Here is a 112,624-nt window from a genome sequence, read left to right on the forward strand (position 1 = left end):
GTCGGGATAATGGACGTGACCGCCAGCGCCTACTTGATCTCTTTCCGTGCTGATGCAATCAAGGATTGATATGACGCTACGGAAGGCATGCAATGTATCTTTCAGTCGGCTGGCTACCGTTCAAGGCTGCAAAGGAAGCGATAAACCACGTCGGCCTTTCTCCGGCTCGAGGCTTCATCATTGGCTTCGCCATTTGTGCTGTATTCTGGACAGTGGTTCTCTATATAATTTTCTCGTAGTCCCGATTGCAGCACCTTCCCGACGATACCTCCTACTTACCGATGTCCGGGCTTACCCTCCCGCTCGATCATCTCAACATGCCGGCACATGCTGAGGACTAAATGTTCAGCGAGAATTCTCGCTGCTTCGTCGTGCACAGGCGAGTAGCGCTTGCGTGGGGTTTCAGCGATCATCGTGAACGTAGAGGCTGGCAGCTCACGTAAGGCCAGCAGCAGCGCTGAGCGAGCAGTGTGCTGCGGCCGAGTGTGGCTGCCATCGAAGCGCAGGATCGGGGCGATGTAATTCGAGCGCTGGCTCATGATGCCGATACCATCCGCCTCAACCGATAGCGGGCTGAGTTCGCCAGGGTCAGGCGCAGGGCCGCGTCCACCACCAACCTTGCAGCCTCAATCAATTCGTCCAAAGCCTCCTTCCGAACAGCCATCCGGTCACGCCTGGCGTCTCGGCGGAGTTCGTCGATGTCGGTGAGGAATCCTGCATGGATCTCACAACTCACGAGCGGAGCCCTCGACGGACATAGCCAGCAGACACCGTCCGGTCGATTTCACGCTGGCCAAGAATCAGCTCCCGTATGGCGCGACGCAGGTCGCCATCACACATGCGAATGGCCTCCTGAACGTCTTCCTCGATAGCGTCTACGACGATCTTCTGCTCTGCCTGGCGCATCTCAGTCTCCTGATTCTTCGTATGATCGTGACACGATAGACGCGAGACGTGAAGCATTTGTTCCTGTTTTGTTCGCATTAAAGGACAGGAGTCACAGGAATGGCGCAGAGCATCAAGAATGATGCAGAGGGCCTACGGAAGGCTTGGGAGCGCTAAATCTCGATGTCGCCATGACTGAAGGCGCGCGCGTTATGCGATGAAGGCGATCGGGAGGTGTCGCTTTGCCCGCCCCTCGCGGTCAATGACCGCCTGTCAGTGAGTTCTTGACGCGTCGGACGGCGAACCAGACCGCGAAAATGACCGCCGGCGCGGCGGCGACCACGATCCATTTCGGGGCGTGGAAATCCTCGCCGAAGCCACCCATCCCGTCGAGCACCACCTTAATGATCCCCAGGAGGTAGTAGCTGATGGCGATAATGGAGAAGCCCTCGACCGCCTCCTGAAGCTTGGTCTGCAACGCCACTCTCTGCGCGACCGAATTGAGCATCATGGCGTTCTGCTGCTCCAACTCGACCTGGACGGATGTTCGCAGCAGTTCGCTCGCCCGCGCCACGCGGACCGCCGAGCTCTCGATGCGCATGTCCGCCTGTTCGCAGGAGCGGACGGCGGGGCGGAAACGACGGTCGATGAAGACGCCGATGCGCTGGTGACCCTCTACCCTTGTTTCACGCAACTCTTCCAGCCGAGCGAAGACGAGGTCCGCGTAGGCAGCCGTCGCCGCGAAGCGGACGCGGGTCTTGGTGGAGAACTCGAGGATGTCGGCCGAAAGCTTGGCGATCTCCGCCAGCAGAGCCTCCGCCTTTCTCTCGGCACCGCCAAGAGCGCTCACGATCAGCTGGAGGCGCTTCTCGAAGTCGGCGCATCGCGCGAACGCCTCCTGCGACAGCGGATGACTGAGCAGCGCCATCATCCGGTAGTTCTCGATTTCCAGCAGGCGCCGGACTATTCGCCCGGTTCGATAGGGGTTCAGCTTCTTGTTCATCAGCACGATCCGGATCGAGCCGTTCTCGTCGAGCCGATAGGTCGACCATGCCTCGGCCTCGCCGCCCCCGACGGTCGAGGCAATCGCCTCCCCGTCTCCCGGGAGCAAGATCCTGGGATCGTCGAGCCCGGTGGTCACCAGGACCTCGACCGAGACGAGCAGCTGCCCCTGGACCGTGCCGAGCACCTCGATCCAGGCGGGGTCTGGCTCCGGCATCTGGTCGACCCTGCCGCTCCATGGCATGACGTGCGTCAGCGAGATGAACTCGTTGTGCACTTCCCATTTGATCTGACCGTTCCCGCAGACCGCGATGCCGCTCTTCCCGTCGCGGGTCAGTTCGGCGTCACCGTAAAGCGTGTGCGGCACCCAGGACGAGGGGCCGCCGACGTGGAAGGCGGCGTGCCAGACCAGCGACGGGGCCTCGAAGTACAGTGACGGGCGCGCGTGCAACTCGTCGTGAAGCTGGCGGCGCATCGGATGATCGACTGGCATTCTCGAACCCTGGACAAAGACGAGGACGAAGGCCTGCCGCCGCCCGCGCCGAAACAGCACGCGATCGAAGCAAGGGCAGCACCCCCGATGTCATGAACTCTTAGCCTATCGTGATCAGGCTGGCATCACCGTCGACAACGACCGTGTGCACGGCATGGACCGTCGCTGGATCTGGTCGCGGGCGAGCAGCGGCACGTGCCCAGGGTTGGTGGCGGCTGCCAGAGCGCCGCCGTCCATGGCGCATCCGAAAGGGGCGGACACCCAAGGACCCACCGAGCGCTGGGCTCGAACACCTCGGGGAGCCTCCCGGCCCAGCCCCTGTCGGTCGAACCCACTGACAGCCGCCATGCCCTGACACGCGTCATGCGGCGAAGCCCTTGCGGTCAGGCGGCCCCGACAGCACCAAGCCGCCCTGCCCTCGGCACGCGGATCGCTTGCCGCAGCCGGGCGAAATCCGGCGGGCCGATATCGGCGCGGTCGGCCTCCCTCGCGCGCGGCATCAGAACGTGCCGCCGGTTACCCTCACCTCCATGCCGATGCCGACATGACGCAGGGCTGCCTGCAGGAGGCCGAGCTCGGAGTTGCGGTCGACGGCGAGCAGCCGGTCGACCCGGTCCTCGGGCGCATACAGCATCTGCGCCAGCCGCTCGCGCGAGATCCCCTTCTCCCGCATGCCGATGTAGAGGGCGCCCTTCAGGTACAGCAACGGCGGGACTTCCAGGAAGTTGTCGGTCGGAGTGCCGCTGAGAGGAATCGGCAAGGGTTCATTGTCCTTGATCCGCGCCGCGATCGTCGTCTGCAGCGCCTTGGCGGCATTCTTGAACGCCTTGGCGCGGATGCTGCCGAAGGACGCCGCCTCCGGAAAGGCGGGGATGGTCAGCAGCCATGTGCCGTTCGTGTCGCGCCGGCCGACCACGTCGTAATAGCGCATCAGGCGGTTATCCCGAGGTCCGCCTTCACCTTTTCCACGAAGAGGTGCCCGACCTCGATGTTCTGGTCATGGCCCGGCCAGATGGTTTTCCGCTGCCCGTAGCGGATCACCAGGTGATCGTTCAGCGGCAGCTTGGCGTCGAAGGTGCATCCGGCCGTCCGAAGCACCGCAAAGAAGCCGCCGATGGTCATCCCTCATCCTCCCCGCTTCAACTATTCATAAGCTTAGCTTTGCAAGTCGATAGTAAGGCAAGCCTTCTAAAACAGGGAGATTGGAAGCATCGTCACTGGTTTTCAATCCTCGCCACTTGGATTCTTGTAGTCGTGGCAAAGTAGTCAGCAAACATATAGGTGGCAACTAAATGTATACGTTAAAATATACCTAAGTGCTCCTTGATTAGATAAGGAAGCGCGTGCATAGGTGCCGCTGCGTCACCCTTGGATGTCATTGGTTAGCAAGATCCGAAGGTGAACGGTGCGCGGTGTGCACGCCCGTACCTCATGTAACGAATGGCTCCAGGAGAGATAAACAATGGCTAGCACCATCTATACCGGCGCAGCGTCCGCCTCGACGGCGTATAACCCGTCCGACGTCTACACGCTGAACCTCTCGCCCGCCTCGATCACGAACGTCTCGCAGTCCGGCGCGAACGTCGTCATCCAGACGGGCGCGACCGCGCTCACCATCACGGGCGTGACGCTGGCGGCGCTGGCCACCACCAATTTCGTCCTGCAGGGCGGCGGTTCGGTTACCCTCGGCGACGGCCTGGCGGCCACCGCGAACGACGACAACGGCAACACCATCACTGGCACGGCCTTTGCCGACATCCTGCTCGGCCTCGGCGGCTCGGACACGATCATCGGCGGCTTCGGCAACAACCTGATCTTCGGCGGCGCCGGCTTCAGCGACACGGTCGACGCGGGCGACAGCATCACCGCGGGCAGCGGCAACGACACGATCTACGGCAATGCTGGCAACGACACGATCACGTCCAGCACCGGCACCGACGTCATCTATGGCGGCCTCGGCAATGACGTCATCAGCGTCACGCCGAACCTTGGCCAGACGGCGACCATCTACGGCGGCGGTGCCGTCAGCGACGCCGTCGACACCGGCATCGACACCATCACGGTTGGCGCCAGCGGCGCGGCCGTCGCGGGCGCGGCCTTGATCTACGCCAATGGCGGCGACGACATCGTCAACGTCTTCTCGACCGGCAACAACTCGGTCTATGGCGGCCTCGGCAACGATAGCATCACCCTCGGCGCAGTCGGCACGCTCGCCAGCGGCAACAACTTCGTCGCCGGCGGCACCAACGATACCGACACGATCAGCATCTTCGGCAACGGCAACAACACCGTCTACGGCGGCACCGGCTCGACCGACACCACCGACCTCGCGGACCGCATCACCGTCACCGGCAACGGCAACAACGCACTCTACGGCAATGCCGGCAACGACACGATTTCGGCAACCGCAGACGGCAACAATTCCATCTACGGCGGCCTCGGCAACGACAGCGTGACCCTTATCGGCAACGGCAACAACCTGATCTACGGCGGCACCGCCGATACCGATACCATCAACGTCGCCGGCAACGGCAACAACACGATCTACGGCGGCGCCAGCGCCAACGACACGGCCGATCTCGCCGACAACATCGACGTGAACGGCACCGGCAACAACGTCATCTACGGCAATGGCGGTGACGACAACATCGGCCTCGGCCTGCCCCTCAACGTTCTCGGGCAGAACAGCATCTACGGCGGCATGGGTAACGACACCATCGTCGTCGAAGGCGGCGTTGCACCCGGCGTTAACGGCACGGCCCCCCTCGCCCCCTCGCTGCTGATCCAGGCAGGCTCGGGCGAAGACTCCGTCAACACCACCGGCTTCAACTTCGGCAAGACCACGATCTACGGCGGCAACGGCGTCAACGACACCACCGACGGCGGCGACATCATCCGGGCCGGCGGCAGCGCCGACCTGATCTACGGCAATGGCGGGGCCGACGTCATCACCACCGGGGCCGGCGCCGACAGCGTCAACGGCGGCACGGGCGTCGACCGCATTCTCATCGACGGCCTCGGCAACAAGGTCATCGGCGGCAACGAGACGGGCGAGCAGATCATCGTCAACAGCGCCTCGACCTTCACCGCTGCCCTGAACGGCACGGACGTCGTCGTCACCGACGGCACTGCCCGCACGATCACCTTCACCGGCGCGCAGAACAGCATCATCAACATCGGTGTTCAGGCTGGACTGACGGACAGCAACTTCGTCACCAACACTGGCGTCGTTCCCACCAACCTCTTCCTCGCCAACTTCGGTGCGACTGGTGCTACGCTGACGGGCCTCAGCATCTTGGCCGGCAGCGACACGATCTACGGCGGTACTGGCGCCGACACGATCATCAGTGGCGGTGGTAACGACAGGATCTTCGCCGGTGGCGGCAATGACTCAATCGACGTTTCTCCGTCGGGCACAGTCTCTGTCTTTGGTGGCGACGGCAACGACACGATTTCGATGGGCGCCTTCCTTGGCGCAACGGACTCGGTCAATGGCGGCGATGGGGTGGATGTCATCAACGTAACCGGGGACGCGGCCCTGACGCTCGTTACAAACGTCGAAGTGCTCAATGTCACCTCTGCTATCGCAACAGTAATCACCCTCGGCGGCGATAACCTTCTTGTGGCGGGTCAGTCGCTGACGCTGAACGCGGGTGCGGGTGGAACCACCTTTAACGGAGCCGCTGAGGGACAGGGCAGTTTCAACCTCGTCGGCGCGGCAGGTCAGGATGCACTCCGCGGCGGCGGCGGGTCTGATACGATCAGCGGTGGCGGAGACCAAGATGTTCTCGTCGGCTTCGGCGGTAATGATATCATCAGCGGCGGCGCAGGCGACGACCAGATTAGTGGCGGTGTAGGTGCCGACTCGCTCGATGGCGGCACCGGTATCGATACCTATTTTTACGCCTCAAGCGGGGACTCTGCCACTACAACAGGAACGTTTGCCGCTAACGCCACCTCCGTCACCATTCCGGCCGCCGGCGCCGACGTTGTGACGGTCACATCCGGAGATATTGCTCAGCTGACCGGAGTCTTCACAGCAGTTGCTGCTACCGCCGCCTCCAACAACGGTGCAATTCAGAACTCACACGTCACCGCAGCGCTCGATGCCTACGTCTTCCAAGGCTCAGGCTCTGATGCCGGAAACTTCTACTTGGCTTACGAAACGACTGCTGGGGCTAACAACGCCGTTGGAAACCTTGAGGTCGTTAAGCTGATTGGATTTGACGCAAACGATACTTATACCGTGAGCAACGCCGGCCTGGTGACATTCACTTCGGTGGCATAGTCTAGCGCTGAGCGCTATTGCAAAGAAAACATTTCAATGGAAAAGGGGCGACCTTTGGTCGCCCCTTTTTTGTAGAGATTATGCAGGTACTGCTAAGCAGGGTGCATAAGGCACAAGTCTCTGGCGCCCCGAACCTAAGTCAGCCGCGTGACCCACCCCAGCGCGTTCTTCCAGAGCTTCGCGTACCCCTCCCATTCGACGAAACTGTTCGGCAGCCAGTGAGGACCGATGTCGGAGGTCCAGGCGAGCGTGCGTCCCTTGCCGAACTCGCCGGTGACGAGCAGCGGGTGGCCGCCCTCCTCTGCCGGCAGCGTCGCCAGCACCTCGGCGCCGTCCTTCAGCACCACTTCGTTGGCACCGAGGAGCATCGGCCAGGGGCCGTCGAGGCCTTGCAGGATCGGATGCGCGGGGTTGCCGGTGACGGCGGGGACAAAGCCTTCCGGGATTTCCAGGCGGTCGTCATAGGGAAGGCACGCGACCGGCAGCGCCTCCTCGACCGCCGTCGCCCGCCAGCGCGCCTTGCCGTCGATCCCCTGGAAGGAGAAGTAGCCGCCCATCATCAGCAAGCCGCCGCCGGCGCGCGTCCATTCGCGGATCAGCTTCAGCCGGTTCGGCACCGGCTTGCCGTGCATCCACACCTCCTGCGGCAGGAGGAAGGTGTTGGTGCCGATGTCGGAGAGGATGATCGCGTCATAGGCGGCAAGGCCGGCCATGTCGTAGGGAAACTCGGCCGCGGCGGCGTGCGCCGTCATGTAGGTCAGCTCGAACTCGCTGTCTTTCAGGGCTGCCACCAGCGGCTCGGCGCCGAGGTGGAAGGTGACGCTGCCGAACTGGTCGAAACCCTTGTAGTGGATGGCGGAGCTCGTCCAGCTTTCGCCGACGAGGAGGACTTTCTTCTGGACCATGTCGCTTTCTCTTTCGTATCGGCCGGCCTTTCGGCCGGGCGCTGGGTCAGGCGATCCGCCGGACCGATTGGCGGATCACGAGGTCGACGGCGAGCCGTTCGACCGTCGGTGCGGTGTCGCCGCCGATGGCGGCCAGCAGCAGGTCGAGGGCGCGCTCGCCCATCGCCTGGATGGGCTGGCGGACCGCCGTCACGGGCGTCGCCATCAGTTCCAGCGGGCTCGCATCGTCGAAGGTGACGATCGAGAGATCACCAGCCACGGCGACCTGCCGCGACGCCATCACCCGGAGGATGCCGATGAGGATCGGGTCGCTGCCGGCAAACACCGCCGTGGCGCCCGCCTTGCCGTCGATCAGCGCTTCGCCCGCCGCGCTGCCGAAGGCGGTGGCGTATTCGCCGAAATGCTCCGCGACGACCTCGACGCCGGGCCCCGCCTCCTGCACCGCCGCATGGAAGCCGGCGGCGCGCTCCCGGGCGCTCATCAGGTCGCCGGGGCCGCCGACATGGGCGAGGCGCCGGTGCCCGGCCTCGATCAAATGGCGGCCGGCGAGGTAGCCGCCCTGGTGGTTGTCGGAGAAGATTTTCGAGACGGCGGTGCCGGCGACGTCCTCGTCGACGAGGACGATGCGCGCCGCGTCGTTGATCGCCGTGGCGAGCGTCCCGTCGGCATCATTGTGGTTGGTGGCGAACAGCAGGCCGTCGACGACGCCGACGCCGAGCGTCGAAATGTATTTCAGCTCGCGGCTCGGCTTGTTCGACGTCGAACACAGCATCACCGCCACGCCGCGCGCATCGGCGGCCCGCTCTACCGCAGCGGCAAGGCCCGCGAAGAAGGGGTTGTCGATCTCCGGAATGACCAGCCCGATCGCATCCGACCGGCCGCGGCTGAGGCTGCGGGCGTGGTGGTTCGGCCGATAGCCAAGCTCCTTCACTGCGTCGTCGATGCGCCGTCCGGTGTCGACCGGCAGCACCAAGAGGCCGTTGAGGTAGCGCGAGACCGCCGCGGGCGACAGCTTCGCCGCCTTGGCGACCTGGTCGAGCGTGATGCGCTTGGTGACGGGCTTTTCCATGCCTCAATGCTGCCGTGATCCGGCGTCTTAGTAAAGCGCTTAATTCGTGCACGCGACCCTAAGATCGGCGAATTATGCGGCAGACCGTTCGACGGAGCGGTCTCGGCTGCCTTCACGCCGGACGCGACGAACCTTCGCGGCAGCCTTCGTCGCGTCCGCCGAGAAAGCCGAGGATGCTGCCGACCAGCACCTTTGCCCCCAGAGGAAGCGCGGCTTCATCGACGTGGAGACGCGGGTGGTGCAGCGCAAAAGCCTCGCCGCGGGCGGGGTCCGCGATGCCAAGCCGGAAATAGACCGAGGGCACCGCCTCGCTGTAGAAGCCGAAATCATCGGCCGCCGTCCAGCCGGGCGCAGCCAGGAGCGCGCCTTCGCCAAGCGCTGCCCCGGTTGCCGCCCCGACCACAGCCACCATGCCGGCATCGTTGACCACTGCCGGCTCGCCGCTGACGATCTCGACGCGCGCTTCCCCGCCATGCGCGGCGGCGATGCCGCTGGCGATCTCGCGCAGCCGCCGCTGCGCCAGAAGCCGCGTCGCCGCGCGGCCGGAGCGCAAGGTGCCGCGCAAGGTCACACGATCGGCAATGATGTTGTAGGCCCCGCCGCCGGCAAAGCCGGTGACCGAGACGATCAGCGGATCGAAAGCCGCCGTCTCCCGCGCCACGATCTTCTGCAGTTCGCCGACCACCGCACAGCCGATGGCGATGGCGTCGACACCGCGAAAACTCTCGGCGGCATGCGCCGAGCGCCCGGTGATCACGATGTCGAAGATGTCGGACGCCAGCGTATAGGGGCCGGCCCCCAACGCCACCCGCCCGGTCGCGAGAAACGGATCGACGTGCAGGCCGATCGCCGCATCGATATCCCGAAGGTGCCCCTCGGCGACGATCCGCCGCCCGCCCAGCGGCTCGGCCTCCTCCGCCGGCTGGAAGATGAAGCGCACCGTGCCGCCGAAATGCGCGCGCTGCCGGTGCAGCGTCGCCGCGGCGGCGAACACCATGGCGGCATGCGCGTCGTGGCCGCAGGCATGCATGACGCCCGGGTGGACGGAGGCGAAGGGCAGCCCGGTCTCCTCGTGGATCGGCAAGGCGTCGATGTCGGCGCGCACCGCCAGCCGGCGGTTCGACGTCGGCGCCAGCCCCTCCACGTCGACGACGAGGCCCGTTCCCGCTGCCGGCTTGGCCTCCATCCCCTCCCCGGCCAGGCAGTCCCGGAGATAGCGCTGGGTTTCGACCTCGGCATTCGACAGCTCGGGATGCGCATGAAGGTGCCGGCGCACCTCGATCATGCGCGCCAGGAGATCGGCGGGGATGGCCGCGATTTCCAGATCGCCGGCCGCCGGCAGAACGGTCGCCGCCGTCATTTGCAGAAGACGTCGCGCGGAAACCTTGTGATCGTCTCCGCGCCGGAGTCGGTGACGAGGATGGTCTCGCTGACCTCCATGCCCCAGCCGTCCATCCACATGCCGAGAATGGCATGCAGCGTGTTGCCGGGCTGCAGGATCGTGCGGTCGCCGGCACGCAGGCTGATGGTGTGCTCGCCCCAGTCCGGCGGATAGGCGATGCCGATGGAATAGCCGATGCGCGACTCCTTGGTGAGGCCATAGCGGGCGATCACCCGGCGCCAGGCCGCCTCGACCGATTCCGCCGTTTCGCCGGGTTTTACCGCCGCCAGCACCGCCTCCATGCCCTCGAGCACCGCCTTGGCGGTCTCGGCAACGGCGGGCGGAATTGGGCCGAGCTGCATCGTCCGGGCCAGGCCCGCGGTGTAGTGCCGCCTTGCGCCGGCAAGCTCCAGCGCCACCGTCTCGTTCGCGCCGAAGCGCCGGTCGCTCCACATCAGATGCGGCGCCGAGGCGTTCTCCCCGCCGAGGATCGTCGGCGGCAGAGCAGTGACGTCCCCGGCATAGCCGGGCTCGCCCGCAACCTGCGCTGCCTGGATCTTCGCGATGGCGTCGCATTCGCGCACGCCCGGCTCGATGACGTCGTAGGCGGCGTGCATGGCGCCTTCGACGAGCCTTGCCGCTTGCCGCATGTACGCGATCTCGCCGGCCGACTTCACCGAGCGGACCCAGCTGACCAGAAGCCCGGAATCGACGATCTCCGCGTTCGGCAAGCCGGCGACGAGGCACGCATGCGCCTTGGCGGTGTAGTAGTAGGCGTCGAGCTCGACGGCGATCCGGCCCTTGCCCCAGCCCTTGTCGGCCAGCCAGCGGGCGATCCAGTCCATCGGATGGCGGTCGCTCTGGTGGACATAGGCCTCGGGGAAGCCGACGACGTTCTCCGGGCTCATCCAGGCGGTCAGCCGGCCGCCAACCGCATCCATCGCCCGGCCGAGCCAGACCGGCTCGCCCTCGAGCGGCACGACCACGCATTGCGGCGTGTAGAACGACCAGCCGTCATAGCCGGTGAGATAGTGCTGGTTGGCGATGTCGTTGACGACGAGGAGATCGAAGCCCTTGCGCTGCATTTCCAGGCGGACGCGAGCAAGGCGCTCGGCATAGTCGTCGAGGTCGAAGGGCAAGGGAACCATTGTCGCTCCATGCTGGGTGTCGGGGAACGCCGCCGCATCTGCAGCACCGTTCCGCCAGCAGCGGAGACTGGCCTTCAGCGGTTTCCCCTGTCAATCGCGGCAGTCGGGCGGCATGCTCCTGCCGGCAGATCCGCCGGCTTCGGGGCAAGCCCGCAACCTTTCCATCTGCCTGGACAGGATGCCTCTTTTGAAGGCAGTTCGTTCGGTGACAAATCTCTATTCAAGGAGCTTGACAGGCGTTCAAGGATTTTGAAGTCTGATCCGGCGGCCGAGCGCTGATCGCAGGGGCGACAGGAAGAGTCCGCGACCAGACAGAGGGGGTACTGACATGCGCCTGACCCGAATGCTCTCCCGCAGCATCGCCACCGCCGCCATCCTTGTCGCCATTGGCAGCGCGGCCAATGCCGCGACCTATGCCCTCGTCACCATCAACCAGCAGGCGTTGTTCTTCAACCAGATCAACGACGGCGCCAAGAAGGCGGCGGATGCCGCGGGCGCCGAGCTTGTGATCTTCAACGCCAACAACGTGCCGGCCGCGCAGAACGACGCCATCGAGACCTACATCACCCAGAAGGTCGACGGCATCATCCTCGTCGCCATCGACGTCAACGGCGTGAAGCCGGCGATCACCGCCGCCAAGGCCGCCGGTATTCCCGTGATCGCCATCGATGCCCAGATCCCCGACGGCGACAACATTTCCTTCATCGGCGTCGACAACGCTAAGGCCGGCGAGGACATCGGCAAGCACTATGCCGACTACGTCAAGGCCGAGATGGGGGGCACCGCGAAAGTCGGCATCGTCGGCGCGCTGAACTCCTTCATCCAGAACCAGCGGCTCGACGGCTTCAAGAAGGCGGTCACCGCCAGCGGCCTCGCCGTCACCGTCACCGACACCGTCGACGGGCAGAACGTTCAGGACGTGGCGCTGGGGGCCGCCGAGAACCTGATGACCGCCAATCCCGACATGACGACGATCTACGCGACCGGCGAGCCGCAACTGATCGGCGCCGTCTCCGCCGTCGAGAGCCAGGGCCGCCAGAGCGACGTGAAAGTGTTCGGCTGGGACCTCACCGCCCAGGCGGTGAAGGGCATCGACGAGGGCTGGGTCGCCGCCGTCGTGCAGCAGGACCCGGCCGGCGAGGGCAAGGCCGCGGTCGAGGCGATGGAGAAGCTCGGCAAGGGCGAGAAGATCGAGCCGATCATCAACGTGCCCATCACCATCGTCACCAAGGCGAATGTCGACCAGTTCCGCGGCATGTTCAAATAGAGCTGACACCCGCGACCCCACGCCGACCAGCATCCGGGCGCGTCGCCCGGATGACCCATGCCATGACGGGAAACAGCTGAATGGAAGACCGATACCGGGTCCGGATGACCGGCATCTCGAAGCGCTACGGGCCGATCCAGACGCTCGACAACGTCTCGCTGAACCTCAAGGCCGGTGAAGTGCTCGGCCTCGTCGGCGACAACGGCGCCGGCAAGTCGACCTTGTCGAAGGTGCTCTCGGGCGCCGTGGTCCCCGATGCCGGCACGATCGAGATCGACGGCGAGGTGGTCTCCTTCGCCTCGCCGGCCGATGCGCGCCAGAAGCACGTCGAGATGGTCTACCAGGACCTCTCGCTCTGCGACACGGTGGACGTCGCCGGCAACATCTTCCTCGGCCGGGAGCCCAGGCGCCGGTTCCTCGGCCTGCCGCTGCTCGACAAGCCGCGCATGCACACCGATTCCCGCGCCATGCTGGAAAAGCTCGGCATCGACATCGCCGACACACGGCTGAAGGTCGAGAACCTCTCCGGCGGCCAGCGCCAGTCGATCGCCATCGGCCGCGCCGCCTCGTTCAACCCCGCCGTGCTGATCATGGACGAGCCGACGGCAGCGCTCGCCGTCGCCGAGGTCGAGGCGGTGCTGGACCTCATCCGCACGGTCAGCGCCCGCGGCGTCAGCGTCATCCTCATCACCCACCGCCTGCAGGACCTCTTCCTCGTCTGCGACCGCATCCAGGTGATGTACGAGGGCCGCGCCGTCGCCGAGCGGCTGATCGGCGAGACCAGCATCGAGGAGGTGGTGAACCTCATCGTCGGCCGCAAATTCGCCGCGCGCTCCGCCGGCCGGGCCGACAGCGCGGGAGCACCGCTATGACCACGACGACCGAGCCCTCCCCCGGCAACGCTAGCCTGCATGCCCATGCCGGCCCCGCGCGGGTGCGCCAGGCGACCTGGCACGACTGGTTCATGGCGAATGGCAGCGTCGCCTCGATCGCCATCTTCTTCATCGTCGTCTGCCTGCTCTTCACCTTCACGACCGGCGCCTTCCTGACCGCGCCGAACCTTCTGAATGTCATCCGGCAATCGGCCCCGCTGCTGATCGTCGCCGCGGCGATGACGCTGGTGATCACCACCGGCGGCATCGACCTCTCCGTCGGCTCGGTGCTCGCCCTCGTCAGCGCCCTGTCGGCGACGCTCCTGCAGCTTGGGCTGCCCTGGCCGGTGGTGATCCTGGCCATGCTGACACTCGGCGCCTTGATCGGCGCGATCCAGGGCTTCTTTGTCGCCTATGAGGGCATTCCCTCCTTCATCGTGACGCTGGCCGGCCTGTCGGTGATCCGCGGCATCGCGCTGCTCATCACCAATGGCTATTCCATCCCGATCGAACCGACGAGCGCCTTCGTCTATATCGGCCGCGCCTGGCTGTTCGGCGTGCCCTTCCCGGCGATCATCGCGCTGGTCGTCCTCGCCGTCGCCTACATCACCTTCAACGAGACCCGCTTCGGCCGCTACATCACCGGCATCGGCGCCAATGCCGAAGCGGTCAGGCGGGCCGGCGTCGACACGCGGCGCACCACGCTGATGGTCTATGTCATCTCGTCGAGTGCCGCGGCGCTCGCCGGCATCATCCTCGCCGGACGCCTCGGCTCCGGCTCGTCGAACTCCGGCCAGGGTTTCGAGCTCGAGGTGATCGCCGCCGTGGTGCTCGGCGGCACCAGCCTGTTCGGCGGACGCGGCACGATCGTCGGCACCGTCCTCGGCGCGCTGACGGTCGCCGTCATCGCCAACGGCCTGATCCTCTCCCACATGTCGCCGTTCCTGACGCCCATCGTCACCGGCTGCATCATCCTCGTCGCGATCTGGCTGAACTTCCGCCTTTTCCGTGGCGCGGTGAGGCGGCGCTGATGACCCTCGACTTTACCGAGCGAAACACCGTCCCGGACGGCGTCGGGGTCGCCACCGGCCAGGTGATGACCGTGCAAGGCCCGATCCCCGTCGCCGAGATGGGGGTGACGCTGATGCACGAGCACATCCTGATCGACGGCGCGAAATCCTGGGCTTGTCCCTGCCATCCCGATCTTGCCGCGATCGCGGAGCAGCCCGTCTCGATCGAGATCATCGGCGAGCTCCGGATGAACCCCTACATCAACCGCGACAATGTCAGCCTCGATGACAGCGACCTCGCCCTCACCGAACTCAAGATGTTCCAGAAGCTCGGCGGCCATACGGTGGTCGACCCGACGAACATCGGTATTGGCCGGGATCCCACCAAGCTCGCCCGCATCTCCCGCATGTCCGGCCTCAAGATCGTCATGGGCTCGGGCTTCTACCTCGAGCACACGCATCCGGACTGGCTGAAAGCGATGGACGTCGACGACGTCACCGCGTTCCTGGTGAACGATGTCGGCGGCGGCCCCGAAAAGCCGGCGGTCATCGCCGGCATCATCGGCGAAGTCGGCGTCAGCAAGGACTTCACCCCCGAGGAGAGGAAATCGCTGCGCGCCTCGGCGCGGGCCTCGGCCCTCACCGGCGTGCCGCTGTCGATCCACCTGCCCGGCTGGGAGCGGCTGGCGCACGAGGTGCTGGATGTCGTTGAGGCCGAGGGCGCCGATCTCCGCCACACCGTCCTCTGCCACATGAACCCGAGCCACGAGGACCTGCCCTACCAGAAGGCCCTCGCCGAGCGCGGTGCGTTTCTCGAATACGACATGATCGGCATGGACTACTACTATGCCGACGCGGACTCGCAGTCGCCTTCCGACGAAGAGAACGCACGGGCCATCCGCTCGCTCGTCGACATGGGCTTCGAGGACCGCATTCTCCTGTCGCAGGACGTGTTCCTCAAGATGATGCTGACCCGCTTCGGCGGCTTCGGCTACGCCTACATCCTCCGCCACTTCGTGCCGCGGCTGCTGCGCCATGGCGTCGAGCAGGCGGTGATCGACCGCATGATGACTGACAATCCGCGGTCGGTCTTCGCGGCATGACCGTCCATGTCGTCGGCAATGTCTGCATCGACACGACCTTCCGCCTCCAACGCTTCCCGCAGGCGGGTGAGACGCTGAACGCTGCCGCCGTCTCCGACGGCCTCGGCGGCAAGGGCGCCAACCAGGCCGTCGCAGCCAGCCGGACCGGCGCCGACGTGCGCTTCTGGTCGGCCATCGGCCACGACGAGACCGGCTTGCGCATCCGCGCCTTGCTGGCGGCGGAAGGCTTGGACATCGCGGGCCTTGCCGTTCTCGCCGGGCCGAGCGACCGCTCGTCGATCTTCGTCGACGCCGCCGGCGAGAACATGATCGTCAGCGCCGTCCCCTCGGCGACCGCCTTCGATCCGCTGGCGGAAACCGCCTTCGGATCCACCCTCCTCCCCGGCGACATCGTCGTCCTGCAAGGCAATCTCGGTCCGGCCGCAACTCAAGGCTGCCTGGCTCTCACCAAGGCCCGCGGCGCGACCACGATCCTCAATGCCAGCCCCCTCCCGCCGGACGGCGGCATGGCCATCGCCGACGTCGACATCCTGATCGTCAACGCGGTCGAGGCAGCGATCCTGTCCGGCCGCGAGCTGCCCGAAGCCGGCGCCTTGGCGCTGCTGGAGCGCGGCCCCGGCTGCGTGCTTCTGACGCTCGGCTCGGCCGGGGCGGCACTTGGCCTCGCCGGGTCGCAGGACCTCGTCCGCATCGCCGTTCCCGCGGTGGCGGTGGTCGACACGTCGGGCGCCGGCGACGTGTTTTGCGGGGTCGTCTCCGGCCTCGTCGCGCTCGGCATCGGCGTCGAGCCGGCAGCGAGGCTGGCGGTGCAGGCGGCGTCGCTGGCGGTGACGCGGCCGGGAACACTCTCCTCCTGCCCGAGCGCTGCCGAGATCGCTGCGCTGCGGGCCGGCGCAACAGAACTCCCATCGGCGGCGAACTTGCCGCTGATCCAGCAACGAACTGAAGCGGAATCTCGATGAACACCAAGAAGCCCATCGGCCAAGCCGGCGGCGACGCCATCCAGCAGATCTTCGGCCGCCCCAAGGCGGTGATCGGCGTCGTCCATCTCGCCGCCCTTCCCGGCGCGCCGCGGCATGACGGCGAAACGGTCGAGGCGATCTACCAGCGCGGCCTCGACGACGCCCGCGCCTATCTCAATGGGGGCTGCGACGGGGTGATCGTCGAGAATCACGGCGACGTGCCCTTCGCCAAGCCCGACGACATCGGCCCGGAGACATCGGCCCACATGGCCGTGGTGGCCGACCGCATCCGCCGCGAGCTCGGCAAACCGATCGGCATCAACGTGCTCGCCAATGCCGCCATTCCGGCGCTCGCCATCGCCAGCGCCAGCGGCGCGAGCTTCGTGCGCGTCAACCAGTGGGCCAACGCCTATGTCGCGAACGAGGGCTTCATCGAGGGCGAGGCGGCGCGGGCGATGCGCTACCGCGCCCACCTCCGCGCCAAGGGCGTCAAGATCTTCGCCGACGCGCACGTGAAGCACGGGGCGCATGCCATCGTCGCCGACCGGCCGGTGGAGGAGCAAGTGAAGGACCTCGTCTTCTTCGACGCCGACGTCATCATCGCCACCGGCCAGCGCACCGGCCACGCCGCCGACCTCGGCTACATCCAGATGATCAAGGAGGCTGCCGGCCTGCCAACACTCGTCGGCAGCGGCGTGACGCCTGACAACGTCAACGACATCCTCGGCGTCGTCGACGGCGTCATCGTCGCGAGTTCGCTGAAGTACGACGGCGTCTGGTGGAACCAGGTCGAGCCGGCGCGGGTGACGGCATTCATCAACGGCATCCGGCGGTGACCGCAAGGGCGGCCATCGATCCCGCGCGCCTCGCCCGCCGCCTCGACCAGTTCGCCGGCATCGGCGGCACCCCGGCGGGCGGCGTCGACCGCCAGGCACTGATGCCGGGTGACCGACAGGCCCGCGCGCTGTTGGCCGAACTCGCATCCGCCCGCGGCTTCACGGTGAGCCAGGATCCGATGGCGAACCTCTTCGTCCGCCGCGAAGGCCGCGACCCGCAGCTGCCGCCGCTGATGATCGGCAGCCATCTCGACACCCAGCCGACGGGCGGACGCTTCGACGGCGCGCTCGGCGTGCTCACCGCCTTCGAGGCGCTGGAGGCGATCGAGGATGCCGGGCATGAGACCGCTCGGCCGATCGAGCTGGTGTCGTGGACGAACGAGGAAGGCAGCCGTTTCGCGCCCGGCGCCATGGGCTCGCGGGCGTTTGCCGAGGGCGCGATCCCCGCCGCCTGGGCCGAACTTTCCGACGCCGACGGTGCCGCCTTCGCCGGCGAACTGCAGGCGACGCTCGCTGCGCTCCCGGTGCACATGCGGCCGCTCGGCACGCCGCTGTCGGCCTATGTCGAGCTGCACATCGAGCAAGGGCCGGTGCTCGAGCGTGAGCGGATACCGATCGGCGTCGTCACCGGCGTCCAGGGCACCCGCTGGCTGGAAGTGACGATGACCGGCCGCGCGGCACATGCCGGCACGACGCCGCTCGGCTTCCGCCGGGATCCCCTGGTCGCCGCCGTCTCGCTGCTGAAGGTGCTGCAGGACTCCGTCATGCCCGAGGACGAGGATGTGCGCCTGACCGTCGGCCGCATCACAGCGCAGCCCGGCTCGGTCAACGCCATTCCCGGCAGCGTGACGTTCAGCCTCGATCTCCGCCATCCCCGCGCGGCGCGGCTGGCGGAGCTGGAGGCGCATGTGCGGACGCTCGCCATGGGCTTTGCCGCCACGCAAGGCTGCACGGCCGAGGTCCGGCAGACGCTCGACATGCCGCCCGTCGCCTTCGACGAGGAGTTGCTGGTCGCCATCGAGGAGGCGGCGGCCCGGACGCATCATCTCTGCCGCCGCATCCTTTCCGGCGCGTTCCACGATGCGCTGTTCATCGCGCGGCGGGCGCCGAGCGCCATGCTGTTCGTGCCGAGCCGCGACGGGCTCAGCCACAACGAGGCCGAGCACACCGCGCCCGAGGACTGCGCGGCCGGCGCCGCGGTGCTCCTGGAAACGGTGCTGGCGCTCTCCTCCCGCTGACGCCGGCACAGCCCCCGTCCAGTCCCGAAGGAGCCAGGCATGACCGACGTCACCGAGATGTACATCCTCCTCTGCGGCTACGAGATCATCCGCAAGTCCGGCTGCGTGCGCGGGGCGGATCCCAGCATCGTGCTGACCGTGCCGATCTCGGCCTATCTCCTTGAGACCCGGCGCGGCTACGTGCTGATCGATGCCGGACTCGACAGCGCGACGCTCGCCGACCCCGTCGACAGCCGGGCCGCCTATGTCAAACCGCTGTTCCCCGCGCCGCCGCTCGTGCTGCCGGAGCACGAGCTCCTGGCGCAGCTCGCCCTCATCGGCGTTGCGCCGCAGGATGTCGGCGAGGTCGTGCTGACGCATGCGCATAACGACCACACCGGCAACCTCAGGCGCTTCCGCCATGCCCGCGTGACGATGCAGCGCGGGGAATACGAGGCCGCCTTCGAAGGCGAGCGCCGCGCGGCGCGCTCGTTTGCCGAGATCGCCGACCCCGCGATCGACTGGCACCTCATCGACGGCGACTGGCAGATGATGCCGGGGCTGGAGCTGATTCTCACCCGCGGCCATACCGCCGGCCATCAGTCCGTGGTGGTCACTCTGCCGGAGAGCGGCGTGAAAGTGCTGACCGGGGACGTCGCCGATCTCGCCGAGAATTTTGAACGCGAGGTGCTGGGCGTCAGCATGGACGATGACGCCGCGCTCGCCAGCATCCGCCGGCTGAAACGGATCGTTGCCGAGACCGCGGGCGAACTGGTGCTGCTGCACGATCCCGACTTCGTCGAGAACGCCCGCCGCGCGCCCGACTTCTACGCCTGACACGTTGAGCGGAAATCAGCCGCCTCGCGATCGCCTAAGCCGGGCTGCGGGTAATCCTAATATCGGCCGGCGCTGGGCTGTCCTAAGCTCGGGCGCGCCGCGCGCTGACGCCGGCGGGGCGATGCCGGAAAGGAGCTATCGATGGCGCTGGAGAAGACCGAGACGCTGGTGATCGGCGCCGGGCAAGCCGGGATCGCGATGAGCGAGCACCTGACGGCGGGCGGCATACCGCACCTCGTCCTCGAACGCGCCCGCATTGCGGAACGCTGGCGGTCGGCGCGGTGGGACTCGCTGGTCGCCAACGGCCCGGCCTGGCACGACCGTTTTCCCGGCCTCGATGTTGCCGGCGTCGAACCCGACGCCTTCGCGCCAAAAGAGGCGGTCGCCGACTATTTCGCCGACTATGCCGAAAAGTTCGGCGCGCCGGTGCGCTGCGGCGTCGCCGTGACGCGGGTGCAGCGGCTGGACGGGCGGCCCGGATTTTACGTCGAGACCTCAGACGGCGCGATCGAGGCGGATACGGTGGTGGTCGCCACCGGGCCGTTCCAGAACCCGGAGATCCCCGCGATCGTGCCGGCGGACGCACCGGTGCGGCAGCTGCATTCCAGCCGCTACCGCAACCCCGGCGCGCTGCCGGAGGGTGCGGTCCTCGTCGTCGGCGCGGGATCCTCGGGCACGCAGATCGCCGACGAATTGCTGCGGGCCGGACGGCGCGTCTTCCTCTCCGTCGGCCCGCACGAGCGGCCACCGCGCGCCTATCGTGGCCGCGACTTCGTCTGGTGGCTGGGGGTGCTCGGCAAATGGGACATCCAGGCAAGCGCGCCTGGCACCGAGCACGTGACGATCGCGGTGAGCGGCGCCGAGGGCGGCAAGACCATGGACTTCCGCCGCCTCGCCGCCGCCGGCATGACCCTCGTCGGTCGCACCGAGGCGTACGCGAACGGCGTGCTGCGCTTCGCGCCGGGGCTGGCCAAGACGATCGCGCGCGGCGATGCCTACTACACCGCCCTCCTTGACGAGGCCGATGCCTTCGTCATCCGCAACGGCCTCGACCTGCCGGAGGAGCCGAGCGCGCGCGTGTTTGCGACGGATCCGCCTTGCGTCACGGCGCCGCTCGCCACGCTCGACATGGCCGCCGAGGGGATCTCGACCATCGTCTGGGCGACCGGCTTTTCCAGCGTTTACAGCTGGCTGGAGGTAGACGCCTTCGACGCCGAGGGACGGCCAAGGCACCAGCGCGGCGTCTCGGCTGAGAGCGGGCTCTACTTCCTCGGCTTGCCCTGGCTGTCCGGCCGGGGATCGAGCTTCATCTGGGGTGTCTGGCACGATGCGCGCTACCTCGCCGACCACATCGGCACGCGGCGTCACTATCTCCGCTACCGCCCCGCTTCCGGCCTGTCGGCCTGAACCCGGGTCTCTCCGGCCATACCGCGACCCCGTAGCCCCCGAAAGGACCGTCATGGCGCACACCCGCCTGCGAAAATTCAACACCCGCGATACCTATCCCGAGCAGAAGCTCGACAATGACCTCTGCCAGACCGTGGTCGCCCGGGGCAGCATGGTCTTCGTGCGCGGGCAGATCGGGCAGGACCTCGACACGTCGGAAAGCGTCGCCATCGGCGATGTCGGCGGGCAGGCCGAGAAGGCGATGGCCAATATCGACATGCTGCTGAGGGAGGCCGGGGCCTCGCTCACCGACATCTGCAAGATTACCATCTACCTCGTCGATCCCGCCGACCGCGAGGCCGTCTACCGTGTCGTCGGGCGCTGGCTGAAGGGCGTCTATCCCGTCTCCACGGGCCTCGTCGTCTCCGCCCTCGCCCGGCCGGAATGGCGGGTCGAGGTCGACGTCATCGCCGTCATCGGCGGCAACGACTGAACGCCCGGCCGCGACGCCTCCGCCCGCGAGCCGAGGCTCCGCCGCCCGGGCCGGGGCGGCGGGTTTCCACCGCCGACATGAGGGCGTCCCCACGCTTTCGATTTGGGCACCGCCCTGTCCGAAAATCCACTCCGGATTTCCGCGCCGATGCTGTAGCCTGATCCTACAGCAGCCCGCCGCGGCTCCCCGCCCTGGTCCCGCGCGCCATTCCCGCGCCGACGCGGCCGAACCGCAAGTCAGCCCCATGCGCTTTTCCTTTCGGCAGCTGGAATACTTCGTCGCGGTCGGCGGGGTCGGCTCGATCACGCTCGCGGCCGAGCGGCTGCACATCTCCCAGCCCTCGATCTCGACGGCGATCGCCCAGCTCGAGCGGGCGCTCGGCGTGCAGCTGTTCCTGCGCCAGCACGCACAGCGGCTGACCTTGACGCCGACCGGCCGCATTGTGCTGGACGAGGCGCGGCAGCTGTTGCGCCAGGCCGAGGGGCTTCACGCCGTCGCCGCGGAGGCGGCCGGCGAGGTGCGCGGGCGGCTCGGCGTCGGCTGCCTGTCGACGCTGGCGCCGCTGGTCATGCCCGAACTCGCGCATGCCTTCACCGCGGCCTTCCCGGCGTCCGAAATCCGCCAGGTCGAGGCGACCCAGGAACAGCTCTTCGCAGCGCTCGGCCGGACCGAGATCGACATCGCCGTGACCTATGATCTCGAAATCCCCGCCGAGATCGCCTTCGAGCCGCTGGCAAGCCTTGCCCCGCACGTCTGGGTCGGCGCAGCGGACCCGCTGGCCCAGCGCCAATCGGTGACGCTCGGAGAACTCGCCGACCTGCCGCTGATCCTCCTCGACCTCCCCTACAGCCGCGACTATTTCCTTGCGCTCTTTCGCGAGGCCGGCGTGCGCCCGCGGATCGCCAGCCGCTCGACCCAGCTCGAAGTGGTCCGCACCATGGTCGCCAACGGTTACGGCTACACGCTCGCCAATGTGCGGCCGCGCTCCGACCTCGCGCTCGACGGAAGGCGAATCGTCCGCGTCCCGCTCGGCGGCGCGCACCGGCCGATGCAGCTTGGCCTCGCCACGCTGAAGGCCTGCCGCAAGACCCGCTGCGTCGAGGCCTTCGAGACCCATTGCCGCGCCCTCATCTCCGACGCCGCCATCCCCGGAATGACCCCTGCCGACAGCTGAGACGCGCCCCTCTTTTCCTTCTGCCTCTTCCCTCTCCCGGTTCGCGCCGGCTGGGCTCCCTCCCCCTTCCGGCCGCGTACGGTCGCCGCCCGCGGAAGGCTGCCGATCGATCATTCCCCGACGGTCGCGAGGCCGGATTTTCGCGCGCAAAGACCGAGCTCGCTCAGCAGCTTCCCTCCGCCACGTCGCATGACCATGGCGACCCAACCGTTCCCGTGCAGTACCGACGTCGCCGGCATCGGGATTGCCAGTCAAACATAAGGAATAGATTACCGTATCGAACGAAGCACAGCGATCTCCCAGCTGATTTATAACTATTGAAATCAAATATCTTTCGTCATGCAATCAATCCTTATGACATAGGTATGCAAACCTTCATACTGACGAACACAGCAACCTAAAAACCCCACAACGAAAAGCATTGATAAATCGACTTCTCTACTGCTTGCTTCCCTAGGGTTAACTGTGCATAGCTGGCTTCGCAGGGTCCGCTGTGATCGGCGTGACCGGCATGTATTCGGGGGGGAGGGGTGCGCGGTGTGCACGCCCGCACCTTGTCCTGATCTACAGAGCTCTAGGAGATACCATGGCTAGCACGACCTATACCGGCTCAGCGTCCGCCACGACGGCGTATAACCCGTCCGACGTCTACACGCTCAACCTCTCGCCGGCCGCGATTACCAATATCGCCCAGTCCGGCGCGAACGTCGTGATCACCACCGGCGCAACCTCGCTCACCATCACGGGCGTGACGCTGGCCGCGCTGGCCACCACCAATTTCGCCCTGCAGGGCGGCGGCTCCGTCACCTTTGGCGACGGCCTGGCGGCGATTGTGAACGACGATAGCGGCAACACGCTCACCGGCTCGGCGCTCGCCGATATCCTCCTCGGCCTTGGCGGCCCCGACACGATCGACGCCGGACTCGGCAACAACCTCATCGTCGGCGGCTCGGGCTTCAGCGACCCGGTCGACGCGGGCGACAGCATCACGTCGGGCACCGGCAACGACACTATCTATGGCAATGGTGGCAACGACACGATCAATAGTGGCGCCGGCATTGACGTGATCTATGGCGGTCTGGGTGTCGACGTCATCAACGTGATCCCGAACCAGGGCCAAACCGCGACCGTCTATGGCGGCGGCGCTGCGATCGACACGCTGGACGCTAGTGCGGACACGATTTCGGTCGGCTCGAGCGGCAGCACGGTGAGTGGGGCTGCCGCGATCTACGGCAATGCCGGCAACGACATCCTGACCGTTTATTCCAGCGGCAACAACTCCGTGTACGGCGGCATCGGCAACGACACGGTTTCGGTGTTTGGCGGCGGCAACAACCTCGTTGCCGGCGGTACCAGCGATACTGACAGCATCACCATCACCGGCGACGGCAACAACACGGTTTTCGGCGGCACCGGCCTCACTGACACTACCGACCTCGCGGACACCATCACCCTGACCGGCAACGGCAACAATGCCCTCTATGGCAATGGCGGCAACGACACGATCTCGGCCATCGGCACCGGCAACAACTCCGTCTATGGTGGCCTCGGCAATGACAACCTGACCGTCACCGGCGGCGGCAACAACCAGGTCTTCGGCGGTACAAACGACACCGACACCATCGTTGTCACCGGCAATGGCAACAACACCGTTTACGGTGGCGCCGGCGAGAATAGCGCCACCGATCTGGCTGACACTGTCACACTCGTTGGCACCGGCAACAACGCCCTCTACGGCAATGGCGGCAACGACACCGTGAACGTCGGCGCCGGCGGCGGTCTCGGCCAGAACTCGGTGTATGGCGGCGTCGGCGACGACGTCGTGACGGTCAACGGTGGTCAGGCTGCCGGCCTGAACGGCGCCCTCCCCGTCGGGTCGACCATGTTCATCCAGGCCGGCACTGGCTCGGACTCCATCAACACTCAGAACTTCATCGGTAACACTACTATTATCGGCGGTAACGCGACCACCGATACGACCGACGCTGCCGACACTATCCGCGCCGGCGTCGGCAACGACCTAATCTACGGCAATGGCGGCGTCGATATCATCACCAGCAATACTGGCAACGACACGATCTTCGGCGGTGCCGGCATCGACCGTATTCTCGTTAACGGCGCTGGCAACAAGGTCATTGGCGGCAACGAGAACGGTGAGCAGATCTTCATCGAGGCAGCTGGCGGCATCACTGCCAGCGGTTACACCGCCTCAGTCAACGGCGGCAACGTTGTGCTAACAGGCGAAGACCGCACCATCACCTTCGATGGGGCCGTCAACACAATCGTCAATGCTGGCTTCATCGCCGGTGCGGCCGACGAGGCAGGCTTCATGACGGCAATTCCGACCGCAACCAGCCTTCTCCTTGCCAACTTCGGCGCGACAGCGACGACCCTTACCGGCCTCGCGGGTACCGATATCATCTACTCTGGCACTGCGAACGATACGTTGATCGGCGGCGGTGGCACAGACACTATCTTCGGTGGCGCCGGCAACGACTCGATAAATGTTTCGGCAGCCGGCAATTACACGATCGACGCTGGGGACGGCAACGACACCATCTTCGGTGGCGCTACTATCACAACGAACGACGCTATCAATGGTGGAGCAGGTATTGATCATCTGACCGTGACCGCTGACGCAAACATCTCTTCGGTTACAAATGTTGAGGTTCTCAATATTAATGCGACCTTGGCAGGGACGACTATTACGACTGACAATCTCGTGGTTGCAGCCGCTCAAACTTTTACGGTCAATGCAGCTGGCTCAACCCAGACCGTTACATTTAACGGCTCCGCTGAGAATAACGGCAACTTTATCATGACCGGTGGCTCGGGTGTCAATACCTTCACCGGCGGCACCGGGGCTGACACCATCAACGGCGGCATCGTTGGCGACACGCTTGTTGGCAGCGCCGGCAACGACAGCATCTTCGGCGGCGAAGGCGCCGATAACATCACCGGTGGTGTGGGCATTGATGCGATCAACCTGACGGAGACAACCTCTCTCGCCGATACACTAGTTTTCCGGGTCGCTGGCGATAGCGGCGTTTCGACAGGTGCTGTAACTAACTTTGCCGGCATCACCAGCGCGAGCCTCGATGCGGTCTCTGGTTTTCGTCTGGCTTCGGACGTGATAGATCTCGACATAACTGCCGACGGCAACACTACTAACGACGCCGCCGTAGCCACGGGTGCCACCCTGACAAACGGCTTTGCCTCCGGTGCTCTCGCAACCACCGTATCTACTGCGGCTTCTCTTGCAGCGGCTATCGATGCGGTGGAAGCAGTACTTGGTACTGGTGGCGTCGCAGGCTTCGTCTATCAAAACAACACTTACATCGTTCATAACGATGCGAACGCCACTGTTGGCGGCAACGACATTGCCGCGAACGTTATCCAGTTGACAGGCGTAACTGGTACTGTGTTGACAGAAGTCGGGACATCCGGCACCTTCACCGTATCTTAACTTATGATGCAAACGGGGCAAAATGATCGCTCCGTTGCAGAGCCCCCGGTAGCAACCGGGGGCTCTAAAACATTGTGCTCGAAACTATCATGATCGAGCTAGGGTGCGGAGCAAAAGGTTGACTTCAAATAGAGCCGCCCCATCCCGCATCCTCCACGTCGGCTGCGGCCCCGCCAATCCTGAAAAGCTGCCGCAGCATTTCCGCTCCGCCGACTGGCAGGAAATCCGGCTGGACATCGATCCCGCCGTCGCGCCCGATATTCTGGGCACGATGACTGATATGGCCGAGGTCGCCGATGGCTCGATGGACGCGCTCTATTCCTCGCACAATGTCGAGCATCTCTACGCGCACGAGGTGCCGCTCGCCTTTGCCGAGTTCTTCCGCGTGCTGAAGCCCGGCGGCTTTGCCGTGGTCACATGCCCCGATTTGCAATCGCTCGGGCAGCTGCTGGCCGAGGGCAAGCTCGAGGATCAGGCCTATGTCTCGCCGGCCGGTCCGATCACCCCGCTCGACATCCTCTACGGCCTGCGCACCGCCGTCGCCCGCGGCAATCACTTCATGGCGCACAAGACCGGCTACACCAACCAGACACTCGGCCAGAAACTTGTCCAGGCCGGCTTCGGCCCGGTGCGCGTCTCCAAGGGCCAGTGCTTCGATATCTGGGCCCGCGCCGAAAAACCGGCCGCCTGACGCCGTCATCTCGGCCATCGATCACTCCCCCGCCCCTTCGACCAGACGATCGCGGCAGCGGGAGAAGGCGCGGCGGCGGACGCCGGGGTCACGGTGACGGCACGAGACAGGGGGCACCCGCGGGTGTAGGCTCTCTGCCGTGAGATCGCCGGTGACTGCCGCGCGGCAGGACCGCTCCGATCCTCTTTCAGGGAGGAATGGGAATGACCGATTTTCATGTCATGGCGGGAGCGGACGGCCTTGTCTGCCACCCCGAGGTTCGCCGCCTCCGCTTTGCGGACCTCAGCGACGCGCTTGCAAAAGGGCTCGACGATTTCGGCGCAAAACCCTCGCATCTTCTGTTTCTCGGGCTGATCTATCCGGTGATGGGCCTGGTGCTCGCGCGCTGGAGCGCCGGCAGCGGGGCGCTGCAGATGATCTATCCGCTGATGTCGGGCTTCGCGCTGATCGGCCCGTTTGCCGCCATCGGCCTCTACGAGATCAGCCGGCGGCGCGAGGCGGGGCTCGAGGCTTCCTGGCAGCATGCCCTCGCCACCCGTCACTCGCCCGCCCTCCCCGCGATGCTGGCGGTGGGCGCCTTGCTTGCGGTGATCTTCCTCGCCTGGCTCGGCACCGCTCAGGCGATCTTCGCCAGCACTTTTGGCAGCAGCGAGCTGGGCACCACCGGGCTGGGCACAACCGGGCTAGCAAGTAGTCTCGGCGCCAGCGCGCGGGGGACAGACGGGCTGGGCGCGGTCGGGCTCGGGTCCGGCGGCCTCGAGGCCATCGGCGTCTTCAGGCTCGGGGGCTTTCTAGACGAGGTCCTGACCACCGAACGCGGCTGGCGGCTGATCCTCCTCGGCAATGCCGCGGGCTTCGCCTTCGCCATGCTGGTGCTCTCGACCACCGCGGTCGCCTTCCCGCTGCTGCTCGACCGCGACGTCGGCGCCATCGCGGCGATCGAAACCTCGGCGCGGGTCGTCGCCGCGAACCCGCTGGTGATGGCCGGCTGGGGCGCCATCGTCGCCGGCCTGCTGGTGCTTGGCGCCTTGCCGCTGTTCGCCGGCCTCGCCATCGTCATGCCGGTGCTCGGCCACGCCACTTGGCACCTCTACCGCAAAGCCGTCGTCCCCGCCAACAGGCGTCCCGCCGGCCGCTGACCGGCCTGACGGGGATCGCCTCATGGCGTGCCGTGCATCCGGAAGAATAGACGGCACGCCATCGTCTCGCAGCGAGGGCATCTTCTTTGAGGGGCGGATTCAGCCGACCGCCGGATGCTCGCGCCGCTCTACGTCGCGTTCGACCAGAAGTAGAAATATCCGTCCTGGTAGACGGCACCGCTCGTGCCTTCCTTTATCCAATAGGGAGGCCCCGTCCGGTCGATCTCGTAGGCCATTGCCCTCGCATCGAACCGGACCGGCCAGAACGCGGCGTCGCAGTGCGTGTCGGCCATGTCCACCTCGGCGCCTTCGACGCTGGACGTTGGATCGAACATGCTGGAAACGAACGCCAGAGCCTCGGCCTCAGACAGTTCCACGCGCATGCACATCTCAAAATCGACGAGGCCTGTCCGCTGCACATCGAGTGGCGCAATGAGGTACCGATACGGCAACCGAAGCCGCATAGGCTCTATCGACAGAAGCGTCGCTACGGCAATCAGGCAGACAACCGCGAGGATAAGCCATTTAAGGCGGTGCTTTGACGCGCTTTCGGGGGCTTCTGCTGTCATGAATTCTCGGCACGAGGATCGGATACTGGACTATGGCGGGGAACGACGGGGCCTGTCCAACGGGGGCGATAGGGCTGCTGACCCGGCCTGCTCCCTGCCAGTCCTGACGACGTAAGGCGATGCGAAACCCCTGTTTCCGCCCGAAAAGCACCCTGCTGGTCCCATGGATATCACCCCGTCCGCAGGAAGGATGAAACGGCAGGAGCGCAGGACGGGCATTGCTGCACCGTCCTGCGCTCCTGCGCTTTCCTAATCCTTTGCCCTTCGCGGCCTTCCGGCAACCTTGGTGGCGCGCGGCCGGAAATCACCCGCCGCGGCCCTTCGGCGGCTGGCGGCTCACATCGGCGCGAGGCCGTGCTTCTGGCCCCATTCGAACCAGTTGTCGACGACGGTGCCGGTGAGGAGGATGCCGATGCCGCCGGTGAGCGGGCAGAGCACGGCGAACCACCAGGCCCAACGGTGAATGGATTCCATCGTGGCGTTGAAGCCCATGGTCCAGCGCCAGAACAAAGCGGCCCGCTCGGACGCCGTGCCGCGGTCGACGATCTGCTCGATCTCGCGCTCGCCGCCGAGACGGCTGACCGCGAGGATCGTTGCGCCGTGCATCGCGAACAGCACCGCCGAGCCGTAGAGGAAGACGATCGAGAGCATGTGGAAGGGGTTGTAGAAGAGGTTGCCGTAGTTCAGCGAGAAGTTGTTGGTCCAGTCGAGATGCGGGAACACGCCGAAAGGCACCGCCTCGCTCCACGATCCCATCATCAGCGGCCGGATGAAACCGAGCACGAGATAGAGCCAGATCGCTGCGGCAAAAGCCCAAGGCACATGCGTGCCGAGGCCGAGCGCCCGCGCCCGCCGGTACATTCGCGCCCACCAGAGCAGGATCGAGGTGGTGAGGAAGAAGCCGGCGATCAGCCACCAGCCGCCTTGCTTCAAAGGCGGCAGGACCTTCAGCCCGTATTCCGGCAGCGGCGGATCGAGCGACAGCCAGAAGAACTGCCGGATGAACTCCTGCGGGCTCCAGTTCACCTTGGCCAGCATGTTGAGCCCGATGATCTCGATGGCAACGAAGCCGCAGATCAGCGAGGCCAGCCCCAGCGTGCCGAGATAGAGCGGCCCGATCTGCGCATCGCCGAACTTGCCCAACCAGTAGGAGAAGGCCGGCTTGCCTTGCCGCTGCCAGATGCCCGGCGCCAGCGGCACGCCGAGATCCGGCGGCCCGCGCAATTGCACCCGGGTGAAGATGTTCTGGTACTCGGCCATGTCTGCCTCCCCCTCAGCTCTGTCTCTGGATAGGCCCGTGCCTGGGATATGCCTCTGCCTGCGCTACTGACTGATCGTGATTGTGATGATGCCTGCCGCACCAATGCGGGGTTCGCGCGTGCCGGCGGCACTAGCTCCAGATCGGAATGCGCTGCCACCAGCTCCACCATTCCGGCCAGCCCTCGGTCCACAGCGTGCCGGAAATGATGATGCAGACCGCGCTCCAGAACGCTGCGGAGACCGCCAGGAAGACGCCGAGCCTGTGGATGCCGAGCGTGCCGATGGAATAGCCGATGGTGTCGCGGAAATAGCTGTTCTCGTGCTCGGCGGTCTTCACCATCTGGCCTTTCGGCGGATTGGTCGCCGACAGCACCAGCGCGCCATGCAGCGCGAGCGCGAGGCAATTGGTGAAGAAGAAGGTGATCGCGATCATGTGCGCGGGGTTGTAATGGAAGTTTCCGTACTGGTAGCCGGTATTCGATACCCAATCGAGATGGGTGATGATGCCGTAAGGGAAGCCGTTGCTCCAGGCACCCAGCAGCACCGGGCGGAACACCACCAGCGTGACATAGGCAAGGATCGCGAAGGCGTAGGCGAAGGGTACGTGCAGGCCCATGCCGAGCTTGCGGGCGATCTCCGCCTGCCGTAGCGCCCAAGAGGAAAAGGCGGCGATGGCGCAGATGGTGATGACCTGCCACAGCCCGCCTTGCTTCAGAGGGGCGAAGCCAAGGCCGTAAGATTCCGCCGGCGGGTTGATGCTGATCTGCCAGAGGTTCCAGGTCGGCCCGATCGCCGCGCCATAGACGATCAGCAAAGTGCCGAGGCTGGCGAAGAGGATGGTGGTGACGCCGAAGAAGCCGACCCAGAACGGGCCGATCCAGAAGTCGAAGAGGTCGCCGCCGATCAGCGTGCCGCCCCGCACCCGGTATTTTCGCTCGAAACTCAGCATGGCCATGACCGCATCTCCTCGCTTGGGCGGCCCAGCGCCCTTTGCAAACCGACCTCGGGTCGCACCGCGTCCGACCGGACGCCGCAGGACCGCTCCCAGCCCCGTCTTCCTTCGTCTCGCTGCCGCGCCGGCGAAACCCGCCGGCAGGCCGAACCTCAACCGCGCCGCCCGGCCCGCGCCTTACGCGGAACGGGTACGGGAATGATGGCGGGTGCGGGCGGCAGGCCGCCCGCACCGTTCGCAGGACCCTTCGCCGGCATCAGCCGACGGCATGGGTCTCCTCGATGACCAGCGATGCCGCCGGGACAGCGGTGCTCGGGCCCTCGAGCCAGTTGAACCGGTTGGTGCTGAGCAGGATGAAGTGAATCACCAGCGCCAGCACGAACAGGAAGACGAACAGCGCGATCAGCGTCCGCCTTGGGTCGAACAGAAGCCATACTTTCCACATCGTCGCGTCCCCCTCAGCTCAGCATCGACAGGACGGCATGCGCCGCCGCGGTCGTGCCGGATTCGAGGGAGGCATAGCCGTTCGGGCCGGGCAGCCAGGGACGCCAGATCCAGGCGAGGATATGGGCGAACACCGCGACGCCCACGAAGACCAGGAAACTGGTCATGAACACCTTGTGGAATTCCTTGGCTTCCTGGTCCGACAGGCCCGAGCTGTTCAGGTCGTTCGGAGAATGCAGGGACATTTCTACCTCCTTGCGTTTGCCTTTCGGCGAGAGGCCGCATGGATGCATGCGGCCGTCGCTGCAGTGCTGACTGCAGCCATTTCCGGCGTCGATGGCGCCGGAGCCATGCCCCGCTCACATGAAGGCGAACGGGATGCAGGAGGCGACCGCGACCCGCGCTTCGCCGAAAATCGAACGCTTCGGTTCCGCCGCAACGGGCCGCCCGAGATGGATCAGGCGCTTCAGCGTCACCGCCGCCAGGCTCAGCGGATAGACCAGCCAGAACATCAGCCGGTATTCGCGGCGCTCGGCGAGATGACGGCGATACTCCAGCCCGTGAACGCGATCCGTCGACATGCCTCTTCTCCCCGTTGGGCCCGCAGTCCGGGCGATTGGTTCCGCCGGCTCATGCCGGCTCCGGCGCGCGCGCCAGGAGATCGGCGACCCGCCGCGCCGTGACCCGGCCGTCGCCGGCCTGCCGGGCTGCTGCCTCCGTCCGGTCGCGCAGCCGCTTGGCCGCAGAAATGCGCACCAGCACCGGCTGCGCCTCGACCGCCGCATCCATCAGCGCCAGCGCATCGGCATCCCAGGGCAGTTCGCGGTGCAGGCGCGCTGCCGTCGGCTCGACCTTGTCGAGCTCGGTGCCGAGCGGCAGGATCCGGAATAGCGCGTCGAACAGCGCATTGCAGACCTCCTGGACGATGTAGGTGGCGCCGGCATAGCCCATGAACGGTGTGCCGGTGTGCCGACGAATGATCGCCCCCGGAAAGGACGCGGGAATGTAGGAGGAGCGCCCGCCCCCCTCGGCCGAATACATCCGCTCGTTGAACGAGCCGAACAGCACCAGCGGCGGCGTCGCGTGGATCGCCTTGCGCACCGCATCATTGCCGGTCTTCTCCCCAGCCCGACGCGCGAAGGCGAAGGCGCAGGGAAAGCCCATGTCGCTCTCGAGAAAATGCCGCACACCCCGCGCATAGGTCTCGCTGGCGACGATGCCGAAGCTTGCGGTGGCGAAGAAGTCCTGCGTCACCGACCGCCAGAGGTCCCAAAGCGGCTTGATCGTCGTCATCTTCTCGCCGGCGATGAACGGCTCGGGATCGAGGCTTGTCAGTTCGCCGAGCTTGCGCAGGAAGGCAGTGGTCGAATGCAGCCCGATCGGCGCCTGCAGGAAGGGCTTGTCCAGCGCTTCGCAGAGCTTGCGGCCGAACTCCCGGTAGAGGCAGATGTTGACGTCTGCATCGGCGAGCCTCGGCACGTCGGCAATGTCGGTGCCCAGCGGGAAGACGAGGTTGACGGTGCAGCCGATGCCCTCCACCAGCCGGCGGATCTCCGCGAGGTCTGAGGGCATGTTGAAGGTGCCGTAGATCGGGCCGATGATGTTGACGCGCGGCCTTCTAATCTCGGGCGTCGTGCCGTCGGGGTTTGCCCCGGCAACCTTCGCAGCAGGGGCCTTGGCGGGCTTTGCCTTCTTGCCCTTGGGCCCGAACTCCTTCCAGAGCCAGGCAAGCGCCCGGTCGGCGCTCTGCCACTGGTCCTCGTCGATGGTGCGCGGCAGGAAGCGCAGCATGCGGGTGCCTTCCGGCGTGACGCCGCCGCCGATCATTTCGGCGATGGAGCCGGTGACGACGACGCTCGGCTTCGACGGATCGAGCGTCGCGTGCGCCCGCTTCATCGCCTGCTCGGTGCCGGTCTGGCCGAGTTCCTCCTCGCCGAGCCCGGTGACGACGATCGGCAGCTCGTGCGGCGGCAGGGCGTCGGTATAGTGCAGCACCGAGGTCACCGGCAGGTTCTCGCAGCCGACCGGTCCATCGATGATCACCTGCAGCCCTTTGAGGGCGGTGAAGGCGTAGACCGCCCCCCAGTAGCCGCCGGCGCGGTCGTGATCGAGAACCAGCATCAGAAGTCCTCCATCACGACAGAGGTCTTGGCGGCGACGAGGGATGGCGAAGCTGGCGCCTGCGCCGAGGGAAGCCTTGCCGGATCGTGCCAGATCCCCGCGGTGCGGCCCTCGCCGACGCCCTCGAAGAAGGTGCTCATCGCATCGAAGCGGGGCTGGTTGCCGGCGGCCGCATTGATCACGGTGGCGAGCGAACCCGCGCCGGCCGCGCCCATCAGCGGCCGCGCCGAGATCAGATTGGTGAAATAGAGCGCGGGGATGCGGCGCTGCTTGGCGTGCTGCACCACCGGCGTCGTGCCGATGGCGAGCTGCGGCGCGAAACTGTCGACGGCGGCGATGTCGGTCTCGAGCGAGGCGCGAAACTCGACATGCACGCCGTGCGCTGTCAGCCAGTCCGCATCGCCCTCGTTCCAGCGCGTCTTCGGGCAGGCGGTGCCGACATAGCGCAGGTCGGCGCCGGACTCCTTCAAAAGCCGTCCGACAATCAGCTCCGAGCCCTCGTAGCCGGACAGAGTGATGCGGGCCGAGATCGGCGCGCCCTCGAGCGCAGCCCGCGTCGCCGCGAGGATGGGCGCCTTGGCGGCGTCGACCGTGCGGGCCGCAATGCCGCAAGCTTCGCCGATCGCGTCGAGCCAGGCGGCAGTGCCCTCGACCCCCACCGGCGCGGAGGCGACGACCGGGCGGCCGGCAGCGCTGAACTCCCGAAGGCTCGCGGTGTAGAAGGGATGGATGGCCGCCACTGCCGCGCAGTCGAGCGCCGCATAGAGCTCGCGCCATTCGCGCGTCGGCACCACCGGTCCGGCAGCAAGGCCGAGCGGCTCCAGCATGCGGCCGATGGTGATGGGGTCGGCAGGGAACATCTCGCCAAGAAGCGTTATGGTCGGCTTGCCCGACGGCGCACCGCGCGGCGCCGCCACGGGACCGGCCTCGGCTTCCAGCCGGGCATAATTCAGCATCGCCCCGGCCAGCACGTCCTTCGCCTCGGCATGCGTCGGCACGCCGAAACCGGGAACGTCGATGCCGATGACGCGCACCCCGTCGATCGCCTTCGGCAGCGCGCGCAGGGGCACGCCGGAAGCGGTGGGGACGCAGAGGTTGATGACGATGATGGTGTCGTAGACCGCCGGGTCGGCCAGCCCCTGCACCGCCTCGCGGATATCCTCGTAGAGTTTTCCCGTGACCAGCGTCTCGGAGTTGAAGGGCACGTAGCCGACCGTCCGCTTGGCGCCGTAGAAATGCGAGGTGAAGGTGAGGCCGTAGACGCAGCAGGCCGAGCCCGACAGCACGGTCGCGGTCCGCCGCATGCGCAGGCCGACGCGAAGCGAGCCGAAGGCCGGGCACATCGATTGCGGCTGGTCGTGCGGCCCTTGCGGATAGTCCTTGCGCAGCTGCTGCAGCAGCGGACCGTTGCCGGCGGCCTCGGCGGCGCGGCTGAGTTCGGCCTTGCCACCATGGCAGCCGCCGCCGTCCGCGATCGGCGCGACAAGCCCGGCCTGGCCCTCCTGCGGCATCGACGTCTCGACCGGATTGTCGAGCGGCGCGCTCGCCGCCGCGTCGTAGACGGTTTCGGCTGGCACCGGGGCAACGCCGGCGGCATCGGACAGGGAGGAGGACGGGCGGACGTTCATCACTTCAGACCGCGTCGTAGATGATTTCGAGGGATGGCTTGGCGATCACGATGCCGCCGCGCATGTCGGCCTGGCTTGCCGGCTCCAGCACGACGTTGCCGCCGGTCTGGTCGCAGGAGAACAGCGCCAGCAGCCCGTCCTGGGTCAGCGGCGTCGGACGCTGGGGTGCGGACGCCGCGACGTTCTCGGCCAGTTCCTCGAACAGCGGCCCCCAGCGGGTGCCGGGCTCGCCGATGATCTGGTAGTTCGCGCTCTTGCGCCGGATGTCGTCGTCGGCGGGAATGGCGGCGAGCACCGGAATGCCCACGGCCGCAGCAAAGGCCGCCGCTTCGCCGGTGCCGTCGTCCTTGTTGATCACCATGCCGGCGACCCCGACATTGCCGCCGAGCCGGCGGAAATAGTCCACCGCCGAACAGACATTGTTGGCGACGTAGAGCGATTGCAGGTCGTTGGAGCCGACGACGATGACCTTCTGGCACATGTCGCGGGCGATCGGCAGGCCGAAGCCGCCGCAGACGACATCGCCGAGGAAGTCGAGCAGGACGTAGTCGAAGCCCCAGTCGTGGAAGCCCAACTTTTCGAGAAGTTCGAAGCCATGGATGATGCCGCGACCGCCGCAGCCGCGGCCCACCTCCGGGCCGCCGAGCTCCATCGCGAACACCCCGCCGCGCTTGAAACAGACGTCGCCGATCTCGACGTCTTCGCCCGCGGCCTTCTTGCGCGTCGAGGTCTCGATGATCGTCGGGCAGGCTCTTCCGCCGAACAGCAGCGAGGTCGTATCGCTCTTGGGATCGCAGCCGATCAGCAGCACGCGCTTTCCCTGCTGCGCCATCATGTGCGAGAGGTTGGCGAGGGTGAAGCTCTTGCCGATGCCGCCCTTTCCGTAGATCGCGATGATCTGCGTCTCCTTGCGGACCTCGCCGATCGTCACCGGATCCGGCTCGAGCGCCGCTTCAGCCCGAACGCTTTCGACGAGAGCCATGAGGCCTTGCGGCTGGGACAACGCGTTCATGCGGCCAGTCTCCAATCGAGCACCATTTTCAGGCAGGACGGATCGGTGAAAGCGGTGGTGTAGGCTTTCTCGAAACCGCTCGGCGCCTCGGTGTGGGTGATGAAACCGTCGAGCGACAGGCGGCCCGTCGCGATGAGATCGTCGACGGCGACGAGGTCGTTGCGCCGCCATTCCGCCGCCACCCGGAACCGCGCCTCGCGCAGGAAGGCCATCGGGAAAGCAAAGGACAGGCGCTGGTCGTAGAAGCCGGCAAGGACGATCTCGCCGCCGCGGGCAAGGCGGGACACCAGACCGTCGAGGATCTCGGAATCGCCGCTGACGTCGCAGATCCGCTGATAGTCGCGGCGGTCGTCGTCATCGGGATGGACGACGTCGTAGCCTTCTGCGCCGGATTGCCGCGCCGGGTTGGTTTCCCAGACCGTCGGCCGCCCACCATGCGCCACGACGATGCGGGCGATCAGCCTGCCGAGGACGCCATGGCCGACGATCAACTGGGGCGGCTTGCGGGTATCGGGGCAGACGGCGTGGTGGGCCGTGGCCGCCAGTGCCAGAAGGACGCCACGCGCACCGAGCCCGGCCTGGACCGGCAAGGCCTTAGCGCCGGGAATGACGACACGCGAGGCTGCGCCGCCGAACAGCCCCCGCGCGGCTTGGTAGCAATTGGCGCCGGGAACGAAGACCTGCTCGCCGACCCGCCGGCCGGAATCAGAACCGGCCGCGACGACACGGCCGACGGACTCGTATCCCGGCACCAGCGGATAGCCCATGCCGGGAAAAGCCGGCATCCGGCCGGACCACAGCAGCTTCTCCGTCCCAGTGGAAATGCCCGACCATTCGATCTCGACGACGGCATCCGCGGCCGTCGGCTCGTTCAAGGCAAGCGGCAAGAGAGCGAGCCGCCCGGGCGCTTCGAGAACGACCGCCAATGCTTCCACCGTACCCTCCCCCTGACCGGCCTCTTCTGTCCCGTCCAGACTAAACCGGCGCCCTCGGTTGTCAATTATGATTTACACTTTTTGCGTAAATAAAAATATACGCTCTGGGGTGACCTTCTTTCGTGGCTCAAGGAGCTGCCGTCGCGGCGATCATGCGCGCGATCAGAGGGGTGCCGGTTGAGACAAGGCGCGCGTCGCAAAACCCGGCCCGGTTCAGGAGACCCATGATCTCGGCGGGGGGCCGGGGCCGCCCCTGCCCCATCGCCATCAGATAGAAGCCGAAATAGGCATCGCCGGAGGCCTCGGCGCCGGGGGTCTCGGCCATCGGCTCGATCACCAGAAGCGTGCCACCGGGCGCGATGGCCCGGCGAATCGCCCTCAACAGCGTCATCACCGTCGCCTCGTCGTGGTCGTGCAGGATCCGGTTCAGCGTCACGAGATCGGCCGCCGCCGGCAGCGGGTCTTCGCGAAAGTCGCCGCCGGAGATCGTCGTCCGCGCGGAGAGACCTGCGGCCAAAATCTTCTCCCGGGCGATGGCCGCGACGTCGGGGAGATCGAACAGGCCAAGCTGCAGGCCAGGCGCCGCCCTTGCCACGGCGACGAGGAACGACCCGTCGCCACCCCCGACATCGAGCAGGCGGCGGTGCCGCCGGAAGGGATAGGCATCGACGGCCTCCGATGCCACCAGGGACTGCGATGCCGCCATCAGGGCGGTATAGTCGGCGGCATCCTGCGCAGGTCGAAGGCCAAAGCGGACACGCGGCGCGCCCCCGGCATAGGTCCAGTAGCGGCCGAGCTCGGCATCGCCGCCGCCGGCCAGCAGCGGCAGCGGATCGGCTAGGTCCCGGTAGAGCAGGCTGTGATGCTCGATCATGGCGATCACGCCGGGATTGGCGACCAGCGCCGCGCCGAGCGCCCCCAGCGCATAGCGTCCATCCGAGCGCCGCTCCACCAGCCGCAGCGCCACCGCGGCACGCAGCAGGCGCAAGGCACCCTCTTCCGGCAGATCCACCGCTAGGGCGATCGCCCGCAGATCGAGCGGCTCGGGCGCCAGGAGGTCGAACAGCCGAACCCGGACGGCCGCCGACAGCACCTGCGAGTAGACAAAGCCTGCCGTGAGATCGAACAGGGCACCGGCCTGCCGTCGCGCAAATCGCCTCGTCAAAAAGAAACGTGTCGCCCAGCGGCGGAATTTCGGATCGGAAACCTTGCGGTTGCGCAAGTCGCGCAACCGATCGACCAGTGCGGCCGCAAACCCAAAACGCGCCCCGCCGGGTGCAGGCCGCGGATCAGCCGAGGCTCTGCGGGTCGTTCCGTCTTCCTGGCGTCCGCCGAGGTCCACCACCGTCGCCTCTCGCTCAGGCGGCCCGCTGCGCGGCTTGCTTCGGCAGGAAGCGGCGCGACATGGCGCAGATGTCGGCACGAAGCGCCGCGGCACCGGCGCAGTCGGGGACGGCAGCGGCAGCCTCTTCGACCGAATCAATCAGCCGGCGAACAGCCCCGTCCAGCCCGAAAGCCGCCACGGCATTCGGTCGCCCGAGCGCGCGATCCTGCCCGGTCGGCTTGCCGATCTCCTCGGCACTGCCCACGACATCGCGGAGATCGTCGGCCAGCTGATAGGCCTCGCCCAGCCGGAAGCCGAGGGCCGACCACGCCGCCGGATCATGCCCGGTGCTCGCAGCGCCGGCGCTGGTGGCCCCGGCAAACAGCGCCCCGGTCTTCGCCCGCTGGTAGTCCGCAAGGTTCGGCGCCGGCTCGCTTTCGAACGCCTGGCCGGCGACGATGCCGGCCGGCATGCCGACCGCCCGCGACAGGATCGAGATCACGCCGAGCCCGCGCTGGGGATCGACCGCCGCCGCCAGCGCCGCGGTTTCGAAGGCGAGCACGATCAGGGCGTCGCCGGCCAGAAGGGCCAGCGGCTCGCCGAAGGCCGCCTGCACGGAGGGACGGCCGCGCCGCGTCGCGGCGTCGTCGAAGCAAGGCATGTCGTCGTGCACGAGCGAAGCGCAATGCAGCAGCTCCACGGCGGCGGCGGCGGCGGATGAAAGCGCCGGCCGGTCGTCGCCGCAGGCTTTGGCAACCGCCAGGGTCAGCCGCGGCCTGATGCGCTGCCCCCCAGGAAAAACCGCATGCAGCATCGCCTTTCCGATGCGTGGTGGCGCCGATCCGGCGGTGGCGCGCCGAAGACTGAGACGCAGCGCGTCTTCGATCCGCTGAAGCTTTTCCGACATTCCAGACCTCCCCGTCAATTCGGCTGGACCAACATGCATGTAAATGATATTTGACACAAGATCATGTTAACCCATCCTGACGCCTCGCTCTCATCTCCCGTGAACCCAGGCTGCCGCGTCATCGTCGTCGGAGCGGGAGTCGGCGGGCTCGTCTCTGCACTGTTGCTGGGGGCCGCCGGCTGCGCCGTAACGGTGCTCGAGCGGGCCGCGCAGCCAGGCGGCAAGCTGCGGGAGGTCGTGGTGGATGGCCATGGCATCGACTCCGGCCCGACCGTCCTCACCATGCGCTGGGTGTTCGAGGCGATCTTCGCCGCCGTCGGCGCCCGGCTGGAAGACCAGGTGACGCTGACCGCCGCCGATATCTTGGCGCGGCATGCCTGGCAGGACGGATCCCGCCTCGATCTCCACGCCGATCCGCTGCGGACGCAGGAGGCCATAGCCCGCTTGGCCGGCCGGCGGGAGGCGGAAGGGTTCCATGCCTTCCGACATCGGGCGAAGGAGGTGTTCGAAACCCTCAACGCCGCATTTGTCGAGCATCCCGCGCCGAGCCCGATGCGCCTGACGCGCGCCATGGGCATTGGGGGCTTGGCCGCGCTCGCCCGGATCGAACCGTTCACGCCGCTCGCGAGCGTCGTCGCCCGCTATTTCAAAGATCCGCGGCTGCGGCAATTGTTCGGACGCTACGCCACCTATTGCGGTGCCTCGCCCTTCGCCGCGCCAGGGCCACTGATGCTGATCGCCCATGTCGAGCAGCTCGGCGTCTGGCTGGTCGAGGGCGGGCTGATCCGGATCGCCGAAGCCTTGGCCTATCTCGGGCGCCGGAATGGCGTCACCCTCGCCACGGAAGCGCCGGTCGCCTCGCTGCTGGTCGAGGACGGCCGGGCCGTCGGCGTCCGGCTCGAAGACGGCCGGACCTTGGCAGCCGACGCCGTGGTGTTCAACGGCGACGCCGCGGCGCTGCCGGCCGGCCTGCTTGGACAGGACGCAACCAAAGCGGTGCCGGCCTACGGGGTCCGCAATCGCTCGCTGTCGGCGTTGACGTGGTCCATCCACGGCGAGGCCCGCGGCTTCCCCCTTGCCCACCACACCGTTTTCTTCTCGCGCGACTACGCGCGGGAGTTCGACGAGATCTTCCGCCGCGAGCAACTGCCGGAAGACCCGACCATCTACATCTGCGCCCAGGACCGCAACGCCGCGGGGAGCCCCGCGCCAGACGGGCCCGAGCGGCTTTTCCTGCTGGTGAACGCCCCAGCGCGGGCGGACCGAAATCCCTTGAGCGAAGCGGAGGTGGCAGCATGCGAGACGCGGGTGATGGCACGGCTGGCACGGTCCGGCCTCACGATCTCGGCCTTGCCGGGGCATCGAGTCCGAACGGGACCGGAAACGTTCGCGGCGCTGTTTCCGGGATCGGGGGGCGCGCTTTACGGGCGATCCTCCCACGGCTGGGCCTCCTCGTTCCAGCGCCCGGGCGCGCGGACGCGGATCCGGGGCCTCTATCTCGCCGGTGGGAGCGCCCATCCCGGCCCCGGCATCCCGATGGCGGCGCTCTCGGGACGCCACGCGGCCGATGCCGTGATGGCGGATTTGGGTTCGACGAACGGGTGGAGGCCGGCGGCTATGCCTGGTGGTATCTCGACGCAATCAGCGATGACGGACACAACGCCCTGACGGTCATCGTCTTCGTCGGCAGCGTCTTCTCGCCCTACTATGCCCTGGCGCGACGGCGCGGCGAGGCCGACCCCGAGCAGCATGTCGGCATCAACGCCATCCTCTACACCCCGAAGGGCAAGTACTGGGCGATGACGGAACGGGGGCGCTCCGCCCTGACGCGCGACGCGGACCAGATCGCCGTCGGCCCGAGCGCCTGGCAATGGGCGGGCGGGCGGCTGACGATCGACATCGACGAATGGACCGTGCCGATCCCGAAACGGCTGCGCGGGCGCATCACCGTCGATCCCGGCCCGATCTTCGACAGCCGCCTGCCGCTGCACCAGAACGGCCGACATGCCTGGCGGCCGATCGCCCCGTGCGCCCGGGTCGACGTCGCGTTCGATCGGCCAGGCCTTGGCTGGCAAGGCCGCGCCTATGTCGACATGAACACCGGCGCCGAGCCGATCGAGGCCGGCTTCACCCGCTGGAACTGGTCGCGGGAAGACGCCGTGGGCCAAACGCGCATCCACTACGACGTCACCGAGCGCGACGGCCCCGGCCGCGGTCTCGCACTGGCCTATGGCGGCGACGGCACGTCGGCGGTGTTGACACCCTCGCCCCTGCACGTCCTGCCGAAGACCGGATGGCGGGTCGAGCGAGCGGCACACGCCGCAGGGGGACACCGGCCGCACGTCGCCCGGACGCTCGAGGACACGCCGTTCTACAGCCGCTCGATCCTGGACTTTCCAGCAGGAAGCGCGGGAAAGGACGATGCCGGTGGGTGCAGGGCCATCCATGAGACCGTCGATCTCGACCGATTCCGCTCGCCTTTGGTCCAGGCCATGCTGCCGTTCAAGATGCCGCGCCGAGCCGGTTGAGCACAGGTTCCGCTGCCGTGCGGGACAGCGTGCCCGCGGCAAGGCGAAAGATGAGGTCTGCGATCTCCGAGGGGCGCTCCTCGTGCACGAGGTGCCCCCCGGCGCGCAGCGGCACGACCTCGGCCGTAGCCAGGCGGCGCGACAGCGTGACGGCATCGGCCGGGGCGATCGCGCGGTCGCCGGCGGACGTCACCAGCTTGAGCGGTACCGCGAGAGAAGCCCACCGGCGATCGAGCCAATCGAGGTCCCAATGCGCCATCATGCCGAGCGTCGCCGCCACATGGGCTGGCTTCTGGAACAGCCGGGCGTAGAGCTCGATGCCGTGGGCGTCGAGGTGCGAGCCGGTGCCCTCGAGCAGCCGCTGCGTCGCCGCGGTGCCCATCGCCCGGCGGGCGAAAAGGAGAGGCACCAGCGGGTTCAGCGACAGGAGCCGCGCGAGCGGCGAGAACAGCGCCGCCCCCCGGATCTGGCGCAGCGCGCCGTTGAGGGAGATCACCACATCCGGACTGATCTGCCGCTGCAAGGTCATGGCGACGAGAATCGCCGCGCCGGCGGAATGGCCGACCATGACGTCCGGGCGGAAACCGACCGTCGACAGGAGTTCGGCGGTCAGCTGCGCCATGCGCGGCAAGGAGAGGACGCGACCTTTCGGCATGTCGCTGAACCCGTGCCCCGGCAGATCGGGACAGAGCAGGGTGAAATGCCGGGCGAGGGCCGGGGCGAGGTCCCTGAAGGAATGCGTCGCAGCCCCCGTCCCGTGCAAGAGGAGCAGCCGCGGCCCGGCTCCCATCTCCTGGACATGCCACATCATGGCCCCGGCGCGCACGAAACGGCTGTGGCTCCGGTTGGGCCAGCCCCGCCCGTCGATCGCCCAGGACGGCCGTGCCGGATCGGAAAACATCAGCCTTCCATCCGTGCGCCGACAACCCGGGCCATCGCTCCGGCCCCGCCCCGCGGCAGCGCCAGGTATTCGGCACCGAGGGCCAGGGAGAGTTCCTGCGCCCTCGGCTGTTCGCGCCGCGCAATGTCGATGACGATCGCCCGCAGTCCAAGCCGCCGGAACAGCCGAGCGGCTTGCGCCGTGTCGGCTGCCACCTGTTCGCGCAGAATGCCGCCGTCCAGCGCGACGTTGCCGCGGCCGTCGGTGAGAAAGACGGTGATGACGCTCTGGCCTTTCCGCCCCACGGCCGTCGCCATGTGGAGCGCGGCCATGATGCCGCTGGCGAGCGGGGTTCCGCCGCCGCCGGGCAGGTCGGCAAGGCTTCGCCGGGCCCGTGTCAAAGAGCGGGTCGGCTCCAGCAAGGTCGAAGCGTCCGGGCCGCGAAACGCGATGAGCCCGACGCTATCGCGCCGGACATAGCAGTCGGCGAGTAGGAGTTCGATCGCGCCCTTGGTTTCCGCGAGGCGCTCGACCGCCGCCGAGCCTGAGGCGTCGACAGCGAAGATCGCCGTGCTGCCGGTCCGCTCGCGGCGGCGGAGATAGCGAAAGTCCTGCGCGCGGATCTGAAGCGGCCGGCCGCCGGCCGGGCCGGTGCCAGCGGCGAGGCCCGCCGAGCGCAGCCGCTGCCAAGGCGCCGCTTGTCGCAACGTCGCCAGCACGTCCGGCCGGGCGCCGGGCGTCGGCGGCGTCGCCATGACGCCGATGACGCGCCCGCGCCGGCCGGAAACACGGTCCTGCCCGGCCTTCCCCGCAGCACCCGGACGCGACGCTCCGTGGGGCGCCGTCTTCTGCCGGGCGAGGAGATCGGCGGGAAGCGCCGCACCGACGGCGGCGACCAGCATGTCCTCGAGCGCCTCTGGCGACGACGGGTCGGCGCGCGCGTTATCCGCTGCTGCCGCCTTCTCCGGCGAGGCGCCGGGTGCCGCCGGCGGCTTGCCGCGCGGCTGCGTCGGCGGTGACGGTGGACGCAATGTCTCGGCCGAAGGCACCGCCCCCTCGGCCCTGCGTTCCGCCTGCCCTTGCGGCGAGTCCCCCGGCATCTCGCTTTCCGGACCCGGTTCCTCCCCATCGACATCCGCCGGCGGCGCCAGTCCGAACACCAGCCGCAGAGCGCTCGCTGCATCCTCCGGCTTCACCTCAACGGCGCCCCGCAAAGCCGCGCAGGCGCGGGCGACGCGCAGGAGTTGCAGGGGCAGCCGCAGCGAGGCCCCGCCATAGGCAAGTGCCAGTGAAGACAGCGCCTCGGCCATCGACGGCGCCACCGTCACCGCCGGCAGCAGCATCCGGGCCGCATCGACAACGCCGGGCGGACAGGTTGCAGCGGTCTCGCGCCAGCCGATCGCGTCGAGGTCGAGCAGCAGGCCGAGACGGTCGGCAAGGCCAGCCGGAATGCCCTCGTCGTCGATCCCCTCGTCGAGGGCAATCAGCGTGAAACAAGCGGGCTGGCAGTCGGAGAGACCGTCCCGCTCGACCCGCACCTCGCCGCGGTCGAGTGCCACCCCGAGGGTCGCGGCCAGACTGGCCGTGGCCCTTTCGGCCATGCCGAGCACCAGCACGCCACCATGAACGCGCGCGAGAACCCCTTGCTCGGCGACCCGCCGGCCGAGCGCCAAGGTCCGTCCGACGTCGAGGCCGCCGATGAAGGCTGCGTCCGGTGCGGTCGATGAGACCCGGCACATCGGCACCGCCGGCCCGAACAGTCCGGTAAACTCCGCCAGCCAGCGGTCGCGCACCGGGCCGGGCCGGGCCCTCAGGCGCACGCCGCCCAGCCCGATGGGATCGACGGCGAGGACGCTTGCGGCAAGAAGCGCCAGCGCCCAGGCGGCGGAAGGCGGAGAGGAAGCGACATCCGCCCTGCCCGCAACGGGACTGTCCGTCGGCCACGCCATCGCCCCCGCGATGGTCACGCCGCCATCTCCATCAGGGCCCGCTCGACCCGCGCCCCGGACCCGGCTTCGTCGAGCGGATTCCGGCGCAGGCGGTGGCGCAGGGCGGACGGCGCGACGGCCAGCAAAATCTCGCGGGTCACCCGCGCCTCGCCGTCGAGCGCGGCTGCCGCGCGGGCCGCGCGCATCAGCGTCAGTTCGCCGCGCAAGCCGTCGACGCCAAGCTTCAGGCAGAGCGCCGACGCCAGTTCAAGCACCGAATCCGGCGTTTCAGTGACCGACAGTGCCGCACGCGCCCGGACGATGCGGGCCCGCAGCGCCGAGTCCTTACGTTTCCAGACAGCGGAAAAGCCCTGCGGGTCACGGTCGAAGGCGTCGCGCCTCTTGACCACCTCGACCCGTGTCGCGACATCGCGCGGCGAGGCAACCTCGACCGACAGTCCGAAGCGATCGAGCAATTGCGGCCGCAACTCCCCTTCCTCCGGATTGCCGCTGCCGACGAGGACGAACCGGGCGGGGTGGCGGATGCTGAGGCCATCGCGCTCGACGACGTTGACGCCGGACGCGGCGACGTCCAGCAGCAGATCGACGAGATGGTCCTCGAGGAGATTGACCTCGTCGATGTAGAGGAAACCGCGGTGGGCGAGCGCCAGCAGTCCCGGCTCGAACGCCTTCTCGGCGGAGACCAGCGCCTTCTCGAGGTCGAGCGCGCCGGCAACCCGGTCCTCGGTGGCGCCGAGCGGCAGGTCGATGACGGGGACCGGAACCCGCCGCGGCATCAACGTGACGCCGGCAGGTCTTGACGCGCAATCCGGGCAGCCGGCGCCCTCGTCACCCGGGGCGCAATTGTAGCGGCAGTTTCCAACGATGAGCATGGGCGGCAGCAAGCCCGCGAGCCCGCGGACCGCCGTGGTCTTTCCCGTGCCCCGATCGCCGAAGACGAGGATCCCGCCAATGCGCGGATCAACCGCGGCCAGAAGCAAGGCCCGCTTCATCTCCTCCTGACCGGCGATGGCGGAAAACGGATAGGGAATGCCCACGCGATGCTCCCAGCACGAGTACCCGAACGCAAGCGTCGCAAGCCAGGTAACAACTGTCAACTTTGTTTTACGACAAATAAGAAAGACGCAGTCCAGGACACGGGGGCAAGTTTGTGGATCTCTGCTGCGGAGTCGAAGTGCGGTCATCAGACGCAAACGCACCGACCTTTCGAACAAGCAGGCGCATTGATCCGAGACCCGCTCAACAAGGTTATCTTCTTACTTCTGAGAAGCGCTGCGCCCTCTCTATCCCCGCGACCAAACCGCAGCAGACTAGACCGCAGCCTGGCGCTTGCGTCTGGCCGATGCCGCGCCCGTCGATGACGCGGGCCGGGGGCTGGCGACAAAACGGTAGATCTTGGCAATTTCGCTGAGAAGGCCGAGCCGCACCAGCGTGCCGATGGCATCGGACTGCTCCACCCCGTGCACCTGCCGCCATCCCTCGACCGCAGCGAGAAGCTCGTCGCCGAGGGCGACGAGAATGTGATGGCTGACTTCGGGATTGTCCGGCAGGTCTTTCGCCACCGGAGCAAGGCTGGATGTGTAGCAAGCCGACATGCCGCATCACTCCCACTTGATGCTGCAAGGTCTTCGCCCCGCTCTGGCATCCGCTGCATGAATAAAATATAAATCTAGGAATAAGGCAAGCTGCGATCTATCTCGGATTTACAGCTATGTGCATTCTACGCGATTTGTTGCGGCTCAATCTATTGCGCCGCAACATACAGACTATTGCATCATCGCGATGAGGTCGGACAGGCCGCGGGCCTCCATCTTCTCGCGGATGCGGGAGCGGTGGATCTCGACGGTGCGCTGGCTGATTTCCAGCTCCTCGGCGATGTGCTTACTGGTCAATCCAAGCACCAGATGGTCGAGGACCTGTCTTTCGCGCTGAGTCAAGCGCGCCAGCCGTTCCGCTGCGACGCTGGCGGACACTATTCTTCTCGGACGGTGGGCGCCGATGGCCGACGCGGCCGCGATGGCGCTGAGGAAATGCTCCTCCGATCCCGGCTTCTCGATGAAGTCGACGGCGCCCCGCTTGATCGCCTTGACCGCCAGCGGCACGTCGCCGTGACCGGTGAGGATCACCACCGGCAGACGCTCGTGGCGGTCGATCAAAAAGCTCTGCAGATCGAGGCCGCTCATCCCGGGCATCCGCAAGTCAACAAAGGCACAGAGGCCGCCGCCGATATCGTTGAAATCCGCAAATTCCTCCGCGGAGGCGAAGGGCACCGTTGCAAAGCCGTGCGCCGACAGAAGCGCGCAGAGCGACTCGCGCGCCGACAGGTCATCGTCGACGACATAGATCGGCCGAGGATCTGCCGGCTCAGTCATGCCGCCCCTCCCGTGTCTGTAGCGTGAAGGACAACCGGGCCCCCACCGGCAGCGAATGGGCCCAGATCTTGCCGCCATGCGCCTCGACGATCGACCGGCAGAGCGCAAGGCCGATGCCCATGCCCCCGGTCGTCGAGTTGTGAAAGGGCTCGAACAGCGCCGATCGAAGTGGCACCGCGATACCGCGCCCCGTGTCGGACACCGACACCTCCACCATCCCCGCCCTGAGGACGGTTGCAATCGTCAACACGGGCGCAGCCGTTCCGTCCATCGCCGTCAGGCTGTTGCGCACGAGGTTGAGCACCACCTGCGCGATCTGGATCGGATCGATGGAGATCGGCGGCATGTCCGGATGCAACATGTAGTGGATGACCGGCCGCGCCTCGCTGGACGCCGCCAGCGCGAGATCGACCCCTTGCCGGATCGCCGCATGCAGGCTCGCCTGCTCGAAGGCGACCGTGCCTTGCCCGATGAGGTCACGCAGACGCCGCACCAGATCGGCCGCCCGCGAGGACTCGGTCACCGCGTTCTGCATCAACCGGATCACGCCAGGCGGAATGTCGACCCCGAAATTGCGCAGTTCCTGGCGGCAGGCATTGACGTAATTGGTCACCGCCGAGAGCGGCTGGCTGAGCTCGTGCGCCAGCGCCGAGGCAAGTTCGCCGAGCGATCGCTGGCGGGCGTCTTCAAGCAGCAGCAGCCGCAGCCGCGACTCCTCGGCCTCGGCGCTGGCCCGCGCCGCCAGCGCCGCACGCTCCCGGTCGAGACTGTTGATGGCAAACAGCGCACGGCGGGTGATGCGCAGGATTTCGAGGTCGATCTCGGTGAACGGCTCGCTGCACCCCAGCCGCTCCTCCCGCCACAGAGCGAAGGAGCCGCGGGGCGACAGCCGCAACGAGCCGTCCTCGCCTCTCGTCTGCCGCTTCTCGGGCTTGCCAGCCCAGGAAATCGTGCACTCGAACTCCGGCCGGAACAGGATCAGCCAGTCCTCGCCATCGTCCGACAGCTCCATCATCGCCGCCCCCGCGAGCTCGCCGAGGCCCACGCCATTCCAGCAGCAGAGGGCAGCGAGATTGTCCGATGTCGCGATGCCTTCGCGCAGGACGCCGCGCAGCTTGCCGGCATCGATCTCGCATTCCGGCACGTCCCCCATGGTGACGATAGCCGTGCCCAGTTTCAAAGCGAGGCCCTTCGCGCGGCTTTGCCGCATCAGCAGCTCGGCACGCTCAAGCACGACCTCGACCAGCGGCGCGCCGGCCCGCGCAGCCCGCTCGATGTCGAAAGCCAGTTTCTCGGCGTCGATGCTGTGGCGCAGCAGAACGGTGTTTTCGAGGTTCTGCAAGAGTGTCGACACCGTGCCGCCGATCAGTTCGCAGAAGCGCAGCCGGCTCCAGGACTGGTGCAGCGGTCCGTAATGATGGCAAGCGACGAGACCCCAGAGCCGATCGTTGGAGATCAGTGAGATCGAAAGGCTGGCGCCGACCCCCATATTGCCGAGATATTCGACATGGACGGGCGCCACCGCCCGCAGCTTCGAATAGGTGAGATCCAGCGGCTGCCGGGATCTGGCATCCGCGACCATGCCGTCGGCCGCCAGGATCGGCACGGGAAGGGCATGAAGGTCGGGAATGCTGCGGATGAGGTTCAGCCGGAAATGCCGCCAGGCCGGATCCGGAATGTCGGAGGCCGGGTAGTGCAGCCCGAGAAAACTGTCCGGCCGTACCGTGCTTTCGGCGATGACCTCGCCGTGCCGGTCCGGCGCGAAACGATAGATCATCACGCGATCGAAGCCGGTGACCTGGCGGATGATGTCGGCGCTGGCGCCGGCCAGCGCGTTCTGCGTCTCCGGCCGGATCAGGTCCGAGATGATGCGCTGACGCAGGAGATCCTCCTCCCAGAAGTCGGCGGGACGCGGCGCGGCTGGCACGAACTCCAGAATGAGACGTCCGTCATGCCGATGCGCAAAACACTCGAATTCGCCACCGACGGAACCATCCGGCTGGAGAACTCTCAGGAACAGCGGCCGCAGCAGTTCCGGCAGCAGAGGCGTCAGATCCTGCGCAAGCAGCGCTTCGCTCGCCGCCCCGCCGAGCAGCACTGCCAGCGGCTGGCCGAACAGCGAGGCCGGCTGCCAGCCGAGCACCGCCTCCACATTGGCGCTGACGAAAGCGATCCGCCCCGCAGATTCGTCGAGCGCCAGCAACACGCCCCCTGGCTGGATGGCGCCGATGACGTGAACCGGCTCTTGGTCGCACGTGACGAGATCGACGGGACGGTTCAGCATCGGCCAAGCCGTGGTGACGCAAATGCCGCTCCCGCCACGCCTGCCATGTCTCGGTTCTGAAACAGCTTGAGGCGTAACGAAGCAGCGACACCCGCGAGGGCACAAAGCTGGACAAAGCTGGCTGGACGGGCGACAAGACTGCGGCGCAGCAAAATTTGCAGACCGCGATGCAGCGCCGGTCGCCTAGCGAAACAACGGCGTTGTTCGAAGCCAGTGCATCCGCCAGAGGCATGATCGGCTCTGCGAATCGGTGTTTCGGCAGTGATAGCGGCGGTCTTGCCCACCAGCTTTCCCCCCAAAAGGCAGCGCGATCTCCATATGAGGCTCATACCGACATGCTTCTGACGCCGCAGCAACCCGAAACCCCTTTGCCACGCGTCGATGCCCACACGACGGCCGCCATCCTCGCCACCAGCGCCGACCTGACGCTCCTGGTCCAAAGCGACGACACCGTCAGCAGCGTCTCACACAGCCTGCGTGGGTTGGGGGCGGCGACTGAGAGTTGGCAAGGCAGGCCGATCGGCGAGACGGTCAGGCGCGAGAGCCTTTCGGCGCTGAAGGACATGCTGATGTCTGCGCGCCGGGGAAAACCGTCCCGCCGTTTCGAGATCGTACACCCGCTGGTTGGGGGACGGGAGCTGACCATCCAGTACATGGCGGTTTGCGCGGGGGAGGATGGCGAGCTGGTGCTCGTCGGCCGCGACCTCGGACCCACCACCGAACTGCAGGCGCGGCTGCTGGCCAGCCGCCGGTCTTTGGAGGACAGCAGCAAGCGCCAGAGGCAAGCGGAAGCGCACTACCGTCTGCTGTTCGAAACGACGGCCGAGGCGATCCTGATCGTCGAGCCCGAGAGCGGCAAGATTCGCGAGGTCAATCCGCGGGCCGCCTCTCTCCTCGGCCGGCCCGCCGGATCGGCACCGTCCCTCGCCGGCAAGAAGCTGGCATCGTTGTTCGCGAAGGCCCGCCAGAACGAGGTGCAGGCGCTGCTTTCCGGCCTTCTCTCCTCTGGAATGCCCGCCACGCTCTCCCTCGACCGATCACCCGAGGACGTCGGGCTGACGCTCGCTGCAGAACTTTTCCGCGCGGGAGACCTGAAGCTGGTGTTGATCCGGCTATCCGCCGGCACAGCGCCCGCCGCCGCTGCCGCCGCGGAGGACTTTCACCTCGGCGATCTCGTTCGCCACGCCACCGAGGCCGTGCTCCTCGCCGATGGCGACGGCCGCATCGCCTGGGTCAACGAGGCGTTTCTCGCGCTCGCCAGCCTTCCGGTCGCGGCCCAGGCGATCGGCCGGCCGCTCGACGCGTTCTTCGAGTGGCAAGGCACCGAGCAGGAGGGTTTGCTGGCGAATGTGCGCACGCATGGACGGCTGCCGCTGTTCCAGGGCGTGGTACGCGGTGCTAACGGCCAAGCAACGGAGGTCGAGCTGTCCGCCGTCGCACAGCGGGACGGCGACGGCTTTGCCTTCGTCATGCGCGCCCGCGGATCGGACGACGCCCGCCCGAACCGGAGCGCCAACGACCTGACCCGGACAGCCGAGAACCTCGTCGAAATGATCGGCCGCGTGCCGATGAAGGACATGGTGCGCGACACCACCGACGTGATCGAGCGCATGTGCATCGAGGCGGCGCTGAAGCTCAGCCTCAACAACCGCGCCCTCACCGCCCGTGTGCTCGGGCTCAGCCGGCAGGCGCTTTATCTTAAAATGCGCCGCTTCGGCATCGACGACGGCGGCGAATAGTCCCGCGGGCCGGCCGGTCTCCCCCGTCCGATCCGCAGCCAAGACAGCCAATCCGCTCACGCGACGGCGCGCGCCATGGCGCATTGCGACCAGAGATCCGACAGGGCCTCGATGAGGTGGTCGATGTCTTCATCGGAATGCAGCGGCGACGGCGTGATGCGCAGCCGCTCGGTCTGGCGCGGCACGGTCGGATAATTGATCGGCTGCAGGTAGATCCGGTACTGGTCGAGCAGCGCGTCGCTGATCCACTTGCATTTGACGGGGTCGCCGACCATTACCGGGACGATGTGGCTGGCATTGCGCATCGTCGGAATGCCCAGCCGCTCCATCCGGGCACGCACCCGGGCGACCCTGTCCTGATGCAAGGCGCGTTCGGCGCCGCTGGCCTTCAAATGCATCACCGAGGCCCGCGCCCCCGCGGCCACCGCCGGCGGCAGCGCCGTCGTGAAGATGAAGCCGGAGGCGAAGCTGCGGATGAAGTCGCACATCGCCGCCGACGCCGCGATATAACCGCCGAGCACGCCGAACGCCTTGCCGAGCGTCCCCTCGATAATCGTCAGCCGGTCCATCAGCCCCTCGCGCTCGGCAATGCCGCCGCCGCGCGGGCCGTAGAGACCGACGGCGTGCACCTCGTCGAGATAGGTCATCGCCCCATGCTTTTCGGCGACCGCGCAGATCTCGGCGATCGGCGCGATGTCGCCATCCATCGAATAGACGGACTCGAACGCGACGAGCTTTGGCACCCCCGGCCCGTATTCGGACAGCAGCCGGTCGAGATCGGCGGGATCGTTGTGCCGCCACAGCCGCTTCTCGGCGCGGGAATGACGGATGCCCTCGATCATCGACGCGTGGTTGCCCTCGTCGGAAAAGATCACGCAGCCGGGGATCCCGGAACCCAGCGTCGACAGCGTTGCGAAGTTGGAGACATAGCCGGAGGTGAACAGAAGCGCCGCCTGCTTGCCGTGCAGGTCCGCCAGTTCCGCCTCCAGGAGGACGTGATAGCGGCTGGTGCCGGCGATGTTGCGCGTGCCGCCGGCGCCCGCCCCGCAACGATCGAGCGCCTCGTGCATGGCGGCCAGCACTTTGGGATGCTGGCCCATGCCGAGATAGTCGTTGGAGCACCAGACGGTGACCGCACTGGCCTCCCCGCCAGCGTGGCGCGTAGCCTGCGGAAACACGCCGGCCTGGCGCTCGAGCTCGGCAAACACCCGGTACCGTCCCTCGTGCCGCAAGCCGTCGAGCCGGCCCGCTACGAAACCCTCGAAATCCATGCCTCTCTCCGCCCTGTTTGCCGGTGGTTTGCCGGCCGGAATCTCAGACCCGAACCCCTCAGGAGAGGCGTCATTACGCCCCGCCGGACGCACGAAACTCGCTGTGCCATGTTGCTCCGGTACGTCCCTTCCGAACGCGTAGCGTCACGCCGACGACGCAATTTCTAGTCCGGGTGGACCGGCAGCAGACCCGCCGCCGCATAGGAGCGTGTCGGCTCGTGCTGATGCGGCAAGACCGGGCTGGCGGCAGTGAGCGGCGGCTCGTCGCGCGACCGCAGGCTCCAGTTCCACATGGCTTCGGCTGGCACCGGCAGCATCAGGAACCAGTGCTCGAGGATCGCGAGGGCCATCATGGTCGCCAGAAAGGTGAAGCCCGCCTGGCGAAATGGATTGACCGCGATCGCCGCCTCCGTCGCCAGCACCGAACAGAGGATCGTCGACACCGTCACGGAGACCGGAAACAGAAGGTTCATCGGCCGGACCCGCAGGAAGCTCCGGAGATAGGCGAGATGCGCGGGGAGGAACTGCGCATTGACGTTGCGCACCCCGAGCAGGACGTTGAACCGGGCGCTCTCGTGCATCCACCAGAGGATCAAAAAGGTCCAGAGCCCGACCTCGTTCGCGCCACCCCAGGTCAGCGCCGCGACCAGCGCGAAGGAGATCAGGATCGCCAGTTCATGCCACAGACTGACCTGGACCGCGTGGCCGAAATGCCCCGCCCCCGCGCACCCCTCCTCGCAGGCATGCTGCCGCGGCCCAGTGACATAGCCCATGTAGAAGCTGATCTCGTGCCAGGCCCAGCAGCCGAGCGCCGAGGCGAAGGCGAGATAGGCGCCGGTCACCGTCACATCGTCGCCGCTCTCCCAAAGTCCGTAGAACGAAAGGCCGAGGAGAAGCGTCGCCGCCAGCATGCTCCACTTGAAGGTGCGCACCGGCAAGCCATCAAGGTAGAGGATCGCCCCGGTAGAGAACCACCAGACGAACAATGCGAAGAAGATCGGTGGCAGGAGGGCGGTCATTGCGGCGCCTACCAGACCGGCTGCATGCGGCTGGTGTCAGGCAAGGCATTCGCTTTCGGCCGGACGAGGTAGAGCCGCGCGAACACCCCGGCTGCCGCCAGCCCATAGCCGAACTTGCGCAGGCGCGTGCCCAGACCACGCCCGTTTCCGAGCGCCCCGACTTTCTCGTTGATCACCCGCAGCCGCTCCAACCCCTTGCGGAAGACCGGATGCTCGATGTCGATGACCAGCGGAAACACCTGACGGGAGATCTCGTTGGTGAGGTGGAAGACCTTGTAGTCGTATTCCGTCGGGTCGAGCTGCAGCGCCTTGTGGAATTCCGGCCGGGCGTGGTCGCGCACGTACATGGTGGCGTAGACGGCGATCAGGAAGAACCGCACCCAGAGCCGATTCAGCCCTTCGAGATAGCTGGGGTTCGCCCGCATCAGCAGCGCGAAGGCCTCGCCGTGGCGGAACTCGTCATTGCACCACTTCTCGAACCATTTGAAAATCGGGTGGAAGCGCAGTTCCGGGTGGCGCTCCAGGTGGCGGAAGATGGTGATGTAGCGGGAATAGCCAATCTTCTCGGACAGATAGGTCGCGTAGAAGATGAACTTCGGCCGGAAATACGTGTATTTCTTCGTCTTGGTGAGGAAGCCGAGATTCACCCCAATGCCGAACTCCTTCAGCGCATCGTTGATGAAGCCCGCATGCCGCGCCTCGTCCCGGCTCATGTAGGAAAACAGGCGGACTATCTCTGGATTGGTGCCGCGCTTCTTCATCTCCTTGTAAAGCACGCAGCCGGAGAATTCGGCGGTGAGCGAGGAGACGAGGAAATCGGTAAACTCGTTGCGCAGGCCCTCGGGCAGCGCGGCGAAGTCGATCCTGTCCCAGTTCTCGTCGCGCTTGAAATGGCCATGGTTCGGATCGCTCTCCATTTCGGCCAACAATTCGTCCCACTCGCGCCGCACGCGCGAGACGTCCAGCGCGTCGAGCGCGGCAAAGTCGGTGGTGTAGAAGCGCGGCGACAGCAGCGTGCTTTCCAGGGCCATGCCGTCGGTATCGGGCGCGGTCAGCGACATCCGGTTGATGGTCATACTCTCTCTCCCGAGGAAAAGCTGAATTCGAGAAGCTCCATGAATTCGAAATCGCCGGTCATCTTCACCCAGAGACGCTCCGGCGCGCTGGCCTTCGTCACAGTCGCCATGCGGTGCAGCGTGACGCTCTCGCCATAGGGAACCGCAATCTCTGCGCCGTGCACATGCACCGCGTCGCCGGGGCCGACCTCGATGCCGTCGAGGTCGACATGCGCCCTGAGGCTCTCCCAGGTGTGGACGATTTCGATCGTGCAGGGCACGTCGATGGTCTCGCGCCACAGCTTCCGTCCAGACGCCATCGTGTCCGTCTTCATGGCAATCTCCTCTTCTCCAAGAGTTCGGCAAAGACCGCCTCGTTCGATGGACCGAAAGCGTTGAGCAGCATGGTTCGTCCGGTCAGCGGATCCTCCAGCCGGAGGGCGCCGTCGATCATCCGCGCCAGGAGGAACGGCTCCCGGTCGTCGAGGCCCTTGCGGATACGCTCGGCGGCGAAACTGCGCATGGTGACGCGGATGAAGCCGCCGACGCCCGGCAGGATACGCGCCAGTTCGCTGCCCGTTGCCGCATCGAGGGCGGCAATGCTGCCATCGGGAAAATCATGGAAACGCAGCGAGACCGACTGCACCGTCAGGGCCGGATCGATCGGCGCATGGCTTGGGGCATGGCGACCAAGCGCGACAAGCACCAACGCCGCGAGGATCAAGGCGCCACAGAAGATCGCCTGACGGCGCAGCGGATCGCGGGTGGGGAAGACCAGGCTCATCGGTCCCCCCTAGACTGCCATCTGGTGGCCGGCGGGAAGCCCGTCGCCGGCGGACGCGGCACCGATGGGCGTGGCGCCGCCGAGTCTCGCGGGTTTGGCGGATGCTGGCGGGGCGCCGGCATCCAGACTCTCGAACAGCGACCGTGCTAGCAGGCGTGACGGGGTCTCGACGTCGGCGAGAGCCCGCAGCATGGGCTGCGGATGGTTGATCCGCCACGGGCGCACGTTCGGCCAGAGCGCGGCATAGGCGATGCGGTTCGGTCGGAGCACGTCGAGGGCGATGCTGCCGCCTTGGCCGGGACCATGCTGGACGGCCGCCGTTCCGATCAGCGCCAACGGAAGATTCAGCGTCACCGGCAGCGCCAAGCCGGAGCGGATGACCACCCGCTTCGTCGTCAGTGTGTAGATCGTGCCCCGCGCATAGAGAAAAGCCAGACCGGACAGGATCGCCGTGGCAAGCGCCGCCACCAGGCCGAGGCGCATCGTTTCGGTCAGCAGGGCCGCTGCGGTGGCAGCCTCTCCCTCGGCCGTCGCGAGGCGGAAAGCCAGGAGAAGGGCGACATAGGCCCAGACCTTGCGCACGTGGAAGGCCGTGAGCGCCAGCGTCCACCCGGCCGGCGAGCCTTGCCATAGCATGGCCTCGCCCGCCGGCAAGGGCTCCGGCAGCCCGGGAATAGGCTCGAAGGCGAAGTCGTCGTCTTCCTCGGCGCGGGTCACAGCAGCGGCTCCGAGCGGGCCGGCGTCGCATAGAGATGCCCGCCGGCGAAATAGGCGCAGATGCGGTCTTCCTCGAGGAAGGTGACGCTGTTCGGCGACTTGATCCGCGGCGCATCGGCAAATTGATGGGCGAGGAGAGCCTTGACCTTGATGTGCCGCGGCGAGAACTTCGCGAGGTTCATCGGCACCAGCAGCGGCCCCGCGCCTGGCCCCGATGCCGCCAGTTCGAGGTAGCGGACGACGTGCTCCGAGCGGTCGACCCAGATATCGGCGACGGTGCCCGCCACCTTGCCGTCTGCGCCGACGACGGGCATGCCCCGCGGGTCCGGATCCCCGGCAGCGACGGTGTAATGCGCCTCGACGCGGGTCGGCACGATCTTGTTGCGGTTGTCGAAAGTCTGGTCGGGGCGGTCCGCCCGTTCCGCCCAGGCCGCGGGACCCACCCCGTCGACCAGTGGATTGCCGGTCGGCACCATCGGGGCGCCGGGCCAGCGCCCGACGCGCCGTGCCGCGATCGGCCGGCCATCGCGTTTGAGGTTCGGCGCGGTGAAGAGGTCGCCGTTCCGGACGCGGAAGGTCTTCGGCGCGGCCATTAGCAGGCCGACGGGCCCGACGCGGCCGGCGGGATCGCTTTCCAGCGGATAGCCCTCCCGCCGGTCCTCCTTGCGCAGCCAGAACACCAGGGCGAAGAAGAAGCCCCAGAAGACGTAAAGGATGACCTGCGGCACATCGAGATAGGCCGTGAGCGCACCGTTCTGCATGGGTCCCTCCCTTGATCCCTAGACCGGCATTTCGGCGAGGCCGAAACCGCCATGGCGCTCTTCGTTCGTGACGTAGCGGACAAGCGGCCCGATCACGATCAGCGTTGCGAAGAGCAGAACAATTTCAATCTGATAGACGATGCCATAGGCGACGCTCTGGTCGGCGAAGAGCGGACCGAGATGGCCGTTCGCCGACAGGTGCGAGACGAGATCGCGCACCGCTCCGCCGGTTCCCACGGCGAGCCCCATGGCGGTCGCCTGGACCGCGCCCCAGGCGCCGAGGGCGATGCCGTTCTCGGCCCCGCTGCCAGCGGCCAACTCCATCACCGCCGTCAGCATGCCGACGGCGTAGAGGCCGCCGCCGAAGCCGATCAGGACAGTGCCGAGCCGGAAGGTCGCGACTGATTCCAGCGGGCCGGAGAACAGGATGCAGGCGAAGGCCGGAATGCCGATCAGCACGCCGATCGCGGCCAGACGGCAGGCGTCGAAGCCGGCGCCGAGCGCCTTGGCGGAGAGGCCGAGGCCGACGATTGTTCCCCAGGCGAGAAGAGCTGTCAGCGCGGTCGTCGCCCCGACGCCGAGATGCAGCACCTGGCCACCATAGGGCTCGAGCAGCACGTCCTGCATGGCAAACCCGGCGGTGCCAAGCCCGGCCGCAACCAGCAGCCGGCGGGTGCGCGCGACGCCGGAGAACAGCGTCCACGCCTCGCGAAAGCTCGGCCGCGGCCGATCGGGCGCGGTGCGGGCGGTGTTGCGGCCTTCCTGCTTCCACAGGGCCACAAGGTTCAGCGCCATAGTCGCGACCGCCGCGCCCTGGATCACCTGAATGAGCCGGAGATGGCTGAAGTTTGACAGGATCTCGGAGAAGATCAGCGCACTGACCAGCATGCCGACCAGCAGCATGAGGTAGAGCAGCGCCACCACGCGCGGACGGGTTTCGGGCGGTGCCAGATCGCAGGCCAGCGCCAGGCCGGCGGTCTGCATGGTGTGGAGGCCCGCCCCGACCAGCAGGAAAGCGAGAGCCGCCCCCGCCTCGCCGGCGAACGGCACGTGCAGTTGCCCCCCCCCGGTCAACACCAGCAGCGCGAAGGGCATGATCGCGAAGCCGCCGAACTGCAGCATGGTCCCGAACCAGATGAACGGCACCCGCCGCCAGCCGAGGAACGAGCGATAGGTGTCGGACCGATGGCCGATCAGCGCCCGCGCCGGCGCGAAGACGATCGGCAGCGCGATCATCAGCGAGACGACCGAGGCCGGAACGCCGAGTTCGACGATCATCACCCGGTTGAGGGTTCCCGTCAGCAGCACCATGGCCATGCCCGCCGAGACCTGGAACAGCGACAGGCGCACCAGACGGCCGAGCGGCAATTCCGCGCTGGCGGCGTCGGCGAACGGCAGGAACCGGGTGCCGACCTTCCGCCACCCCGCCGACAGGCTGGTCAGGCGCCCCGTCATCGCGACAGCTCCAGGGACTGCGAGGTGTAGAAGCCGTGCGAGATCCGCTGCGACGCCCCGATCGTCCAGCCCTCAAACGCCGGCATGCTGCCGAGCCTTTGCCGCAACGCTTCCGGCCGAACCGGAACGATGGCCGGCGCCTTGTTGGCGCGGGGAAACAGCGTGCCGACGGCGTGCATCGCCGCCAGCGCCGGGGTGCGGGGTGCGAAGGTGACGACGAGCTGGCGCCGTGTGCGCGCCGCCAAAGAGGCGATGGCGATCGCGGCGTCCTCTTCCTGGTAGTGGATCAGCGAGTCCATCGCCATCACGGCGTCGAACTCGCCATACTCGGGCGACAGCATGTCGCCGGCGACAAACCGCACGCCGCCAGTGCCGAGATCGGCCGGCAGTGTTTCAGCGGCGAAACGGATGAGCTCGGGCGAGAGGTCGACGCCCAGCACATCGGCGCCGCGACCAGCCAGCGCCGCCGACATCGCGCCAGCGCCGCAACCGGCATCGAGGATGCGCCAGCCCGTCAGATCGATCGGCAGCGCGGCGAGCATCTGCGCCCGCATCCGCGCGCGTCCTTCCCGCACCGTCGCGCGGATCCGGCCGAGCGGGGCGCCGGTGGCAAACCGCTTCCAGGCATCGAGCGCGGTGCGGTCAAAATAGGTCTGGATCTCGCCGCGGCGGCGTTCGTACGTGGTTTCCATCAGTCGAACCCCAGGAAATCGAAGATCTCGCGGTCCTTCATCGGCTGCGCGTCGAGTTCCTCCGTGCCGCTCCAGAGGTGCTCCGCCAGCTGCATGTATTCGGCGCAGACGGCGGCGACTTCGGGCGTCGCCTCCATCTCGAACAGCGTCGATTTCTTCAGGCGGCTGCGGCGGACGGCGTCGACGTCGCCGAAATGCGCCAGCCGCTTCAGGCCGATCGCCGCGTTGTAGCGGTCGATCTGGTCGGTCTCGCGCGAGCGGTTGGCGATGACGCCGGCGAGCCGCACATTGTAGTTCTTCGATTTGGCGCGGATCGCCGCGACGATGCGGTTCATGGCGAAGATCGAGTCGAAGTCGTTGGCGGCCACCACCAGCGCCCGCTCGGCATGCTGCAGCGGCGCGGCGAACCCGCCGCAGACGACGTCGCCGAGGACGTCGAAGATGACGACGTCGGTATCCTCGAGAAGGTGGTGCTCTTTCAAAAGCTTCACCGTCTGGCCGACGACGTAGCCGCCGCAGCCCGTGCCGGCCGGCGGCCCGCCCGCCTCGACGCAGCGCACGCCGTTATAGCCCTCGAACACGAAATCTTCGGCGCGCAGCTCCTCGGTGTGGAAATCGACGCCTTCGAGAATGTCGATAACGGTCGGGATCAGCGACTTGGTGAGGGTGAAGGTGCTGTCGTGCTTGGGGTCGCAGCCGATCTGGAGCACCCGCTTGCCGAGCTTGGAGAAGGCGACCGAAAGGTTCGAGGAGGTCGTCGACTTGCCGATGCCGCCCTTGCCGTAGATCGCGAAAACTTTCGCGGCGCCGATCTCGACGGAAGGGTCGAGCATCACCTGGACGCTGCCCTCCCCGTCCAGATGTTCTGCGGCAACGGCTGCGTCGCGGGCGACGCGGGGATGGGTGAACACGTTCATGCGGCGACCCCTATGCCTTCGACCCGGTCTTCCAGTTCTTCCCCGGCAAGGCGCAGCGCCTCCAGCATGGCGGGATCGGGCGTCCAGTAGTGGCGCTCGTGCGCCTCGATCAGCCGGTTGGCCATCTTCGCAGACGCCGTCGGATTGAGCGCCGACAGCCGCTCCCGCATCGCCGGATCGAGCACGAAGGTCTCGGTCAGCTGGCGGTAGACCCAAGGCTGCACAGCGCCGGTCGTCGCCGACCAGCCCATGGTGTTGCGCACGTGCTCCTCGATCTGCCGCACGCCTTCATAGCCATGGCCGAGCATGCCCTCGTACCATTTCGGGTTGAGCATGCGGGTGCGCGTCTCGATCGCCACCTGCTCCGACAGCGAGCGCACGACGCCCTCGCCGCGGGTCTGGTCGCCGATATAGACCGGCGCCGCCTCGCCCTTGGCGCGCCGCACCAGCCGGCTGATGCCGCCGAGCGTATCGAAGTAATGGTCAACGGTGGTGACCCCGAGCTCGACCGAATCGAGGTTCTGATAGGCGAGGTCGACGCCGGACAGAACGCTGTTCAAGAGCCGGCCCTGCTGCGAGGCGGTGCCCGTTCGTCCGTAGGCGAAGCCCTTGCGCCGCGAATAGGTCTCGGCCAATTCGTCCTCGTCGTCCCAGCCGCCGTTCTCGATGAGGTGGTTGACGTTGGAGCCATAGGCGCCCTCGGCATTGCCGAAGACTCTCAGCGCCGCGGTCTCGAGATCGCAGCCGGTCTCTGCCATGTGGGCGAGCGCATGGCGGCGGATGAAGTTCATCTCCTCCGGCTCGTCGGCCGCGGCGGCCATGAAAGCCGCTTCAGCGAGAAGCTTGATCTGCAGCGGTAGGAGGTCGCGAAAAATGCCGGACAGGGTGGCGATGACGTCGATGCGCGGCCGGCCAAGCTCTAAAAGCGGCACCAACGTCGCGCCGGCGATGCGGCCATAGCTGTCGAACCGCGGCCGGGCGCCGATCAGCGCCAGCGCCTGGGCGATGGGCCCGCCCTCGCTCTTCAGGTTGTCGGTGCCCCAGAGCACAACGGCGACCGTTTCCGGCAGCGCGCCGCTGTCCTCGACATGCCGGTCGAGGAGCCGCTGCGCCTGCCGCGCGCCGTCGGCCATGGCGAAGGCGCTGGGAATGCGGAAGGGATCGAAGCCGTGGAGGTTGCGCCCGGTTGGCAGGATCGACGGCGTTCGCAAAACGTCGCCGCCGGTGACCGGGCGGATGAAGCCGCCGTCGAGGGCGTGCAGCAGCGCCGGGATCTCGTGGTCGGCGGCGAGCAGTCGGTCGGTCGCCGCAAGCGCGCGCAGCGCCGCGAGCAACGCCTCATCCGCGGTCCGCCCGGCTTGGCCAAGTGCGGCTTCCGGCGTCGCACCAGCGACGATCGCGTCGGCGATCGATCGCTCCAGCACCAGGCCATGCCCGGCATCGGCGGCCGCCAGCATCATCTCCGCCCTTTCGGTCGCGGAGGAAGCCGTGCCGACGACGTGCAGGCCGTGCGGGATCAGCGTGTATTCGAGATCGAGGATGGCCCGGCCGAGCCGCTGAACCCGCTCCTCCGCCGCATCGGCAAAGGCCGGTTCCGCCTCGGCGAGGTCGAGCGCTGCTGCCTGCGCCTGGATCAGGACGGCGAGATCCGCGCGCTCGTGCATGGCGTCCGGTGCCACGCTCCGCCACCGCTCCAGCGAGGCCTTCAAATCGATAAGCCCGCGGTAGAGCCCGGCATGGGCGATCGGCGGCGTCAGGTAGCTGATCAGCGTCGCGCCCGCACGCCGCTTGGCGATGGCGCCCTCGGAAGGGTTGTTGGCAGCGTAGAGATAGAGGTTCGGCAGGTCGCCGATCAGCCGGTCCGGCCAGTCGCGGGCAGAAAGCCCGGACTGCTTGCCCGGCATGAACTCCAGCGCCCCATGGGTACCGAAATGCAGCACGGCATGGGCCGCGAAATCCTCGCGGACATAGCGGTAGAAGGCCGAGAAGGCATGCGTCGGCGAAAACCCCTTCTCGAACAGAAGGCGCATCGGATCGCCCTCGTAGCCGAAGGCCGGCTGGATGCCGACGAAGACATTGCCGAACTCGGCGCCGAGCACGAAGATCGAGGACCCGTCGCTCTGCTGGCGACCCGGCGCCGGCCCCCATTGCGCCTCGATCTCGGATAGCCAGCGCTCACGCCGGACATGCGTGTCGACCGGCATGCGCAGGTGCACGTTGGCCGGGGCACCGAAACGTTCGCGGTTGCCATCGACGATCTTGATGCGCAGCGCATCGACGCTCGCCGGCACCTCGACCGAATAGCCGGCGCGCCGCATGGCCGTCAGCGTGGCATGCAGGGAGGCGAAGACCGAGAGATAGGCCGCGGTCCCGGCATTGCCGGCATTCGGCGGGAAGTTGAACAGGACGATGGCGACGCGGCGGTTTGCCCGCTCCGTGCGCCGGAGCGCGACAAGCTTTTCGATCCGCGCCGCCAGCATGTCCGCGCGCTCGGGGCAGGCATGCATGTCGCGGCTGGCCTCGCCTGGCTGGAACCGGCAGCCGCGCTGGCAGCCGGTGCAAGGCCGGCCCGCATGATCCGAGCGGCCGCCGAACACGATCGGCCCGGTGGCCCCGTCGAGCTCGGGGATCGCCACCATGATCGTGGACTCCACCGGCATCAGCCCGCGTTCGGAAGCGCCCCATTGCTCCAGTGTCTGCAGTTCCGCTGGATGCGCCGCCAGATAGGGCACGTCGAGTTGGGCGAGCACGTCCTCCGCCGCCCGGGCATCGTTGTAGGCAGGCCCCCCCACCAGCGAGAACCCGGTGAGCGAGACCAGCGCGTCGATCGCCGGGCGCCCGTCCTTAAGAAAAAACGCCTCGATCGCCGGCCGCGCATCAAGGCCGCTGGAGAAGGCCGGGATAACGGAAAGGCCCCGGGCCTCCAGCGCCCGGATCACGCCGTCATAGTGATCGGCATTGCCGGCCAGCATGTAGGAGCGCAGGCCGAGAATCCCGACCGTGCCCTTGCGCCCCTCCGCCGGCAGCGCTTCCGCCCGGGCGGCGATCCGGCCGGGCATGCGGGGATGGTAGACGCCGACCTCGGGATAGGTCACCGGCGCCCCGACGGCGAGCGCGCCGCGCAGCGCGAGGCGCGGGCCTGCGGCATAGCGGTCCACCAGCGCCCGGACGAGATTGGCCATGTTCTCGTCGGAGCCGGCGAGCCAGTATTGCAGCGTCAGGAAATAGGCCCGCACGTCCTGCGCGGTACCAGGAATGAAGCGCAGGATCTGCGGGATGCGCTTCAGCATCTTCATCTGCTTGGCGCCGGCGCTGGCGGTCCGATCCTTGCCGCTGCCCTTCAGGCGCTTCAGGAAGGACAGCGCCCCGCCTTGCGGTGAGTCCATGCGGAAGCGCCCAAGCCGGGTCAGCCGCATCACCGGGCCGTCGGACATGATGCTGACGATGGCGTCGCAGTCGGCCGCCCGCGCCGTCAGGTCGGGCAGGATCTCGGCGTAGTGCGCTTCCATGAACAGCATGGCGCAGAGGATGACGTCGGCGCGGGCGATGTCTGCCCGGCAGCGCGCCAGCGCCGTCGCATCGCCGGCCCATTCCGTCGCCGCGTGCAGTGCGAGGGAAAGCCCCGGCATCTCCCGAACGAGTTCGGACCGCGCGCGGTCTGTTGCGCTGGCGAGGTGCGTGTCCATCGTCACGACGACGACGCGCAGCGGGGTCGCCTCAGCGACTGTAGTAAGCTTTCGCATCGTACAAAGCCTCGACGGTGATGGTCGCCAGTCCCTTTTCGGCGGCAAAGCGCTCGGTGTTGCGCCGTGCCTTCCCCCTGACGAAGAAGGGGATCTTCCTCAATTCCCGCTCGGCCTCGTCAGCCCATAGCTGCGGTCCGTCCGGTCCTTCACGCGGCGGGGTGGTGGTGGTCTCGCCTACCGGCGGCGCCAGGCTGTCCGTCGCCGGCAGGTGCGAGGGAGCGACGCTGTCGTTGAACTCGAAATCCTCGCGGAACATCTGCAGGAGATGCTCCTCCAGCCCCATCATCAGCGGGTGGACGAAGGCGTCGAAGATGACGTTGGCGCCTTCCTCCCCCATCTGCGGCGAGTAGCGGGCCGGAAAGTCCTGCACGTGCACCGGCGCCGAGATCACCGCGCAGGGAATTCTCAGCCGCTTGGCGACATGGCGTTCCATCTGCGTGCCCAGCACCAGTTCCGGCTGCGCGGCGACGATCGCATCCTCGACGGCCAGATGGTCGTCGGTCACCAGGGCCTCGAGGCCATGGCTTGCGGCAGTGGCGCGCACCTCCCGCGCGAACTCGCGGGAGTAGCTGCCGAGGCCGCAGACGGTGAAGCCGAGCTCGTCGGCGGCGATGCGTGCGGCAGCGATCGCGTGCGTCGCGTCGCCGAAGATGAAGACCCGCTTGCCGGTGAGATAGGTCGAATCCACCGACCGGCTGTACCAAGGCAGGCGGGAGACCGGCGCCGGTCGCGCCGACGCATCGAGCCCCGCAGCGTCGGCGACGGCGGTGAGAAAATCCTCGGTGGCGAGCGTGCCGATCGGCGGCAGCGTCACCGCCTGCTGGCCGTGCGCGCGCTCCAGCCAGCCGGCAGCGACCGCGGCGATCTCGGGATAGAGGACGATGTTGAAGTCCGCCGCAGGCAGCCGCGCCAGATCGTCGACGCTGGCGCCGAGCGGCGCGACGACGTTGACGGTGATCCCCATGCGTTCGACCAGCCTGCGCACCTCGACGATGTCGTCGCGGTGCCGGAAGCCGAGCGCCGTCGGGCCGAGGATGTTGCAGACGCGGCCGGGCGGCCGTGGCGCGACCAAGCCAGATGGAGCCGGCGCAAAATTCCGGACCAGGCGGTAGAAGGTCTCGGAGGCGCCCCAGTTCTCCTTCTTCTGATAGGAGGGCAGCTCCAGCGCGATGACCGGAATGTCCAGCGCCAGCGCCGCGGCGAGACCGCCGGGGTTATCCTGGATCAGTTCGGCCGTGCAGGAGGCACCGACGAGGACGACGTCGGGCCGGAACCGCTCGACAGCCTCGCGGCACGCGGTCTTGAAGATCTCGGCCGTGTCGCTGCCGAGATCGCGCGCCTGGAAGGTGGTGTAGGTCACCGGCGGCCGGGTGTCCCGCCGCTCGATCATCGTGAACAGCAGGTCGGCATAGGTATCGCCCTGCGGCGCGTGCAGCACGTAGTGCACCCCGCGCATCGAGGCGGCGATCCGCATCGCGCCGACATGGGGAGGCCCTTCATAGGTCCAGACGGTGAGCTGCATCAGACCCTCACCTTCAATCTTTCGCGCCGCGCGAAAGGCCGGCAGAACAGCTCGGCAAGGTCTCCCGCCTGCTCGTAGCCTTGGATCGGCGTGAAGCTCAGCTCGATCGACCACTTCGTCGCAAAACCCTCGGCCTCCAGCGGGTTGGCAAGGCCCAGACCGCAGACGACGAGATCCGGCCGCGCTGTGCGGCAACGTTCCAGTTGCCGATCGACATCCTGCCCCTCGCTGACGAACACGCTGTCAGGCAGCAGAGCGAACTCGGCGGCCAGATGCCGGCGGTGGAGGAAAGGCGTGCCGATCTCGACGATCTCGCAGCCGAGCTCGCGGTGAAGGAACCGCGCCAGCGCCGGCTCGGTCTGAGAGTCCGGGAAGAAGAAGAGGCGCTTGCCTTCGAGAACAGCCCGATGGCGCGACACCGCCTGCGCGCCCCTGTCGCGGCCGGGTCCGGTAATCGCCTCGAAGCGGCCGGGGTCGACACCGAAAGCATCGGCCGCCGCACGCAGCCAGGCCGTGGTGCCTTCCCCGCCGAGCGGGAACGGCGCCGGCAGCAGCTGCGCACCGCGCGCTTCCAGCGCGAGCGCGGCAGCGCCGAGGAACGGCTGCGCCAGAAGGAGCCGGGTTTCGGGGCCGATCGGCGGCAAGGTGGTGGACGAGCGCGACGGCAGGAAGGCGACGGGCCCGATTCCCAAGGCGTCGAAGATGCGGCGGAACTGGTCCTCGACGATGTCGGCCAGCGCCCCCGCGACCAGCAGCGACGGCCTCGCGCCGGCGGGCTCGGCGGGAAGGTCCCGGGCCAGCGCCGCCAGAAAATTGTCCTCGCCCTGCGTGAAGGTCGTCTCGATGCCGCTGCCTGAATAGTTGAGGAAGCGGACCGCCGGCCCGTGCCGCGCGCTGAGCCGCTCGGCCGCCTTGGCGAGATCCAGCTTGATCACCTCGGACGGACAGGAGCCGACGAGGACGAGCATCCGGATTTCGGGCCGGCGCGCCAGCAACCGGGCAACCACCGTGTCAAGCTCGGCATGCATGTCGGCCATGCCCGCGAGATCCCGCTCCTCGATGATGGCGGTGGCGAAGCGCGGCTCGGCGAAGATCATCACTCCGGCGGCCGACTGCAGCAGGTGGGCGCAGGTACGCGAGCCGACCACCAGGAAGAAGGCATCCTGCATCTTGCGGTGCAGCCACATGATCGAGGTCAGTCCGCAGAACACCTCGTGCTGGCCGCGCTCGCGCAGCGGCCTGACCGACACCGAGCCGGTCGGCGCGAGGCCCGAGGCCACGCCGTCGCCGCTCACAGCGCCGGCTCCAGCTCGGAGAGGGTGGGAGAAGCCGCCGACAGCCGGGCCGCCCTCAGCTTCAGGACGAACTGCGCGGCATTGACGGCGTAGCTGGCGTAGGAGCAGAGCGCGAGCACCATCAGCGGACGGTGCGCGAGCCAGCCGCCGAACCAAGCGGCGAGGTAGGCGGTGTGGAGGGCCAGCACCAGCATGCTGACCATGTCCTCCCAGTAGAAAGCCTCGGCGAAGAGATAGCGGCCGAAGACCTCCTTCTCCCATATCGAGCCGGTGATCATGATGGCGTAGAGCAGGATGGTCTTGAGGACGACCGAGGATGCCGCAAGCGCCAGCCCCTCGCCGGTCGCGAGGTACCGGAGGATCAGCCCGACACTGACGAGGCAGACAAGGAACTGCAGCGGTGCGAGAACGCCCTGGACGAGGGTCCAGCGCGACGCATCGCGACGAAGCCTTTGCTCCGGTGTGTAAAGAGGCTTGAACGGCTTTGCTGGTTTCACAGGACTGACGCGTCCCGGCTGCGGCCGAAGAGGCTTAGCGTGCTTCTGAGCGTCGCGGTGGGACGTCTGGCTGTGCAACGTCATCGTCAACCACCTCCCCCATCCCTACCACTTCCACCTGCATTGTCTCGAGCCTATCGCCGCCAAAATGTTGTTGTCAATCCAAAATGACGTAAAACAATATTTACACTTTTGGGTGCTGACGGGCTGGTGTCGTGGTCGCTTGCATCGTATGAATCACTGGCTCAGCGGTTCCTTGGAGAGGGGAGCCGGCACTGCGGAGATCCTTTCGGCGTTTTCGAAAGGCGAGCCGGCTGTGCGGACATCGGGACGGGCAAAGGTCGGGGAGACGCCAGGCATGGGGTACGCGACGAGGATTTCGGCGGAAGCTTCCGGCCAGCCGGGAGACGATCCGCATCGACCGCGGCGTCGACTGGGCACCGGAGGCGACGGTCCGGCGACCCCGCCCCGCCGCCCCGCGCCGCCTGCCGCCGGCAGCGGCGAGGCGGCATCGGACCGAACGGCGCTGTCGTCCGAGGCATGGGCGCCGGCAAGCGCTAGGATCGAGAGCCTCGCTGCGAAATGGCGGGATATTCACGGGCCCGTGTCCCATCAGCCAACTCCGACCTCGCTCGAGCGGCTCCGGTCGCGGGAGGCCCGGCGCATCGCCGATCTCGTCCAGGCCCTCTATCGCGCCGAGGACGAAACCTGCCATCGACTGGTCGCGTGGGCGGCTGGCGACAGCGGCAGCCCACAGGATCTCGCGCGCATGCTGCTTGGCCCCGCCGCCCGCCTGACGGGCGAACACTGGTCGGCGGACCTGACGGATTTCCTGCGGGTGACCATGGCGGTATCAAAGCTGACCTGCCTTTTCCGCGAGGCTTGCCTCTCGGCGCCGCCCTCCGGTCGCTATGATCCCCGGCGCCGGATGCTCCTCGCCCCGGCGCCCGGCAACCAGCACGGTTTCGGCCTTTGCGTGGCGGAGGACGCCTTTCGCCGTGACGGCTGGCTGGTGGAGGGCGGCGATACCGCGTCGGAGGTGCTGGACCTTGTGGCCCGACACCCCTACCGGATCATCGGCCTCTCCATCGGCACCGAGCACGATCTTGCAGGGTTGAGGAACTTCGTCACCGCCCTGAAGCAGCGCTCGCGCAACCCCTCGGTCGCGCTGATGGCCGGTGGGTGCCTTGCCGCCAGCCACCCCGCCGCAATCTTCGCCGCGGGCTTCGATCTCGTCCCCACCGATGTCGCCATGGCAACCCGGCAAGCCGCCGCGATTGCGGACGGACGCGCTGTGTTGCACTGCTAGCGAAAGGACCCGGCCATCATCGACGACCAGCGTGTGTCCTGTGCGGTGTCCCGCTCCTTCCGATCCCATGACCGTGTCTTTGCCGGCCTGAGCGCCGACGCCCTTGCGGCATTGACGACGGTCAATTCGGACGTTTCCGTTATCCTGTCCTGGGAAGGCGACGTTCTCGATGTCGCCTATCGCGACCCTGAACTCGCCGAATGGGGTATCGACGACTGGGTCGGCTTGCCCTGGCGCGAGACGGTGACGCCCGAGAGCCGCGACAAGATCGAGGAACTGCTGTCCGATGCCGTCGGGACGTCGCCGACCCGCTCGCGCCAAGTCAATCACCCCGGCAGGACCGGTGCGGATCTTCCGGTCGGCTATCGCGTCGTGTCCTTCGCCGGCTCGCCCTACCGCATCGCTTTCGGCAGCGACCTCAGGGCAATGGCCGAGATGCAGCAGCGGCTGGCGGCCGCCTACGCCGCAATGGAGAAGGACTATCGCAAACTGCGCGACATCGAGACGCGCTACCGCGTGCTCTTCCATCTGGCCGTCGAGCCGCTGGTCGTCGTCGACGCGCAGAGCCTGAAGATTCTCGATGCCAATGAGGGCGCTGCCAGACTTCTCGGCAAGCCGGCCGACGCCATCGTCGGCCTCTCCGCCGCTTCCGTCTTCCACCGCGAGGACCAGGCCCGGGCGACCGAGGCGCTGCGCGGGGCCAGCGGTCACGCCGAGATGTTCCGCGCCCGGCTCGCGGCCGGCGGCCGGGAGATGAGCGCGGCGGTCACGCCGTTCCGCGAACTCGGGCGCACCATCCTCCTCGTCCGCCTGAGCAGCGAGGATTTCGGCGACGACGATGCCCGCCCCGCGGCGGACAACCACATGGGCTCGGTCGCCGAGAAATTGCCGGAGGGCGTCGTCATCGTCGACCAGCACGGCAATATCGTGCAGGCGAACCCCGCCTTTCTGGACCTTGTCCGGGTCATCAGCACCGACCGGATCGAAGGCAAGCCGCTCGATACCTGGCTGGGCGGCTCGCGGGTAGATCTGCAGGTGCTGATGGCGAACCTGCGCGAGCACGGCACGATCCGCCGCTTCTCCTCCGTCGTGCGTGATGCACTCGGCACCAGCCAGCCCGTCGAAGTCTCCGCCGCAACGATCGCCGCCCGCGACGGCCCGCTATACGGCTTCTCCATCCGCGAAATTCCGGAAGGACGCCGGGCGGGGATCGGACACCCGGTCGGCACGACGACGCACCTCACCGAACTCGTCGGGCGCGTGCCGCTCAAGAGCCTCGTGCGCGATACCGCCGACATCATCGAAAAGCTGTGCATCGAGGCGGCCCTGAGGCTGACCGAGAACAACCGCGCCTCGGCCGCGGACATGCTCGGGCTCAGCCGGCAGAGCCTCTACCTAAAGCTCAAGCGCTTCGGAATTTCCGATGGCGAGCCGCCAGACGGCCCCTAAGAAATTCTCGGAACGACGACGTGACGATGTCAACCTTGATTGACGTCGCATCTTGAACCGACTGGGAGCCTGCGAATGTTCGAGCCCTTCGCTTTGGGTCAGCGGCAAGGCCTACCCAAGGCTGCGGCCGTGCTCGAATTGCTGAAGCCGATCACCTGGTTCGCGCCGATGTGGGCTTATGCCTGCGGCACCGTCTCCTCCGGCGCGGAGCTCGGCGAGCGCTGGGTCTATGTGGCCGGCGGCATTCTCCTGGCCGGCCCGCTGGTGTGCGGTACAAGCCAGGCGGTGAACGACTGGTTCGACCGCGAGGTCGACGCGATCAACGAACCCGGCCGCGTCATTCCCTCCGGCCGCATGCCGGGCCAGTGGGGCCTCTGGGTCGCCATCGCCAACACCGCCCTCTCGCTGGTGGTGGGCGCCCTCCTCGGTCCGTTCGTGCTCGGCGCCGCCGTGCTCAGCCTGGTGCTCGCCTGGATCTACAGCGCCCCGCCCTTGCGGTTGAAGCGCAGCGGCTGGGTGGGACCGTTCGCGGTCGGGCTCTGTTACGAGGGGCTGCCCTGGTTCACCGCGGCCGCCGCGGCATCGGGCGGATTTCCCGGCTGGCCGACGGTGGCGATCGCCGTGCTGTACAGCCTCGGCGCCCATGGCATCATGACGCTCAACGACTTCAAATCCGTCGAGGGAGACCGGCAGATGGGGCTGGCCAGCCTGCCGGCACGCCTCGGGGTCGACGCGGCGGCACGGCTCGCCTGTGCGGTCATGGCGGTGCCCCAGCTGGTGGTGATCGTGCTCCTCCTGCGCTGGCAGTTCGACGTCGCCGCCCTGATTGTCACTTTCCTCCTCGCCGGGCAGACCTTCTTGATGCCGCGCCTCCTCGGCAATCCGCTGCGCCATGCCGCCTGGTACAATGCCACCGGCACGACGCTCTTCGTCCTCGGGATGATGGTGTCGGCCTTCGCGCTGCGCGCCATGGCCATTCCGTGAGCCCGGCCTACGACGTCGTTGTCGTCGGCGGCGGGCCGGCCGGCGCGACGGCCGCCGAAACGCTGGCACGCGGCGGCCGGCGGGTGCTGCTCGTCGACCGCGCCGGCCGGATCAAGCCCTGCGGCGGCGCCATTCCCACCCGCCTGATCCGCGATTTCGCCATTCCGCCCGCGCTCCTGACGGCGCGGATCCGCTCGGCCCGCATCATCGCCCCTTCCACCGCCGCCATCGACATGCGGATCGACAGCGGTTTCGTCGGCATGGTCGACCGCGAGGCTTTCGACCCGTTCCTGCGCAACCGCGCCGCCGCGGCCGGTGCCGAGCGACTGACCGCGACGTTCCGGTCGGCCGAGCGCGCCGCCGGGGGCGGGCTGGACCTGTCGCTGATGCGACAGGACGGCACCCCGGTCCGTGTCTCGGCCCGCCTCGTCATCGGCGCGGACGGGGCAGGCTCCCGCGTGCGGCGCGCTTTGTTCAACGAGGAGAAGAAGCCGCCCTTCGTCTTCGCCTATCACGAGATCGTCCGCTCGCCGCTGGCCGCCGCCTCTGCCACCACAGGGTTCGATCCCCAGCGCTGCGACATCCACTACCCCTCGCGCCTCTCGCCGGACTTCTATGGCTGGGTTTTCCCGCATGGCGAAACGACGAGCGTCGGCGTCGGCAGCGCCGTCAAGGGCTTCGACCTTCGGCAAGCAACGCGTGCTTTGCGCGAGGCGGCAGGCCTTGCGGGACAGCCGACCCTTCGCCGGGAGGGGGCGCCTTTGCCCCTGAAGCCTTTGAAGCGCTGGGACAACGGCCGCGACGCGCTCCTCGCCGGCGATGCCGCCGGCGTCGTCGCCCCCGCTTCAGGCGAGGGCATCTACTACGCCATGCGGGGTGGCCAGCTCGCAGCGGAGGCGGCGCACGCCTTTCTCTCGACCGCGAAAGCCGGTGCCCTGGCGCAGGCCCGCCGCCGGTTCATGCGCGAGCACGGGAAGGTGTTCCTGGTCCTCGGATTCATGCAGTCCTTCTGGTACCGCAGCGACCCGCGGCGCGAACGCTTTGCCGCCTTGTGCGGCGATGCCGACATCCAGCGCCTGGTCTGGACATCCTATCTCGACAAGACTCTCGTCCGCGCTGAGCCGATGGCCTATCTGCGCGTGTTCCTCAAGGACATGGGGCACGTCTTCCGATTGATCGCCGAATGAGCCCGTCCGACCTCGAGGCGCTTTTCCGGGACGGCAACATCGCCTTCATCGCGAGCGGCATTCTTCTCGTGGAGGCGCTCTGCCTCGTCCTCATCGCCCGGCGACCCGCCGTGGCCGTCATCGCCAACGGTCTGTCGGGACTGTTCCTGATCCTCGCCCTCAACGCATCGCTCTCGGGCGGCGGCCTGCCGTCAGTGGCGCTCTGGCTGTCGCTCGGCGGGCTTGCCCACGTCGCCGACGTCATTGCAAGGCTTCGGCCCTGAGGCTCAGGCGGCGCCGAAGGCGCCTGGATTGCGGCGCCAGACCGACCAGTTGAGGCAGCCGGCAATGCTGACCCACACGAGATACGGCGCGAGCATCCACGCCGCCATGGCGCTGACGGAAGCAAAGCTTGCGATCGTCGCGGCAATGCCGAGCCAGAGAGCCGCAAGGTCGACGAGGGCCAGATCGGGCCGGCGCCGACCGAAGAACAGCCAGGACCACATGGCGTTCAACACCATCTGTACCGCAAAGGGCGTGAACACCGCGACGTCGGCGCCAACCTGCCGCCAGACCAGCCAGCCGGAGACGGCCATCAGCAGGAAAAGGATGCTCCAGACCACGGGAAACGCCCAGTTCGGCGGCGTCCAGTCGGGCTTGGCCAGGCGCGCATACCATTCGCCCGGCCGGAAGATCGCGCCGGAGCTCGCGACGGCAAGCGACAGGAGAATGAAGAAGCAAAGGGCCAGGAAGGATGACAGGGTCATACGCGCTCGCGAGGTCGTTAATACCCAACACTTACGCCCTTCGCCGCCGTTTTCCAGCCGCCAGCCTGCAATCGTGACCAACTCTCCGTCGCAGCAAAATGTCAGGGCTTGGCGATCATGACGTAGAGCGCCGCCACCAGCGGGACCGTGGCGATGATGCCCCAGATCAGCCATGCCCGGGAGTCCCTGAAGTAGCGCTCCGGGATATCGCCGCCGCCGGCAAAGCTGCGCGCCATCCGCCCCTGGCGGATCTGCAGGGGCACGAGCACCAAGAGCCAGATGAGACCGGACAGGCCGAACAGTGCCTCGCCGGCGATCAGCCAATCGGCGCCAAGAAGCGGCATCTCAGCGACACGGGCCGTTCCGATCCCACCCCCGAGAATGAGAAGAATTCCCACTAAGGTGAAAAGCCAGTCCGCAACGGCGACACCGCGCTGCGCGTGCGCGATCACCACGGGGTTCCGGCTCATGTCTGCCAGGACCTTCCAGAAGGCAGTGATGGTCACGTTGCCGAGGAGGACGACGACGCCCAGCACGTGAAGCATCTTGAAGATGTCATACACCGGTCGCTCCGATCGTGCTGCAGGTTTCAAGGTACCCTGCTCGCGACAGGATGCACCAGAACGCTCTCCAATGTTGCGTCGATGACAGGGCTGCTGGTCGATTGCTCCCGATCGTCGGGGCAATGCTCTCGCCCTCGGCGACGCGACGACGGAATAACCAGGAGCCACTTGCGCCGCCGCGGCCTCCTGCAAGGGATGGACGGTCTGGCCAAAGGCGGGATAGCGCCCGCCCCGCCTCGCCCAGCACCTTCGGATCAGGTCTGCCGGAGCATCTTCGATGGGGTGCATGCACCCCATCGAAGATAGACTTTGACGGGCAGAAGGGCAGAGCGCCCTCCTGCATCATTGTCGACGGATGGCGCCTTACTGGCAGCCCGCGCCCACCGGCTGGCCCTCGATGATCCGGCAAGTCCGGCTACCACCTTGCCGATCCTCCCGGCCCTCGGAATTGCGCACCGGCGGCGTGTAGCCGCGCGGAGGACGCTGCGGGGCACTGGCGGCTTGGCGCGGCAGCGGCTCCTGGATCCGGACGGTCGCCGGCGACGATCGGCCGGGCGGGCTGCGGTCCGCGCGGTCTCCCCGATCGCGCCCGTCGCCCCGGTCACGGTCGCGGCGGTCATCCCTGTCGCGGCGATCGTCGCGCCGGTCGTAGCGGTCGTAGCGATCCCGGCCAGGACGCCCATAGCCATCGCGGTAAGAGCCATCGCGGTAGTAGGGTGGCGGGATGCGGCGATCGGAGTAGCGGTAGTCCGGCTCGACCCGGTAGACATTGGGGCGATCATAGCCCCGCGGCCCCTCGTAATATCCGTCGTTCACCGTCTCGCACCCGGCGAGCGCCACGACCGCCAGCCCAAGAGACAGCACTGTTGCCCTGAAATTCACGTCAGCCCTCCCGAAGGATGATCCTTCTCAGGGCGAATATAATCCGAAGACGAGAGGCGCATAGCGGAATCGTAACAAAGGGTAAGCGGCAAACGCGCGGGGCGGCATTGCCCCGGTGTGCCCCGAGGCGTATCGCTCCTGCGGTTATGCAATGAGACGAACGGACCCATGCGCCTTAAATCCCTTCTCGACCGCATTCCCCTCGACCGCTTCCTGCTGCTGCTCATCCTGACAGTGGTCCTTGCCGCCGTCATTCCGGCCCGCGGCCAGGCGGCGGAAGCGCTGGATTGGATCACCTACGGCGCAATCGCCTTCCTGTTCTTCCTCTACGGTGCCAGGCTGTCGCCGAAGGCGGTCTGGGCAGGCTTGCTGCACTGGCGCCTCCAGGGGCTCGTCTTCTCCTCGACGTTTATCCTGTTCCCGCTGCTCGGCCTTGGCGCCGCCGCCCTCGCCGCGCCGTTCCTGCCGCAGGAGCTGCTGCTCGGCATCATCTTCCTTTCCGTGCTGCCCTCGACCGTGCAGTCGTCGATCGCCTTCACCTCGATGGCCGGCGGCAACGTGCCGGCCGCGCTCACCAGCGCCTCGGTCAGCAACCTCCTCGGCATGATCGTCACGCCGATCCTGATCGTCTTGCTGGCCAGCAGCCAGCAGAACGTGCTCAGCCTCGACGCGCTCGAAAAGATCGCACTGCAACTGCTCGCGCCGTTCGTGGCCGGACAGCTCGTGCGGCCGCTGATCGGCGCCTGGCTGCTGCGCCACAAGACGCTGACCTCAATCGTCGACCGCGGCTCGGTGCTGATCGTCGTCTATGCCGCGTTCAGCGAGGGCATGGTCGCCGGCGTCTGGGGGCTGCTCGGCTGGCAGGAACTCGCGATCATCGCCGGAATCGACATCGTGCTCCTCGCCATCGTGCTGGTGGCGACGACCGTGGCCAGCCGCAAGCTCGGCTTTTCCAAGGAGGACGAGATCGCCATCGTCTTCTGCGGCTCGAAGAAGAGCATGGCGACCGGCATCCCGATGGCCGGCATCCTATTCCCCGGGCAGGCGATGTCGGTCATCGTGCTGCCGCTGATGCTGTTCCACCAGATCCAGCTGTTCGCGTGCGCCACCATCGCTCAGCGCTATGCCCGCCGCCTCTCGGCCGGACCCGCGACCTTGCCGACGGACGCCGCGACCGGCTCGGCCACCCTGCCGGGCGCGCCGGTGCTCGAGGCGAGCGTTCGCGCGAAATAGCGCGGGCGCCTCGCCCCTCCTCTCAAACTAGAATGGCCGGAGAGCGAAATGCTCTGCCGGCCATTTTTATAATGTGCAGTCGGTTCGTTGGTGGCGTCAGTCGAGCTGACGCACCGCGCCACGGGCGGCGCTGGTCGCAAACTTCGCATAGGCCTTCAGCGCCGTCGTGACCTTGCGCTTGCGCACCTCGGCCGGCACATAGCCCTTCTCCGCCTGCGCCAGCCGGCGCTCGGCCAGCACGCTGTCGTCGACGGCGAGGTGGATCCGGCGGTTCGGGATGTCGATCTCGATGATGTCGCCCTCTTCCACGATGCCGATCATTCCGCCTTCGGCCGCTTCCGGCGACACGTGGCCGATGGAGAGGCCCGACGAGCCGCCGGAGAAGCGGCCGTCGGTGATGAGGGCGCAGTCCTTGCCGAGGCCCTTCGACTTCAGATAGCTCGTGGGATAGAGCATTTCCTGCATGCCCGGCCCGCCGCGCGGCCCCTCATAGCGGATCAGCACGATGTCGCCGGCCTTGATCTTGTTGCCGAGAATCGCCTGCACCGAGGAGTCCTGGCTCTCGAAGATGCGCGCAGGCCCCTTGAAGGTCAGGATCGAGGCGTCGACGCCGGCTGTCTTCACGATGCAGCCGTCCTCCGCGAGATTGCCGTAGAGCACGGCAAGGCCGCCATCGGTGGAATAGGCGTGGGCGAGATCGCGGATGACGCCGGTGGCGCGGTCGCTGTCGACCGCATCGAACCGCCGCTCCTGGCTGAAGGCGACCTGCGTCGGCACGCCGCCGGGCGCCGCGCGGAAGAAGTCGTGCACCGTCCGGCTGTCGGTGCGCATCACGTCCCAGCGGTCCAGCGCGGCGCCGAGGCTCTCGGCATGCACCGAGCCGACATCGGTGTGGATCAGCCCGGCCCGGTCGAGCTCGCCGAGGATAGCGAGCACGCCGCCGGCGCGGTGGACGTCCTCCATGTGGACATTGGCCACCGCCGGCGCGACCTTGCACAAGACCGGCACGCGGCGCGACAGGCGGTCGATGTCGGCCATGGTGAAGTCGACCTCGCCCTCGTGCGCGGCGGCGAGGAGATGCAGCACCGTATTGGTCGAGCCGCCCATGGCGATGTCGAGCGTCATCGCGTTCTCGAAGGCCTCGAAGCTCGCAATCGCCCGCGGCAGCACGCTCATGTCGTCCTGCTCGTAATGGCGCTTGGCGAGATCGACGATGAGGTGGCCGGCCTCGACGAACAGGCGGCGCCGGTCGCCGTGCGTCGCCAGCGTAGAGCCGTTGCCCGGCAGCGAGAGGCCGAGCGCCTCGGTCAGACAGTTCATCGAGTTGGCGGTGAACATGCCGGAGCACGAGCCGCAGGTCGGGCAGGCCGAGCGCTCGATGGTCGCGACGTCCTCGTCCGAGATCCGCTCGTCGGCGGCGGCGACCATCGCGTCGACGAGGTCGAGCTTCTTCTCGGTCTTGTCAGGCCAGATCACCTTGCCGGCCTCCATCGGGCCGCCCGAGACGAAGACGACGGGGATGTTGAGGCGCAGCGCCGCCATCAGCATGCCCGGCGTGATCTTGTCGCAGTTGGAGATGCAGACCATGGCGTCGGCGCAGTGCGCGTTGATCATGTACTCGACGCTGTCTGCGATCAGCTCGCGCGAGGGCAGCGAGTAGAGCATGCCGTCATGGCCCATCGCGATGCCGTCGTCGACGGCGATGGTGTTGAACTCCTTGGCGACACCGCCGGCCGCCTCGATCTCGCGGGCGACGAGCTGGCCGAGGTCCTTCAGGTGGACGTGGCCGGGCACGAACTGCGTGAACGAGTTGACGACCGCGATGATCGGCTTGCCGAAATCGCCGTCCTTCATGCCGGTGGCGCGCCACAGGCCGCGGGCGCCGGCCATGTTGCGGCCATGGGTGGTGGTGCGGGAACGATAGACGGGCATCGGAAACCTCGCGGGCATGTCGAAGAGCCGGGATGCCGAGCGCATCCCGCTTCGGAATTTCAAAGGACGAATGTCGCCGCTTCTACCGCCAAGCGGCCGAGGACGGCAAGGCGATGCGGATGGGAACCATAGTTTTGCGACAGACGGTCGCCACTCTGCCGCCGTTGCCGGCGTCGTCTTCCGGCATCAGCGCTTGAAGCGCTCCGTCGCCGTCAGCCACTGCACGAAGGGCTCGGCGCGGCCCTGGTAGATTTCCTGCTGCAGAAACAGGATCTCGGCCGCGTGCAAATCCTCGTCCACCTCGGTCCACCAGCTCTTCAGCTGTCCGTTGCTGCCGTCGCTCCAGCGATAGCCGCGTCCCTTCAAAAGGTCCTTGGTGTGGAACGGGCTGTTTTCCGCCCAGATCCGCGCGCGGAGGCGCTGCGACGAGGCGAGGAGATGGGCGAACGCGGTGTCGTCGCGGCCGGGCAGCTGCGCCGCCAAGACCTCGAGCAGGGCATGGCAGTCGTCGACCGCGCGGTGACCGTTGTGGAACCAGCCGCCCTGGGAGACGAGATAGCCGAGCTTCGTTCCCTCGAAACCGAAACCCGCCCAGCCGACCTCCGCCACCGAGCATGCCCACGGCTTGGCATCGAAACCCGGCAGGAAGCGTTCGCAGAACGGCCGGTCGAAGCGGGCATTGTGCGCGATCACGAGGTCGGCGGGTGCAACGAAGGCGGCGACCGCTTCGAGGTCGAGCGCCTGCCCCGCCACCATCTCGTCGGTGATGCCGGTGATGCGGGTGATCTCCGCCGAGATCGGCTGGCTCGGCTGGTGCAAGGCGCTGAAGACGTCGATCACCCCGCCGATACCGGCCTCGTCGTACAGGAAGGCGACCATGCCGAGTTCGATGATCTCGTCCTTGCCGTGATCGAGCCCGGTCGTCTCGGTATCGAGGATGATGCCGACCCGTGTCCCGTCGCCAGGTTGCGGCCAGGCCGCCATGGCCGGACGCGGCAGCAATTGCCGGAGGATGCGGTAGCGCCCGGTCTTGGCGAGCCTCTCTGCCATCGCCTCGTCGGCGTCGATTCGCGGGAGCGCCGCTCGTCCGGCGACTTTTGCCTGGACCTTTTCCGCGCGTAGGGCCGGTCGGCTGGCACCGGCGATCTGGTCGAGGGCGAAGAGTTCGTTCTGGTCGGGATCAGGCAGTTTCATCGGGCATTCCGCATTCGGCGACGCGTGCTTCAACCATTCAATGCCGATCGCATCAAGGCGGCGTCGTTCCCTGCAACCGCCGTCCCACAAGTCTGTCGGTGGGAATGACAGCAACGATTGCAGCGTTCAAGTCGGGTTTGCCTTGATAACGGGCATATCGACGAACTCAGTGCATCTTGACCGCGCAAGGATTCGTGTCATTATTTAGCTATCGTTAACTGCGCCGGGCAAGGACGTAAGCGATGATCGCTCCAGCAAACCGCGCCAACGATCTCCACGACACGATCATTCCGGCTTTGCTGACGACAGCCAAGATGATCCGCTCGATGATGGCGATCAACTTGTCCGCGCTTGGACTGCAGATCGGCCAGGAAGAAGTTCTGCTGGCGTTCGAGCGGTCACGGCCCATGTCGCCCGACCAGTTGGCTGCCAAGCTCAACATACGGCCGGACACCGCCGCCAAGCTGCTCTCCCGTCTGGTCCAGCAGCATCTGGCGATGCGGGTCGAGGATACGACCGATCCCAATGCGATGGTGGTAGTGATCACGGCATCCGGAGCGGAAATGCAGGTCCGCCTGCGGATCATGCTGGAGTCGATCGACCGTGAACTGCATTCGGCGCTCGACGGCTCGCTCGTTGACGCCATGCATTCGGAAGTCGCCTTGCTGAACGCCCGCCTGTTCACCTTGCTGACGCCCCAGCGTCCGGCTCAGGATGCCCTCGCCGTCGGCTCTTTAACGCCGTAGAGCCTCTTGCGGCTCGTCTCGCGCCGGAAGGGTGCGTTCAGGCTTCACGCCGACGCCCTGCCCTGTCCGTCAGTTCGCGCCAATGGTCTCGGGGCCGGCGGATTCTGCGTGCCCGAGAGCGCCTTGCATCGGAAAAGATGCTTAGGGAAATCTCCTGCTGAAGCTGAAACAGATTTCCTCGGTTGGGTAAATCCATCCCATCGAGCATGCCCTAATAGGCACTCGATCGCTCCTGCGCCGGCGCGTAAAAGTCGTCCGCATCTCCGTCGAACCAGTCGTCATGACCCGTCACGAAGATGGTCTCGATGCCGTAACAAAGAAAAACGTCGTTGACGGTGCCGACGACCGTAACGGCAAGACGCGTATCGAGCATGACGCAATCGACCTGACCGGTCGAATGAATGTAGCGAAGTGCTTCTTCAATATCGGGGACCGGCCCGAGCGCCACGCCCGATTCAGCCATGATCGATCGCCGCAACGCCGCCGCGGGCTCGACTTCATCCTCGATAATCAAAATACGCCGCCCTACCATCGTCTGCGATACAAGGCTCAGCATTGATCTTTCCCCCCAGTATATCAGTAAGATCGGCAGCAAAGATCAAACGACATGACTCGCACACTTGCAGGCAAGATCACAACGCTACGCGCAACCGTTTCGGTGGCGCGCATCGAGAATTCTGCCTGAAAATTGCAAATCAGCAGCGGTTCGCCGTCGGCGTTTGTCTTTGTCTGCAGATGAAAATTAAATAAAATAAATCAACGACAAGGACAAGCGCCGGGGACATGCAGGCAGCCAAGCTCTCCAATGCGCGGACTGCATGGCTGATGATCGGCGCGTAAGAGATCGACCCCCGTTCTTTCTGACCGGGGAACGCCAAACCCTTGTGCCGCAGCACTGTGGATGCGTTCTGTGGCTTCGACGAGGGCAGACCTGACGATGAAGGTGACAATAGCAGTCTTGTTTAAATCAAGAGCGGAGAGGCCGCGTCTTGCACTGACGTGGAACAGTTGTTGCTAATTTGTCATGGAAGGTTTGCTGCTTTAACGACGTCGTTAACCCTGGCAATGACCGACCAGACCTTGTGGAACGGCACGAACGGCTCAGGAGGACACCGCCTGCCTCTCTGATGCCGCCGTCAGTTGCCGCGGACGTCCTGTTCGTCGCGCAAGGCACGGGCGACGGCGGGGTCGACCGGTGCGGGCTCTTTCACTGCCGTTGCAGGCGTTGCTGCTTCGGAGCTTCCGGTTGCCGTTGTCGGGATGCTACCGGTCTTGATCTGATCCGGGGCCGTCGGCAGGGGGGGCATCGGCGCGGTCGCTGACGACGGGCGGCCATAGAGGCGGCCCTTGCGGTAGTTCTGGGCATAGTCGAGGCAACCTTCGACGACCGGCGTGCACACCGTATTACGCCCCCGCGGACCGTCATTGTCGCCGGAATAAGCCAGGCGGTCGAGACGGCCGTCGATGAACCGCATCTGCACCCGGCAATTGCCGCCGCCCGGCAAGGAAACATTGGTATTGGCGGCGCCGAACAGCACCGGCGCCGACACGTTGATGCCGCCGGAGCGCGACGGCCCGTCATAGCTCCAGATCGTCACGCCGTCTTCGGTGAAGCTGCGGTTCGGAAAGCCGGCGCACATGCGGATGTCCTTCTGGTCCATGCCGAGAAGGGCGGTCTTGGCCACCTCGACCGCGTTGAAGCTGTAGCGGGCGGCGCACCCGCCCGCGATCAGGACGGCCGCGAACAGACCGATGCGGGACAGGACGCGTAGAAGCATCGCTCCGCCTTTCTCATTGCCGTCTCCGGGCCTCCTGCGATCGGGCGAACCGGCCCGTCAGAGAAGCCCCCGGAATTGAAAAATACGAGCCGCCATTGCGTCCGCCTGGACACACCGCGCTCCGAAGCAAATGGGGACCGCCGCCTGCATAAGGCGCCTCCGCTGGTCCGGTATGCCGCTCGACGCACGGTCCACGACGAACCGTTCGATGGCTTCATGCTGCAGGGCAACATGACCATTCCTCTGGTGAATGCAAGGCAGAGTGATCAATTCGGCCGGCCGATACGATCACGAAACGGGGTGCGGAAAACGCCGAACGGCCAGCCTACGTGCGTCGACGGGTGGCCCAGAAAAGGCGACGAGAAGCTTCAATAAAGGCGAGTGGGCGTCAGCCCCGCCGGCCGGCCCAGGGCATGTTCCAGACGATGGCCCTAGGGAGAGTCTCGGGAACAATGCGGTGGACGTGCCCCGGACTGGCGCTGTCGGCCAGCGGCGATGCCGCCACGGCCGGTACCAGGGGAAAATGCGCGGCCTGCTCGTCGTCTTCGGACACGACGTCGAGAAAACGAATGCCCGCCAGCATGCCCCGGCGGTAGACGAGACGCGCCGGCCGCTCGACCTTTTCTTCCCCGATGATGATGTCGAAGACCTTCGGCAGATGCGCCGCCTCGTCGATGGTGAGCAGCGCGCCGGTCGAGGATATGTTGCGGACGATGCAATCGAAGGTCGAGTAGTGGTTGTTGAACAGGATTTTCGCGCGCTTCAGCGTGCGGACTCGCGGCGCAACGCGGCGTTCCGATCCGTCGGCTTCCCGCTCGGGCAGGTTGGTCATGGTCTGCCTCCTGTTTCGTTCACACACTCATTATCCGCATGAAAGGCTAACGAACGATCAAGATCAGCCATAAAGCCCGCACGGACAAGCCATGGCCTTCCTGATATCCGGCAAGACCTGAACGAAAAAGGCCGATGGATTCTCCACCGGCCTCTGCATTTCGTCGGAAGGGCACTCACCCGGTGTCTTCAAAACACCCGGAGGGGCCGCATTCTTTGGTTCTGCGGCAGCTCTTTGACGGGGCGCGACACCCCATCGAAGCTTCTGTTAGTTGCGGGTCTTGTCGACCAAGGCGTTCGACTTGATCCACGGCATCATGCCGCGAAGCTTCTCGCCGACTTCCTCGATCTGGTGACGGTCGTTCATCCGGCGGATGCCCTTAAAGCGTGCCTGGCCCGCCTTGTTCTCCATCATCCAGTCCGAGGTGAACTTGCCCGACTGAATGTCGTGCAGGACGCGCTTCATCTCGGCCTTGGTCTCGGCGGTGATGATGCGCGGGCCGGTGACGTACTCGCCCCACTCGGCGGTGTTCGAGATCGAGTAGTTCATATTGGCGATGCCGCCTTCATAGATTAGGTCGACGATCAGCTTCACCTCGTGCAGGCACTCGAAATAGGCCATCTCCGGGGCATAGCCGCCCTCGACGAGGGTCTCGAAGCCGGCGCGGATGAGCTCGACCAGACCGCCGCAGAGCACGGCCTGCTCGCCGAACAGATCGGTCTCGCACTCTTCCTTGAAGGTCGTCTCGATGATGCCCGAACGGCCGCCGCCAACGCCGCAGGCGTAAGACAGCGCAAGGTCGAGCGCGTTGCCGGAGGCGTCGTGGTCGATGGCGACGAGGCACGGCACGCCGCCGCCCTTCTGGTATTCGCCGCGCACGGTATGGCCCGGTCCCTTCGGCGCGATCATCACGACGTCGACGGTCTTCTTGGGCTCGATCAGGTTGAAGTGGACGTTCAGGCCGTGCGCGAAGGCGATAGCGGCGCCGTCGCGGATGTTGTCGGCAATGCTTTCCTTCCAGATCTCGGCCTGGAGTTCGTCCGGGGTCGCCATCATCATCAGGTCCGCCCAGGCGGCGGCCTCGGCGACGGACATGACCTTGAGGCCATCGGCCTCGGCCTTCTTGGCGGTCGCGGAACCCGCGCGGAGCGCCACGGCGATCTCGGTGCAGCCGGAATCCTTGAGGTTCAGCGCATGGGCGCGGCCCTGGCTGCCATAGCCGATGATCGCGACCTTCTTGGACTTGATGAGGTTCAGATCGGCGTCACGATCGTAATAGACACGCATGGGGTTTCCTTCCCTTTGATCGTCGGGGAGCCGTTCGGCCTCCCCGCTTGGTAGAACAGTCAGCGGCGGGGGTCGCCCGCCGAAGGTGAGCCGTGCAGCGTGAAGAACTGCTGCGTTGCACGGGCGGCCTCGCGGCCGATGTCGTCCGGGAGGAGCGTCAACCGCTCGCCAAGGAGGAGACGGATCTGCATGTCGCGCACGACGAGCCCGAAGAAGGTCCGGTAGGCGGCATCGACGCTGTCGAAGGCGAGGAGACCCGCCGCCTGTCCGGCCTCGAGCACCGGGCCGAGCCTTCGCCGCATGGCGAAGGGCCCGTTCTCCAGGACGATGGCGCCGAGGTCGTGCTTGTCGGAGCCGCCCTGCCCGACCGCCAGCCGGTTGAGGGCGACCGAGGTATCGCTGGAGAGCACCGCCAGCCAGTCGCGGGCAAAGCCCTCGAGGTTGGCGAACAGGGCCTCGCGGTCCAGGCCGTCCGGCGACAGCGGCACGGAGCGCACCTTGGACGCCTGGAACTGCACGGTCGCGGTCAACAGGCCGTCGCGGCCGCCGAACCATTTGTAGAGCGTTTCCTTGGAGCAGCTGGCACGCTGGGCGACGGCGCCCATGGTCAGCGACTCCCGAGAGTCGACGAGCAGGCCCAGCGCCGCGTCCAGCACTTCGCGCTGGCGGTCGGTCAGGGGCGTGTCGTCGATCTCAGCCTGCTGCTGCATTCCAGCTCCGGATGACGGCACCCGAGGTCGAAGGCGACCACATGCGTACCGTACGTTACGGTACTGCCTACAGGATCGCGTTTGGCCTGGCAAGACGCCGTCGCGGGACCGCGTACGATTTGCCTTCGCGAGCCATTGCGGACCAGCGATCGCGCTTTGACCCTGTCGGCCGCGTCAGGAAATTGGAGCCTGACGCAGCGTTGGCATCCGATGATGCGGGGATCAGATCGCCTGGCCGCAGGCACGGCGGAAGCGCCGCACCGTTTCGGCCATGCCATATTCTAGCGCGTCTGCGGTGAGGCCGTGGCCGATCGAGACCTCCGCAAGGGCTGGGATGCGATGGACGAGGGCCGGCAGGTTCGCGACCGTCAGATCGTGACCGGCGTTGACGCCGAGCCCGTTGTCCAGCGCGGCATCGGCGGTGGCGCCCAGCCTTTCGATTTCGGCTTCGGCCGCCGCTGCGTCATCGAACGTGCCGCCATAGGGCCCGGTATAAAGTTCCACGCGGTCGCAGCCGGTCTTCGCCGCGTCCGTCATTGCGGAGGGCACTGCGTCGGCGAAAAGCGAGACGCGGGCGCCGCCGGCCTTCAGCCGGGCCACCACGTCCGCGAGCAGAGCGGCGTCGCGGACGAAGTCCCAGCCGTGATCGGAGGTCGGCTGCGAGGGGTCGTCCGGCACCAGCGTCACCTGTTCGGGCCGAACGCTCTCGGCCAGCACCAGGAAATCTTCCGTCGGATAGCCCTCGATGTTGAACTCCGCGCCGGGAAACTCGGCGTCGATCAGCGCCCGGATGTCCGGCAGGTCGGCGAAGCGGATGTGCCGCTGGTCCGGCCGTGGATGCACCGTCAGGCCATGCGCCCCGCTGGCGAGGGCGATGCGGCTGAGATGCGTCAGGCTCGGCCAGGGCAGGTCTCGCCGGTTGCGCAGCATGGCGATGGCATTGATGTTGACGGAGAGTTGCGTCGGCATGCGGGCCTCCTCGAATCGCCGCCGATCCATAGACCCGTCGCCCGGAGAGAGCCAGCCTTCGGGGGACGGATGTCCCGTCCTGCCGGGGCGGAAAGTAGCTCAGCCGGCGTCAGAGGTGCCGCGGGCGTCCGGCCATCGCCTCGGCGCATCCCACGTGGTGACGGCTTCTCCGCGGCGGCTTGCCACATCGTCCGGTTTGCGTGGTTGACAGGCGCTGCCGAGACTTGTTCCCTGACCGCATGGGCCTGGGAGGGCCGTTTGGGAGAATGAAATGGGTAGCTCGAGATTCCTGCCGCTGGTGATCGCCGGCCTGATCGGACTGTTCGTCGGATGGCTGTTCGGCCCTGATGTCGACGACATCGAGGACGCACAGACCGCGCGCTTCGATCAGCTGGACGCACGGGTCGCCGCGATCGAATCACCGCTCGCCGGCCTTCAGACAACGATTAACGCACAGGCCGCCGCCAGCGCCGGCCCCGCCGAGGCGATCGCCGCGCTCGGCGCCAAGGTCGATGCCGCAGCAGCGGCCGCAACGGCCGGTCAGGCCTCCGGCGAGACGATCACCCAGAGCATCGCCGCCCTGCAGGCCAAGCTCGATGCGCTCGCGGCAGCGCCGCCGCCGGCACCTCCGGCAGCCGCGCCCGCCGGCGGCGGAAAGGCCGACGCGCTCGCCGCTGAAATCGGCAATACGGGCGCCGTGCTTCTCGCCGGCCAGACGGCGATCTTCGGCAACAAGCGACTGACCGTCGCGGCTGTCAGCGACACGGGTGCCTCGCTCGGCGCCGAGGGCGCAGCACCCGCTGAAACCGCCACAGGCGGCAAGATCGACCTCGGCGGCGGCTGCAACGTGACGCTCGCCGGCGTGTCGGGCACCGCGGCCTACCTCGCCCCGACCGACTGCAGCAATGCAGGCGCGCCTGCAGCGCCGGGGGCACCGGCCGCCCCTGCTCCGGCTGCGGAAGCTGCACCGGCGGCACCCGCAGCCGCTGCTGCCGCGCCCGCCCCCGCTGCTCCGGCTGCTCCCGCACCGGCTGCTGCCGCGGCGCCTGCCGCCGCTCCGTCGCCCGACGGAACCTCGATCATGGTGGGCCAGACCGCGATGTTCGGCAGCAAGGGCGTTTTCCTGACCCGGCTCTCGCCCGACGGCAAGGCCTTCCTGTTCCTAGCCGGCAGCCAGGGCAAGGGACAGATCCCCGTCGCCACCGGCGCCGCCGCTGATCTCGGCGATGGCTGCAGCGTCACGCTGGTGAAGATCGACGGCCGTACCGCCACCTTCAAGGCTACCGGCTGCGGTGGCGAGGCGGCTGCGGCTCCAGCTGCCCCCGCTCCTGCTTCTGCCCCCGCAGCACCGGCTCCGGCAGCCCCCGCCGCACCGGCACCGGCACCGGAAGCTGCCCCTGCGCCCGCACCGGCTGCTCCGGCGCCAGAGCCTGCAGCGGCCGCACCGGCTCCGGCAGCGCCGGCCCCGGCGGCTGCGGCAGCACCTGCAGGCGCCGAGGCTCCGGCCGGCGAGGCACCCGCCCCGACACAGGCCACCGCCGGAGGCCCCGCCGCCCTGACGATCGGACAGACGGCGACCTTCGGCACGCAGCGCATGTTCCTCTCCCGCCTGACGCCGGAGAAGGCCTTCGTCGTGGTCGTCGGCAGTGGCAACAAGGAAGTGGCTGTCGGCGCGGCGCTCGACCTTGGTGGCGGCTGCACCGCCAAGTTCGACGGCATCACCGACAAGACGGCGAATTTCACCCCGTCGGGCTGCTGAACCTTCTCCAGTCACCTTACAGAAAAGCGGCGGTGGATCTCTCCACCGCCGCTTTTTTCATTTCTGGCAGGCTCGGGTTATCGCTATTTGACGATGGTAAGCTTCTCCGCCGCCCGCGTGATCGCGGTATAGAGCCAGCGCTCGCGGCTGTCCTTGAAAGCCCAGCTCTCGTCGAACAGCATCACGTCGTTCCACTGCGAGCCCTGCGCCTTGTGGACGGTCAGCGCGTAGCCGTAGTCGAAATCGTCGTAGCGCTTCTTGGTCGCCCAGGCGACTTCCTCGTCCGGCGCCTCGAAGGCCGATTTCAAGAGCTTGATCTTCGCCGCCCCTTGGTCGACGTCGTCATCGTCCGGCCGCACGATCAGGTTGATGCCGGGCTTCACCGTCTCGGGCGAGGCCGTCATCACCTGCCAGAGCGAGCCGTTGAGCAGCCCCTTAGCCGGGTCGTTGCGCAGGCACACCAGCTTGTCGCCGGCATAGGGGAGAAAGCCCTTGAACCCTTTGAGCTCGCGCAGCCGCGCATTGTAGCGCCGGCGGGTGCGGTTGGTGCCGACCAGCACCTGGTCGGCGGCGAGCACCCGATCACGGTCGACGTCCTGCTTCGAGATGATTTGCGCTGCGCCGTAGTCGCCGAGCATCAGCGGCTTGCCCTCGCGCACGTCCATGGCCAGCGCGATGATTGGGTTGTCGCGCGCCTGGCGGTGGATCTCGGTCAACAGGAAATCCGGCGGCGCCTCGGTGAAGAAGCCGCCCCCGGTGACCGGCGGCAGCTGGCCGGGATCGCCAAGGACCAGCACGGGCGTTCCGAACGACAGAAGGTCGCGGCCGAGCGCCTCGTCGACCATCGAGCACTCGTCGACGATGATGAGCTTGGCCTTCGCGACCGGGCTCTGGCGGTTCAAGGAGAAGGTCGGCGAGACGCGGGCGGTGCCGGCGGTGTCGTCGGCGATCACGTCCTCCCCGCGCGGGCGGTAGATCAGCGAATGCAGCGTCCGCGCGCTCTTCGCGCCCTTTGAACGCAGCACCTGCGCCGCCTTGCCGGTGAAGGCGGCAAACTGCACGCTGCCGTCGATGCCCTCGGCAAAGTGTTTGGCGAGCGTCGTCTTGCCGGTCCCGGCATAGCCGAAAAGCCGGAAGATCGGCTGGCCGCCATCCTGCAGCCACGTGGCGACGGCCTGGAGGGCCTGATCTTGCTGGGGCGAGAATTTCATCTTCGCCAGAGACAGGATTCGGCCCTTAAGGGCAAGCCGATTGCGGAGCGTGCTTCAGGAGAACCGGTACTCCACGTCCGAGAAGGCATTGGTCGGGAACACGTAGAGAAAGCGCAAGCGCTGACCTCCTTCGTTGCGAATGCCGTGTTCGACATTGCCGGGAATGGAAACACAGGAGCCTTTGGCAATTCGGCGCTCAACGCCGCCGAGTGTCACGACGCCCTCGCCCTCCAGCAGGAAGTAGATCTCTGGTGGTTCGTGCCGGTGAAGTGCGAGGTGGCCACCCGGCTCTAGCACGGCGATCCCCGCGGTGATCCCGTCCGTCGGCGTTGTATCGGCCGACACGAGCGTCTGCCACGCAACGACCCCACGCCCATCCGGCTCGTCCCAGCCGTCGTCCGGAGCGCCACGATCCACGGCAATGAATGGTTCTGCCATCGATGTCTCCAGCGGTACTCTGAGGCATGATCGATTATATGGGCGCCAACGTGCAAGCCCGCCGGCCTTCATTCTGCCTACAGCAGGATCGGCACCACCGTCAGCGCCAGCAGGACACCCATCGCGATGTTGAACCACTTCAGCCGTGCGGGTTCCGCGAGAAACCCCCGCAGCGCGACGCCGAAACCGGCCCAGACCGAGACGCTCGGGAAATTCACCAGCCCGAAGGCGATGCCCACGATCAGCACCGAGGTCACCGGACGCTCCACGCTGGTGTAGGCGCCCATGGCAACCAGCGCCATCGCCCAAGCTTTGGGATTGATCCACTGGAAGGCCGCCGCCTGAAGGAAGGTCATCGGCACGGCGCCGGCCGCCCCCTCGCCCAGCCCGCGGGAAGTGCCGATCTTGAATGCGAGCCACAGGAGATAGACCGCGCTCAGCCACTTCAGGCCGATCTCGATCACCGGAAAGGCCGCGAGCAGCGCGCCGAGCCCGAAGCCGACCGCCAGCAAAAGCATAACGAAGCCGACCGCGATGCCCAGCATGTGCGGGATGGTGCGGATGAAACCGAAGTTCACGCCCGAGGCCAGAAGCATCATGTTGTTCGGCCCTGGCGTCACCGAGGACACGAAGGCAAAGGTCAGAAGGGCGAGAAAGACGTCGAGGGACATGGCAATATCCTTTGAAAGACGCCGCGCGCCTGCCCTGCGTCCACGGCGCGGAAGGGACGCGTGCCTTCCCTGCAGCTAGGAAGCTGCGACGACCCTTGGCGCCCCTACATCCCGTGCCGGCCGCGCGAAAGGGCCGCGACGCCGGTGCGGCAGAGCTCGACGAGGCCGAGCGGCGCCATCAGGGCGATGAACTGGTCGACTTCCCAGACCCGGCCGGTGATCTCGAAGATGAAATGCTCCACCGAGGCGTCGATGATGCTAGCCCCCAGCGCATCGCTGAGGCGCAGGGCCTCGGCGCGGTTCTCGCCGGAACAGGCCACCTTGACGATCGCGAGTTCGCGCTCGATCGGGCTGTCCATCGTGCCGTCGCGGCCGTGCAGCGTCAGGTCGACGACCCGGTGCACCGGCACGACGCGGTCGAGCTGGCTCTTCAGCTGTTCCAGAAGGTGCGGCGTGCCCCGCGTCACGATGGTGATGCGCGAGAGGTGCTTGGCGTGCTCGGTCTCGGAGACGGTGAGGCTCTCGATGTTGTAGCCGCGGCCGGAAAATAGACCGATGACGCGGGCTAGAACCCCCGGCTCGTTGTCGACGAGAAGCGCGAGCGTGCGCGTCTCCACCGCCTCCTTCTCCTGGGTGATGAAATAGGCGGAAGCCGGCGGCTGGATCGGGCGGTTCATGGGGTTCTCTGGCGTTGGCGGCGCGGGTCGGCGCGGCGTGAGACGGGCGGCCAAGGCACGCGCCACCTTTCGGCGGCGCGTGCCCGATACCTCAGACGAGAGCAGCGCCCTTGGCGTCGATGGCGTTGGCGACCGCGTCGTCCGTCGCCTCGTCGGGCAGCAGGATCTCGTTGTGCGCCTTGCCCGACGGGATCATCGGGAAGCAGTTGGCGAGGTTCTCGACATGGCAGTCGAAGATCACCGGCCGGCGCACGTCGATCATCTCCTGGATCGCCGCGTCGAGGTCTCCCGGCTTGTCGCAGCGGATGCCGACGCCGCCATAGGCTTCCGCGAGCTTCACGAAGTCCGGCAGCGCATCGGAGTAGGAATGCGACAGACGGTTGCCATGCAGCAGCTGCTGCCACTGCCGGACCATGCCCATGTACTGGTTGTTGAGGATGAAGATCTTGATCGGCGCGTCGTGCTGCACCGCCGCCGACATTTCCTGAATCGTCATCTGCACCGAGGCGTCGCCGGCGATGTCGATCACCAGCGCGTCGGGATGGGCGATCTGCACGCCCAAAGCCGCCGGCAGGCCATAGCCCATCGTCCCCAAGCCGCCGGAGGTCATCCAGCGGTTCGGCTCCTCGAAACCATAGAACTGCGCGGCCCACATCTGGTGCTGGCCAACCTCGGTGGTGATGTAGGTGTCGCGGTCCTTGGTCAGCTCGTAGAGCCGCTGGATCGCGTATTGCGGCATGATCAGCTGGTCGTTCGGCTTGTAGGCCAGGCAGTTGCGGCCGCGCCAGGCGTTGATCCGCGCCCACCAGTCGGCCACTTCGGGATCGGCCCGCCGGCTCTCGGCCTTCCAGGTCGAGACCATGTCGGCGAGGACATGCGCGACATCGCCGATGATCGGCAGCTCGACGCGGACGATCTTGTTGATCGAGGACGGGTCGATGTCGATGTGGATCTTCTTCGAGTTCGGCGAGAAGGCGTCGAGGCGGCCGGTGATGCGGTCGTCGAAGCGCGCGCCGATGCACAGCATGACGTCGCAGTCATGCATGGCAAGGTTCGCCTCGTAGGTGCCGTGCATGCCGAGCATGCCGAGCCAGTTCTCGCCGGACGCCGGATAGGCGCCGAGCCCCATCAGCGTCGAGGTGATGGGGAAACCGGTGACCGCGACGAGCTCGCGCAACAGACGGCTCGCCTCAGGCCCCGAATTGATGACGCCGCCGCCGGAATAGATGATCGGCTTCTTGGCATTCGCCAGCATCTCGATCGCCGCACGGATGCGCTCGTGGTCGCCCTCGAGCTGCGGCCGATAGCTCTCGTGCCGGTGGATCGGCTGCGGCGGCGTGTAAGTGCCGGTCGCGAACTGGACGTCTTTCGGGATATCGACGACGACCGGGCCGGGCCGGCCGGTGGTGGCCACGTGGAACGCCTCGTGCAGGACGCGGCTGAGATCCTCGACGTCCTTCACCAGCCAATTGTGCTTGGTGCACGGCCGGGTGATGCCGACGGTATCGCATTCCTGGAAGGCGTCTGAGCCGATCAGCATGGTCGGCGCCTGGCCGGTGATGCAGACCATCGGAATTGAATCGGACAGCGCATCCTGCAACGGCGTCACCATGTTGGTGGCGCCGGGACCGGAGGTGACGAGGACCATGCCGGGCTTGCCGGTCGAGCGGGCATAGCCCTCGGCCGCGTGTCCCGCGCCTTGCTCGTGCCGGACGAGGATGTGCTTGATCGCATCCTGCTGGAACAGAACGTCGTAGATCGGCAGCACCGCTCCGCCGGGATAGCCGAAGAGATGCTCGACGCCGTGGTCGACCATCGCCTGCACGACCATCTGGGCGCCCGTCATTTTACGTTGTCCGGCAGTCATCGTTTCGGTCCGTTTCCTGGTCGATCGATCCGCTACATCCCGTAGTCCGGGTTTTCGCTGAGAGATCGTCGAAGTGGCTGAAAAGGCGGAAAATGCGAGCAATAAAAAAGGCCCCTGAAGGGCCTTGGGCAGCGCACACGTGGCTTTCGCCGGACGGTCCCTAGACCGTCTCGCGTGTGCGCCCTCGTACTACGATTAGAATCTTGCTCATGGTGAAGACGTTAATCGCAACGGAGAGGCGCGTCAACGCCCCTCCGTCACGCGATCAAACATCCACTGATCAGCCGGCGGACACCTCGATGCGACGATAGCGCGCCTGGGCCAGCGCGTAGACGCCGAAGGCCATCAGTCCGAGGCCAGTCGCGGCCAGGAAGGCCCAGCCGTAGCGCCAGTCCGCCATGGCGTCGAGCGCGGTGCCAAGGCCCGGCGTCTCGCTGTCGGCATAGGACACCGCCCCGGTAAAGATCAGGAAGCCGAGCAGCAGAAACGTTGCGCCACGGGCCATGAGGCCAACCTGGCAGACCGGCTTCAGCCAGCTGCGGTCGGCCGGAAACCGCATGTACTTCTCAAAGCCCGCCGTGGCGCCCTTGAAGATGTGCGCGAGGCCCGCCACCAGCATGATCGCGGCGGCAGCCAGCGTCAGGGCCCGGCCAAAGCCCGCGGCATAAGCCATGGAGATGCCGTCATGCATCATCCCGCCGCCGCCGGAACCGGCGCCGATGGCGAGGGTCGCGGCAAACAGCGCCAGCGCGCCGTAGGACACGCCGCTCGCCAGAAGACCGGTCCGCACGAAGAGACCCTTCGCCCCCGTGCCGTGTCGGTCCGGATCGAGACCGGCCTGCAGGAAGCGCCAGAGCGAGAACGCCAGCAAGGCCACGACGAGAACGGAGAGAAGTACGACGCCGCCGACCGAGCCGAAGACCGTGCCGATCGCTTCCTTCGAGCCCATCGCCCGTCCGGTGGAATAGGCGGCCTTGAAGGCGAAGTAGCCGATGATCAGATAGACCGCGCCGCGTGCGACATAGCCGGCGCGGGCCGCCTTCTCGATCGGACGCCGGTGCTGGTGAAGAACGTCGGTGGCGGACATGAAAGCTTCCCGGCTGCCGCCGGGACGACCGACAGCGTTTCGACAATGGTCGGCCGAAACCGCTTGTCGGCGGATCGGTTCCGGCGCCGGCTGATATCGTCAGGCGCAGATGCGGTTTCGGCCGGATTGCTTGGCGTTGTAGAGATTGATGTCGGCGCGCTTGTAAAGCGATGCCGCGTTCTCGCCCGGCCGGGCCTCGGCGAGGCCGATGGACATGGTGATGCGCAGCCGCACGTTGCCCGACTGGATCCGCAGCCGCTCGACGGCGAGCCGCAACCGGTCGGCGAAGTCACCGAGATCGCGCGGGCTCATGTTCGGGACGACCACCGCGAATTCCTCGCCGCCCAGTCTCGCGACGGTGTCGTGATGGCGCGTGTAGTCCATCAGGCACTTCGAGACCTTGCGCAGGACCTCGTCGCCGACATCGTGGCCGTGGGTGTCGTTGATGCCTTTGAAGTGATCGAGATCGAGGATCATCAGGCCCAGCGGCTCGGCACTCCTGTCGAAGGCGCTGAGTTGCTGGTCCAGGGCATCGTCGAAATGCCGACGGTTCGCCAGTCCCGTCAGACCGTCGGTCAGAGCCGCCTGCTCCATCTCCTTGGTGCGGCGCCGAAGGACACTGGTCAGCATGGAGAGCTTGCCGTGCTCGCGCGACTGGGCCCGCAGGAAGGGCAGCACGAAGACAAGGGCGACAATAGCGGCCGTGATCAGCAGGCCCTCGATGGAGAGATAAAGGAACCGTATATAGTCCCCGTTCGGAACCCCGCCGGAAACCGCCAGCTGGCGGCCGAACTCGCCCGCCATCTCCGAAACGAGGACCGCGGCCGCGAAAATGACCGCCAGCAGCACGACGAATGAAATCTCAACTTTTCTCGATGTCATTCTCACCCATGCCATGCCTGACGTCCGTGGATGAGACTTAGCTGCCTGAAGGTTTACTGAACTTAAAGTTTTGGAGCACTTTGCCGAGATCGGCATCCAATTGTTCGGTCGGCTGCAGACGGCCGCCGTCGAACTGGTGCCGGAACCAGGTTTCCTGCCGCTTGGCATATTGCCGACTGCGGGTGACCGCGCGGTCCGTCGCCGCATCGAGGTCGAGCCGCCCCTCGAGGTGCTCGACAAGCTCGGCAACGCCGATGGCCTTGCCCGCCGTCCCGGCGAGCGCGCCGGGGATTTTGGCAAAGGCTTCCGCCTCGGCCAGAGCGCCGGCCGTCAGCATGGCGTCGAACCGCTGGCGGATCTGATCGCGCAAAACCGGACGCGGCGGGGTGAGGAGGATCCTCAGCGCCGAGTCCGCCGCGATCAGCGGGGCGCCGGCGCCCCGCTGCAGCGCCGCCAGCGGCTCGCCTGTGACCGCCAAGATCTCCAGCGCCCGCAGGATCCGCTGCGGATCCCCCGGCCGCAGCCGCGCTGCCGTCTCGGGATCGCGCCGCGCGAGTTCGGCATGGAGGGCTTGCGGCCCCTCTTCCGCCATGCGGGCGCGCCAGGCCGTCCGGACGGCATCGGGCACTGCGGGCATCGCGTCGATGCCGCCGAGCAGCGCCTTGAAGTAGAGGCCGGTGCCGCCGCAGATGATCGGCATCCGGCCCTCGGCAACAAGCGTCGCCAGAAGCGGCGCGACGTCCCGCGCCCAGGCGCCGACGCTGTAATCGGCATCCGGCGGCACGTGGCCGTAGAGGGCATGCGGCGCGGCGGCGAGATCGGCGTCGGACGGTCGCGCGGTCAGAAGCCGCAGGCCGTCATAGACCTGCATGGAGTCGGCGTTGACGACAACGCCGCCGAAAGCCCTCGCCAGATGCACGGCCAGCCCCGACTTGCCGCTCGCGGTCGGCCCGGCTATCAGGACCGACCGGATTTGTCCGGCTGGTTGGGACATTCGCGCCATGCTCGTCGTCACGCTCATCTCCGCCCGGCACAGCCTGCCCATCGCCCGCGACGTCGCGGAAAGCCTTGGCGGTGCGCTGACCTGGCTGCAGCCGGACGTCGCCTGCGACATCCATCTGCCCGAAGCGCCGACGGCGGCGGCGATGGCCGAGGTCCGCGCGCTCGCGGCCGCCACCAAGGTCGACTGCGTGGTGCAGGAGGCGGCCGGTCGGCGCAAGCAGATTCTGATCGCCGACATGGATTCCACGATGATCGGGGAAGAGTGCATCGACGAGCTCGCCGCCCTTGTCGGGCTGAAGACCGAGGTCGCCGAGATCACCGCGCGGGCGATGAACGGCGAGATCGACTTCGAGCCGGCGCTCATCGCCCGCGTCGCGCTGCTGAAGGGGCTCCCAGAAAGCGTCATCGCCGACGTCATCGCCTCGCGCATTACCCTCGCCCCCGGCGGCGCCACGCTCGTCGCCACGATGCGCGCCAACGGTGCCTATGCTGCGCTCGTGTCGGGTGGCTTCACCGCCTTCACCTCGGTCATCGCGGCCCGCCTCGGTTTCGACGAGAACCGCGCCAACAGGCTCGACATCACCGATGGCCATCTCGCCGGCACCGTCGAAGCGCCGATCCTCGGCCGCGAGGCCAAGGTCGAAGCGCTCCGGCAGATCGCGGCGATGCGCGGCCTGACGCCTGCCGACGCGCTGGCCGTCGGCGACGGCGCCAACGACCTCGGCATGATCGGCATCGCCGGCACCGGCGTCGCGATCCACGCCAAGCCCGCGGTCGCCGCCGCCGCCCCGCACCGGATCGACCATGGCGACCTCACCGCCCTGCTCTTCCTCCAGGGCTATGCGGCGACTGATTTCGTCGGGTGATCCCGTTCGAGACCGAGCGGCTGATCGTCCGCCGCTGGATGGATCGCGACCGCGCGGCGTTTCACCGGCTGAACAGCGACGAAACGGTGATGCGTTTCTTTCCCTTTCGCCGCGACCGGGCCGAGTCCGATGCCGCCCTCGACCGCTTCAACGCCATGCTCGACCGCGACGGCATGACCTTCTTCGCGCTGGAGGCCAAAGAGGACGGGCGGGTCGTCGGCATGGCCGGCACGGCCCGGCTCGATGCCAATATGCCCCGTGCCCCGGGGGTCGAGATCGGCTGGCGGCTTCTGCCGGAAGAATGTGGCAAGGGATTTGCCACGGAAGCGGGCCGCGCTTGCCGCGACTTCGCTTTTGCCGGCTTCGACATCGGCGAGATCGTCAGCTTCTGCGTCGTCGACAATATTGCCTCGGAAGCGGTGATGTTGCGCCTCAGCTTGGAGCGGGTTGCCGACTTCGACCATCCCAAGGTCGATCCAAGGACCCATCCCCATCTCGTCCGCCACAAGCTCTATCGCCTTTCGCGGGCGCAATGGTCGGCGCTTGCGCCGCACCAGAGCTAGGCGGCTTTACAAAACGCCCGCCCTCGCCCCGCCGACGCCGGCAAAGCGATGGCGCTGGTCCGGCGGCACCAAGGTGCAATCCTGGCGCCGACCGAACCAGCGATAGCGTCGCCGTGCGACGAGATCATAAGCGCTGTCACGCCAGGAGCGCGGGACGATGCGCACGACCCCGAGCCAGCGCAAAGGCGCCTTCAGGTGCCGGCTGATCTCGATCGCCGCATCGGATCGCGTCAGGCCATTCTCTCCCACCACAACCAGGAAGGTCGCATCGAGGTCTTCGGGCGCGAGCCCATGGGCCGCAGCGAGCCCCGCGCCCTCCGGCGACCAGGCGCCAACGAAATGCAGCGCCGCATCGCGCTCGAAGCGCAGCACAAACGCGACCATCCCGCTGCACAACACGCAGTCGGTATCGAAGACGATCACTGGATGGGGCACCGGAACGGGCTTTGCCCCGGCCTCCGGCGCCAGAGTCACGACGTCAATCGATCGGCACCACCACGAAGCGCAGTTCGCCCGTCGCGGTGGCAAGCAGCAGCAGCGCGTTTTTGCGGCCGCTGGTCTTCAGGCTGGCGATCTTCTTGGCGATGTCGGCGGGCTTTGCCACTTGCTCCTGCGCGACCTCCCGGATGACCATACCGGGCTCGATCCCCTTTTCGGCCGCGCCGGACGACGGCGCGACGGCGGTGATCACGACGCCTGACACGTCGGCGCCGAGCCCGAACTTCGTGCGGGCCGCCTCGTCGATCTCGTCGAGAGCCAAGCCGAGCACCTCGACACCCTCCTCAGCCTTCGCGCCGGGCTGGCTGTCCTCGGTGTCCGCCTTGTCCTCGTCACCCATCAGCTTCTCGCCGTCCTCGAGCCGGCCGAGCGTCACGTCGACGTCGATCTGTTGCACGGGATCGGAGGTCTTCGCTTCCTTGCGCAGCAGCTTCACCACGACCTTCTTGCCGACCGGAGTCTCCGCGACGATGCGCGGCAGGTCGCGCGAGGTGAGGATGTCCTTGCCGTCGAAGGTGACGATGACGTCGCCGACTTTCAGGAGCCCGTTGTCGGACGGGCCTTTCGGGACGACGCCCATGACCAGCGCGCCCTTGGCGGCCGGCAGGCCGAGGCCCTCGGCGATGTCGTCGGTCACCTCCTGCAGACGAATGCCGAGCCATCCGCGCCGCGTCTCGCCGAACTGACGGAGCTGGCCGATGACGTTGGAGGCGATCACCGAGGGAATGGAGAAGCCGATGCCGATCGAGCCACCGGTCGGCGAGATGATGGCGGTGTTGATGCCGACGACGTCGCCATACATGTCGAACAGCGGGCCGCCGGAATTGCCCCGGTTGATGGCCGCATCGGTCTGGATGAAGTTGTCGTAGGGGCCGGCATTGATGTTGCGGCCTCGGGCCGAGACGATGCCGACGGTCACCGAACCGCCGAGCCCGAAAGGGTTGCCAATGGCCATCACCCAGTCGCCGATCCGCAGCTTCTCGGAATTGCCGAACTTTACGGCCTTCAGCGGCGTCTTCGGCACGACCTTCAACAGCGCAATATCCGTCTTGGTGTCGACACCGACGAGTTCGGCATCGAGCTTGGAGCCGTCGGCGAAATTGGCGGTGATCTCGTCGGCGTCGGCGATGACGTGGTTGTTGGTGACGATGTAGCCGGCGGAGTCGATGACGAAGCCCGAGCCCAGCGACTGCACCTTGCGGGAATCACTGCCGTCGCCGTCCTTCAGGAGATCGTCGAAGAAGTCCTGCAGCGGCGAGCCCTCGGGCGCCTCGAGCCGCGGCACGTTGCGCGAGGAACCCTCGACGGTCTGAGAGGTCGAGATGTTGACCACGGCGTCGAGCAGCGGCTCGGCGACATCGGCAACGGATTCCGGACCGTTCGACCGGTGAGGCGTCGCGGGAACACCGGGTGCGGCGGGATTGACGGTGTCGGCGACCGGGGGCTGCGGGGCTACCGTCTGGCCTTCGGGCGGCGGCGCGATCACCCCTTGCGCGCCGGCGGGCACTGCGAGACCGAGGAGAAGAAGACCCGTCAGGGCGTGCAGCGGGCGGCGGTCGGACATGGCGATTCCCGTGGTTGTCGCGCCCGGGCCGTCGCCGGCATGGGCCCCGGAGATCGCGCCCTGCGCACCCGATCGAGGCAAACGGAAAAACATGGCCGAAGCAAGAAGATTACGGCCACTTCACGGCTTTGCACCGCCGACGTGACCCGCTCGGCGGCCCTGAAATGAAAATGCCGGGCGGTGGAAGCCGCCCGGCATAAAGACTTACTGTGCGGGCGCCGGGGCCGGCGCTTCTGCGGGCGCCGGCGCCCCGGCTGGAGCCGGTGCTTCGGCGGGAGCCGGTGCATCTGCCGGCGGTGGCGTATCCAGCGCCGGCGCCTGCAACGCCGCGGGGGCGCCTGCGGGTGCCGGTGCGTCCGCTGCCGGTGCTGTCGGCGGCGTTGCGGCTTCCGCAGCGGCTTCGGCTGCCGCGGCCGCGACACCCGGGGATACCGCGACGGAAGCCGTGGCACCGGCTGCACCATCGCTCTTGAAGTAGCGGAAGAACTCAGAGTCCGGGCTTAGGACCATCGAGGGTCCGTTGCCGTCGAGCGCGGTCTTGTAGGCCTGCATCGAGCGGTAGAACTCGAAGAACTCCGGGTTGCGCCCGAACACCGCGGCGAAGATCGCGTTGCGCTGGGCCTGGCCGCCGCCCTGCAGGACAGCTGCCTCGCGGCGTGCGCCGGCGAGGAGCTCGGAGGATTCACGCTCAGCGGCGGCGCGGATCTCGCGGGCCGAAACCTGGCCGTCGGCGCGCAGCCGCTCGGCCTCAGTCAGACGCTCTGCCGCCATCCGGCGGTAGGTGTTCTCAGACACTTCGCTGGTGAGGTCGGTCCGGCTGATGCGGATGTCCTCGAGGCTGATGCCGAGCGCCGAGGCCTCCGGCCGAACCTGGTCGCGGATCTCGACCATCATTTCCGCCCGCGCCGAGGAGAGCGCCGCGTCGAAGCTGCGCTTGCCGTAGGTGGCGCGGATGGCGGAGTTGAAGCGCGTCAGCAGCCGCTGCTCGGCGATCTCCAACTGGCCGCCCTGGACGCCGGCCCGGAACTTGCGGGCATCGGTGATGCGGTAGACCATGAACGCGTCGACCACATAACGCGCGCCGCCGGACACCTGGACCTCGAGGTCGGTGATGTCGGAGCGCAACAGGCGGTCCGGCAGCATCTGGACGATGTCGGCATTGGCGAAGGCGAAGGGCAGCTTGGCGTAAAGGCCGGGCTCGGTGATCACCCGCTGGATCTGACCGAGGCGGATCACCACGGCCTGCTCGCGCTCGTTGACGACGAAGATCGAGCTCCAGATGATGAACAGGACGACGGCGAAGCCGAGCAGGCCGGCATAGAAACGGTTGCTCATCAGTTGGCTCCCTGGCTGGCGGTCGCGCCGGTGCTGGTCGAGCCGTAGTTCTGGTTCGGGGTGTTCGGGGCGACGGTCGTCCCGCCGCGCCGCTGCAGATCGTTCAGCGGCAGGTAGGGCACCACGCCCTGCCCGTTGGTGCCGGACTCGATAATCACCTTCTTGGCGTCGCGGTAGACGCCTTCCATGGTCTCGAGGAAGATCCGACGACGCGTGATCTCTGGCGCCTTCTCGTACTCGTCCAGAATGGCGGTGAAGCGCTGCGATTCACCTTGCGCGTCCTGGATCAAACGGTTGCGCTCGGCGGCCGCGTCTTCGCGGATCTGAACGGCCTGACCACGGGCCTCACCCAGCTGCTGGTTGCGGTAGAGGTTGGCTTCTTCGACGAAACGGGTCTGGTCCTGGCCGGCGCGCTGCACTTCCTCGAAGGCGGTCGCAACCTGCTGCGGCGGTGCCGCGTCCTCGATGGACACGCCGCTGATGCGCAGGCCCGAGCCGTAGCGATCGAGGGCATCCTGCATGATCGCGCGGACCGACTCGGCAATGCCGGCGCGGTTGTCGCGGAACACCTCGTCGACAGGCCGACGTCCGACGACTTCACGCATGGCGCTCTCCGCGACCTGCCGCAGCATGCCCTGCGGATCGTCGACGTTGAAGAGATAGGCTTGCGGATTGTCGATGCGGTAGAGCACTGAGAACTGGACGTTGACGATGTTCTGGTCGCCCGAGAGCATCTGCCCTGCGAGGGCGCCGGAGCCATCCGGGCTGGCACTGCCGATGCGCAGCTGGTTCTCGACGGCCGGCACGGTCTGGAACGTCTCGAGCGGCCAGGCGGTGAAATTCAGGCCCTCGCTGGCGAGTTCCTGGCGTGGCTTGCCGAGGAAGATCTTCACGCCGTATTCGCCGGGCTGGACGGTATGGACCGCGTTGAAGACCCAGATCAGCGCGAGGACGACGAGAATAAGGCCGCCGAAGGCAAAACCGCTGGCCGCTCCGCCGGGAGGACCACCGCGACCGCCGCCGCCGCCGCCGCCACCAGGGATGGCGCGCCGAAGACGGTCCTGCCCGCGCCTCAGGATTTCCTCGAGGTCGGGAGATTTTCCGCCGTTACCGGGGCGCGGGCCTTGGCCCCAAGGGCCGTTGCCATTGCCGTTGCCGCCGCTGCCTTTATAGCCGCCGCCACCACCGGTCTGATTGCTCCAGGGCATGCATGTCCTCTCGATTGACATGAAGGACACGGGAACTGCCCCGCATCGTCGATCATTCGTCCAAAACCCTTATAGGAACTGGCTTGAGCCCTTTCAACGCGAGGACGCGGTTTTACCGGTCGCGCCGCCGGTCATCGTTACCGGATGCCTGCCGCCCAGGCGGCAAACGGCGGCCCTTCGAGGGTGATCTCAGATCCGGTCGTAGATGACGAAACGGCTGGCCGCGCTGTCCCGCTCGCTGGGGGAAACGTCCTCGTGTTGCACGACTTTCCACCGCAGCGGATCAATGGCCGGAAACAGCGTATCGCCCTCCGGCTTCGCCTCGACATGGGTGACGCAGAGGCGCTCGAGCCGGTCCATGAACAGGGTGTAGATCTCCGCCCCGCCGGCGATCACGATCTCGTCGGCGCCGCGTTGACCGGCAAACTTCTCCGCCAGAGCGAGGGCCGCGTCCGGCGTCGCGACGGCGTGCGCACCGGCGATCGGCAAGGTGGCGCTGCGGGTCAGCACGACCGAATCCCGCCCGTCCAGCACCCGTCCGATCGAGACGAGGGTCTTGCGGCCCATGATCATCGGCTTGCCCATGGTGAGCTGGCGGTAGCGCTTGAGGTCGGTGGCGAGGCGCCAGGGCATTTCGCCGTCCCGGCCGATGACGTTGTTTTCGGCCATAGCGACGACGGCGACCAGTCGCGTCATGCCGCGTCCCGCTGCAGGCCGCGGGCCAGCGCCGGACGGACCGACATCCGCTCGGCATGCGCCCGGAGCACTTCGAGGTCCGGCATCAGCGAGGCCGACCACTGCATGACGCTAGCGACCAGGATGTCGGCACCCGAGACGGTGTCGCCCAGCAGATAGTCGTGCCGTGAAAGGGTCGCCTGTAGCCTTTCCCCGAGTTCGTCGAACTGCCGGGCGAAGAGCGAGCCCGGCGTCGCGATCTGCAGCTGCCGCGCGGTCACCGCCGGCTCGAGGACGCCGGCATAATAGGCGAGCCATGTCAGGTAGGCGCCGCGTTCGGGGTGGCCGATCGGCCGTCCCATCTCGGAATCGGGGAAGAGATCGGTGAGGTACAGCACGATGGCGCTGGACTCCGAGATCACTGCGCCGTCGTGCAGCAGCGCCGGCACCTGTCCGGCCGGGTGCGGGTTGGCGGGATCGCGGGCACCGGACCCGTCCATGCGCCGGATGCCGACATAGCGGACGTCGTAGGTCGCGCCGAGCTCCTCCAGCAGCCAGAGAATGCGCGTCGAGCGCGACTGCGGCGAATGAATCAAGGTCAGCATCGTTTTCTCCCGGCGTCCGGCCTCGAAAATAGCGCCAGAACGGACCGCGAAACCAGCCCTGACGGTTGCTCAAACGGCGATGGGCGCCTTGATGCTATCGTGCGCCTGGTAGTTCTCGATGGTGATGTCGTCGAAGCCGAAAGCGAAGAGATCGGTGACCGCGGGGTTCAGCCGCAGCTGCGGCAGCGGCAGCGGCTCGCGCGTCAGCTGCAGCCGCGCCTGCTCGAAATGGTTGGCGTAGAGATGCGCGTCGCCGAGCGTGTGAATGAACTCGCCAGGCTGGTATCCCGTCGCCTGCGCGATCATCGCCGTCAGCAGCGCGTAGGAGGCGATGTTGAAGGGCACGCCGAGGAAGATGTCGGCCGAGCGCTGGTAGAGCTGGCAGGACAGTTTCCCGTCGGCGACGTAGAACTGGAACAGGCAGTGGCAGGGCGGCAGCGCCATCTCGTCGACGAGGGCCGGGTTCCAGGCCGAAACGATCAGCCGGCGTGAATTCGGGTTGCGCTTGATGGCCTCGACGATGCCGGCGATCTGGTCGATATGCCCGCCCTGATAATCGGGCCAGGACCGCCATTGCGCCCCGTAGACCGGGCCGAGTTCGCCGTCCGCATCCGCCCACTCGTCCCAGATCTTCACGCCGTTGGCGTTGAGATAGGCGATGTTGGTGTCGCCCTTCAGGAACCAGAGCAGCTCGTGAATGATCGAACGAAGGTGGAGCTTCTTGGTGGTGACGAGCGGAAAGCCGGCGGCGAGATCAAACCGCATCTGACGGCCGAACACCGAACGGGTGCCGGTGCCGGTCCGGTCGCCCTTGTCGGCGCCGCCGGCCAGAACGTCGGCCATGAGATCGAGATAGGCACGCATCGAAACCTCAGAAAGGAAATGTCGGCGACTATCTCGCCGGCTTAGAATGGCTTGGCGCTTTCGGCCTTTTCAGATGGCAGGGAACTGCCTATATTCGTCTCGCCGGTGCAAGCCGGCTATAGCGATAAACGGACGATGAAATAAGCCATTCGGACCCGGGGGCGGTACCCGGCGCCTCCACCTGAGCCCTTCCGCAGTGGAAAAGTCCTCCCTCATCGGGGGTCAATCTTCCACGGGAAGGGTTGAGGCGGGGGCGAAATAGGATCGACGAGGGTGTAAAGATCGAACTTTTGCTCGGCATGGTACCACCGTCATCGGGCTATATAGTAGTTGCCAATGACAACTATGCGGAAGCACGTCTCGCAGCCTAAGGCTGTGCGATAGCTTCAAATCAAGCCCTGGGGGTTCGCACTTCTAGGCGGGGTTCGGAGGCACCTGGCAACAGAAGCCTCCACTGATTTACGGGCCCGCCGTCCCGGCAAGCCCCCGAGAAGAGCAGTCAGAGCGTCACGATGGGCCAGGATCTAATCCGCTACGATATTCTCGCGCAGGATGCCCTGCGCGGCGTCATCCGGAAGGTCTTGAACGAAGTCATCAAGACCGGACTGCCGGGCGAACACCACTTCTTTATCACCTTCCTGACGTCGGCACCCGGTGTGCGGATTTCGTCGCGTCTGCGGGAGAAATATCCGGAGCTGATGACGATCGTCATCCAGCACCAGTATTGGGACCTTGCGGTGACCGATACGACCTTCGAGGTCGGCCTGTCCTTCTCCGACATCCCGGAGCGCCTGCTGATTCCCTTCGCTGCGATCCGCGGCTTCTACGATCCGGCCGTCAACTTCGAACTCGAGTTTGACGTGCGCGAGGTCGAGGCCGCGAACGGATCGAGCGACGACGCGCCGGTGTCGATCGCGCCGCCCGCCTTGCAGGAAGTGCCGAAGACGCCGCGCGCCGCGCCGGCGAAGCTGCCGGCCAAGGCCCGTTCCAAGGACCAAGGCGAGGCGCCGACCGAAGAAAAGCCAGCCCCTGCTGCGGCCGAAAAGAAGAACGCCGAGGTCGTGTCGCTGGACGCGTTTCGCAAGAAGACCTGAGCCGGCGCATGGCCGAGATCGTCAATCTCCGGCAGGCGCGCAAGCGGCTCGCGCGCGCCGCGGCGGCCGATCAAGCCGATGCCAACCGTACGGCTTTCGGCCTTCCGAAGCGCTTGCGGGAGGCGGCGAAGACCGAACGCGAGACGCTCGCGTCGCGCCTCGACGGGCGTAGACTCGGAAAGCCGCAGACCGATGCGGGTGCGAACCCCTCCGCTGATGCGGCGGTCGAAACCTTCACTGCCCCCCTCAAGCCCACCGACCGCACGGCAGATATCCGCTCGGCCAACTGAAAGCCGATGATGATCGTCAAGCGCTCGATCAGCATTCGCGGCCACCGGACGTCGATCAGCATCGAGGACGCTTTCTGGACGCGCCTTCAAACGATTGCCGCCGATCGGCGGACGGCTCTGGCCGCCCTCGTCGCCGGAATCGACACCGCCCGAACACCCGGTACCAACCTTTCCTCCGCCATCCGGCTGTTCGTGCTCGACGAAGCCCTGGCCGCCCGAGGCGAGACTGCACCACCTCGCCCGGCTGCGCCTGTTGCGCACGAGGTGGCAGCGCGCGATTGAGGCGGCTACCACACCGGTCAGGTCCCGTCGGCGTACAACCGAGCGCAGCGCCGGTTGTGGGAGGTCAGATCAGGCCCGTATCGGAAAGCCTATTTCCCGCCGCGCCTTGGGGTGCAGTGCCGCAGTTCGATCAGCGGGGCCATTCGGCGCTGTTTGCAGGACACGCGAAGCGCCTAGGTCGACGCAGGCCCTCCCCTCATCTCACCGAAGCGATCATCTCTCATGAGGGTGACGCGGAGGGCACCACATCCCTTCGACCGGCAACAAGGCAGCGACGTCATCGCCTCCCCGACCCAACGCCTGAGCCTGAGCCTGAGCCTGAGCCTGAGCCTGAGCCTGAGCCTGAGCCTGAGCCTGAGCCTGAGCCTGAGCCTGAGCCTGAGCCTGAGCCTCGGCCTGTAGCGAGGCACACCTTATCCCGGTCCGAACTGCAACGGGTTCTTCACGCCGGGTAGCGAAGGAAAATCCCTCGGCGCTTCGGTCGGCGGCGCGAGTTCGAGCGGCCGGGTGATCTGGTCGGTGTCGAGCGTGCGCCGCTCCGTCGGCGGCGTGGTGGCCTCGCCCGCACCCGCATTGCCGGCAGCGCCGCTGTCGTCTTGCTCAGCCTTTGCCCGGGCTGCCGCGCGTGCCGCCTCGCGAAGGCGCGCCTCGGCAATCGCCTTGGCGGCCGCGGCTTCCTGTTCTGCCTCTGCAGCCGCATCGGCCCTCGCCGCTTCCGCTTCCGCAGCTGCCGCCCTTTCGGCTGCCTGTTGCGCGGCGTCCCGCCGCTCCGCCGCCAACCGGTCCGCCAAGGCCTTCTCGGCAGCCGCTTTCTCGGCGGCGACCTTGTCGGCGGCCACACGGTCGGCCAAGGCTTTCGCCGCCGCGGCTCTTTCAGCCGCTGCCGCGGCCGCCGCCGCCTTCGCCTTGGCCGCCGCTTCTGCCGCCGCGCGTTCCGCTTCGGCCTTGGCCGCGGCCTTCTCGGCTTCGACCCGCGTCGCCTCGGCCCGCGCCTGCTCTTCCTTCAGCCGCACTTCCTCGCGCGCAGCTTCGGCCGCCGCGGCCTCTTGTGCCGCAATCCGGCTGGTCTCGCGCCAGCGGTAGTAGCGCGCCTCGCGCCGCAGCCGCAGCCGCTCCTGCAGCGCCTCCTGCATGGCCTCGACCCGCGCCTGCTCGCGCTCATAGGCGCGAACGGAGAGGTAACTCGCCAGCGGCTGGGCGTCGGCCGTCAGCGCCGGCCGCGCGATCGGACCGGACAGTTGGTAGAGGATGGAAGGCGCCGAGCCCTCCACCGCATCGTCGCCGGCCTGCATGTCGAGCCTCAGATCGGCGGAGACGCTGAGGTCCTTCAGATCAAGCGCCGCGCTGCCCGTCAGCGTCTCGGCGTCTCCCGGCAGCGTGGTCGCCGCGAACCGGGCGACCCCGCCCGCCACGGTGAAGTCGGTCTTCGCCGCCGCCACCGGGTAGCGCGCGCCTTCGTCAAGGTCCGCCACAAGCCTCGACGCGGTATCGGCACCGGGAACAAAACCTTCGGCATCCGCCGCCTTGAGGATCGGCCTGAACATGCCCGGCCGGACGCCGGCAAAGGACGCATCGCTGACGTTCACCGTGCCGGCACCGGTCAGCGACGAGACCAGCGCCCGATAGGACTGCCCGGTGCCGTCGAGCTTGACCGTCGCGTCGATGGCCCCGGCCACGGCTGCGTCGGGCCCGTCCGTGGTGTCCTCTTCCGCCGCCGCGTCGTCGTCTTCCCCCGCACGCCCAAGTGCCAGTGCGCCGGCGTCGATGCCGCTCAGCTGTGCCTGCAGCGAGAGCCCGCCAATGCCGTTGGCGTTGCGCAGCACCGCCTCGCCGGCGACATAGCCGCCGGCGACCGACGCCTGCAGGTTCCGGAACGCCAGCTGCCCGTCGGAGGCGGCGAGGGTCGCCGAGAAATCCCGCGCCGCGACACCGTCTGCCAGCCGCAGCCGCTCCGCCGTCACCCCCAGCGCCATCTCCATCGGCGGCAGCAAAGGCGCGGGAAAGCTCTCCGCCGCGCCGCCAGCGTCTTCCGGCGAGCGGCCGTAGGCCAGCGTCGCGAGCCAAGGCAGCGACAGGTCCCGCGCAAAGACGTTGCCCGTCAGCGGTCCGCCGCTGTCCTTTTCCAGTTCGGCCGAAACCTCGGTGCCGGCGGCCGACCCCGCCAGGTTGCGCAGCGCCAGCGTCTTGCCGTCGAAGGCGAGGTGCGCACCGAGATCGATCGGCAGCGGATCGAGCTGCGACTGGCCGATGGCGGCGCCCGTGGTGATCAGCCAAGGCCCCAAATCCTGGCTTTTGGCGGTGAGGCCGAAATCGGCTGCGGTGATGGCGTTGGCGGCAAGGTCGAACGTGCCCTCGGCATTGAGGTCGGTCCCCGGCGCGCGCAGCGCCGCACTCGCGGCCACCGGCCCGGCGGTTCCCGCCGAGAGGGACAGCTCGAGCTCCAGCGGCGACGGCGCGGGCACCGGCAGCGTCTCCAGCCCGAGCTGACCGAGCAGCGTCGCCGGCACCGTGTTGGAGAGCTTCAGTTCCAGCCCGAAACGCCCGTAGGTCCCTGCGGCATAGAGGCCATTGCCGAGCGAGAGCTGCATCCCGATGTCGGTTCCAGCGGCCTTGCCCGTCAGGTCGGCAGCGAGCGAGGGCTTCTCGCCCGGTGCGTCCTCGACCGTGCGAACCTCGCCGCGCAGGCTCAACGGCCCGAGCGATGGGGCCCGCACCCGCAACGCCTCCAGCGCCGGACTGCGCGGCAGCCGCTGGACGAGCGCCTCCACCAGCCGTTCCGGATCGGCTGCGTCGAGTGCCACGGTCAACCGTCCGGCGATGTCGCTGGCAAGGTCGCCGAGCTCACCGGAGACCTCAAGGTCGGCGCCGTCGACATCGCCGAGGGCGAGCTTGCGGATCGCCAGCTGGCGGCCGTCATAGCCGATGTCGGCATCGATCCGGGCGGCGGTCGCGCCGGCATAGCGCACGGGTCCGGCGGCGATCCTAAGGTTGAGCCGATCGGCCCGCGCCAGTGTGTCGTCCTCGCCGGTGAAGAGGCGCGAGAGCGCGAACAAGGCGTCGAGGTCCATGCTGCCGGCAGTGAAGTCCGCCGTCATCGCGCGGTCCTGCCGTGGTCCGCTCCGCGCCAGGCTGCCGCGCAGCGTATCCCCGCCGACGTCGACTTCCAGATCGCGGAACTGCTGCGCCTCCCGGCTGAGCTCGACCTTGGCGGAGAAGCCCGCCTGCGGCAGGGCGCGGATGGCCGGATCGACCGTCCCGGTCAGCCAGCCGGCGAAGCCCGACGGCTGGCGCGAGGCGACGAGGAGATCGCCTTTGAACTCGATCGCCCGGTCGAGCGTCATCACGCCGGACGCCTCCATCCGGGTCCGTCCCGGCAGTTCGGCACCGAAACGCTCGACCGACCAGCCGGTGTCGGTCGGCGAAACCGTGAAGGCGACGTCGCGGATCGTCGTGTCGCCGGCGACCACGATCGGCAGCGCCACCTTGACCGTCCCGGGGATCCTCGGTTTAGGCACGGCGGCAAACACCGCGCGCGCCGCTTCCAGCCGCTGGTCGAAGGTCACCGTGTCGGGTCGGGCGGTGGCCTTGCCCGCGATCTTGTCGACGTCGACCTGCTCGCCCTTGAGGTCGAGGTCGAAATGCGGCAGCTGCGACAGGCCGATACTGCCGCTGCCGGTGAGGATATAGGGAACCTCGCCACTGCCGGCAGCCAAGCGTATATCGCTCAGCGCCAAGGCATCGGGCGTGCCGGCGATCGCCGAGGTCAGCGCAAAGGGCGGCAGCAGCTTGACCGCCGGCGCGTCCTGGCGGATCGGCGCCTTCTCGGCGGCGGCGAAGGGGTCGACCGACTTCGGCAGCGCAACCGGCAGCGGGCTCGCCACCTGCAGCTTGCCGGCGAGCGTCGGACGGCGCTCCGCCAGATTGACTGAGCCGTCAAAGACGACGCTGGCATCGAGATCCGGCGAGTCGACCGTCAGCTTGAACGGCAGTCCGGTCTCCGGCTGCAGCGGCCCGGACGAGATGCCGAAAGAGAGCGGCTTGCCCCCGGCGGTCAGCGTTCCCGTCCCGCTGAACGGACCGCTCAGCGACTTCGCCGAGAACCGTCCCCCCACGGCGGCGAGATCATAGCTTCGGCCGGTCAGCCCGTTCTCGACGGTGACCGCCCCGTCGACGACCTCGACGTCCTCGAGCACCACCTGTGCCGTCGTCGGCAGGCGTGCGCGGCTTCCGACGAAGGCGAGCCGTCCATCCGCGCCCAGCGGAACCCGCAGCCTTGGGCGGTCCAGCCGCATGGAAAAGATCCGGATCTCGCCCGACAGATAGGGGGCGAGCTCCGCGTCCATGCGAAACTTCGCGATGCTCATCAAGGGCTTGGTGCGGTCGCCCGGATCGGCGACCACGACATCCGAGAATGTCACACTCGGAAACGGCAGCAGGCGGGCGGACGCCTCGCCGCGCACCGTGACGGACTGGCCGAGGATCTGGCTCGCCTCGCGCTCGAAATCGGCGCGGTAGGCGGTCCAGTCGACGAACCAAGGCGCAATCAACACGCCGAGCAGAGCGACGACAAGCAGCCCGCCAATCGCGACAAAGGCTCTGACCAGGGTCCAATCCTCCGCTGAACGACCCCATCCTTCCGGACCTCAGGCCGCTGCTTCCCGACACATCATCGCGGCGCTGAGGCGCACGGCGACAGACGCTCCATCCGATAACCCGGCGGCTTAGCGCCGGGCTCCGGTGACGATAGGCCAGAATGCAGCGGCTTTGTCGATTCAGTCGGCCATGAAGATCTTGCCGGGATTGAGGATATTGCGCGGATCGAGCGCCTGCTTGATCTGCCGCATCACCCCCAGCGCTTCGCCGAGCTCATCCTCGAGATAGCCGCGCTTGCCCTGGCCGACGCCGTGCTCGCCGGTGCAGGTCCCGTCGAACTTCAGCGCCCGCTGCGACAGCCGGGCGATGAAAGCCTCGGCGCGGTCGATCTCCTCCGGGTTCTCGCGGTCGAGCAACAGCGTCACGTGAAAATTGCCGTCGCCGACATGGCCGACGATCGGCGCGATCATGCCGATCTCGGCGATGTCGTCCTGGGTCTCGCCGATGCAGTCCGACAGCGACGAGACCGGCACGCAGACGTCGGTGGCGATCGCCTCGGCGCCCGGCCGCAGCGTCATGCCGGCCCAGTAGAAGTCGTGCCGCGCCTTCCAAAGCTTCGCGCGCTCCTCGGTGCGCGTCGAGCTGGCGAAGGTCCCGCCGCCGTTCTCGGCGGTGATCGCCTCGAAGAACTCGGCCTGCTCCGCCACCGATGCGGCCGAGCCGTGCAGTTCCACGAAAAGGCAAGGCGAGTGCGGCAGGTCGATCTGCGAATAGTTGATCGAGGCCTGCACCGCGAGCGCGTCCAGAAGCTCGATGCGGGCCACCGGAATGCCCGCCTGGATCGTCTGGATCACCGCGTCGCAGGCCTGCCGCACGCTCGGGAACGGGCAGACGCCGGACAGGATGGTGTCGGGAATGCCGTAGAGCTTGAGGTTCAGCTGGGTGATGATGCCGAGCGTGCCTTCCGAGCCGACGAGCAGGCGGGTCAGGTCGTAGCCGGCCGAGGTCTTCTTCGCGCGGCGCGCGGTGCGCACGATCCGCCCGTCCGCCATCACCGCCGTCAGCCCGATCACGTTGTCGCGCATCGTGCCGTAGCGCACCGCGCTCGTCCCGCTTGCCCGCGTCGCGGCCATGCCGCCGAGCGTGGCGTTCGCGCCGGGATCGATCGGGAAGAACAGGCCGGTGTCGCGCAGCTGGGCGTTCAGCGCCTCGCGCGTGATGCCCGGCTGGACCGTGACGTCGAAATCCTCGGGGTTGAGCTGCAGGATCCTGTCCATGCGCGACAGGTCGACGGAGATGCCGCCTTGCGGCGCGTTGACGTGGCCTTCGAGCGACGAGCCGATGCCGAAAGGCACGATCGGGCAGGAATGCTGATGGCAGACCAGCACGAGGTCGCGCACGTCCTCCTCGCTTTCGGCGAAGAACACGGCGTCCGGCATCTGGTTGGGGATGTAGGTCGTCGTGTGCGCATGGGCGCGGCGGACGTCTGCGCCGGTCGAAAGCCGCTCGCCGAACTTTTCCTTCAGGGCCGCCACGGCCGTGGCCGTTCCCGTCCGAGGCTCTACGCTCTCGCGCCTGATGTCGGCCAGTGTCATGCCCGTTCTCCTGCTTTCATGCGACGGGCATGCCATAAAGCGGCGGGGTCGCGCCAGAGGTCTGGGCTGCGGGTTTCCGCCGCTACCGCCACGCCGCCAGTCGACCGGGCTCGTCGCCGCTCAGCGGGTCCATCGCCGGCAGCGCGAGCTGGCCGATCGAGCGCGCCGCGACCACCAGCGCCATCGCGCCGGCGCGGGTGATGGCGCCATTCTGGTCGGGCGGATAGGCGCCGACGACCTGGAAGTCGGGCGAGGCCGACAGCCGCTTGTGCCCGACGCCAGCGGGAATGATCACCGCATCGCCGGGCGTCATCTCCACTTCCTCGCCGGTATCGCCGCCGAAACCGATGCGGGCATGCCCGGCAATGCAGACGAGAACCTCGTGCCCGGCCGCGTGATAATGCCAGTAGTCGTAGACCGTGTAGGTCCACGTCCCCTGCCAGCCGTGGCTGCGCAGGAGATCGTGGACGGCATTCTCCGACAGATCGGGGCCGACAGCCCTCGCCGCGACGATCAGCGGCAGCGTGCTGTTCGGCATCTCGCCGAGCGGATCGGGATGCAGATAGTGCAGCATGGGCCCTCCTCAGCTGAGCTTGGTCCTCAGGAATGTCGTCGTGCGCTCGAAGGCGAGATCGGACGCCGCCTTGTCGTAACGGGCGACTGATGTGTCGTTGTTGAAGGCATGGTTGACGCCATCATAGACGAAGATCTGATGCTCGACGCCTGCCTTCTCGAGGGCATCGCGGTAGGCGGGAATGCCGGCATTGATCCGGTCGTCGAGGCCGCCATAGTGCAGCATGACCGCAGCCTTGATCTTCACCACATCCTCGGCCTTCGGCTGGCGGCCGTAATAGGCGACGCCGGCGGCGAGGGCAGGATCGGCGACCGCGAGATCGTTGACGAGACCGCCACCCCAGCAGAAGCCGACGGCGCCGACCTTGCCGTTGACGCCGTCGGCCTTCGTCAGCCAGTCCGCCGACGCCTGTGCGAGCCCGACGGTCTGCGAGGGATCGAGCGTGCCGATGAGGTCGCGTGCCTTGTCCTCGTCCGGCGGGGTGCCGCCGTTCGCCGACAGGAAGTCCGGCGCCAGCGCCACGAAGCCGGCCTTGGCGAGCTGCCGTGCCACATCCTGGATATGCCCGTTGAGGCCGCGGTTCTCGTGGATCACCATGACGCCGGGAAGCGAACCCGCCGCATCCTTCGGCCGCGCGAGATAGGCCTTCATCTCGGTCTCGCCGGCGCTGAAGAGGACCCAGGACGTCTCGATGCCGGGATCGCCCTCCGGCACGATCGCCGCCTCGGCGTTGGAGGCCCCCAGCATCGGCGCGATCGCGGCGGCAGCGGCCGCCGAACCGGCAAGGCCGGTCAGCTTCTGCATGAAGCCCCGTCGGTCGAGCGTCAGATGGGTGTACTCGTCATAGGCGTTGATCATCGCCTGGGTGATGGCGGGCGTCTTGGTCATCTCGTCTCTCCCTGGTTTGGTCCTCAGCTTAAATGCTGACCCCGCCGGATCAACCACGGCGCGACCAAATATCTGGAAGATTGCCGCAGATGGCAGCGCCCGCGCCGGAGGACGGCGGGAACCGAGGTGTGACCGCGTTCCCCTAGTGTTCCGGCGGGCGGCCGATTAGATAGGGGATATGAGCGATTCCAGCATTCCCCGCCGGCCCGACGGCGCGTCCCGGCCCGACGGCGAGAGCCGGCCCCCGGCCCCCCGCGCCGGCGGCATCGCGGCGCGCGCGCTGGCGGCCCGCGGCGGACCGAAAGCGCCGGACTATCTCGAGGGCCTCAACGCCGAACAGCGGGCCGCGGTCGAGGCGACCGAGGGGCCCGTGCTGGTGCTCGCCGGCGCCGGCACCGGCAAGACGCGGGTGCTGACCACCCGCATCGCCCACATCCTTGCCACCGGCAAGGCCTTCCCCAGCCAGATCCTCGCGGTGACCTTCACCAACAAGGCGGCGCGCGAGATGAAGACGCGCATCGGGCTTCTCGTCGGCGGCGGCGCGGTCGAGGGCATGCCCTGGCTCGGCACCTTCCACTCCATCGGCGTCAAGATCCTGCGCCGGCACGCCGAGCTGGTCGGGCTGAAGTCGAACTTCACCATCCTCGACACCGACGACCAAATCCGGCTGATGAAGCAGCTGATCCAGGCCGAGAAGCTCGACGACAAGCGCTGGCCGGCACGCGCCTTCGCCGGCCTCGTCGACGGCTGGAAGAACAAGGGCCTGACGCCGAAGGACATTCCCGAGGGGGATGCGCGCGCCTTCGCCAACGGCCGCGGCCGCGAGCTCTACCAAGCCTATCAGGACCGTCTCGTGGCGCTCAACGCGACCGATTTCGGCGACCTCCTGATGCACCCGATCGCCATCTTCCGCGCGCATCCCGACGTCCTCGCCGACTACCACCGGCGGTTCAAGTACATCCTGGTCGACGAGTACCAGGACACCAACATCTCGCAATACCTCTGGCTCCGCCTCCTCGCCCAGCGCCCGAAGCGGCGGGATCAAGCACCTCAGAACGCGCCGATCTCCCCCCTTGAGGGGGAGATGCCTGGCAAGGCAGAGGGGGGCGCGCGAGATGCAGCGCTTGCCGATAGCGCAACGGTGGAGGTGGGCGGCAGCTCGCCCCCCTCTGGCCTGCCGGCCATCTCCCACTCAAGGGGGGAGATCGAGGCGTCGGCGTACGACGACCTCGTCGACGACGGCGACAACACCCCTCCCCCCTGGGGCGAAGTGGCAACCGGCTCGTCGGCCGTAGCGGCTGCGCAAGCCGAGCCCCGCCGCGACAGCGCGAGCGATAGCGTCAACATCTGCTGCGTCGGCGACGACGACCAGTCGATCTACGGCTGGCGCGGCGCGGAGGTCGACAACATCCTGCGTTTCGACAAGGATTTCCCTGGCGCCACCGTCATCCGCCTCGAGCGCAACTACCGCTCCAC

Annotated in this window: 104 protein-coding genes and 1 other RNA gene (1 of these 105 cut by a window edge); 34 read left to right on the plus strand and 71 right to left on the minus strand. The window is 67.2% G+C overall.

Annotated elements, in window-relative coordinates:
* Positions 1-275: 275 nt before the first annotated feature.
* The 5 genes from ACZLZY_RS05205 to ACZLZY_RS05225 all read right to left on the minus strand — a co-directional run bounded on the left by ACZLZY_RS05205 (position 276) and on the right by ACZLZY_RS05225 (position 3,502).
* Positions 276-539, minus strand: coding sequence for a hypothetical protein (locus tag ACZLZY_RS05205; RefSeq protein ID WP_472932415.1), 264 nt, complete (start codon positions 537-539; stop codon positions 276-278).
* Between the two features lie 193 nt (positions 540-732).
* Entirely contained in the window at positions 733-906 is a 174-nt protein-coding gene (locus tag ACZLZY_RS05210) for a hypothetical protein (protein WP_472932417.1), read from the minus strand.
* Between the two features lie 238 nt (positions 907-1,144).
* Complete coding sequence (locus ACZLZY_RS05215) at positions 1,145-2,380, minus strand: DUF3422 domain-containing protein (protein WP_472932419.1); 1,236 nt, start codon at positions 2,378-2,380, stop codon at positions 1,145-1,147.
* A gap of 499 nt (positions 2,381-2,879) precedes the next feature.
* A complete protein-coding gene (locus tag ACZLZY_RS05220; RefSeq protein WP_472932421.1) occupies positions 2,880-3,311 on the minus strand; it encodes a hypothetical protein in 432 nt (143 codons plus the stop codon).
* Positions 3,311-3,502, minus strand: coding sequence for a type II toxin-antitoxin system HicA family toxin (locus ACZLZY_RS05225; protein WP_472932423.1), 192 nt, complete (start codon positions 3,500-3,502; stop codon positions 3,311-3,313). Before ACZLZY_RS05225 ends, ACZLZY_RS05220 begins: the two co-directional genes overlap by 1 nt.
* 340 nt (positions 3,503-3,842) lie before the next feature.
* Between ACZLZY_RS05225 and ACZLZY_RS05230 the strand changes: the two genes are divergently transcribed.
* Positions 3,843-6,668 (plus strand): beta strand repeat-containing protein, encoded by a 2,826-nt coding sequence (locus tag ACZLZY_RS05230; protein ID WP_472932424.1) that lies wholly within the window; start codon positions 3,843-3,845, stop codon positions 6,666-6,668.
* 134 nt (positions 6,669-6,802) lie between these two features.
* On the opposite strand, the gene ACZLZY_RS05235 is transcribed toward ACZLZY_RS05230, so the two are convergent.
* The 4 genes from ACZLZY_RS05235 to ACZLZY_RS05250 form a co-directional block, all read right to left on the minus strand.
* The gene (locus ACZLZY_RS05235) at positions 6,803-7,573 is read right to left on the minus strand and encodes a glutamine amidotransferase (protein ID WP_472932426.1); all 771 of its coding nucleotides are present in this window, start codon (positions 7,571-7,573) and stop codon (positions 6,803-6,805) included.
* A gap of 46 nt (positions 7,574-7,619) precedes the next feature.
* Entirely contained in the window at positions 7,620-8,642 is a 1,023-nt protein-coding gene (locus ACZLZY_RS05240) for a LacI family DNA-binding transcriptional regulator (protein ID WP_472932428.1), read from the minus strand.
* A 112-nt stretch (positions 8,643-8,754) separates the two neighbouring features.
* Positions 8,755-10,002: a M20 metallopeptidase family protein gene (locus ACZLZY_RS05245; protein ID WP_472932430.1), complete on the minus strand. Its 1,248-nt coding sequence runs from the start codon at positions 10,000-10,002 to the stop codon at positions 8,755-8,757.
* Complete coding sequence (locus ACZLZY_RS05250; RefSeq protein ID WP_472932432.1) at positions 9,999-11,171, minus strand: M24 family metallopeptidase; 1,173 nt, start codon at positions 11,169-11,171, stop codon at positions 9,999-10,001. The genes ACZLZY_RS05245 and ACZLZY_RS05250 overlap by 4 nt, the downstream gene beginning before the upstream one ends.
* 328 nt (positions 11,172-11,499) lie before the next feature.
* On the opposite strand from ACZLZY_RS05250, the gene ACZLZY_RS05255 reads away from it, so the two are divergent.
* From ACZLZY_RS05255 to ACZLZY_RS05320, 14 genes are all read left to right on the plus strand, one after another.
* The gene (locus ACZLZY_RS05255; protein ID WP_472932434.1) at positions 11,500-12,438 is read left to right on the plus strand and encodes an ABC transporter substrate-binding protein; all 939 of its coding nucleotides are present in this window, start codon (positions 11,500-11,502) and stop codon (positions 12,436-12,438) included.
* 80 nt (positions 12,439-12,518) lie between these two features.
* The gene (locus tag ACZLZY_RS05260; protein WP_472932436.1) at positions 12,519-13,310 is read left to right on the plus strand and encodes an ATP-binding cassette domain-containing protein; all 792 of its coding nucleotides are present in this window, start codon (positions 12,519-12,521) and stop codon (positions 13,308-13,310) included.
* Positions 13,311-13,402: 92 nt separating this feature from the next.
* Positions 13,403-14,341, plus strand: a complete 939-nt coding sequence (locus ACZLZY_RS05265) for an ABC transporter permease (protein WP_472933115.1) — start codon at positions 13,403-13,405, stop codon at positions 14,339-14,341.
* A complete protein-coding gene (locus ACZLZY_RS05270; protein WP_472932438.1) occupies positions 14,341-15,423 on the plus strand; it encodes a phosphotriesterase family protein in 1,083 nt (360 codons plus the stop codon). The genes ACZLZY_RS05265 and ACZLZY_RS05270 overlap by 1 nt, the downstream gene beginning before the upstream one ends.
* On the plus strand, positions 15,420-16,385 hold the full coding sequence (locus ACZLZY_RS05275) for a ribokinase (protein WP_472932440.1): 966 nt from the start codon (positions 15,420-15,422) through the stop codon (positions 16,383-16,385). The genes ACZLZY_RS05270 and ACZLZY_RS05275 overlap by 4 nt, the downstream gene beginning before the upstream one ends.
* Positions 16,382-17,221 (plus strand): BtpA/SgcQ family protein, encoded by an 840-nt coding sequence (locus ACZLZY_RS05280; RefSeq protein ID WP_472932442.1) that lies wholly within the window; start codon positions 16,382-16,384, stop codon positions 17,219-17,221. Before ACZLZY_RS05275 ends, ACZLZY_RS05280 begins: the two co-directional genes overlap by 4 nt.
* On the plus strand, positions 17,218-18,459 hold the full coding sequence (locus tag ACZLZY_RS05285) for a Zn-dependent hydrolase (protein ID WP_472932444.1): 1,242 nt from the start codon (positions 17,218-17,220) through the stop codon (positions 18,457-18,459). Before ACZLZY_RS05280 ends, ACZLZY_RS05285 begins: the two co-directional genes overlap by 4 nt.
* Positions 18,460-18,498: 39 nt before the next feature.
* Positions 18,499-19,275, plus strand: a complete 777-nt coding sequence (locus ACZLZY_RS05290) for an N-acyl homoserine lactonase family protein (protein ID WP_472932445.1) — start codon at positions 18,499-18,501, stop codon at positions 19,273-19,275.
* A gap of 141 nt (positions 19,276-19,416) precedes the next feature.
* On the plus strand, positions 19,417-20,682 hold the full coding sequence (locus tag ACZLZY_RS05295) for a flavin-containing monooxygenase (protein ID WP_472932447.1): 1,266 nt from the start codon (positions 19,417-19,419) through the stop codon (positions 20,680-20,682).
* Between the two features lie 52 nt (positions 20,683-20,734).
* Complete coding sequence (locus ACZLZY_RS05300; protein WP_472932449.1) at positions 20,735-21,154, plus strand: RidA family protein; 420 nt, start codon at positions 20,735-20,737, stop codon at positions 21,152-21,154.
* A gap of 244 nt (positions 21,155-21,398) precedes the next feature.
* Positions 21,399-22,328: a LysR substrate-binding domain-containing protein gene (locus tag ACZLZY_RS05305; RefSeq protein WP_472932451.1), complete on the plus strand. Its 930-nt coding sequence runs from the start codon at positions 21,399-21,401 to the stop codon at positions 22,326-22,328.
* 586 nt (positions 22,329-22,914) lie between these two features.
* Positions 22,915-25,794, plus strand: a complete 2,880-nt coding sequence (locus ACZLZY_RS05310; RefSeq protein WP_472932453.1) for a beta strand repeat-containing protein — start codon at positions 22,915-22,917, stop codon at positions 25,792-25,794.
* A gap of 118 nt (positions 25,795-25,912) precedes the next feature.
* Positions 25,913-26,485: a class I SAM-dependent methyltransferase gene (locus tag ACZLZY_RS05315; RefSeq protein ID WP_472932455.1), complete on the plus strand. Its 573-nt coding sequence runs from the start codon at positions 25,913-25,915 to the stop codon at positions 26,483-26,485.
* A gap of 203 nt (positions 26,486-26,688) precedes the next feature.
* Positions 26,689-27,624, plus strand: a complete 936-nt coding sequence (locus ACZLZY_RS05320; protein ID WP_472932457.1) for a DUF2189 domain-containing protein — start codon at positions 26,689-26,691, stop codon at positions 27,622-27,624.
* Between the two features lie 128 nt (positions 27,625-27,752).
* On the opposite strand, the gene ACZLZY_RS05325 is transcribed toward ACZLZY_RS05320, so the two are convergent.
* The 12 genes from ACZLZY_RS05325 to ACZLZY_RS05380 form a co-directional block, all read right to left on the minus strand.
* On the minus strand, positions 27,753-28,193 hold the full coding sequence (locus ACZLZY_RS05325; protein WP_472932458.1) for a hypothetical protein: 441 nt from the start codon (positions 28,191-28,193) through the stop codon (positions 27,753-27,755).
* A gap of 336 nt (positions 28,194-28,529) precedes the next feature.
* The gene (pufM, locus tag ACZLZY_RS05330) at positions 28,530-29,453 is read right to left on the minus strand and encodes a photosynthetic reaction center subunit M (RefSeq protein ID WP_472932460.1); all 924 of its coding nucleotides are present in this window, start codon (positions 29,451-29,453) and stop codon (positions 28,530-28,532) included.
* A 130-nt stretch (positions 29,454-29,583) separates the two neighbouring features.
* The gene (pufL, locus tag ACZLZY_RS05335) at positions 29,584-30,408 is read right to left on the minus strand and encodes a photosynthetic reaction center subunit L (RefSeq protein WP_472932462.1); all 825 of its coding nucleotides are present in this window, start codon (positions 30,406-30,408) and stop codon (positions 29,584-29,586) included.
* Positions 30,409-30,661: 253 nt separating this feature from the next.
* Positions 30,662-30,850: a light-harvesting antenna LH1, alpha subunit gene (pufA, locus tag ACZLZY_RS05340; protein WP_472932463.1), complete on the minus strand. Its 189-nt coding sequence runs from the start codon at positions 30,848-30,850 to the stop codon at positions 30,662-30,664.
* 13 nt (positions 30,851-30,863) lie between these two features.
* Entirely contained in the window at positions 30,864-31,094 is a 231-nt protein-coding gene (gene pufB, locus ACZLZY_RS05345; RefSeq protein WP_472932464.1) for a light-harvesting antenna LH1, beta subunit, read from the minus strand.
* 114 nt (positions 31,095-31,208) lie between these two features.
* Positions 31,209-31,430: a hypothetical protein gene (locus ACZLZY_RS05350; RefSeq protein ID WP_472932465.1), complete on the minus strand. Its 222-nt coding sequence runs from the start codon at positions 31,428-31,430 to the stop codon at positions 31,209-31,211.
* Positions 31,431-31,479: 49 nt separating this feature from the next.
* Entirely contained in the window at positions 31,480-32,970 is a 1,491-nt protein-coding gene (gene bchZ / locus ACZLZY_RS05355; RefSeq protein ID WP_472932466.1) for a chlorophyllide a reductase subunit Z, read from the minus strand.
* Positions 32,970-34,481, minus strand: a complete 1,512-nt coding sequence (gene bchY / locus ACZLZY_RS05360) for a chlorophyllide a reductase subunit Y (RefSeq protein WP_472933117.1) — start codon at positions 34,479-34,481, stop codon at positions 32,970-32,972. Before bchY ends, bchZ begins: the two co-directional genes overlap by 1 nt.
* A gap of 121 nt (positions 34,482-34,602) precedes the next feature.
* Positions 34,603-35,610, minus strand: a complete 1,008-nt coding sequence (locus ACZLZY_RS05365) for a chlorophyllide a reductase iron protein subunit X (RefSeq protein ID WP_472932468.1) — start codon at positions 35,608-35,610, stop codon at positions 34,603-34,605.
* A complete protein-coding gene (gene bchC / locus ACZLZY_RS05370; protein ID WP_472932470.1) occupies positions 35,607-36,545 on the minus strand; it encodes a chlorophyll synthesis pathway protein BchC in 939 nt (312 codons plus the stop codon). Before bchC ends, ACZLZY_RS05365 begins: the two co-directional genes overlap by 4 nt.
* A 127-nt stretch (positions 36,546-36,672) precedes the next feature.
* Entirely contained in the window at positions 36,673-37,887 is a 1,215-nt protein-coding gene (locus tag ACZLZY_RS05375; RefSeq protein ID WP_472932472.1) for a methyltransferase, read from the minus strand.
* Between the two features lie 16 nt (positions 37,888-37,903).
* On the minus strand, positions 37,904-38,776 hold the full coding sequence (locus ACZLZY_RS05380) for a polyprenyl synthetase family protein (protein ID WP_472932474.1): 873 nt from the start codon (positions 38,774-38,776) through the stop codon (positions 37,904-37,906).
* 63 nt (positions 38,777-38,839) lie between these two features.
* Here ACZLZY_RS05380 and crtD point away from each other — a divergent pair, with 63 nt between their 5' ends.
* Entirely contained in the window at positions 38,840-40,444 is a 1,605-nt protein-coding gene (gene crtD, locus ACZLZY_RS05385; protein WP_472932476.1) for a 1-hydroxycarotenoid 3,4-desaturase CrtD, read from the plus strand.
* Positions 40,378-41,304, plus strand: coding sequence for a carotenoid 1,2-hydratase family protein (locus tag ACZLZY_RS05390; RefSeq protein WP_472932478.1), 927 nt, complete (start codon positions 40,378-40,380; stop codon positions 41,302-41,304). Before crtD ends, ACZLZY_RS05390 begins: the two co-directional genes overlap by 67 nt.
* Here ACZLZY_RS05390 and bchO read toward each other — a convergent pair.
* The 6 genes from bchO to ACZLZY_RS05420 all read right to left on the minus strand — a co-directional run bounded on the left by bchO (position 41,279) and on the right by ACZLZY_RS05420 (position 48,789).
* Complete coding sequence (gene bchO, locus ACZLZY_RS05395; RefSeq protein WP_472932481.1) at positions 41,279-42,205, minus strand: alpha/beta fold hydrolase BchO; 927 nt, start codon at positions 42,203-42,205, stop codon at positions 41,279-41,281. The two genes, ACZLZY_RS05390 and bchO, sit on opposite strands and share 26 nt — an antisense overlap.
* Positions 42,205-44,151 (minus strand): magnesium chelatase subunit D, encoded by a 1,947-nt coding sequence (locus ACZLZY_RS05400; RefSeq protein ID WP_472932483.1) that lies wholly within the window; start codon positions 44,149-44,151, stop codon positions 42,205-42,207. The genes bchO and ACZLZY_RS05400 overlap by 1 nt, the downstream gene beginning before the upstream one ends.
* Positions 44,148-45,170: a magnesium chelatase ATPase subunit I gene (bchI, locus tag ACZLZY_RS05405; RefSeq protein WP_472932485.1), complete on the minus strand. Its 1,023-nt coding sequence runs from the start codon at positions 45,168-45,170 to the stop codon at positions 44,148-44,150. The genes ACZLZY_RS05400 and bchI overlap by 4 nt, the downstream gene beginning before the upstream one ends.
* 273 nt (positions 45,171-45,443) lie before the next feature.
* The gene (locus ACZLZY_RS05410; protein ID WP_472932487.1) at positions 45,444-45,728 is read right to left on the minus strand and encodes a hypothetical protein; all 285 of its coding nucleotides are present in this window, start codon (positions 45,726-45,728) and stop codon (positions 45,444-45,446) included.
* A 171-nt stretch (positions 45,729-45,899) separates the two neighbouring features.
* Positions 45,900-46,505, minus strand: coding sequence for a response regulator transcription factor (locus tag ACZLZY_RS05415; protein WP_472932489.1), 606 nt, complete (start codon positions 46,503-46,505; stop codon positions 45,900-45,902).
* Entirely contained in the window at positions 46,498-48,789 is a 2,292-nt protein-coding gene (locus tag ACZLZY_RS05420) for an ATP-binding protein (protein WP_472932491.1), read from the minus strand. Before ACZLZY_RS05420 ends, ACZLZY_RS05415 begins: the two co-directional genes overlap by 8 nt.
* Positions 48,790-49,157: 368 nt before the next feature.
* Here ACZLZY_RS05420 and ppsR (ACZLZY_RS05425) point away from each other — a divergent pair, with 368 nt between their 5' ends.
* Positions 49,158-50,528, plus strand: coding sequence for a transcriptional regulator PpsR (gene ppsR / locus ACZLZY_RS05425; protein WP_472932493.1), 1,371 nt, complete (start codon positions 49,158-49,160; stop codon positions 50,526-50,528).
* A gap of 56 nt (positions 50,529-50,584) precedes the next feature.
* On the opposite strand, the gene hemA is transcribed toward ppsR (ACZLZY_RS05425), so the two are convergent.
* The 14 genes from hemA to bchF form a co-directional block, all read right to left on the minus strand.
* The gene (gene hemA, locus ACZLZY_RS05430; protein ID WP_472932495.1) at positions 50,585-51,799 is read right to left on the minus strand and encodes a 5-aminolevulinate synthase; all 1,215 of its coding nucleotides are present in this window, start codon (positions 51,797-51,799) and stop codon (positions 50,585-50,587) included.
* Between the two features lie 164 nt (positions 51,800-51,963).
* The gene (puhE, locus tag ACZLZY_RS05435; protein ID WP_472932497.1) at positions 51,964-52,818 is read right to left on the minus strand and encodes a putative photosynthetic complex assembly protein PuhE; all 855 of its coding nucleotides are present in this window, start codon (positions 52,816-52,818) and stop codon (positions 51,964-51,966) included.
* Between the two features lie 8 nt (positions 52,819-52,826).
* On the minus strand, positions 52,827-53,894 hold the full coding sequence (acsF, locus tag ACZLZY_RS05440; protein ID WP_472932499.1) for a magnesium-protoporphyrin IX monomethyl ester (oxidative) cyclase: 1,068 nt from the start codon (positions 53,892-53,894) through the stop codon (positions 52,827-52,829).
* Positions 53,891-54,208, minus strand: a complete 318-nt coding sequence (locus ACZLZY_RS05445; protein ID WP_472932501.1) for an O2-dependent cyclase accessory protein — start codon at positions 54,206-54,208, stop codon at positions 53,891-53,893. The genes acsF and ACZLZY_RS05445 overlap by 4 nt, the downstream gene beginning before the upstream one ends.
* Positions 54,205-54,657, minus strand: a complete 453-nt coding sequence (gene puhC, locus ACZLZY_RS05450) for a photosynthetic complex assembly protein PuhC (RefSeq protein ID WP_472932502.1) — start codon at positions 54,655-54,657, stop codon at positions 54,205-54,207. The genes ACZLZY_RS05445 and puhC overlap by 4 nt, the downstream gene beginning before the upstream one ends.
* 9 nt (positions 54,658-54,666) lie before the next feature.
* Positions 54,667-55,374 (minus strand): photosynthetic complex putative assembly protein PuhB, encoded by a 708-nt coding sequence (puhB, locus tag ACZLZY_RS05455; protein ID WP_472932504.1) that lies wholly within the window; start codon positions 55,372-55,374, stop codon positions 54,667-54,669.
* Entirely contained in the window at positions 55,371-56,135 is a 765-nt protein-coding gene (gene puhA / locus ACZLZY_RS05460; protein ID WP_472932506.1) for a photosynthetic reaction center subunit H, read from the minus strand. Before puhA ends, puhB begins: the two co-directional genes overlap by 4 nt.
* An 18-nt stretch (positions 56,136-56,153) precedes the next feature.
* Entirely contained in the window at positions 56,154-57,590 is a 1,437-nt protein-coding gene (locus tag ACZLZY_RS05465; protein ID WP_472932507.1) for a BCD family MFS transporter, read from the minus strand.
* On the minus strand, positions 57,587-58,282 hold the full coding sequence (gene bchM, locus ACZLZY_RS05470; RefSeq protein ID WP_472932509.1) for a magnesium protoporphyrin IX methyltransferase: 696 nt from the start codon (positions 58,280-58,282) through the stop codon (positions 57,587-57,589). The genes ACZLZY_RS05465 and bchM overlap by 4 nt, the downstream gene beginning before the upstream one ends.
* Entirely contained in the window at positions 58,282-59,199 is a 918-nt protein-coding gene (bchL, locus tag ACZLZY_RS05475; protein WP_472932511.1) for a ferredoxin:protochlorophyllide reductase (ATP-dependent) iron-sulfur ATP-binding protein, read from the minus strand. Before bchL ends, bchM begins: the two co-directional genes overlap by 1 nt.
* A complete protein-coding gene (locus ACZLZY_RS05480) occupies positions 59,196-62,942 on the minus strand; it encodes a magnesium chelatase subunit H (RefSeq protein ID WP_472932513.1) in 3,747 nt (1,248 codons plus the stop codon). Before ACZLZY_RS05480 ends, bchL begins: the two co-directional genes overlap by 4 nt.
* A complete protein-coding gene (gene bchB, locus ACZLZY_RS05485) occupies positions 62,917-64,467 on the minus strand; it encodes a ferredoxin:protochlorophyllide reductase (ATP-dependent) subunit B (protein ID WP_472932515.1) in 1,551 nt (516 codons plus the stop codon). The genes ACZLZY_RS05480 and bchB overlap by 26 nt, the downstream gene beginning before the upstream one ends.
* Positions 64,467-65,747, minus strand: coding sequence for a ferredoxin:protochlorophyllide reductase (ATP-dependent) subunit N (locus ACZLZY_RS05490; RefSeq protein WP_472933119.1), 1,281 nt, complete (start codon positions 65,745-65,747; stop codon positions 64,467-64,469). Before ACZLZY_RS05490 ends, bchB begins: the two co-directional genes overlap by 1 nt.
* Positions 65,748-65,758: 11 nt before the next feature.
* On the minus strand, positions 65,759-66,259 hold the full coding sequence (gene bchF, locus ACZLZY_RS05495; RefSeq protein WP_472932517.1) for a 2-vinyl bacteriochlorophyllide hydratase: 501 nt from the start codon (positions 66,257-66,259) through the stop codon (positions 65,759-65,761).
* Between the two features lie 604 nt (positions 66,260-66,863).
* Here bchF and ACZLZY_RS05500 point away from each other — a divergent pair.
* The 5 genes from ACZLZY_RS05500 (at position 66,864) to ACZLZY_RS05520 (ending at position 71,451) form a co-directional block, all read left to right on the plus strand.
* Entirely contained in the window at positions 66,864-67,568 is a 705-nt protein-coding gene (locus ACZLZY_RS05500) for a cobalamin B12-binding domain-containing protein (RefSeq protein ID WP_472932519.1), read from the plus strand.
* A gap of 111 nt (positions 67,569-67,679) precedes the next feature.
* Positions 67,680-69,017 carry a transcriptional regulator PpsR gene (gene ppsR / locus ACZLZY_RS05505; RefSeq protein WP_472932520.1) on the plus strand — a complete coding sequence of 446 codons (1,338 nt, stop codon included), beginning with the start codon at positions 67,680-67,682 and terminating at the stop codon, positions 69,015-69,017.
* 75 nt (positions 69,018-69,092) lie between these two features.
* Positions 69,093-70,001 (plus strand): chlorophyll synthase ChlG, encoded by a 909-nt coding sequence (gene chlG, locus ACZLZY_RS05510; RefSeq protein ID WP_472932522.1) that lies wholly within the window; start codon positions 69,093-69,095, stop codon positions 69,999-70,001.
* Entirely contained in the window at positions 69,998-71,188 is a 1,191-nt protein-coding gene (locus ACZLZY_RS05515; RefSeq protein WP_472932524.1) for a geranylgeranyl diphosphate reductase, read from the plus strand. Before chlG ends, ACZLZY_RS05515 begins: the two co-directional genes overlap by 4 nt.
* The gene (locus ACZLZY_RS05520; RefSeq protein ID WP_472932526.1) at positions 71,185-71,451 is read left to right on the plus strand and encodes a hypothetical protein; all 267 of its coding nucleotides are present in this window, start codon (positions 71,185-71,187) and stop codon (positions 71,449-71,451) included. The genes ACZLZY_RS05515 and ACZLZY_RS05520 overlap by 4 nt, the downstream gene beginning before the upstream one ends.
* 3 nt (positions 71,452-71,454) lie before the next feature.
* Here the strand turns inward: ACZLZY_RS05520 and ACZLZY_RS05525 are convergent, their stop codons facing one another.
* The 3 genes from ACZLZY_RS05525 to ACZLZY_RS05535 all read right to left on the minus strand — a co-directional run bounded on the left by ACZLZY_RS05525 (position 71,455) and on the right by ACZLZY_RS05535 (position 73,379).
* Positions 71,455-71,934 (minus strand): TspO/MBR family protein, encoded by a 480-nt coding sequence (locus tag ACZLZY_RS05525; protein WP_472932528.1) that lies wholly within the window; start codon positions 71,932-71,934, stop codon positions 71,455-71,457.
* Positions 71,935-72,035: 101 nt separating this feature from the next.
* Positions 72,036-72,497, minus strand: coding sequence for a DUF2269 family protein (locus ACZLZY_RS05530; protein WP_472932529.1), 462 nt, complete (start codon positions 72,495-72,497; stop codon positions 72,036-72,038).
* A 363-nt stretch (positions 72,498-72,860) separates the two neighbouring features.
* Positions 72,861-73,379, minus strand: coding sequence for a hypothetical protein (locus tag ACZLZY_RS05535; protein ID WP_472932531.1), 519 nt, complete (start codon positions 73,377-73,379; stop codon positions 72,861-72,863).
* A gap of 168 nt (positions 73,380-73,547) precedes the next feature.
* On the opposite strand from ACZLZY_RS05535, the gene ACZLZY_RS05540 reads away from it, so the two are divergent.
* Positions 73,548-74,612 carry a bile acid:sodium symporter family protein gene (locus ACZLZY_RS05540; RefSeq protein WP_472932533.1) on the plus strand — a complete coding sequence of 355 codons (1,065 nt, stop codon included), beginning with the start codon at positions 73,548-73,550 and terminating at the stop codon, positions 74,610-74,612.
* 96 nt (positions 74,613-74,708) lie between these two features.
* On the opposite strand, the gene ilvD is transcribed toward ACZLZY_RS05540, so the two are convergent.
* Together ilvD and ACZLZY_RS05550 are read right to left on the minus strand one after the other, a co-directional pair.
* Entirely contained in the window at positions 74,709-76,544 is a 1,836-nt protein-coding gene (gene ilvD / locus ACZLZY_RS05545) for a dihydroxy-acid dehydratase (protein ID WP_472932535.1), read from the minus strand.
* A 186-nt stretch (positions 76,545-76,730) separates the two neighbouring features.
* On the minus strand, positions 76,731-77,738 hold the full coding sequence (locus ACZLZY_RS05550; protein ID WP_472932537.1) for a 3'-5' exonuclease: 1,008 nt from the start codon (positions 77,736-77,738) through the stop codon (positions 76,731-76,733).
* Between the two features lie 242 nt (positions 77,739-77,980).
* Here ACZLZY_RS05550 and ACZLZY_RS05555 point away from each other — a divergent pair, with 242 nt between their 5' ends.
* Positions 77,981-78,484: a MarR family winged helix-turn-helix transcriptional regulator gene (locus ACZLZY_RS05555; protein WP_472932538.1), complete on the plus strand. Its 504-nt coding sequence runs from the start codon at positions 77,981-77,983 to the stop codon at positions 78,482-78,484.
* 211 nt (positions 78,485-78,695) lie between these two features.
* Here ACZLZY_RS05555 and ACZLZY_RS05560 read toward each other — a convergent pair whose 3' ends face one another.
* From ACZLZY_RS05560 to ACZLZY_RS05585, 6 genes are all read right to left on the minus strand, one after another.
* On the minus strand, positions 78,696-79,040 hold the full coding sequence (locus ACZLZY_RS05560; RefSeq protein WP_472932540.1) for a response regulator: 345 nt from the start codon (positions 79,038-79,040) through the stop codon (positions 78,696-78,698).
* Between the two features lie 580 nt (positions 79,041-79,620).
* Positions 79,621-80,262 carry a hypothetical protein gene (locus ACZLZY_RS05565; RefSeq protein ID WP_472932542.1) on the minus strand — a complete coding sequence of 214 codons (642 nt, stop codon included), beginning with the start codon at positions 80,260-80,262 and terminating at the stop codon, positions 79,621-79,623.
* Between the two features lie 388 nt (positions 80,263-80,650).
* Positions 80,651-81,094: a PilZ domain-containing protein gene (locus ACZLZY_RS05570; RefSeq protein ID WP_472932544.1), complete on the minus strand. Its 444-nt coding sequence runs from the start codon at positions 81,092-81,094 to the stop codon at positions 80,651-80,653.
* A 267-nt stretch (positions 81,095-81,361) separates the two neighbouring features.
* Positions 81,362-82,381, minus strand: coding sequence for a ketol-acid reductoisomerase (ilvC, locus tag ACZLZY_RS05575; RefSeq protein WP_472932546.1), 1,020 nt, complete (start codon positions 82,379-82,381; stop codon positions 81,362-81,364).
* A gap of 59 nt (positions 82,382-82,440) precedes the next feature.
* Entirely contained in the window at positions 82,441-83,091 is a 651-nt protein-coding gene (locus tag ACZLZY_RS05580; RefSeq protein WP_472932548.1) for a TetR/AcrR family transcriptional regulator, read from the minus strand.
* A gap of 222 nt (positions 83,092-83,313) precedes the next feature.
* Positions 83,314-84,060 (minus strand): pyridoxine 5'-phosphate synthase, encoded by a 747-nt coding sequence (locus ACZLZY_RS05585; RefSeq protein ID WP_472932550.1) that lies wholly within the window; start codon positions 84,058-84,060, stop codon positions 83,314-83,316.
* 271 nt (positions 84,061-84,331) lie between these two features.
* Between ACZLZY_RS05585 and ACZLZY_RS05590 the strand changes: the two genes are divergently transcribed.
* Positions 84,332-85,819, plus strand: a complete 1,488-nt coding sequence (locus tag ACZLZY_RS05590; RefSeq protein ID WP_472932552.1) for a hypothetical protein — start codon at positions 84,332-84,334, stop codon at positions 85,817-85,819.
* Between the two features lie 83 nt (positions 85,820-85,902).
* On the opposite strand, the gene ACZLZY_RS05595 is transcribed toward ACZLZY_RS05590, so the two are convergent.
* The 8 genes from ACZLZY_RS05595 to miaA form a co-directional block, all read right to left on the minus strand.
* Positions 85,903-87,030, minus strand: coding sequence for an ATP-dependent DNA helicase (locus tag ACZLZY_RS05595; protein WP_472932554.1), 1,128 nt, complete (start codon positions 87,028-87,030; stop codon positions 85,903-85,905).
* Positions 87,031-87,084: 54 nt separating this feature from the next.
* On the minus strand, positions 87,085-87,468 hold the full coding sequence (locus ACZLZY_RS05600; protein ID WP_472932556.1) for a cupin domain-containing protein: 384 nt from the start codon (positions 87,466-87,468) through the stop codon (positions 87,085-87,087).
* A gap of 77 nt (positions 87,469-87,545) precedes the next feature.
* Positions 87,546-88,139: a LysE family translocator gene (locus ACZLZY_RS05605; protein ID WP_472932557.1), complete on the minus strand. Its 594-nt coding sequence runs from the start codon at positions 88,137-88,139 to the stop codon at positions 87,546-87,548.
* A gap of 104 nt (positions 88,140-88,243) precedes the next feature.
* On the minus strand, positions 88,244-88,816 hold the full coding sequence (gene ilvN / locus ACZLZY_RS05610; protein ID WP_472932559.1) for an acetolactate synthase small subunit: 573 nt from the start codon (positions 88,814-88,816) through the stop codon (positions 88,244-88,246).
* A gap of 91 nt (positions 88,817-88,907) precedes the next feature.
* On the minus strand, positions 88,908-90,683 hold the full coding sequence (locus tag ACZLZY_RS05615) for an acetolactate synthase 3 large subunit (RefSeq protein WP_472932561.1): 1,776 nt from the start codon (positions 90,681-90,683) through the stop codon (positions 88,908-88,910).
* A 280-nt stretch (positions 90,684-90,963) separates the two neighbouring features.
* Complete coding sequence (locus ACZLZY_RS05620; RefSeq protein ID WP_472932562.1) at positions 90,964-91,770, minus strand: DUF1206 domain-containing protein; 807 nt, start codon at positions 91,768-91,770, stop codon at positions 90,964-90,966.
* 99 nt (positions 91,771-91,869) lie between these two features.
* Positions 91,870-92,652, minus strand: a complete 783-nt coding sequence (locus ACZLZY_RS05625; protein ID WP_472932564.1) for a GGDEF domain-containing protein — start codon at positions 92,650-92,652, stop codon at positions 91,870-91,872.
* A gap of 37 nt (positions 92,653-92,689) precedes the next feature.
* The gene (miaA, locus tag ACZLZY_RS05630; protein WP_472932566.1) at positions 92,690-93,646 is read right to left on the minus strand and encodes a tRNA (adenosine(37)-N6)-dimethylallyltransferase MiaA; all 957 of its coding nucleotides are present in this window, start codon (positions 93,644-93,646) and stop codon (positions 92,690-92,692) included.
* Positions 93,647-93,653: 7 nt separating this feature from the next.
* Between miaA and serB the strand changes: the two genes are divergently transcribed.
* Together serB and ACZLZY_RS05640 are read left to right on the plus strand one after the other, a co-directional pair.
* Positions 93,654-94,520 carry a phosphoserine phosphatase SerB gene (serB, locus tag ACZLZY_RS05635; protein ID WP_472932567.1) on the plus strand — a complete coding sequence of 289 codons (867 nt, stop codon included), beginning with the start codon at positions 93,654-93,656 and terminating at the stop codon, positions 94,518-94,520.
* Positions 94,517-95,083 carry a GNAT family N-acetyltransferase gene (locus tag ACZLZY_RS05640; RefSeq protein WP_472932569.1) on the plus strand — a complete coding sequence of 189 codons (567 nt, stop codon included), beginning with the start codon at positions 94,517-94,519 and terminating at the stop codon, positions 95,081-95,083. Before serB ends, ACZLZY_RS05640 begins: the two co-directional genes overlap by 4 nt.
* A 6-nt stretch (positions 95,084-95,089) precedes the next feature.
* Here ACZLZY_RS05640 and ACZLZY_RS05645 read toward each other — a convergent pair whose 3' ends face one another.
* The 7 genes from ACZLZY_RS05645 to ACZLZY_RS05675 form a co-directional block, all read right to left on the minus strand.
* A complete protein-coding gene (locus ACZLZY_RS05645; RefSeq protein ID WP_472932571.1) occupies positions 95,090-95,557 on the minus strand; it encodes a thiol-disulfide oxidoreductase DCC family protein in 468 nt (155 codons plus the stop codon).
* A 4-nt stretch (positions 95,558-95,561) separates the two neighbouring features.
* Positions 95,562-97,145, minus strand: coding sequence for a Do family serine endopeptidase (locus ACZLZY_RS05650; protein WP_472932573.1), 1,584 nt, complete (start codon positions 97,143-97,145; stop codon positions 95,562-95,564).
* A 204-nt stretch (positions 97,146-97,349) separates the two neighbouring features.
* Positions 97,350-98,480, minus strand: coding sequence for a protease modulator HflC (gene hflC, locus ACZLZY_RS05655; RefSeq protein WP_472932575.1), 1,131 nt, complete (start codon positions 98,478-98,480; stop codon positions 97,350-97,352).
* The gene (gene hflK / locus ACZLZY_RS05660; RefSeq protein WP_472932576.1) at positions 98,480-99,688 is read right to left on the minus strand and encodes an FtsH protease activity modulator HflK; all 1,209 of its coding nucleotides are present in this window, start codon (positions 99,686-99,688) and stop codon (positions 98,480-98,482) included. The genes hflC and hflK overlap by 1 nt, the downstream gene beginning before the upstream one ends.
* Positions 99,689-99,877: 189 nt before the next feature.
* A complete protein-coding gene (locus ACZLZY_RS05665; protein WP_472932577.1) occupies positions 99,878-100,384 on the minus strand; it encodes a dihydrofolate reductase in 507 nt (168 codons plus the stop codon).
* Positions 100,381-100,968, minus strand: a complete 588-nt coding sequence (locus ACZLZY_RS05670) for a glutathione S-transferase family protein (RefSeq protein WP_472932578.1) — start codon at positions 100,966-100,968, stop codon at positions 100,381-100,383. Before ACZLZY_RS05670 ends, ACZLZY_RS05665 begins: the two co-directional genes overlap by 4 nt.
* A gap of 69 nt (positions 100,969-101,037) precedes the next feature.
* Positions 101,038-101,832 (minus strand): thymidylate synthase, encoded by a 795-nt coding sequence (locus ACZLZY_RS05675; protein WP_472932580.1) that lies wholly within the window; start codon positions 101,830-101,832, stop codon positions 101,038-101,040.
* Positions 101,833-101,894: 62 nt separating this feature from the next.
* Between ACZLZY_RS05675 and ssrA the strand changes: the two genes are divergently transcribed.
* The 5 genes from ssrA to ACZLZY_RS05700 all read left to right on the plus strand — a co-directional run bounded on the left by ssrA (position 101,895) and on the right by ACZLZY_RS05700 (position 103,900).
* Positions 101,895-102,288, plus strand: a transfer-messenger RNA (tmRNA) gene (gene ssrA, locus ACZLZY_RS05680).
* Between the two features lie 56 nt (positions 102,289-102,344).
* Complete coding sequence (locus ACZLZY_RS05685) at positions 102,345-102,926, plus strand: SspB family protein (RefSeq protein ID WP_472932582.1); 582 nt, start codon at positions 102,345-102,347, stop codon at positions 102,924-102,926.
* An 8-nt stretch (positions 102,927-102,934) separates the two neighbouring features.
* Complete coding sequence (locus ACZLZY_RS05690; protein ID WP_472932583.1) at positions 102,935-103,216, plus strand: DUF4169 family protein; 282 nt, start codon at positions 102,935-102,937, stop codon at positions 103,214-103,216.
* Between the two features lie 6 nt (positions 103,217-103,222).
* Positions 103,223-103,498, plus strand: a complete 276-nt coding sequence (locus ACZLZY_RS05695) for a ribbon-helix-helix domain-containing protein (protein WP_472932584.1) — start codon at positions 103,223-103,225, stop codon at positions 103,496-103,498.
* A 222-nt stretch (positions 103,499-103,720) separates the two neighbouring features.
* Positions 103,721-103,900, plus strand: coding sequence for a hypothetical protein (locus tag ACZLZY_RS05700; protein ID WP_472932586.1), 180 nt, complete (start codon positions 103,721-103,723; stop codon positions 103,898-103,900).
* 11 nt (positions 103,901-103,911) lie between these two features.
* On the opposite strand, the gene ACZLZY_RS05705 is transcribed toward ACZLZY_RS05700, so the two are convergent.
* The 4 genes from ACZLZY_RS05705 to ACZLZY_RS05720 form a co-directional block, all read right to left on the minus strand.
* Positions 103,912-108,102, minus strand: a complete 4,191-nt coding sequence (locus ACZLZY_RS05705; protein ID WP_472933121.1) for an AsmA family protein — start codon at positions 108,100-108,102, stop codon at positions 103,912-103,914.
* Positions 108,103-108,270: 168 nt separating this feature from the next.
* Positions 108,271-109,686, minus strand: a complete 1,416-nt coding sequence (locus ACZLZY_RS05710; protein WP_472932588.1) for an FAD-binding oxidoreductase — start codon at positions 109,684-109,686, stop codon at positions 108,271-108,273.
* A gap of 82 nt (positions 109,687-109,768) precedes the next feature.
* Positions 109,769-110,260, minus strand: coding sequence for a cupin domain-containing protein (locus ACZLZY_RS05715; protein ID WP_472932590.1), 492 nt, complete (start codon positions 110,258-110,260; stop codon positions 109,769-109,771).
* 9 nt (positions 110,261-110,269) lie between these two features.
* Positions 110,270-111,148 (minus strand): dienelactone hydrolase family protein, encoded by an 879-nt coding sequence (locus ACZLZY_RS05720; protein WP_472932592.1) that lies wholly within the window; start codon positions 111,146-111,148, stop codon positions 110,270-110,272.
* Between the two features lie 178 nt (positions 111,149-111,326).
* Between ACZLZY_RS05720 and ACZLZY_RS05725 the strand changes: the two genes are divergently transcribed.
* Positions 111,327-112,624: the beginning of an ATP-dependent helicase gene (locus ACZLZY_RS05725; RefSeq protein ID WP_472932594.1), read on the plus strand. Its footprint extends 1,873 nt past the window's final position; the window shows 1,298 of its 3,171 coding nt (coding positions 1-1,298); it begins with the start codon at positions 111,327-111,329; the stop codon falls past the right edge of the window.

It is taken from the genome of Mesocryomonas lacus, assembly GCF_055730135.2.

What these genes read in the sequence shown, in the direction of transcription:
- ACZLZY_RS05210 (WP_472932417.1), bottom strand. Translation starts at nt 906, where the DNA reads ATGCGCCAGGCAGAGCAGAAGATCGTCGTAGACGCTATCGAGGAAGAC.
- miaA (WP_472932566.1), bottom strand. Translation starts at nt 93,646, where the DNA reads ATGTCCCAACCAGCCGGACAAATCCGGTCGGTCCTGATAGCCGGGCCG.
- ACZLZY_RS05350 (WP_472932465.1), bottom strand. Translation starts at nt 31,430, where the DNA reads ATGTCGACGGATCGCGTTCACGGGCTGGAGTATCGCCGTCATCTCGCC.
- pufM (WP_472932460.1), bottom strand. Translation starts at nt 29,453, where the DNA reads ATGGCCGAGTACCAGAACATCTTCACCCGGGTGCAATTGCGCGGGCCG.
- crtD (WP_472932476.1), top strand. Translation starts at nt 38,840, where the DNA reads ATGTTAACCCATCCTGACGCCTCGCTCTCATCTCCCGTGAACCCAGGC.
- ACZLZY_RS05675 (WP_472932580.1), bottom strand. Translation starts at nt 101,832, where the DNA reads ATGCGTGCCTATCTCGATCTCATGGCCGACGTTCTGGCCGGCGGCGCC.
- ilvN (WP_472932559.1), bottom strand. Translation starts at nt 88,816, where the DNA reads ATGAACCGCCCGATCCAGCCGCCGGCTTCCGCCTATTTCATCACCCAG.
- ACZLZY_RS05380 (WP_472932474.1), bottom strand. Translation starts at nt 38,776, where the DNA reads ATGTCGGAAAAGCTTCAGCGGATCGAAGACGCGCTGCGTCTCAGTCTT.
- hemA (WP_472932495.1), bottom strand. Translation starts at nt 51,799, where the DNA reads ATGGATTTCGAGGGTTTCGTAGCGGGCCGGCTCGACGGCTTGCGGCAC.
- ACZLZY_RS05620 (WP_472932562.1), bottom strand. Translation starts at nt 91,770, where the DNA reads ATGTCCGCCACCGACGTTCTTCACCAGCACCGGCGTCCGATCGAGAAG.
- pufA (WP_472932463.1), bottom strand. Translation starts at nt 30,850, where the DNA reads ATGTGGAAAGTATGGCTTCTGTTCGACCCAAGGCGGACGCTGATCGCG.
- ACZLZY_RS05410 (WP_472932487.1), bottom strand. Translation starts at nt 45,728, where the DNA reads ATGTCGGCTTGCTACACATCCAGCCTTGCTCCGGTGGCGAAAGACCTG.
- ACZLZY_RS05320 (WP_472932457.1), top strand. Translation starts at nt 26,689, where the DNA reads ATGACCGATTTTCATGTCATGGCGGGAGCGGACGGCCTTGTCTGCCAC.
- ACZLZY_RS05665 (WP_472932577.1), bottom strand. Translation starts at nt 100,384, where the DNA reads ATGACGCGACTGGTCGCCGTCGTCGCTATGGCCGAAAACAACGTCATC.
- acsF (WP_472932499.1), bottom strand. Translation starts at nt 53,894, where the DNA reads ATGACCATCAACCGGATGTCGCTGACCGCGCCCGATACCGACGGCATG.
- ACZLZY_RS05265 (WP_472933115.1), top strand. Translation starts at nt 13,403, where the DNA reads ATGGCGAATGGCAGCGTCGCCTCGATCGCCATCTTCTTCATCGTCGTC.
- puhA (WP_472932506.1), bottom strand. Translation starts at nt 56,135, where the DNA reads ATGCAGAACGGTGCGCTCACGGCCTATCTCGATGTGCCGCAGGTCATC.
- ACZLZY_RS05685 (WP_472932582.1), top strand. Translation starts at nt 102,345, where the DNA reads ATGGGCCAGGATCTAATCCGCTACGATATTCTCGCGCAGGATGCCCTG.
- ACZLZY_RS05250 (WP_472932432.1), bottom strand. Translation starts at nt 11,171, where the DNA reads ATGGTTCCCTTGCCCTTCGACCTCGACGACTATGCCGAGCGCCTTGCT.
- ACZLZY_RS05615 (WP_472932561.1), bottom strand. Translation starts at nt 90,683, where the DNA reads ATGACTGCCGGACAACGTAAAATGACGGGCGCCCAGATGGTCGTGCAG.
- bchZ (WP_472932466.1), bottom strand. Translation starts at nt 32,970, where the DNA reads ATGCTGGTTCTCGATCACGACCGCGCCGGCGGCTACTGGGGGGCGGTC.
- ACZLZY_RS05300 (WP_472932449.1), top strand. Translation starts at nt 20,735, where the DNA reads ATGGCGCACACCCGCCTGCGAAAATTCAACACCCGCGATACCTATCCC.
- ACZLZY_RS05695 (WP_472932584.1), top strand. Translation starts at nt 103,223, where the DNA reads ATGATGATCGTCAAGCGCTCGATCAGCATTCGCGGCCACCGGACGTCG.
- ACZLZY_RS05595 (WP_472932554.1), bottom strand. Translation starts at nt 87,030, where the DNA reads ATGAAATTCTCGCCCCAGCAAGATCAGGCCCTCCAGGCCGTCGCCACG.
- ACZLZY_RS05235 (WP_472932426.1), bottom strand. Translation starts at nt 7,573, where the DNA reads ATGGTCCAGAAGAAAGTCCTCCTCGTCGGCGAAAGCTGGACGAGCTCC.
- ACZLZY_RS05365 (WP_472932468.1), bottom strand. Translation starts at nt 35,610, where the DNA reads ATGAACGCGTTGTCCCAGCCGCAAGGCCTCATGGCTCTCGTCGAAAGC.
- ACZLZY_RS05600 (WP_472932556.1), bottom strand. Translation starts at nt 87,468, where the DNA reads ATGGCAGAACCATTCATTGCCGTGGATCGTGGCGCTCCGGACGACGGC.
- ACZLZY_RS05670 (WP_472932578.1), bottom strand. Translation starts at nt 100,968, where the DNA reads ATGCTGACCTTGATTCATTCGCCGCAGTCGCGCTCGACGCGCATTCTC.
- ACZLZY_RS05225 (WP_472932423.1), bottom strand. Translation starts at nt 3,502, where the DNA reads ATGACCATCGGCGGCTTCTTTGCGGTGCTTCGGACGGCCGGATGCACC.
- ACZLZY_RS05520 (WP_472932526.1), top strand. Translation starts at nt 71,185, where the DNA reads ATGAGCCCGTCCGACCTCGAGGCGCTTTTCCGGGACGGCAACATCGCC.
- ACZLZY_RS05580 (WP_472932548.1), bottom strand. Translation starts at nt 83,091, where the DNA reads ATGCAGCAGCAGGCTGAGATCGACGACACGCCCCTGACCGACCGCCAG.
- ACZLZY_RS05700 (WP_472932586.1), top strand. Translation starts at nt 103,721, where the DNA reads ATGAGGGTGACGCGGAGGGCACCACATCCCTTCGACCGGCAACAAGGC.
- ACZLZY_RS05480 (WP_472932513.1), bottom strand. Translation starts at nt 62,942, where the DNA reads ATGCGAAAGCTTACTACAGTCGCTGAGGCGACCCCGCTGCGCGTCGTC.
- bchY (WP_472933117.1), bottom strand. Translation starts at nt 34,481, where the DNA reads ATGCCGCAGGAGGGCCAGGCCGGGCTTGTCGCGCCGATCGCGGACGGC.
- ACZLZY_RS05260 (WP_472932436.1), top strand. Translation starts at nt 12,519, where the DNA reads ATGGAAGACCGATACCGGGTCCGGATGACCGGCATCTCGAAGCGCTAC.
- ilvD (WP_472932535.1), bottom strand. Translation starts at nt 76,544, where the DNA reads ATGCCCGTCTATCGTTCCCGCACCACCACCCATGGCCGCAACATGGCC.
- ACZLZY_RS05720 (WP_472932592.1), bottom strand. Translation starts at nt 111,148, where the DNA reads ATGACCAAGACGCCCGCCATCACCCAGGCGATGATCAACGCCTATGAC.
- ACZLZY_RS05255 (WP_472932434.1), top strand. Translation starts at nt 11,500, where the DNA reads ATGCGCCTGACCCGAATGCTCTCCCGCAGCATCGCCACCGCCGCCATC.
- ACZLZY_RS05540 (WP_472932533.1), top strand. Translation starts at nt 73,548, where the DNA reads ATGCGCCTTAAATCCCTTCTCGACCGCATTCCCCTCGACCGCTTCCTG.
- ACZLZY_RS05570 (WP_472932544.1), bottom strand. Translation starts at nt 81,094, where the DNA reads ATGACCAACCTGCCCGAGCGGGAAGCCGACGGATCGGAACGCCGCGTT.
- ACZLZY_RS05230 (WP_472932424.1), top strand. Translation starts at nt 3,843, where the DNA reads ATGGCTAGCACCATCTATACCGGCGCAGCGTCCGCCTCGACGGCGTAT.
- ACZLZY_RS05270 (WP_472932438.1), top strand. Translation starts at nt 14,341, where the DNA reads ATGACCCTCGACTTTACCGAGCGAAACACCGTCCCGGACGGCGTCGGG.
- ACZLZY_RS05215 (WP_472932419.1), bottom strand. Translation starts at nt 2,380, where the DNA reads ATGCCAGTCGATCATCCGATGCGCCGCCAGCTTCACGACGAGTTGCAC.
- bchB (WP_472932515.1), bottom strand. Translation starts at nt 64,467, where the DNA reads ATGCAGCTCACCGTCTGGACCTATGAAGGGCCTCCCCATGTCGGCGCG.
- ACZLZY_RS05415 (WP_472932489.1), bottom strand. Translation starts at nt 46,505, where the DNA reads ATGACTGAGCCGGCAGATCCTCGGCCGATCTATGTCGTCGACGATGAC.
- hflK (WP_472932576.1), bottom strand. Translation starts at nt 99,688, where the DNA reads ATGCCCTGGAGCAATCAGACCGGTGGTGGCGGCGGCTATAAAGGCAGC.
- ACZLZY_RS05690 (WP_472932583.1), top strand. Translation starts at nt 102,935, where the DNA reads ATGGCCGAGATCGTCAATCTCCGGCAGGCGCGCAAGCGGCTCGCGCGC.
- ACZLZY_RS05625 (WP_472932564.1), bottom strand. Translation starts at nt 92,652, where the DNA reads ATGACATCGAGAAAAGTTGAGATTTCATTCGTCGTGCTGCTGGCGGTC.
- ACZLZY_RS05240 (WP_472932428.1), bottom strand. Translation starts at nt 8,642, where the DNA reads ATGGAAAAGCCCGTCACCAAGCGCATCACGCTCGACCAGGTCGCCAAG.
- ACZLZY_RS05585 (WP_472932550.1), bottom strand. Translation starts at nt 84,060, where the DNA reads ATGCCGACGCAACTCTCCGTCAACATCAATGCCATCGCCATGCTGCGC.
- ACZLZY_RS05650 (WP_472932573.1), bottom strand. Translation starts at nt 97,145, where the DNA reads ATGTCCGACCGCCGCCCGCTGCACGCCCTGACGGGTCTTCTTCTCCTC.
- ACZLZY_RS05560 (WP_472932540.1), bottom strand. Translation starts at nt 79,040, where the DNA reads ATGCTGAGCCTTGTATCGCAGACGATGGTAGGGCGGCGTATTTTGATT.
- hflC (WP_472932575.1), bottom strand. Translation starts at nt 98,480, where the DNA reads ATGAGCAACCGTTTCTATGCCGGCCTGCTCGGCTTCGCCGTCGTCCTG.
- ACZLZY_RS05245 (WP_472932430.1), bottom strand. Translation starts at nt 10,002, where the DNA reads ATGACGGCGGCGACCGTTCTGCCGGCGGCCGGCGATCTGGAAATCGCG.
- ACZLZY_RS05420 (WP_472932491.1), bottom strand. Translation starts at nt 48,789, where the DNA reads ATGCTGAACCGTCCCGTCGATCTCGTCACGTGCGACCAAGAGCCGGTT.
- pufB (WP_472932464.1), bottom strand. Translation starts at nt 31,094, where the DNA reads ATGTCCCTGCATTCTCCGAACGACCTGAACAGCTCGGGCCTGTCGGAC.
- ACZLZY_RS05305 (WP_472932451.1), top strand. Translation starts at nt 21,399, where the DNA reads ATGCGCTTTTCCTTTCGGCAGCTGGAATACTTCGTCGCGGTCGGCGGG.
- puhE (WP_472932497.1), bottom strand. Translation starts at nt 52,818, where the DNA reads ATGACCGCCCTCCTGCCACCGATCTTCTTCGCATTGTTCGTCTGGTGG.
- ACZLZY_RS05290 (WP_472932445.1), top strand. Translation starts at nt 18,499, where the DNA reads ATGACCGACGTCACCGAGATGTACATCCTCCTCTGCGGCTACGAGATC.
- ACZLZY_RS05220 (WP_472932421.1), bottom strand. Translation starts at nt 3,311, where the DNA reads ATGCGCTATTACGACGTGGTCGGCCGGCGCGACACGAACGGCACATGG.
- pufL (WP_472932462.1), bottom strand. Translation starts at nt 30,408, where the DNA reads ATGGCCATGCTGAGTTTCGAGCGAAAATACCGGGTGCGGGGCGGCACG.
- ACZLZY_RS05310 (WP_472932453.1), top strand. Translation starts at nt 22,915, where the DNA reads ATGGCTAGCACGACCTATACCGGCTCAGCGTCCGCCACGACGGCGTAT.
- chlG (WP_472932522.1), top strand. Translation starts at nt 69,093, where the DNA reads ATGTTCGAGCCCTTCGCTTTGGGTCAGCGGCAAGGCCTACCCAAGGCT.
- bchL (WP_472932511.1), bottom strand. Translation starts at nt 59,199, where the DNA reads ATGAACGTGTTCACCCATCCCCGCGTCGCCCGCGACGCAGCCGTTGCC.
- ACZLZY_RS05555 (WP_472932538.1), top strand. Translation starts at nt 77,981, where the DNA reads ATGATCGCTCCAGCAAACCGCGCCAACGATCTCCACGACACGATCATT.
- ACZLZY_RS05275 (WP_472932440.1), top strand. Translation starts at nt 15,420, where the DNA reads ATGACCGTCCATGTCGTCGGCAATGTCTGCATCGACACGACCTTCCGC.
- ACZLZY_RS05715 (WP_472932590.1), bottom strand. Translation starts at nt 110,260, where the DNA reads ATGCTGCACTATCTGCATCCCGATCCGCTCGGCGAGATGCCGAACAGC.
- serB (WP_472932567.1), top strand. Translation starts at nt 93,654, where the DNA reads ATGCTCGTCGTCACGCTCATCTCCGCCCGGCACAGCCTGCCCATCGCC.
- ACZLZY_RS05325 (WP_472932458.1), bottom strand. Translation starts at nt 28,193, where the DNA reads ATGACAGCAGAAGCCCCCGAAAGCGCGTCAAAGCACCGCCTTAAATGG.
- ACZLZY_RS05550 (WP_472932537.1), bottom strand. Translation starts at nt 77,738, where the DNA reads ATGAAACTGCCTGATCCCGACCAGAACGAACTCTTCGCCCTCGACCAG.
- ACZLZY_RS05525 (WP_472932528.1), bottom strand. Translation starts at nt 71,934, where the DNA reads ATGACCCTGTCATCCTTCCTGGCCCTTTGCTTCTTCATTCTCCTGTCG.
- ACZLZY_RS05465 (WP_472932507.1), bottom strand. Translation starts at nt 57,590, where the DNA reads ATGACGGGGCGCCTGACCAGCCTGTCGGCGGGGTGGCGGAAGGTCGGC.
- puhC (WP_472932502.1), bottom strand. Translation starts at nt 54,657, where the DNA reads ATGAGCCTGGTCTTCCCCACCCGCGATCCGCTGCGCCGTCAGGCGATC.
- ACZLZY_RS05565 (WP_472932542.1), bottom strand. Translation starts at nt 80,262, where the DNA reads ATGCTTCTACGCGTCCTGTCCCGCATCGGTCTGTTCGCGGCCGTCCTG.
- ilvC (WP_472932546.1), bottom strand. Translation starts at nt 82,381, where the DNA reads ATGCGTGTCTATTACGATCGTGACGCCGATCTGAACCTCATCAAGTCC.
- bchO (WP_472932481.1), bottom strand. Translation starts at nt 42,205, where the DNA reads ATGTTTTCCGATCCGGCACGGCCGTCCTGGGCGATCGACGGGCGGGGC.
- bchM (WP_472932509.1), bottom strand. Translation starts at nt 58,282, where the DNA reads ATGGAAACCACGTACGAACGCCGCCGCGGCGAGATCCAGACCTATTTT.
- ACZLZY_RS05590 (WP_472932552.1), top strand. Translation starts at nt 84,332, where the DNA reads ATGGGTAGCTCGAGATTCCTGCCGCTGGTGATCGCCGGCCTGATCGGA.
- ACZLZY_RS05710 (WP_472932588.1), bottom strand. Translation starts at nt 109,686, where the DNA reads ATGACACTGGCCGACATCAGGCGCGAGAGCGTAGAGCCTCGGACGGGA.
- ACZLZY_RS05205 (WP_472932415.1), bottom strand. Translation starts at nt 539, where the DNA reads ATGAGCCAGCGCTCGAATTACATCGCCCCGATCCTGCGCTTCGATGGC.
- ACZLZY_RS05280 (WP_472932442.1), top strand. Translation starts at nt 16,382, where the DNA reads ATGAACACCAAGAAGCCCATCGGCCAAGCCGGCGGCGACGCCATCCAG.
- ACZLZY_RS05445 (WP_472932501.1), bottom strand. Translation starts at nt 54,208, where the DNA reads ATGAAGACGGACACGATGGCGTCTGGACGGAAGCTGTGGCGCGAGACC.
- ACZLZY_RS05295 (WP_472932447.1), top strand. Translation starts at nt 19,417, where the DNA reads ATGGCGCTGGAGAAGACCGAGACGCTGGTGATCGGCGCCGGGCAAGCC.
- ACZLZY_RS05605 (WP_472932557.1), bottom strand. Translation starts at nt 88,139, where the DNA reads ATGTCCCTCGACGTCTTTCTCGCCCTTCTGACCTTTGCCTTCGTGTCC.